Raw genomic sequence first — 111,343 nt, 5'->3', positions numbered from 1 at the left:
CTGGGCGTCGACGACGTCGCCGTCGACGACGCCGGTGAGAGCGCTGCCGTCATGCGCGAGGCGGTTGGCGCGCCACACATCGACCCCGAGCTGGGGCGCGATGTGGTCGAGCACCTCGTGGAACCCACCGGAGACGACACCGAAGACACCGTCCCGCGCGTGCACTGCTGCGGCGAGCTCGTGCACGCCCGGGGTGGGCTCGATGCGCGCCCGCACGCGCGCGAACGCGTCGAGCGAGACGCCCGTCAGCGCCGAGACCCGTGAGCGCAGACTCGTCGCGAAGTCGACCTCGCCCCGCATGGCCGCCTCGGTCGCCGCCGCGACCTCCGCACCGCGCCCCGCCTCGTCCGCGATGAGCTCGATCACCTCGTTGCGGATCAGCGTGGAGTCGGCGTCGAGCACGATGAGGAAGCGAGCGGGCACGCGCTCCACCGTAGCGGGAGGCGATGCGACTCATGGCGTAACACGATGTCTCACCTCGTCACACGCCCGCATACGGTCGTGGTTGCTGAGTGTGTTCCATGGCTCGCCTATACCCCCGCTGAAAGCCCATCGAGGAGCCTCTCGCATGAGATCGTCCCGTCGCGCCGTCGTCACGGCCGCCCTGTCCGTCATCCTCGCCGCCACCCTGAGCGCGTGCGGCCTCGCCCAGGGCGCGCCGAGCGCCGACGCGAGCGCGAAGACATCGATCAAGATCGGATTCAACCCCGGCCCCTACCAGGACATGTTCGAAGGCGGCATCGCCCCGATCCTGGCGAAGGAGGGCTTCCAGGCCGAGTCCGTCGCCTTCACCGACGGCATCGTCGTGAACGTGGCGGTCGCCAACGGCGAGATCGACGCGAACATCATGCAGCACCCGGTCTACATGGACGCGATCAATCAGCAGGAGAACATCCACAACGCCGCGCTCGTGCAGGTGCCGACGCCCCCGATGGCACTGTTCGGCGGCAAGAAGAGCTCCCTCGACGCCGTCGCGGACGGCGACACCGTGGCTGTCCCGAACGCGCCGTCCAACATGTACCGCGCCTTCAAGGTGCTCGAGCAGGTCGGCTGGATCACCCTCAAGCCTGACACCCAGCCCGCGACCACCTCTCCGGCTGACATCGCCACGAACCCCCACGGGATCCAGATCGTGGCACTCGAGAACGCGCAGCAGGTGCCGTCGCTGCAGGATGTCGCGTACTCGGTCATCCAGGGCAACTTCGTCGTCTCGGGCGGGCTCAAGCTGACCGCCGCGCTCACGCTCGAGAACCTGGCCGACAAGTTCTCCGTTGTCGTCGCTGTCGATGAGAAGAACCTCGACACCCCCTGGGCGAAGGCGATCGCCGCCGCGTACGCGTCGCCGGAGTTCGCCAGCTACATCTCTTCCCACTCCGAGTACGACGGCTACCACCTGCCCGCCGCGCTGCAGCAGAAGTGACCGGCTCCGGCGACGGCGGGGCGGCGGTCCGGTTCACCGGCGTCCGTCGCGTGCACCGGGGTGGCACGGTCGCGCTCGACGGGGTGGATCTCGCCGTCCCGCACGGATCGATCTTCGGCGTCATCGGTCACAGCGGTGCCGGCAAGAGCACGCTCATCCGCATGGTGAACGCGCTGGATCGGCCGACGACCGGAACGGTGGAAGTCGACGGCGTCGACCTCCATTCGCTCTCCGGCGATGAGCTGCGCGCCGCTCAGAAGCGCACCGGGATGGTGTTCCAGCAGTTCAATCTGCTCGAAACCGTCTCCGTGCGCGACAACGTAGCGATGCCGCTGCGCCTCGACGGTGTGCGTGCCGCCGACGCGCGCCGCCGCGCGGCCGACGCGCTCGAATTCGTGGGACTCGGGTCCATGGCCGACCGTCGCCCGCGCGAGCTGTCCGGCGGGCAGCGCCAGCGTGTCGGCATCGCCCGGGCGATCGTCCGCAACCCCCGGGTTCTGCTGTGCGATGAGGCGACGAGTGCGCTCGATCCCACGACGACCGCGCAGGTGCTGCAGCTCATCGCGCGCATCAACGAGGAGTACGGCACGACCGTGCTCGTCGTCACGCACGAGATGGACGTGATCAAGGACCTGTGCCATGAGGTCGCCGTGATGGAGTCCGGCCGCATCATCGAGCAGGGCTCGGTGCTCGACGTGTTCGTGCGCCCGCACACGGAGACCGCCCGCACGTTCGTCGGCACGGTGATCCCGCACGAGATCCCGTCGCGCGTGCGCGAGCGCCTCGGCGGCGCCGCCCTGCTGCACCTGCTGCTCATCGACGAGCAGGTCACCGCGCCGCTCGTATCGGGGCTGATCCACCGATTCGGTGTGCAGGTGAACATCCTGCACGCCGACATGACCGACATCCAGGGTCACACTGTCGGGCAGATGGTGGTGCAGATCGACGGGGACGCTGCGGCCGTCGCCGCCGCCCGCGCCGCGCTCGGCGACCAGGTCACCGCGATCGAGGAGGTCGCCGCATGAGACCGGACGCTCTGACCCTGATCACGCCGGAGCAGTTCCTCCAGGAGCTCGGCGCCACCTTCTACATGGTGGGTGTCTCGCTCTTCTTCGGTGCGATCCTCGGACTCGCGATCGGCGTGCTTCTGGTCGCGACCCGGCCCCGCGGCATCCTGCCTCAGCGCGTGGTGTTCGTCGTGCTCTCCACAATCGTGAACATCGTGCGATCGCTGCCGTTCATCATCCTGCTCGTCGCGATCATCCCGTTCACCCGGCTGCTCGTCGGCACGACGATCGGCGCGAACGCCGCGATCGTGCCGTTGACGATCATGGTGGCGCCCTACATCGCCCGGCTCGTCGAGAACTCACTGCTCGACGTTCCGCCCGGAATCGTCGAAGCGGCGCGGGCGATGGGGGCGACCCCGTGGCAGATCTTCGTGCGGTTCCTGCTGCCCGAGGCGCGCGGATCCCTGATCCTCGCGCTGACGACCGCCTCGATCGGACTCCTGGATGCCTCCGCCATGGCCGGCACGGTGGGTGCGGGCGGTATCGGCGACCTCGCGATCTCGTACGGCTATCAGCGCTTCGACGGCATCGCCATGCTCGTGACGGTGGTGACGCTGATCGTGATCGTCCAGGTCATCCAGCTCATCGGCACACAGCTCGCCCGACGCGCCCGACGGGAGTGACGATGGCCGACTTCCGACGAGCCGGCCGGGTCGGCCGTCTGCCCCAGAGCTTCTTCGCAGGGCTCGACGCGCAGATCGCGCACGCCCGCGCGAGCGGTGTCGACGTCATCGACCTGTCGAAGGGCAATCCCGATCTGCCGACGCCTCCCGCGATCGTCGAGGCGATGCAGCGTGAGGTCGCGCGGCCCGAGAACCACGCGTATCCGTCGTTCCGCCCGCGTCCCTCGGTGCTCGCGGCCATCGCCGAGCGCTACCGCATCGACCACGGCGTCGAGCTCGACACCACGACGCAGATCGCGGTGTTCCACGGCTCCCACGAGGCGCTCATGGCCGGCATCCTCGCATTCGCCGACCCGGGGGAGACAGTCGTCCTGCCCGATCCGGCATATCCGATGTACCACTCGGCGGCGCTCTTCGCCGGCGCGCGGGAGGTGTCGCTGCCCCTCTCGGAGACCGACGGTCAGCCCGAGTGGGAGGCGATCGACGGTCTCGAATGCGCCCGCGTCCTGGTGCTGAACTACCCGAACAACCCGACGGGCGCGGTCGCGACCGGCGCGACATTCGAGCGGGCCGTGTCGCTGGCGCGGCGACTGGACGCCCTGTTCGTCCACGACTTCGCCTATGCGTCCCTCGGCTTCGATGACGGCGCGCCGCTTTCGGCGCTCGCCTCCGATCCCGGGGCCGAGCGCACCGTCGAGCTCGCCACGCTCTCGAAGACCTACAACATGGCCGGCTGGCGCTTCGGTTTCGCCGTCGGCAACGCGTCGGCGATCGCGGCGATGCGGGCCTACCAGTCCCACGCCTTCAGCACGATCTTCGGCGCCACGCAGGAGGCGGCGGCGGTCGCGCTCGCGGGCGATCAGTCCGCCGCCGAGGAGATCGTCGGCACCTACCGGGCACGCCGCGATGCGGCCGTCGCGGGACTCCGGGACGCCGGCTACGCCGTGCATCGCCCGGGCGGATCCTTCTTCGTCTGGATCGATCTGCCCGACGGCACCGACGACGCCGCGTTCGCCGCGCGGCTTCTCGCGGAGCACGGCGTGGCGGTCGCCCCGGGGGCGGGGTTCGGGCCCCGTGGGGCGGGCCGCATCCGGCTCAGCCTCGTGCATCCGATTGACATACTCGAAAAGGCGGTCGCCCGAATGGGCGCCGCCCTGACCTGACCCACCGGGAGGACCCCATGGCCGACGTCGAGAGCTTCACGCTCGACCACACCGCCGTCATCGCACCGTACGTGCGCCTCATCTCCGTCGAGCGCGGACCGCGTGGCGACGCGATCTCCAACTTCGACGTGCGCTTCGTGCAGCCCAACGAGGGCGAGATCCCGACGGCCGCGCTGCACACGATCGAGCACACGATCGCGAGCCTGCTGCGCGACCACCTCGACGGCGTCATCGACATCTCACCGTTCGGCTGCCGCACCGGATTCCACCTGATCGTGTGGGGCGAGCCCGCTGTCGCCGACGTCGTCCCCGCGATCCGCGAGAGCCTGCGGGCGATCGCCGAGGACGTGCAGTGGGAGGACGTCCCCGGCGTCGACGCGTTCAGCTGCGGCAACTATCGCGACCACAGCCTCCACGGCGCTCGCGCGTGGGCCCGTGACATCCTCGCTCAGGGCATCAGCCTCGACGCGTTCACCCGCGTCGGCGTCTGAGCCCGTCGCGGCATCCGCAGTCCTGACCGAGCGGATGCCGCGGCTCAGCTGTCGATGCGCACGCCCTTGCCGACCACGGTGATCCCGGAGTCCGTGACGGTGAAGCCGCGCGACAGGTCGAGTTCGCGGTCGACGCCGACTGTCGCGCCGTCGGCGAGCACGACGTTCTTGTCGAGGATCGCCCGGTGGATGCGGGCGCCCGCGCCGATGCGCACGCGGTCGAACAGCACGGCGTCGGTGATCGTCGCGCCGCCTCCCGAGAGTGTCCACGGGCCCACGACGCTGCGCTCGAGATGGGTGCCCGAGAGCACCGAGCCGAGAGAGACGATCGAGTCGATCGTGTTGCCGATGCGCCCAACGGCGTCGCGCACGAACTTCGCGGGCGGCGAGTTGAGCATCTGCGAGTGGATCGGCCAGTCGGTGTTGTAGAGGTTGAACACCGGCAGGGTCGAGATCAGGTCGCGGTGCGCGTCGAAGAACGAATCGATCGTGCCGACGTCGCGCCAGTAGGCACGGTCGCGGGCAGTGGAGCCCGGCACCTCGTTGTCCTTGAAGTCGTACACGCCCGCCTCGCCGCGTGAGACGAAGTAGGGGATGATGTCGCCGCCCATGTCGTGGTTCGACGTCGGCAGCTCGCCGTCGGACGTGACCGCCTCGATGAGCGCATCGGTGTCGAAGATGTAGTTGCCCATCGATGCGAGCACCTCGTGGGGTGCGTCGGCGAGCCCCGTGGGATTCTGCGGCTTCTCGAGGAACTCGCGGATGCGCGTCGGGTCGGTCGGTTCGACGTCGATGACCCCGAACTGGTCGGCGAGCCCGATCGGCTGCCGGATGCCCGCGACCGTCGCCCGCGCACCGGAGGCGATGTGGGCCTCGAGCATCTGGCGGAAGTCCATGCGGTAGACGTGGTCTGCGCCGACGACGACGACGATGTCAGGGGCTTCGTCGTGGATGAGGTTCAGGCTCTGCAGGATCGCGTCGGCCGACCCCGAGAACCACCGCTTGCCGAGCCGCTGCTGTGCGGGCACCGACGTGACGTAGGAGTCCAGCAGCGCCGACATCCGCCACGTCTGCGAGATGTGACGGTCGAGGCTGTGGGACTTGTACTGGGTCAGCACGACGAGCTGGCGCAGGCCCGAGTTGATGAGGTTCGAGATGGCGAAGTCGATCAGGCGGTACTGTCCGCCGAACGGGACGGCCGGCTTCGCTCTGTCGACCGTGAGCGGCATGAGCCGCTTGCCCTCCCCGCCCGCGAGGATGATGCCGAAGACCTTCTTGTGCGTCCCTGCCATGGCTCCACACTAGGCGGGCTTCCACCCGTGTACTAGCGTCCTTGACATGCGCGTCGACATCGTCACGAAGGAGTATCCGCCGGAGATCTACGGGGGAGCCGGAGTGCACGTCGCCGAGATCGTGCGGGCGCTGCGCGCCCTCGCCGGTGAGCGAGACGTCGACGTGCAGGTGCACGCGTTCGGCGCGGCGCGCGACGAGGTCGGGACGACCTCCTACGCGACGCCGCCGGGCCTGGCCGGAGCGAACGGGGCGCTGCAGACCCTCGGGGTCGACCTCGAGATCGTCTCGGATGTCGCGGGCGCCGACGTCGTGCACTCGCACACCTGGTACGCGAACTACGCGGGCTTCCTCGCGTCGCTGCTCCACGGCATCCCGCACGTCGTCACCGCCCACAGCCTGGAGCCGCTGCGACCGTGGAAGGCCGAGCAGCTCGGGGGTGGGTACGCCCTCTCCAGCTACATCGAGAAGACCGCCTACGAGCAGGCGGCCGCCATCGTCGCCGTGAGCGACGGGATGCGGCGCGACATCCTCCGCTCATACCCCGCCCTCGACCCCGGCAAGGTGCGCGTCATCTACAACGGCATCGACGCCGAGGCATGGCATCCGACCGACAACCCGGAGGTGCTCGCCCGGTTCGGCATCGACCCCGCGCGGCCCTCGGTGGTCTTCGTCGGACGCATCACCCGCCAGAAGGGTCTGCCGTATCTGCTGCGGGCCGCGCGGCAGCTGCCGCCCGAGGTGCAGCTGGTGCTCTGTGCGGGAGCGCCTGACACCCCGCAGATCCTTGCCGAGGTCGAAGGGCTCGTGCAGGAGCTGCAGGCCACCCGTGACGGCGTCGTGTGGATCGACCAGCTGCTTCCCCGGCCCGAACTGTCGGCCATCCTGAGCGCGGCGACGACGTTCGTGTGCCCGTCGATCTACGAGCCGCTCGGCATCGTCAACCTCGAGGCGATGGCGTGCGGTGCCGCCGTCGTCGGTACGGCGACCGGCGGCATCCCCGAGGTCGTCGTCGACGGCGTGACCGGGCGGCTCGTGCCGATCGAGCAGGTGCAGGACGGCACCGGCACTCCCGTCGACCCCGACCGGTACGTGCACGACCTGGCCCGCACCCTCATCGAGGTCGTGAGCGACCCGGCCGCAGCGGCCGCCTACGGCCGCGCCGGCCGCGAACGCGCCGTCGAGGCCTTCAGCTGGGCGCGCATTGCGGAGCAAACCGCCGCGCTCTACACGGAGGTCATCGGCCGCGCCGGATAGGCTGGAGTCATGCCGCAGGTGCTCGAATTCGCCGATGTCGTCGTTCGTCGCAACGCGAAGGACATCGTCGAACACCTGACCTGGTCTGTGGCCGGCGACGAGCGCTGGGTCGTGCTGGGTCCGAACGGCGCCGGCAAGACCACGGTGCTGCAGCTGGCGGCGGCGCTGCTCTACCCGACCTCGGGAACGGTCTCGATCCTGGGGGAGCGGCTGGGACGCACGGATGTCTTCGACCTCCGTCCGCGCATCGGCTTCGCGTCGACGGCGCTGAGCCGCCGCATCCCGCCGGAGGAGAGCGTGCTCGACGTCGTGCTCACCGCCGCCTACTCGGTGCTCGGACGCTGGCGGGAGCAGTACGAGGCGATCGACGAGCGCCGTGCGCTGCGTGTGCTCGCCGAGTGGAAGCTCGACCACCTTGCCGACCGCTCGTTCGGCACACTGTCCGACGGCGAACAGAAGCGGGTGCAGATCGCGCGAGCGGTGATGACCGACCCGGAGCTGCTCATGCTCGACGAGCCGACCGCGAGCCTCGATCTCGGCTCCCGCGAGGAGCTCGTCTCGCTCCTCGGCGGCTACGCCCAGGCGCCGAGCACGCCCGCGATGATCATGGTGACCCACCACGTCGAGGAGATCCCGATCGGGTTCACCCACGTGCTGCTCATGCGCGAGGCGCAGGCGGTGGCGGCGGGTCCGCTCGCCGACACGCTCACCGCGGCGAACCTGAGCGCGACCTTCGGCGTCGACGTCGAACTCGACGAGCACGAGGGGCGCTTCGCCGCCCGCGCCGTGCGTTCCCGCTGAGCCGCCCGACCTGATAGACTCTCCCCTTGGTGCGTTCGGCACCGCAGACTTTCCTCCGTCTCTCGCAAGGAATCCGATGAAGACTGACATCCACCCCGCCTACGACCTCGTTGTCTTCCGCGACCTCGGCTCGGGCGAGACCTTCCTCACCCGCTCGACCGCGTCGAGCGACAAGACCATCGAGCTCGACGGCGTCGAGTACCCGGTCATCGACGTCGAGATCTCGTCGGCGTCGCACCCGTTCTACACGGGCAAGCAGCGCATCCTCGACTCGGCCGGTCGCGTCGAGAAGTTCAACCAGCGCTTCAAGAACTTCGGCGCTCGCTGAGTCGCCGCATCGCGAAGGCCCCGCCTGCTTCGGCAGGTCGGGGCCTTCGTCGTTGTCGGCGGTCGATGATCGTGGCGGCCGCACGTCGAGGGCGACGGTTGCCGAGGCGTGCCGCTCAGCGCACCGGCCACGCGCCGTCGAGGGCGTCATCGGGGTCGAGGCGGCCGATGCGCACGAAATACTCGGTGAGGCTCTCCGCCTGCGACCGTGCCCACGCCACCTGCGCGGTGTGCAGGGCCGCCGGGGTCGACGGCAGTTCATCCGCGTAGCGGTCGAGCAGGGCGAGGGCCACGCGGCCGGCGGCGACGGCGTCGGCGGATGCCTCGTGGGCGCCCGTGAGCGTGACGCCGTAGTGGGCGGCCACCACGTCGAGGGTGCGCTTTCCCTTGCGGTACCGATCGACGTTCTTGTCGAGCACGAGCGGGTCGATCACCGGCGTGGGGTCAGCGATCGGCGGGACACCGTGCCGCGCCGCCTCGTGCGCGAGGAGCGAGAAGTCGTAGGCGGCGTTGTAGGCGACCACCGGCACTCCCGCGTCGAACAGCGCGCGCAGTTCGGCGACGATCTCGGTCACGACTGCCGCGGCGGGTCGCCCGTCGCGGCGGGCGCGCTCGGTCGTGACACCGTGCACAGCTGTCGCCCCCGCGGGGATCTCGATGCCCGGATCGGCGAGCCAGGAGGCTGAGGAGAGGATCGTTCCGTCGGCGTCGAGCACGCCCACATAGGCGGTCACGATGCGGTCGGTCGTGACGTCGACCCCGGTCGTCTCGAGGTCGAACACGCCGACGCGCGCCGCCCAGTCGATGGTGTCGAAGCCCGGGAGCATGTCGTGCGCGGCCATGACTCGACGCTAGAGGGGAGGTGCGACATCCCGATGCAGGCGCGCCCGGGTGGCACGGAGCGGCGCCGTAGACTCGGGGGATGATCGTCGACGCCGGGCCCTATGCCGCACGGCTCGCCGACCGGCGCGTCGAGGGTCACGAGGTCGAGGTCCTCGGTGGCATGACCCGCTACTGGACCTACGATCCTCCGGCGGGCGTCGAGCCGTGGGCGACTGTCGTCGCCGTGCACGGCTTCCGCGGCGAGCACCACGGGCTCGACCCCGTCGTCGCGCATCTCGACGGTGTGCGTGTCGTCTCTCCGGATCTTCCGGGCTTCGGCGAGACGCCGCCGCTCCCGGGTCGCACCCACGATCTCGACGCCTACGCGCAGTGGCTGACCGAGTTCGTCGCCGCCGTCGCGCCCGACGCCGTCGTGCTCGGCCACTCGTTCGGCTCGATCGTCTCGGCGGCCGCCGTGGCGCGCGGGCTCGAGACCCCGCGCCTCGTGCTCGTGAACCCGATCGGTGCACCGGCGCTCGAGGGACCCCGCGGCATCCTCACCCGGCTCGCGGTCTTCTACTACCGCGCCGGGGCGGCCCTGCCCGCCCCGCTCGGCGAGGGCCTGCTGCGCAACCGAGCGATCGTGCGCGCCATGAGCATCGCGATGGTGAAGACCCGCGATCCCGAGCTGCGGCGCTTCGTGCACGCCCAGCACGACGCGTACTTCTCCCGGTTCGCCGATCGCGACGTGCTCAGTGACGCGTTCCTGACCTCCGTCTCGCACGACGTGCGGGCGTTCGCGCCGCGTATCGCCGTGCCGACGCTGCTGGTGGCCGCGCAGCTCGACGACATCACCCCGATCGAGGCCGAGCGCACGCTCGCGACGCTGTTCGACGACGTCGAGTTGGTCGAGATCCCCGGGGTGGGGCACCTCATCCACTACGAGACGCCGGAGCCCGCGGCATCCGCCATCAGTCGTTTTCTGCGAGCCGGCGCCGATACGCGTTGACGTTCATACGGTTCCCGCAGTTGCCCGAGTCGCAGTAGCGCTTCGACCCGTTGCGGCTGAAGTCGACGTAGACGCCCTGGCAGTCGTCGGCCGAGCATACGCGCACGCGGTCGTAGGCGTCCTGGCGGATCACGTCGACGAACGCCATCGCCGACTCGACCATCATTCGCACGGCGAGCGGCGCGTCGTCGTCCGTCGCGTGGATGTGCCAGTCGTACGGCTCGTGGATGACGAGCCGGGGGAGGGCGCTGCCGTCGGCGAGCATCGCGTTGACGAGGGGAACCGCGTCAGCGCGGTCGCTGTGCCAGAGGGCGTGCAGGCGGTCCCGGATGCCGCGCACCGCCGCCCGCTCGCGGTCGTCCCGGGCGATCGCTCCGCTGTACGGATGCGCGGCGAGGAACTCCTCCATGTCGTCGGCTGTGAGGAGGCGATCGACGTCGGAGGCGGCGGTGATCGGCAGGGTGTTGACCAGGTCGGCGGCCATGCGCAGGGACTCCGCCGTGTCATGAATGAAAAGCATGTTGACTCCTGACGCCTCGATCCCTTACGGTCATGAGTGTAATCACTGAACGGTCCTGACAGATCGGCGCCGCATGTCCGCTCCCACCGCACCCGTCCCGCTGATCGTCCCGACCCTCGCGACGGTGCCGCTGCGCGACACGCCGCGCTTCGCGCCGTCCGGGCTCGTGTTCGCGGTCGGCTCGGCGTTCGCGTTCTCGTCGAGCGGCCCGCTCATGAAGCCGCTGCTCGAGGCCGGCTGGTCGGTGAGCGCCGTGCTGCTGGTGCGCATGACGCTCGCGGGGCTCGTGCTCTCGCCGGCGCTCGTGCGCGCGATCCGGCTCGAACCCGGGTTCCTGCGCCGCCACGCGATGACGATCCTCGCGTTCGGGGCCACCGGGGTCGCCGGCTGCCAGATCCTCTATTTCTCGGCGATGCAGCGAATGCCGGTCGCGATGGCCCTGCTGATCCAGTACCTCGCGCCCGTGCTGCTCGTCGCCGTGGCCTGGGTGCGCACCCGACGCAGTCCCTCGAGGCTCGTCCTCACCGGGTCCGTGCTCGCGATCGCGGGGCTGGTGCTCGTCGTCGACGTGACCGGCGCGCGATTCGACGTGCTCGGCACCGTCTTCGCGCTCGGTGCCGCGGTGTGCGTCGCCGCCTACTTCGTCATCGCGGAGCGCGCGGGTGACCGTCTGCCCGCCCTCGCGCTCGCATCCGGCGGGCTGCTCGTCGGCGCCGCGGTCATGGCGCTCGTGGGGGTGACCGGCCTCCTGCCCCTGCACGCCGCGTTCGTCGACGTCACCTTCGCCGGCGTCGCGGTGCCGTGGTTCGTACCACTCGCCTGGGTGGGGCTCGTCGCGACATCCCTCGGCTATGGCCTCGGCATCGCCGCGGTGCCGCGCATCGGCTCGCGGGTCGCGTCGTTCGTGGGGCTGTCGGAGGTGCTGTTCGCGCTGCTGTTCGCGGCGCTGCTGCTCGGCGAGCTGCCGGGCCCGGTGCAGTATGTGGGGGCGGCGGTACTGCTCACCGGCGTCGTGCTGGTTCGGCTCGACGCGCGGCCCGCTCAGTTCAGCGCTCCGAGCGCGCGAGGTCGATGAGGGGCGCGACCCGGTAGGGGATGAGCTCGTCCATCACGAGCGACGTCTCGGTGCGCTCGACGCCGTCGATGGCGAGGATGCGACGGTCGGTCGTGAACAGATGCGGGGTGTCGCGACAGGCCACGCGCACCAGGAGGTCCATCGAGCCGGCGAGGCCGTTGGCCTGCACCACCTCGGGGATGAGGGCGATCTCGTCGCGGATGCGGGGGATCTCGGGCTGTCGCAGGCGCACCGAGATGAACGCATCGATCGGATAGCCGAGTGCCGTGGTGGAGATCGCGCGCTCGTAGCTCAAGAGCGCACCGGCGCGCTCGAGCCGCGACATCCGCGCCTGCACGGTGTTGCGGGACATGCCGAGGTCGTCGGCGAGCGAGGTCACCGCTCGACGAGGGTCGGCAGACAATGCCTGGAGAAGAGCGAGATCACTCGCATCGAGAATCGCCATAATGGGGGACATTAGCACCGCTCAGAGGCAATATGCGCACTCAAATTGTTTCAGGCGTGAAAAATGCTCCTCAGTCAGTGCTGAGTGGAGGCAGCGACGAGCCGTCCGTCCGCCGTGAGGGCGAGTTCGCGCCACTCACCGTTTCCGACGCGCGCGTCATCGGTCGGCGCCGCATCGGATGCGGCCGCGCGAAGCACCGCGCGGATGAGCGCGCCGTGCGCCACCGCGATGAGCACGTCGGGGGAGCCGCTCGCGGCGATGAGCCGTCGCAACGCGTCGTTTGCGCGGTCGGCGACCTCGTCGACGGTCTCCGCGCCCGGAACCTCACCGCTGTGGGTGTCACCGAAGCGCGCGCGGAACTCGGTGACGTCGAATCCCTCCGCGATGCCGTATCCGCGCTCACGGAGTCCGATGTCGGAGGGGCCGAGCGGGAGGGCGAGTCGATCGGCGATGAGCGTCGCGGTCTCCCGCGCGCGCGACAGATCGCTCGAGACGACGGCGACGGTCGCGGCATCCGTCACCTCGGCGACGAGCCGCTCGGCGGCGTCCCGCGCCTGCGAGCGTCCGGTGTCGTTCAGGGGGATGTCGGTCGACCCCTGGATGCGTCCCGCGCGGTTCCAGTCCGTCTCGCCGTGGCGCACCAGGATGATGCGTGTCGGGTGGTCGGCGGTGGAGCTCATTCGGGCCCTCCCAGGGCGTCGGCGAACGCGCGGAGTACCTCGGTGGTGCCGGCGTCGATCTTCACGGTGGCGCGGGCGTCACCGCGGGTGTCCCCGCGGTTGACGATCACGATGGGCAGACGGCGGCGTCGAGCCCGGTCGAGGAAGCGGATGCCGGAGTTGACGACGAGCGACGAACCGGCGATGACGAGTGCGTCGCTGCCGCGCACGATCTGCTCGGCTTCGCGGAAGCGCTCCGCCGGGATGTACTCGCCGAAGAACACGACGTCGGGCTTGAGAGCTCCCTCGCACACGCTGCAGGTGGGGATCCGGAACCCGTCGGCGGTCGCCGGAGCCACGTCGCCGTCGGGGCCGAGCGGAAGGTCGGAGTCGGCCACGATCCAGGGGTTGTCGGTCTCGATGCGCTCGGCGAGGTCGCGCCGGTCGAACACCTGACCGCAGTGCAGGCAGATCACCCGGCGCATCGTCCCGTGCAGCTCGACGACGCGGCTGCTGCCGGCGCGCAGATGGAGCCCGTCGACGTTCTGGGTGACGACGCCGGTCACGGCGCCCGAGTGCTCGAGTCGCGCGAGGGCTTCATGGCCGGCGTTGGGCTCGGCGGCGGCGAAGCGCTTCCAGCCGAGGTGGGACCCCACCCAGTAGCGGCGACGCGAGCTGTCGTCGGCGAGGAACTGGTCGAAGGTCATCGGACGGCGCACGGGCGCACCCTGCCCGCGGTAGTCGGGGATGCCGGAGTCGGTCGACACACCGGCGCCGGTGAGCACCGCGACGCGGCGCCCCGCGAGCAGATCGATCGCTTCGGCCACCCGCGCCTCCAGCTGCGGATCCGACTCGGTCGCTGTCGCCACGGCACCCTCCCACGGTCGAGCCTACGCCCCGCCGATTTCCTCCGTGTGACACGTGCGGCATTCTGGAGCGGTGCCCGTGATCGAGCTGACAGACCCCTCCGACGACCGACTCGCCGACTATCGCGATCTCACCGACGTGGCGCTGCGGCGGCTGCTCGAGCCCGCCGGTGGCCTCTACATGGCCGAGTCGGCCAAAGTGATCGGGCGCGCTCTGGCGGCGGGGCATCAGCCGCGTTCGGTGCTCGTGCAGCAGCAGTGGGTCGCCGAGATCACGGCACTGCTGGATGCCGCGGGGGCCGCGGCATCCGTGCCCGTGTACGTCGTCGCACCCGACGTCGCCGAGACGCTGACCGGGTACGCCGTGCACCGCGGTGCACTGGCGGCGATGCACCGCCCGCCCGACCGCCCCCTCGCCGAGGTGCTCGCCGATGCCCGCACCGTGCTCGTGCTCGAGGATCTCGTCGACCACACGAACGTGGGTGCCGCGTTCCGTGCCGCCGCGGGGCTCGGCGCCGACGCGGTGCTCGTGAGCGAGCGCTGCGCCGACCCGCTCTACCGGCGCAGCGTGCGGGTGAGCATGGGCACGGTGTTCCAGGTGCCGTGGACCCGCCTGCCGGCCTGGCCGGAGGCGCGGGACGCCCTCCACGCTGCAGGCGTCACGATCGCCGCGCTCGCTCTCGCCGACGACGTCGTCGGCCTCGACGTGTTCGCCGCAACGCGCGCGGAGCGGGTCGCTCTCGTCATGGGTGCGGAGGGCGACGGCCTCTCGCGTCGGGCCCTGGCCGCCGCAGACACGGTGGTCACCATCCCGATGGCGGGTGGAGTCGACTCGCTGAATGTCGCGTCGGCCGCGGCCGTCGCCCTGTGGGCCCTGCGGCATCCGCCGCGCTAGGGATCAGTGCTCGGATGCCGCGGCATCCGACTCGATGCGGTGCACGCGGCTCGGCTCCGGGCGCTTGGCGGTGACGTCATCGCCCGACGACTGGTGGCGCAGTCGCCGCAGCACCCACGGCACGAGGAACTCCCGAGCCCACACCAGATCGCCGGAGCGCGCCTCCCGCCACGTGCGGAAGGGGATCGGCGAGGGCTGCATCGGCTCGAGGTCGTTCGGCACGTTGAGCGCGCGCAGCACCATGCGGGCCACCTCGTGGTGGCCGAGCGCGTTCATGTGCAGCCGGTCGCCGTCGAAGAAGCGCGCATCCTGGATCTCCTTCAGCGCCCACTGGTCGGCGACGATGCAGTCGTATTTCTCGGCGATCGCGCGCAGGTTCTCGTTGTAGATGGCGACCTTGCCGCGGATCGGCCGGAACACCGGGGTGAAGTTGGTGTCGATGCCGGTGAAGACGACGATCGTGGCGCCCTGGGACGACAGCCGGATGATCGCGTCCTCGAAGATCGTGGCGACCTCATCGGGATCGCTGCCCGGGCGGATGACGTCGTTGCCCCCGGCGCAGAAGGTGATGAGGTCGGGGGAGAGGGCGAGTGCGGGCTCGATCTGCTCGTCGACGATCTGCTGGATGAGCCGGCCACGCACGGCCAGGTTGGCGTAGGCGAAGTCGTCGACGGATGCCGCGAGCACCTCGGCCATGCGATCGGCCCAGCCGCGGTTGCCGCCGGGGCTCGCCGGGTCAGGGTCGCCTATCCCCTCGGTGAACGAGTCGCCGATGGCGACGAACCGACGCCACGGGTGCGTCTGCTCGTTGGACACGAAGGGGGAGCGGGTGGGGGATGACATCGCGGTGGCCTCCTCCGCCGAAGCCTACCCGCGGCGTGACCGGTCCTGGCGTCCGTGGCGTCGTCTATCGTGGAACCTCGCCGCCCGCCCGCGGCGGAGGGAGCTGGGATGACGGAGGACGAGGGACTCGCTCCCGAGGCTCCGGCGCACCAGTTCGGCAGCTTCGCCGCCGAGCACCTGTCGCCCTCGTTCCCCCAGCGCGCCCCCTGGGGCACCGCGCAGCGGCTGCGGGCCTGGCAGGCAGAGGCCCTCGACGCCTACTTCGCCCTCGACGGGCCGGACGGCGTCGGTAAGGGACCGCGCGACTATCTCGCCGCCGCGACGCCCGGCGCCGGCAAGACGACGTTCGCGCTGCGCCTCGCGAGCGAGCTCCTGCGTCGCGGAGTCGTGCGCCGCATCGTCGTCGTGGCACCGACGGAGCATCTGAAGACCCAGTGGGCGGATGCCGCCGCGCGCGTCGGCATCCGCCTCGACCCCGCCTTCAGCAACCGACACGCCCGGCCCGCCCGGCACTACCAGGGCGTCGCAGTGACGTACGCCCAGGTGGCCGTGAAGGCGAGCGTCCACGAGACCCTCATCCTTGACGAGCCCACCCTCGTCATCCTCGACGAGGTGCACCACGGCGGCGACGCGCTCAGCTGGGGCGACGCGCTGCGCACCGCCTACGGCCGCGCGACGCGGCGTCTCCTGCTGTCGGGGACGCCGTTCCGCAGCGACACGGCGCCCATCCCGTTCGTGGAGTACCACCCCGATGCGAAGGGCACCCGCGTCTCCCGCACCGACTTCGCCTACGGCTACCGCCGCGCGCTCGAGGACGGCGTCGTGCGGCCCGTGCTCTTCCTCGTCTACGCCGGTCACATGCGCTGGCGCACCAAGGCGGGCGAGGAGATGGAGGCCTACCTCGGGCAGGACAACACGAAGGATGTCACCGCGCAGGCCTGGCGCACGGCCCTTAACCCCGAGGGCGAGTGGATCCCGGCCGTGCTGCGTTCCGCCGATCGCCGTTTGAGCGAGGTGCGCGAGCAGGTGCCCGATGCGGGCGGGCTCGTCATCGCGACCGACCAGACCGCGGCCCGCGCGTATGCGGCGATCCTCGAGGCCGTCAGCGGCGAGGCGCCGACCGTCGTGCTGTCGGACGAGGCCGAGGCATCCGCGCGCATCGAGCAGTTCGCCCAGTCCACGTCCCGCTGGCTCGTCGCGGTGCGCATGGTCTCCGAGGGCGTCGACGTGCCGCGCCTCAGCGTCGGTGTCTACGCGACGAGCGCGTCGACGCCGCTCTTCTTCGCGCAGGCGATCGGACGCTTCGTGCGGGCGCGACGCCGCGGCGAGACGGCGAGCGTGTTCCTGCCGAACGTGCCGCAGCTGCTCGCGCTCGCACAGGAGCTCGAGGCGCAGCGCGACCACGCGCTCGACCGCAAGGCGACCGGTGACGAATGGGACGCCGAAGAAGCGCTGATGGATGCCGCGGAGCGGCCGGATGCGGCATCCGACGCCCTCACCGAGGAGTTCGCGTTCCTGCCTCTCGATGCACAGGCTCATTTCGACCGGGTGCTCTTCGACGGCAAGGAGTTCGGTCAGCTCGCCGTGCCGGGCACCCCGGAGGAGGAGGAGTTCCTGGGGCTGCCGGGCATCCTCGAGCCCGAGCACGTGCACGAGCTGCTGCAGCAGCGTCAGGCGCGGCAGACCCGCCACCGCAAGGCGCGCGAGGCCCGCGAGGCGAGCGCGGACGAGGACGCCCCGATCGACTCGCTCCTCCCTGGGGCGCTGCACCGCACCCTCAAGGAGCAGCGGCAGCTGCTCAACAGTCTCGTCGGTCTCTACGCGCGGCAATCCGGGGAGCCTCACGCGATGGTGCACGCCGAACTGCGGCGCCTGTGCGGGGGGCCGGCGGTCTCCCACGCGACCGTCGCGCAGCTGCAGGCGCGCATCGACCTGCTGCGCCGCCGGGTGCACGCGTGAGCGGTCGCTACGACTTCGTGTCGGTCTGGCGCATCCCCGCCGACCCCGCCCGCTGCTGGCGCGCGATCGAGGGGATGCTGCGCCCCGCCGCCGGTGCCCCGTCGCCCTGGCCGGCGGTCGAGGTGACCGGCCCTCCCGCCGCGCTCGAACCGGGCGCGCACGTCGGCCTGACGGTGCGCAGCCCGTTCGGTTACCGCCTCGTGCTCGACGCCGTGCTCACCCGCGTCGAATCGGGAGTCGTGCTCGCCGCGCGCAGCGACGGCGATCTGTCGGGCGAAGGCGAGGTGGCGCTGTTCGCCGCGGCATCCGGCACCCTGGTGCGCGTGCGCTGGGTGGTGCGGACCGAACGGGCGTGGATGAACCGCACGGCCTGGCTCCTGCGCCCCGTGTTCGTGCTCGCGCACACCGCGGTCATGGCTTCGGGGCGCCGAATGATGCGGCGCGCCGTGCGCGGCTAGCCTGGTGGCCCCGCCCCCCCTGATCGAGGAGCTGCCCGTGGCATCCGATTCCGCTCCGGCGACTGCCCGCGACCGCGCCCGCTGGGCGCACTACCTTGCCAACGAGCGGGCCGAGGCGGCCGTCTACCGTCACCTCGCCGCGCGCCGCGAGGGGGAGGAGCGGGACATCCTGCTCGCACTCGCCGACGCCGAAGGACGCCATGAGGCGCACTGGCTGGCCCTGCTCGGCGGCGAGCCGGAGCGACTGCCGCGCGCATCGGCATCGACGCGGCTGCTCGGCTGGATGGCGCGACGGTTCGGGTCGATCTTCGTGCTCGCCCTTGCTCAGCAGGCCGAGACGCGCTCGCCCTACGACGACGACCCCCACGCGACCCCGGCGATGCGCGCCGACGAGAAGATCCACAGCGAGGTCGTGCGGGGGCTCGCCGCGGCGGGACGTCGCAGGCTGTCGGGAACCTTCCGTGCCGCGGTGTTCGGGGCGAACGACGGTCTCGTGTCGAACCTCGCGCTCGTCATGGGCATCGGGGCGACCGGCGTCGACGCGCGCATCGTGCTGTTCAGCGGCATCGCGGGCCTGCTCGCCGGAGCCCTGTCGATGGGCGCGGGGGAGTTCGTCTCGGTGCGCTCGCAGCGCGAGCTGCTCGAGGCCACCGAGCCCAACAACTTCGGCGACGACGTGCTGCCCGATCTCGACCTCGACCAGAACGAGCTCGCCCTGATCTACCGCGCGCGGGGACTCGGTGACGCCGAGGCGACCGCGCGGGCACGTCTGGTGATCGAGACGGCGCGCACGGCGGACCGTGCGGTGCCCTACCGCCGGCCTCCGGAGGGCGCGGACACGCACGAGGTCGTGGGCAGCGCGTTCAGCGCGGCGCTCTCGAGTTTCCTGTTCTTCGCGTCGGGGGCGATCATCCCGGTGCTGCCGTGGCTGTTCGGGCTGCAGGGTCTCGCGGCCGTGCTCGTCGCGCTCGCGCTCGTCGGGGTGGCGCTGCTCGGCACCGGCGCCGCGGTGGGTCTCCTCTCGGGGGCGCCGCCGCTGCGCCGCGGTCTCCGACAGCTGGGCATCGGCTTCGGGGCCGCCGCGGTCACGTACGTCCTCGGGCTCCTGTTCGGGGTGGCGGGAATCTGAACCTTCGTTACTTTCAGATATGCTGAAGGTAACGAAAGGGGAGAGATGTCTCGGATGTCTCAGCGCGCCGTCTTCATCGCGGCGAGCGTCTATCTGGTGCTCGGACTCGCAGGCGGTGTGTACTTCCGTGAGATGACCAAGGGAACGCCGTTCGAATCGGGGGAGGGCACCCAGCTCGCCGTGCTCCACACGCATCTGCTGACCCTCGGCTTCCTCGCCATGCTCATCGTGCTCGTGCTCGACAAGGTGTACCGCCTCGGCCACAGCCGCTTCTTCGCGTGGTTCTTCTGGGTCTACAACGCGGGGCTCGTGCTGACTGTCGCGATCATGACCGTGCACGGCACGATGCAGGTGCTCGGCGTCCCGGCGAGCGCGGCGATCTCCGGAATCGCGGGCCTCGGGCACATCACGCTCGGAGCAGGTCTCGTGCTGCTGCTCTTCGCGATCAACGACGGCCTGCGCGGCCGGACCGCGCCCGCCACCACAATCGACTGACCCGTGCGCCGCGCTACCGGTCGATGCGAGGAGTGCGCCCGACAGCGCACCACGCCACCGCGTCGATGACGCCGCTCGGACCCGGCAGGAGTGCTCCGCAGCGGACGCGCAACTCTGCTCGGGCGGCCGCGTCGAGGGTCGCGACGAAAGCGCCCGCAGGCCCGACGCCGAGTTCGTAGGGTCCCCACCAGTCGTCGACGCCGGTGTACGGAACGTGCACCTCGAGCTCGTGCTCGACCACCTCGACGAGTCCGTTCGACCGAAAGAGGTCGGCGATCTGGCCCCGACCTGTGCCGACGCCGCCCGTCTCGTCGTCGACGGTCGGGTCCATCTCGCGCGCCGCGTGCCAGAACAGCGACAGGGGCGCGCGCCCGCCGTCGAAGTCCCAGACCGATGCCGCGATCACGCCGCCCGGACGGGTGACCCGTGCCATCTCCCGAATGGCGGCGTGCGGGTCGCGCAGGAAGTTGACCACCAGCTGCGCGATGACGAGATCGAAGGCGTCATCGGCGAACGGGAGCGATTCGGCGTCTGCGACACGTGCATCGCAGCCGGGAAGCCGATCGCGCAGCGCCTCGACGAAGGACGGGGAGGGGTCGACCGCGGCCACCGGCGTGACCCCCGGAGTCGCGGTGAGTGCCGCAGCGATCGCCCCGGGACCCGCACCGACATCGAGCGCTCGCACACCATCGAGCTCGCCCACGACGTCCAGCGTGCGCTGGGCGAGCGGCTCCGAGTAGCGTCCCATGAACCGCTGATAAGCCTCGGCAGGCACATCGAACGTCATCGCCCCTCCCTCCGTCGCGGCCCCGTCGCAGCAGGCCCGATGGGGCTCATCCTGCCTCTCCGCGGTCGTGGGCGCGACCCCTGGCGAGATCCGCAGCAACGGATGCGCCAACGACGAAGGCCCCCGTCTCCGGGGGCCTTCGTCGTGATGATGCCGAGGCATCCTGCGTGCGCGAGGGGGGACTTGAACCCCCACGCCCTATACGGGCACTAGCACCTCAAGCTAGCGCGTCTACCTATTCCGCCACCCGCGCATTGGGTGATGTGTGGTCTTGCAACCGAGGGTCGAGCCTAGCATGCTCCACGCGGCGTCACGAACCGGGCGGGCCCTCGCCGAGCGGGTAGCCTGGGCGCATGACTGCAGCCGAGCCGGGGGAGCTGCCGGAGGTCATCCGGCTCGCCCGCGATCTTATCCGCCTCGACACCACCAACTGGGGTGGCGGACGCAGCGAAGGCGAGCGCGAGGCGGCCGAGTTCGTCGGCGCGTACCTCGAGGAACTCGGACTCGAGACCCGCTACTTCGAACCGATCGCGCGCCGCACGAACGTGTCGGCGCGAGTACCGGGTCGTGATCGGTCGAAGCCTGCCCTCGTGGTGCACGGGCACCTCGATGTCGTCCCGGCGATGGCCGACGACTGGAGCGTCGACCCGTTCGCCGGTGAGATTCGCGACGGATACCTCTGGGGTCGCGGTGCCGTCGACATGAAGAACATGGACGCCATGATCCTCACGTCCGTCGCCGACATCCTGCGCGCCGGAGAACAGCCCGAGCGCGACCTGATCGTGACGTTCTTCGCCGACGAGGAGAACGGTGGCGTCGAGGGCTCGGCGCTCGTCGTGCGAGACCGCCCCGAGTGGTTCAGCGGTGCGACCGAGGCGATCAGCGAGGTCGGCGGGTTCTCCATCGATGTCGCCGGACGCCGGGCGTACCTGCTGCAGGTGGGGGAGAAGGCGCTGCTGTGGGTGCGGCTGGTGGCGCGCGGCGCCGCCGGACACGGCAGCCGGTGGCATCCGGACAACGCCGTCACCCGGCTCGCCGAGGCCGTCGCGGCGCTGGGGCGCGCCCCGTGGGAGGTGCGCCTCACCGAGACGACCGCGGCGCTTCTCGCGGCGGTCGCCGACCTCACCGGAGCAGACGTCGATGACCCGGATGCCGCGGCCGACCTGTTCGGTCCGGCCGCAGCGTTCATCCGGCCGAGCCTGCGCACAACGGCGAACCCGACGGGACTCGCCGGCGGTTACAAGCACAATGTGATCCCTGATCGTGCGGAGGCGACCGTCGACATCCGGGTGCTGCCCGGAACCGAGGACGAGGTGCTCGCCGAGGTGCAGCGGATCGTCGGGGATGACATCGCCATCGAGATCGTCGTGCGCGACATCGGTCTGGAGACCCCCTTCTCCGGCTCGCTCGTCGACGCGATGGTCGCGAGTCTTCAGGATGCCGATCCGGGTGTTCCCGTCGTCCCCTACCTGCTCGGCGCGGGCACCGACAACAAGGCGCTCTCCCGCCTCGGGATCGCCGGCTACGGCTTCGCGCCGCTGAGGTTGCCGAGCGGGTTCGATTTCACCGGTATGTTCCATGGTGTCGACGAACGCGTGCCGCTTGATGCGCTGACGTTCGGTCAGGATGTGCTGACCCGCCTGCTGCGCACCTACTGATCCATCGCGCCGCCTCCCGCCCCGCCCCCAACGGAAGACGACCATGAGCCACTTGTTCGAAGCGATCATCCTCGGCCTCGTCCAGGGGCTCACCGAGTTCCTGCCGGTTTCCTCCAGTGCGCACCTGCGCATCCTGGGAGCGTTCCTCCCCGGCACCGAGGACCCGGGCGCCGCCTTCACCGCCATCACGCAGATCGGCACCGAGGCGGCCGTCGTGCTGTTCTTCTGGCGCGACATCGTGAGGATCGTCAGCCGGTGGGCGCTCTCCATCGTCGGGCGCGCGCCGCGCAACGATCCGGATGCGCGCATGGGCTGGCTCATCATCCTGGGGTCGATTCCGATCGTCGTGCTGGGCATCCTGTTCCAGAACCAGATCGAGACCGTGTTCCGCTCCCTCTGGCTGGTCGCCGGCATGCTCATCCTGTTCGGCGTGCTCCTCGGCATCGCGGACGCGATCGGCGCACGCCGGCGACGTCTGGATCAGCTCACCGTCGGCCACGGCGTGATCTACGGCCTGGCCCAGGCTCTCGCCCTCATCCCCGGTGTCTCCCGCTCGGGCGGGACGATCACGGCCGGTCTGCTGATGGGCTACGAGCGCGCCGCGGCGGCTCGCTACGCCTTCCTTCTCGCGATCCCGGCCGTGTTCGGCTCGGGCTTCTATCAGCTGTACAAGGTCGTGAAGGAGCCGGAGGTGAACCCGCCGTTCACCCTGCTCGAGACGGGCCTCGCGACGGTGATCGCGTTCGTCGTCGCCCTCGTGGTCATCAAGTACTTCATGGCGTTCATCTCGAAGCGCAGCTTCCTGCCCTTCGTCATCTACCGCGTGGCGCTCGGCGCCTTCGTGATGGTCATGCTCGCGACGGGCGTCATCACCGCCTGAGCGGGATCGGGCGCTCTCAGCGCTGCGGCCCGCCGCGGCCGGGCCGGTCGTCGCCGCGCTTGCGCAGGTACTGCTCGAACTCACGGGCGATCGCATCGCCGGACGCCTCCGGGGAGTCCCACGCGTCGCGGGTGCGCTCGAGGCCGCGGATGTACTCCGTCATCTCCTCGTCGTCGGCCGCGGCCGCGTCGATGGACGCCTCCCACGCGGCGGACTGCGTCGCCAGGTCACCGCGGTCGATCTTCGCCCCGGTGAGGTCCTCGAGGCGGTCGAGAAGTGCGAGGGTCGCCTTGGGCGACGGCGAGTGACCGGCGACGTAGTGGGGCACGCTCGCCCAGAGCGAGGCTGTCGGGATGCCGGCGGTGTCGGCGGCCTGACCGAGGACGCTGAGGATGCCGACCGGCCCCTCATAGGTCGTGCGGTCGAGGTCGAGAGTATGACGCACCTGCTCGTTCTCGCTGCCCGCGAAGATCGAGATCGGACGGGAGTGGGGGACATCCGCCATCATCGAGCCGAGCGCGACCATGCCGGTGATGTCCTCACGCAGCGCGACGTCGATCAGCTCCCCGGCGAACGCCTGCCAGGCCCGCGCCGGCTCGACGCCCGTGAGCAGCCAGAGCTGCGTGCCGCGCGTGGTCTGCGCGGGGCGCAGCAGTGTCGTCTCGGGCCAGGAGATGCGGCGCACACCGTCTTCGTCGGCGGCGATGCTCGGCCGGGTGTACTGGTAGTCGAAGTACAGCTCCGGGTCGACCGAGTAGACAGGTTCGTAGCCGCCGGTCTCGCGCAGACGGCTGACGGCCGCCGATGCCGCCTCGCCGGCGTCGTTCCATCCGTCGAAGGCGACGACCAGCACGCGTCGACCGAGTCCGTCCACCGGGCCCCTCTCGTTGCCTCCACGGCGCCGGGACGGCGCTCGCGGTCACACCAGGATAGGCGTCTCGGGCCAGTGACGGGCCGTGGCCGCGCGCGCCGCGCCGGTAGCATGGCCGGGTGAATCACCCCGCACCCGCCGCCGTGCTCTGGGACATGGACGGCACCCTCGTCGACACCGAGCCGTACTGGATGGCCGCAGAGACCCCGTTGGTCGAGACCTACGGCGGCAGCTGGTCGCACGAGCAGGCGCTGCAGCTGGTCGGCCTCGGGCTCGACCAGTCGGCTCGGATCCTCCAGGACGCCGGGGTGCGCATGAACGAGGGCGCGATCATCGACCACCTGACCGAAACCGTGATGGGCGACCTGCGCACGACCGGTGTGCCGTTCCGTCCCGGTGCCCGTGAGCTCCTGTCGGAGCTGCGCGCGGCCGGGGTGAAGACGGGCCTCGTGACGATGTCGCTGCGGCGGATGGCGACTCACGTCGTCGAGTTGATCGACTTCGACGCATTCGACGTCATCGTCGCCGGCGACGATGCGACCCGCCCGAAGCCGCATCCCGACCCCTATCTGCAGGCGTGCGAGCTGCTCGATGTCGCCCCCGAGGACGTGGTGGCGATCGAGGACTCGCCGAACGGGCTGCGCTCCGCGATCGCCGCCCGCACGACGTCGGTCGGCGTCCCGCTGATGGTCTCACTCGCGGGCGTCGGCGCTCACGTCCTCTGGCCCTCCCTCGAGGGGCGGGGCCTCGCCGACCTGGCCGAGGTCCACGCCGCTCGCCGCGCCCGCGAGGTGCGCGCGTGAGCCTCGGTCGCGGTCCGTTCGCGTACGGAGATCGCGTGCAGCTCACCGGCCCGAAGGGGCGCCTGTCGACGGTGACCCTCCGCGAGGGGGGCGAACTCCATTCCCATCACGGCGTGCTGCGCCACGCCGACATCGTCGGCCAGCCCGACGGTTCGGTGCTCGTCAACAGCCACGGCTCCGAATACCTGGCGCTGCGACCCTTGCTGCGGGACTTCGTGATGTCGATGCCGCGCGGTGCCGCGATCGTCTACCCGAAGGACGCCGCGCAGATCCTCGCTCAGGCCGACGTGTTCCCCGGATGCGTCGTGGTCGAGGCGGGCGTCGGCTCCGGCGCGCTCTCGCTGTGGCTGCTGCGGGCGATCGGTCCGACCGGGCGTCTCGTCTCTTTCGAGAGGCGTGGGGAGTTCGCCGACGTCGCACGGGCGAACGTCGAGACCTTCCTCGGGGAGTCGCCGGCTTCATGGCAGATCGTCGAAGGTGACCTCGCCGAGGAGCTCCCGCGCGCGGTGGAGCAGGCATCTGTCGACCGTGTCGTGCTCGACATGCTCGCTCCGTGGGAGTGCATCGACGTCGCGGCCGACGCGCTCGTTCCCGGGGGCGTGCTCGTCTGCTACGTCGCCACAGCGACGCAGCTCAGCCGTGTGGCGGAGTACTTGCGCGCGACGGGTGCGTTCACCGACCCGGAGTCGAGCGAGACGATGGTGCGCGGCTGGCACGTCGAGGGTCTCGCGGTACGCCCCGACCACCGGATGGTGGCGCACACCGGATTCCTGATCTCCGCGCGGCGCCTCGCTCCGGGTGCGGTGCCGCCGGACGTGCGGCGGCGCGCCCTCAAGAAGCCCTCCTATGCGGACGAGGACGTCGAGGTCTGGACCCCGGGTGCGGTCGGCGACCGGGAGATCACGGACAAGAATCTGCGCAAGCGCGTGCGGGAGGCGCAGCGCGCCGCCGACGCCAAGCTGCGCGAGGCGGGCGCGTCGGAGAGCGACCAGTCGCCCGCATAGACTGATCCGGTGCGCAGAACCCTCGCCGCGGCCGCCGCTTTCGGCCTCGCCGCCCTCGCCCTGACCGGATGTGCGACCGCGTCCGCGCCGACGTGCGCCCGCACGACGAACCCGGGCAACCTCGCGTCCCTGGTGCAGGTCTCCGGTGACTTCGCGAAGAAGCCGACCGTCGACATCTCGTCGCCGCTCAGCCCCGGGGACGGCCAGTTCGTCGACCTCACGACGGGCACGGGAACCGAGATCGTGAGCGACGACCAGCTCGTCGGTCTCGCCGTCGACCTGTTCAGCGCGAAGACCGGCAAAGAGATCGTGACCGCGGGCTACGGGTCGACAGGTCCCACGATCACCCCGGTGTCCACATGGGTCCAGACCGTTCCCGGGTTCGAGGCGGCGCTGAAGTGCGCAGGCGAGGGAACGCGCATGATCGTGGGTCTGACCCCGACCGAGCTCGGTTCGTCGACGGCCTCGCTCGGCCTCGCCGCCGACGAGTCGGCGATCGCGGTCATCGACGTGCAGAAGGTGTATCTCTCGCGTGCCGACGGCACGCCCGTCTTCAACGACGGCCACAACCTCCCCGTCGTCGTGCTCGCCCCCTCCGGGCAGCCCGGCGTGACGATCCCGAAGACCGACCCGCCGACCTCGCTGGTCGTGCAGACGCTCCAGAAGGGCACCGGCGCGACCGTCGGCGACAAGGACACGGTGCGGGTCGCCTACACCGGACTCACCTGGGCCGACGGAAAGGTCTTCGACTCCTCGTGGGGATCGACCCCGGCCTCGCTCTCCATGACCGGAATCGTCCCGGGCCTGGCGACGGCGCTGAAGGGTGCGACCGTCGGTTCGCAGATCCTCGCGGTGATTCCGCCGTCCGACGGGTACGGATCGACCGCGACGGGCCAGATCCCGGCGAACTCGACGCTCGTGTTCGTGGTCGACATCCTCGGGATCGACGCCACGCAGTGAGCCGCGGCCACGGGGACATCCTGCGACCATAGGATGTCCTCGTGCCGAACACAGGATCGAAAGTCGCGCCCGAGGAGCGGCTCGTGAACCTGGTCGTGGCGCTGCTTGCGACCGACCAGGGACTCACGAAGGACACGATCCTGGGCTCGGTCTCGGGGTATCGCGAGCAGTCCGAGGCGGGAGCGTCGAAGGATGCGCTCGAGAAGATGTTCGAGCGTGACAAGGAGAGCCTGCGCTCGCTCGGCGTGCCGATCGAGACGCTCGGCGACTACGCCGATCCCGATGATCTCCGCGAGGCCCGGTACCGCATCGCCACCGACGACTACGCGCTGCCCGACGAGGTATCGCTGACGGCGGCGGAGGCGGCCCTCCTCGACCTCGCGGGCACGGTGTGGCACGAGACATCCCTCTCGGTCGACGCCCGCGCAGGCTTGCGCAAGATCCGCGCCCTCGGCATCCCCACGACGGAGCCGTTGGGGGCCTACGCCCCCCGGATCAGCGTTCGGGATGCCGCGTTCGCGCCGTTGCAGCGCGCGATCGAGACCGCGCGCGTCGTGGCGTTCGACTACCTCAAGCCCGGTGAGCATGCCCCCCGGGCTCGTCGCGCGCGCCCCCTGGCGCTGCTGGAGTACGAGGCGCGCTGGCATCTCCACGCCCATGACCTCGACGCGGATGCGCCTCGCACCTTTCTGCTCTCGCGCATCGTCGGCGACGTCGCGGTGACGCGGGTCTCGTTCGATCCCGGTCTGCGCGCCGGTGCGGGGGAGCGGGCGCGCGCTCTGCTGGACGAGCTCGCCGCGTCGCAGAGCGCCCTCGTCGAGGTGCACCCGGGCACCGAGGCCGCGTTGCGGCTCGCCCGGCGCGCCTCGCCGGCGGCCCAGGGGCTGCGCATCCCGTTCGTCGATGCGCACGTGCTCGCGGACGAACTCGCCTCCTACGGTCCCGAGGTGCGCGTCGTCGAGCCCGCCGAACTGCGCCGCCTCGTGGTCTCGCGACTTCGCGCGGCGCTCGCCCGCAGCGGAGGTTCCGCATGACCGACGCCCGTCCGCCGCTCGTCGCCACCGACCGCGCCGCGCTCATCCTGCAGCTCGTGCCCTACTTGATCGAGCACGGCGAGGTGAGCGTCGCCGAGGCCGCCGCCGACTTCGACGTGTCCGAGACGCAGATGCGTCAGATCGTGGAGAAGCTCACCGTCATCGGCCGCCCGGGTGACGGCGGCTACTGGCAGCTGCCCCATGACCTGTTCGACATCGACTGGGATCTGCTCGACGAGCAGGACCGCATCGCGATCACCCACACCGTGGGACTCGAACGCGCCCCGAAGCTGACCGCGCGGGAAGCGGCGGCGCTCCTCGCCGGGCTCCAGGTCGTCGCCGCCGTCCCGGGAGTGGGGGAGGGCGACCTCATGCGGGGACTGCTCGCCAAGCTCGCGCGCGGGGCGGCGACCGCCCCCGCCGAGCTCGTGCTCACCCCGGCACCCGTCGACGCGGTGCGGCGCTCGATCGATGACGCGCTGACGCGGGGAGTCGCGGCATCCTTCACGTACAAGACCCCCGAGGGTGCACCGACGGTGCGCACGGTCGACCCCGTCAAGGTGCACATCACCGGGGGCGAGTGGTATCTGCAGGGCTGGTGTCACCTGCGCCGGGCGATGCGCACGTTCAATCTCGACCGGGTGAGCGATGTCGCGCTCACCGACATCCCGATCACCCACTCGGGCGAGCCGGTCCCCCCGCTGTTCGAGCCCGGCGGCGATGATGCGACCGCGACGATCCGCTTCGCGGAGCGACTCACACCGCTGCTCGGCGAATACCTCTCGTACGCCGACGTCGTGTGCGTCGACGGTGTCTGCACCGCGACGATGCGCATCGGCGATCCGCGCAGCCTGCGTCGCCTGGTCACCCGCCGCGGCGGCGACGTCGAGATCCTTGCGCCCGAGAGCGCGCGTCGCGCGGCCCGCGACTGGGCGGCGGCGGCGCTCGCGCAATACGATCCCGCCTGAGTCGATCGTTCACAGGATTCGCAGAGACGAATCCGGGGCGTCACGGCGTCGCCGGGTGCACGCGAGGCTAGACTCGGGGAAACACGCCTGCGGTGAGGAGAATCATGGGCATCTTCGGTAACGCATTCGGGTGGCCCCACCTGCTGATCCTGGTGCTGATCATCGTCCTGCTGTTCGGCGCCGCCAAGCTTCCCGCTCTCGCGAAGAGCCTCGGCCAGTCGGCCCGCGTCTTCCGCGGCGAGATGAAGGCACTCAAGGACGACGAGAAGAAGGATGCCGCGGCATCCGCGACCTCGGAGTCCACCGAGGCGCCCGGTTCGACCCCGGCCTCGCCGTCGAGCACGAACTCGTCCTCGACGACCTCCTGAACCGGTGACCGCGGCCGACCTGCCGCGCATCGGCGAGCCCGGCGGCCCGAAGCGCGACAAGCGCATGTCGCTGGGTCAGCACTTGCGCGAGCTGCGCAAGCGCATCGTCTTCGCGCTGATCGGGCTCGTGGCCGGCATGGTGATCGCGGCGTTCCTCACCGATCCGATCATCGCGCTGCTGACCCACCCGATCGCCGTCGTAGCCGAGTCCCGCGGCAATGACCTCGCGGCCCTCAACTTCAACTCGATCACGGCGGGCTTCGATCTGCGACTGCGCATCGCCTTCGCCGTCGGCATCATCCTGTCGGCGCCGGTCTGGATCTGGCAGGTCTGGGCGTTCATCATGCCCGGCCTCACCCGCAAGGAGATGCAGTACACGATCGGCTTCATGCTGGCGGCGATCCCACTCTTCTTCGGCGGATGCGCGGTCGGGTGGCTGATCATGCCGCACATCATCGAACTGATGTCGGGGCTCGTGCCCGAGCAGGGGGCGCTGTTCCTGCAGTACGACTACTACTACGACTTCGTGTTCAAGCTGCTGCTGGTCGTGGGCATCGCGTTCGTGCTGCCGGTGTTCCTCGTGGCGCTGAACCTGTCGGGCATCGTCAGCGGTCGCGCGATCTTCAAGGGCTGGCGCATCGCCGTGCTCGTGGCCGCCGTGTTCGCGGCGGTCGCGACCCCCGCCGCCGACATCACCTCGATGCTGCTGCTCGCGGGCATCCTCATCGTGCTGTACATCGCCGCCGCGTCGGTGTCGGTGCTGTTCGACTGGCGCAAGGCCCGGCGCGTCCGGCTCGATCTCGCCGGGCCGGAGGCGTGAGCGCCGCCGACGCGGGGCACGCGTCGCGCCGGGACGGCGAGTCGGGGCATCCGGTCACCGACGAGTTCGCGGCGATGCAGCGGTTCCGGCTCGATCCGTTCCAGCTCGAGGGATGCCGCGCCCTCGAAGAGGGCCGCAGCGTGCTGGTCGCCGCGCCGACCGGTGCCGGCAAGACGATCGTCGGCGAGTTCGCGGTGCACCTCGCGATGCGGGAGCCGTCGGACAAGGCGTTCTACACGACCCCGATGAAGGCGCTGTCGAACCAGAAGTTCCGAGAGCTGCAGGACGTCTACGGCCCCGAGAACGTCGGCCTGCTCACCGGTGACACGAACATCAACGGGAACGCCCGCGTCGTGGTGATGACGACCGAGGTGCTGCGCAACATGCTCTACGCCGACTCGCCGGCGCTGCGCGACCTGCGCTACGTCGTGATGGACGAGGTGCACTTCCTCGCCGACCGCTTCCGCGGCGCGGTGTGGGAGGAGGTCATCATCCACCTGCCGCGCCGAGTGCGGCTCGTGTCACTGTCGGCGACGGTCTCCAACGCGGAGGAGTTCGGCGATTGGCTCGACACTGTGCGCGGTGAGACGGACATCATCGTGTCGGAGAACCGGCCCGTGCCGCTCGAGCAGCACGTGCTCGTGCGCGGCGATCTGCTGCCGCTGTTCGACGATCGTGCGGGCGTCGCCGCCGCGCAGGTGAATCGCGAACTGCTGCGGATGCGGTCGGGCTCTGGCGTCGCGCAGGAGAACAATCGCCGCCTGCAGGCGCACCGACAGGGTGGGAACGGCGGCCGGGGCGCGCGCTTCGTGCACCACGGCAACCCGCGCCGCGCCGAGCGCATCGATCGCCCGCGCGTCGTGGACCTGCTCGAGAGGGCGACGCTGCTGCCGGCGATCTTCTTCATCTTCAGCCGGGTGGGCTGCGACGCCGCCGTGCAGCAGGTGCGTCGCTCGGGGCTGCGGTTGACGACCGCCGAGGAGCGTGCGGAGATCCGCCGGGTCGTCGACGAGCTCACCCGTCTGCTCGCCGACGAGGATCTCGCCGTGCTCGGAGTGTGGGAATGGCGCGAGAACCTGGAACGCGGCATCGCCGCGCACCACGCCGGTCTCCTGCCGGCGTTCAAAGAGGTCGTCGAGGAGCTCTTCCAGCGCAAGCTCGTGAAGGTGGTGTTCGCGACCGAGACCCTCGCGCTCGGCATCAACATGCCGGCGCGCACCGTCGTGCTCGAGAAGCTCGAGAAGTTCAACGGCGAGGCGCGGGTGGCGATCACGTCGGGGGAGTACACACAGCTCACCGGGCGCGCCGGACGCCGGGGCATCGACGTCGAGGGGCACGCCGTCGTGCAGTGGACGGAAGGGATGGACCCGCAGGCAGTCGCGGCCCTGGCCTCCCGTCGCACCTACCCGTTGAACTCCAGCTTCCGCCCGACGTACAACATGGCGGTCAATCTCATCGATCAGTTCGGTCGTCCGCGTGCGAGGGAGATCCTCGAGTCGTCGTTCGCGCAGTTCCAGGCCGACCGATCCGTCGTCGGCGTCGCCCGGCAGGTCAAGGAGGCCGAGGCGTCGCTGGAGGGCTACCGCGAGGCGATGACCTGCGACCGCGGCGACTACGTCGCGTACTCGTTGATCCGTCGGGAGCTCAGCGACCTCGAGAAGATCAACCGACGGGATGCCACGGCTCCCCGCTCCCTGCGCGATCAGCGTCAGAAGCAGATCCAGCGGCTGCGCACGTCGATGCAGCGGCATCCGTGCCATTCGTGCCCCGAGCGCGAGGATCACGCCCGCTGGGCGGAGCGCTACTGGAAGCTGCGCCGCGACACGGACCGCCAGCGTCGCCAGATCGAGTCGCGCACGGGCACCGTCGCGCGGGTGTTCGACCGGGTCGTCGATGTGCTCGAGGCCCTCGACTACGTGCGGGCGGGCGAGGACGGCACCGCGACGCTGACAGACGCAGGTCGCACGATGAGGCGCATCTACGGTGAGCGCGACCTCCTGGTCGCGGAAGCGCTGCGCACCCGCATCTGGGAAGGTCTGGATGCCGCGGCCCTCGCGGCGCTCGTGTGCGCCTTGGTGTACGAGCCGCGGCGTGACGAACGCGGCGCGGGGGAAGCGGGCCTGCCCCGGGGACGCTTCCGGGAGGCGCTCAGTGCCACGGAGACGCTGTGGCAGCGTCTCGACGATCTGGAGCAGGATCACCATCTGCCGGGCTCGGAGCCGCCCGCCCTCGGCCTCAGTCAGGCGATGCACTCGTGGGCCCGGGGCGCCCTGCTCGATCGCGTGCTCACCGAGGCCGACATGGCGGCAGGCGACTTCGTGCGGTGGGCCAAGCAGACGATCGATCTGCTCGACCAGCTCTCCCTCGTCGCCGACGGCGAGCTCGCTCGCACCGCCCGCGCGGCGTTGGATGCGGTGCGTCGCGGAATCGTCGCCTACGCCTCGGTCTGACGATGGGGCTCAGCGTGCGCGCGGGGATCGCCGCCTACAGTGATCGAGTGCCCGCGTCCCCGCCTCGCCTGTTCCCGCTGTGGCTCGCATCGCTGCTCTCGGTGGTCGCCGGCCTCGCACTTACGACGGCGTTCCCGTCGCTCGCATGGTGGCCGATGGCATTTCCCGCCGTCGTGCTGGCTCTCGCGACGCTCGTCGGTCGCGGCGTGTGGGGGAGCGTGCTGTGCGGGCTCCTCTTCGGGCTCTCGTTCTTCCTCGTGAACGTGTCGTTCACGGGTCGATACCTCGGACCGATCCCGTGGATCGCCCTGTCGGTGCTGGAGGCGGCGCTCGTCGCGATCGCGTCGATCCCGATCTCGCTCGCGTATCGGTGGATGCCGCGGCTCCTTCCCGGCCCGTGGGGCCGTACCCTCGTGCTCGCCCTGGTCGTCGCCGGTCTCTGGACCGCTCGCGAGGTTCTCGTCGGCACCTTCCCCTACGGAGGGTTCCCGTGGGCCCGCCTCGGCATGACCCAGGCCGACAGCCCCCTGGCGCGCGTCGCCTCGTGGACGGGGATCAGCGGGCTGACCTTTCTGATGGTGTTCGTGTGCGCGGCCGCGCTCGAGGTGATCCGGCTGCGACGGCGCGCCGTGCGGGCAGCGATCCCGGCGGCCGTCGTCGCGGTCGTGCTGTTCGCGCTGCCCGCCTTCCCGACGACGGCGAACGGCACGCTGCGGGTGGGCTGGGTGCAGGGCAACGGTCCCGCCGGGTACTTCGACTCCCGCACCGCCGACGCCGTTCTCGACGCGCAGCTGAAGGCGACGGCTCCTATCGCCAACGAGCGCATGGATGTCCTCCTCTGGCCCGAAGGCGGCGTCGACTCCGACCCCACCCACAACACCGCCACGGCCGCCGTGCTCGATGCGGTGTCCGCCCAGGTACAGGCGCCGCTGCTCATGAACGCGGCGACCGAGCGGGGCGCCGACGTCTTCAACAGCTCCATGATGTGGCTGGACGGGGCGGGGGCCACACAGACGTACGACAAGCGGCATCCCGTGCCGTTCGGCGAGTACGTGCCCGATCGCGACTTCTTCTACGCGCTCGCACCCGATCTCGTCGGACTCATCCAGCGCGGCTACACGCCGGGAACCGCCGCGCCGGTCATGTCGGTGGCGGGCACCACCGTCGGGCTCGCGATCTGCTTCGACGTGATCTACGACGACGTCGTCCACGATGCGGCGCGGGACGGGGCATCCGTCTACCTGCTGCAGACGAACAACGCAGACTTCCGCGGCACCGACGAAAACCTGCAGCAGCTGGCCTTCGCGCGCATGCGCGCCATCGAGACCGGGCGCGCCGTCGTCAACCTGTCGACCGTCGGCACGAGCCAGGTCATCGCCCCGGACGGCTCGGTGATCGCGGGCCTCGCGGCCGACGAGCCCGGGGCGGCGGTGACGGATGTCCCGCTGCGCACCGGGCTGACACCCGCCGTCGTCATCGGCGACGGCGTACAGGTCGCGCTCGTCGCCGGGTCGCTCGTCGCCCTCGCGGGGGCCTGTGGCGTGCTGCTGTGGCGCCGACGGAGGTACGCCAAGACGCCGGCTCCCGCGGGGGGAACCGGCGTCGACGTGGAGCGCGGTTAGGCGCTCTTCTTCGCGGTGCTCTCCGAGCCGCGGCGCTCGCGCAGGTACGCGAGGCGCTCCTCGAGGATCTCCTCGAGCTCGGGGATGGTGCGGCGTTCCAGGAGCATGTCCCAGTGGGTGCGGGGCGCCTTGTCGTCGCTGTGATCGATCGTCACGGTGCCCTCGCCCACGCGAAGCACGGCCTCACCGCCGCATGAGCGGCACTCCCAGGTCTCGGGAGCTTCGGCATCGGCCGCGAACGTCAGGGTGGTGTCCTTGCCGCAGACGCTGCAGACGTAGGTACGCTGCATGCGCTCATGAAGAATGACGCCCTCTTCGCTCTGTAGGCTCTGGGCGCCGAGTCGGATTCCGCGGAGGCTGCGATCTGCCATTGTGTGGTCCTCTCGTCGCTGTCGCTTGACTGGTATAACGCCATGACCTGGACGGATCATCCACGGCGCCCCAGCGCGGCCTGAACTCCCAGTGGTTCTCCAGGCCCGGTCACGACCGGGCGCGTCGCAGCAGGTGCAGTGCGCCGTCGGCCCGATCGGTCACGATCCCGTCGACGCCCAGCGTGACGAGGCGCGTCATCTCGCCCGGGTCGTTGATCGTCCATACGTGCACCTCGACGCCGTGCGCGTGGGCATCGTCGATCAGTCGACGGGTCACGACGGGGACCGGTCCCTGACGCACGGGAACCTGCAGCGCGTCGACCCCCGCGACCGCACGCCCGAACGCCCGGCGGAGCCGCACGGCGCTCGCTCCGACGGCACGCGCGACGACCGAGCTTCCCGCGGAGGTCGCGGGCTCTCCGCCCGCCGCCTCCGCCGCGGCGAGCGCCCGCCGCCGACGGGCATCGTCGAAGCTGGTCACCAGCACTCGCGCCGCGTGCGGAGCGACGAGGCGGCCCACAGGCTCGGCCGCGGCATCCGCCTTCACATCGAGGTTGAACCGCACGGTGGGGAACGCGTCGAGCGTGTCGGCGAGCACCGCGAGACCGCCGCGCTCCCGCATGAGCGCCTCGAGCTCGACGGTGGTCACCTCGGAGAGGCGCCGCGGGTCGCCCGTGACCCGGGAGAGGTCGCTGTCGTGGAAGAGCACGACGGTGCCGTCGGCGGTGAGGTGACAATCGGACTCGACGATGTCGGCACCGACAGCGTGGGCCGCCGCAATCGCGGCGAGGCTGTTCTCGGCGATGCCGGATGCGGCCGCCTCTGCCGTCACCAGGCCGCGGTGGGCCAACACGCGGGGGAGCGGCCCCGCGAGGAAGGGGTGCGTCACGCGGTCGGCTCTCCGGGCTTTGGCGCGGATGCCGCGGCGCGCCCGGCGGCGCCCGAGAACCCGCCCGCGATCTGGGAGAGGGCGTCGGTCAGCTCGCTCGGGATGATCCAGAGCTTGCTCGACGGGCTCTCGCTGATCTTCGGGAGCGTCTGCAGGTACTGGTAGGCCAGCAGCTTCTCGTCGGGGTTGCCGGCGTGGATCGCGTCGAACACGGCCTGGATGGCCTGCGCTTCGCCCTCGGCGCGCAGGATCTGCGCCTGCTTGTCACCCTCGGCCTTGAGGATCTCGGCCTGCCGGCGCCCCTCGGCCTCGAGGATCTGCGACTGCTTCGACCCCTCCGCCGTGAGGATCGCGGCGCGGCGGTCGCGCTCCGCGCGCATCTGCTTCTCCATCGAGTCCTGGATGGACACGGGCGGGTCGATGGCCTTCAACTCGACGCGCGAGACGCGGATGCCCCACTTGCCCGTGGCTTCGTCGAGCACGACGCGCAGCTGGCCGTTGATCTCGTCTCGGCTGGTGAGCGCCTCCTCGAGGTTGAGCCCGCCGACGACGTTGCGCAGGGTGGTGGTCGTGAGCTGCTCGACGGCGCCGAGGTAGTTCGCGATCTCGTAGGTCGCGGCCCGGGCGTCGGTCACCTGGAAGTACACGACGGTGTCGATCGAGACGACCAGGTTGTCCTCGGTGATCACCGGCTGCGGCGGGAACGACACGACCTGCTCGCGCATGTCGATGAGGGGGCGCAGCCGGTCGATGAACGGCACCAGCAGGTTCAGACCCGGGGCGAGGGTCTTGTGGTAGCGCCCGAGCCTCTCGACGACGCCTGCGGTCGCCTGCGGGATGATGCGCACGGCGCGGGAGAGCACCACGAGCACGAAGATGACGATCGCGATCGCGAGTCCCCAGCCGATCGCGACGGGGATGATGGAGTCGGGGTTCATACCGGGAGCCCTTCGGTGCGGCGGATGACATGGACGTGCGCCCCGGCGACGCGGTCGACGCTGACCTCGGTGCCGGGTTCGAGAACGGATGCCGCGTCGGCCCGCGCGCTCCAGATCTCGCCGTTCGCGAGCCGCACCTGGCCGCCGGTGGCGTCGATCGTGGCGACGACGCGTCCGGACATCCCGATGAGGGCGGCGACGTTGGTCGGCGTGGGGTCCTCGCCGCGCCGCAGGCGTCGCAGCAGCGGCGGCCGGATCAGTAGCAGCAGGAGCGCGGCGACAACCGCGACGATCACGACCTGGAGCCAGAGCGGCGCGCCGGTGAGGGCTGAGACGAGGCCGGCGAGCGAGGCGATGCCGAACATCAGGAAGAGGAAGTCGAGGGTGAGCATCTCGACGACGAGGAAGACGGCGGCGAGCGCGATCCAGACGATCCAGGCGAACTGCGTGATCGCGGTGACGATGTCCATACGAGCCTCCTCGCTGTCTCGAGCCTAACAGCGGGAGGACGTGCGCGAGCGGTTATCACCAGGCCGGATGACGGGTGGTTGGTAGGGTCGAAAGCGGCCCGCGGCATCCTCATCCGCGGCATTCGACACGTCATCCCAGGAGTCCTCCGTGACCGAGCACCTCGTTCCCCTTGCCCCCGGCAGCCTCGCCGGAAAGACCGCCCTCGTCACCGGGTCGTCGCGGGGGATCGGCGCCGACACCGTGCGCTACTTCGCCCAGGCGGGCGCCAACGTCGTCATCAACTTCCGCAACAAGGCCCCGCGGGCCGAGAAGCTCGCCGCCGAGCTGCGCGAGCTGGGCGTCGGCGCGATCGTCGTCGGCGCCGACCTCACCGACCCGGCGTCCGTCGCGGCCATGTTCGAGGCGGCCGCGGCGGAGTTCGGCGGGCTCGACATCCTCGTGCTCAACGCCTCCGGCGGCATGGAGTCGGGCATGGCGCCCGACTACGCGCTGCAGCTGAACCGCGACGCCCAGGTCAGCGTGCTCACCACGGCGCTCCCGCACCTGAACGCCGAGGCGCGGATCGTGTTCGTCACGAGCCACCAGGCGCACTTCATCCGTACGACGCCCACCATGGCCGAGTACGAGCCGGTGGCGCTCTCGAAGCGCGCGGGCGAGGATGCGCTGCGCGCCCTCATCCCGACACTCGACGAGAAGGGGATCGGCTTCACCGTCGTCTCCGGCGACATGATCGAGGGCACGATCACCGCGACCCTGCTCGAGCGCGCGAACCCCGGCGCGATCGCCGCACGGCGTGACGACGCCGGCAAGCTCTACAACGTCGCCGAGTTCGCCGCCGAGGTCGCCCTCGCCGCCGTCGACCCGGTGCCGGCCGACAACACCCGACTCGTCGGAGACACGAGCTCGTTCCTGGGGGAGTGACCATGCGTGCCGCAGACATCGAGAAGCTCGTCTCCGTCTCCCGGCCAGCCGTCGCTCCCGACGGTTCGTTCGCGGTCTACGCGACCTCGCGACCCGACGTCGCGGCCAACCGTGCCGTCGGGCAGCTGTGGCGCATCGACCTGCCCGGTGGCGCGCCGCGACGTCTCACCCGGGGCATCGCCGACAGTGCGCCGCGGCTGTCGCCCGACGGCACCGTGGTCGCGTTCCTGCGCGGGGACGCGAAGGGCTCGGCGCAGATCCACGTCGTGCCCGCACTCGGAGGCGAGCCCGTGCAGGTCACAGACGCACCGCTCGGCGTCAGCTCGTTCGTCTTCTCACCCGACGGCGGCACGTTCGCCTACCTCGCGCTCGTGCCCGAGAAGGGGCGGTACGGCACGGTCGACGGGCTGGGTGCGGCATCCGAGTCGCCCCGGCGCGTGACGGGCCTGCGCTGGCACGCCAACGGACTCGGGTACACGCTCGACCGCCCGTCGCACGTCTTCGTCGTGCCGGTGCCGGATGCCGCGGGCGAGCCGTTCTACGCCCCGGCTCCGCGCGTCGCGGCGGAGGGGGAGGAGCCGCCGACACCGCGGGTCGTGCCCGCGGAGGCCACGGCGCTGACCTCGGGGGCGGTGTGGCACGACCTGCTCGCGTTCACCCCGGACGGCACCGAGGTGATCACCTCGCCGTCGCCGATCGTCGACGAGCGCACCGACCTGCGCTCGCGGCTCGTCGCTGTGCGGGTCGACGGGGGAGGGGAGCGCGAGGTGCTCGGCCTCGACGCCGGCTACGCCATCGACGAGGTCGTCGCGTCACCCGACGGCGCGCTGTTCGTGCTCGGCCACACGCTCGGCGACTCCCACGTCGACTTCATCGCGCCGGGCGTCGCGCTCGGACTCGTCGACGAGGGATCGGTGCGGCTGCTCACCGACCCCGACGCGCTCGACCTCGGAGAGCCGGGCAGTGCGATCACCCTCGCCGGCGACGACGTGCTGGTGCAGAACCGCACCCGCGGGCGCGTCGAGCTGGTGCGCGTCACCCGCGCGGGCGTGACGAGCGTGCTGCTGGCGGACGCCGAGGTCACGGGCGTCGGGGCGGATGCCGCGGGCGCCCGCGTGATCGCCGCGATCGCCGCACCCGACACCTTCGGCGCTCTCGTCGAGATCGACGGCGACGGCGACCCCCGGCGCATCGTCGACCTCGGCGGCGAGCTGCGGGCGAGCGGCGTCGTGACCCCGGTCGAGACGCAGATCGCCGCCCGCGACGGCTACCCGGTGCACGGGTGGGTGGCGGTTCCCGAGGGTGAGGGTCCCTTCCCGGTGATCCTGCAGATCCACGGTGGACCGTTCGCCCAGTACGGCGTGCACGTGTTCGATGAGACCCAGGTGCTGGTGGACGCGGGCTACGCCGTCGTCTACTGCAACCCGCGCGGGTCGGCCGGCTACGGACGGGCGCACGGGCGCAGCATCCGTCAGGCGATGGGCACCGTCGACTTCACCGATGTGATCGACTTCCTCGAGGCGGCACTGGCGGCCGACGCGCGCCTCGACGGCACCCGCATGGGCGTGCAGGGCGGCTCGTACGGCGGCTACCTCACGGCGTGGGTCATCGCGCACGACCACCGGTTCGCCGGCGCGATCGTCGAGCGCGGCTTCCTCGACCCGGAGGCGTTCGTCGGCACGAGCGACATCGGATCGTTCTTCGGGCAGGAGTACGTCGGCACGGATCCGGCGCTCGTCGCCTCGCAGAGCCCTGCCGCCGTGGCGCATCAGGTGCGTACGCCGACGCTCGTGCTGCACTCCGAGCTGGACTTCCGCTGCCCGCTCGAGCAGGCGACGCGTTACTATCTGTCGCTGCGCACGGCCGGCGTCGACGCCGAGATGCTCATCTTCCCCGGGGAGAACCACGAGCTCACGCGCGCGGGCCAGCCGCGTCATCGCGTGGAGCGCTTCGACGCGGTGCTCGACTGGTGGCGCCGGGTGCTGCCGACCGACTGAGCGGTCGCCGCACCCGGCGCCTCAGATCACGCGGACTTGCCGAAGGTGAAGGCGCGGATGATCTGCACGATGCCGAGCACGAGCAGCGACGCGCCGACGAAGATCCAGAGGAACGCCGCCCCGATCGCGGGGGAGAAGAGCAGCGTGATGCCGGCCAGCAGGCTGACGATCGCGTAGAAGATCGTCCAGCCGCGGCCCGACGAGCCGTCGAGCGTGGTGAGCGCGACGACGCCCTCGACGATCCAGGTGATGCCGACGAACACGCCGACGAACACCGCGAGGAAGATGGTCGCGCTCGTGAGGTTCGAGAACGCGACGATGCCGGCGGCGATGAACACGATGCCGAGCAGGATGTGGCCGATGCGCGACCAGAGCCCGCGCACCTTCGAGAAGATGCCGAGTCCGAGGTAGACGAGACCGGAGACGATCGCGTAGATCGCGATGATGACGGTGCCCACCGACGCGGTCTTCAACGGCCAGACGAGGATCAGGATGCCGACGATCAGGGCGACGACGCCGCCGATGCCGAGGGCGGTGCGAATGCCGTTGACGGCGGTGTCGGCCGGAGTGGGAGCAGTAGTCATGATGCGTGCTTTCTGTGAGAAACCTGGGGACCCGTGGGCTCACTGTATCGCTCGCACCGAACGCGGGGGAGAACGTGAAGAGCGGATGTCGCGACGTGACGCAGCGGCATCCGCTCTACACGGTGCGACGGTCAGCGACGCGGGACGCGGTTCTCCGAGCTGACGAGCCACGCGAGCTGTTCGAGACGCTCGAGGATCGCGTGCAAAATGTCGGCGCTCGTCGGATCTTCACCGTCGACGTCGTCGTGCACGCCGCGCACTGTGGCGGTGACCGCATCGATGCGCTCGGTGATGAGGTCGACGACCTCCGAGGTGGACACCTCGCCCTGCGGGAACTCGGGGAGAGTCGTGGTCTCGGCGACGGTGTCGCTGCGGCCGTCGGGAAGGGCGTGGAGTGCGCGCAGCCGCTCCGCCACGGTGTCGGAGAACTCCCGGGCGGCGTCAATGATCTCGTCGAGCTGCAGGTGCGTATCGCGGAAGTTCGTTCCCACGACGTTCCAGTGCGCCTGCTTGCCCTGCAGCGAGAGCTCGATCAGGTCGACGAGCACACGCTGGAGGTTGTCGGCGAGCTGGGCGGACGCGGTGAACCCGGACTCCGCGTTCTGCTCATCGGTCAGCTCGGCGCCGCGCGCGGCTCGTCGGTTGTTCTTGGTGGGCGTGAGGGTCGTGGACATGCGTCCTCCTTCGTCGGGGCCGGATCACCCCACGCTACGCGCGTGAGGTGACAGCCGCCTCGAGGAACCGGGGTCAGATTCGGATGTACGCCGCCCCAGCGAACTGCGCGCCGGCGAGTTCGACCGCGGCGGACGCAACCGTTCCTACGCCTGGCGCGAGGTGCGCCGTCTCGATGCCACGTCGTGCCATCCCGATCTCGCATGCCTCGACACCGGGTGGGGCATCCGCCTGCGTGAGCGCGCTCAGCGCCTCGCCGTTGACGATGATGCGCACCTGCACCGAAGGGAATGACGCTCGAATCGCTTCGGCAGTCGTCGCGGCGCGAGCGACGTCGTCGGGCGAATCGCTGACGTGCAGGACGACGGTCTGCTGTGCGTGATCCGTCATGAGGAGCGTCCGGCCTCGGGAGCGCTGTGAGACTCGGTGCTCGACCCCGATGGAGTGTCGACCGCGTCGTGCTCACGAGGAGACACTCCGCCTCGCCGGGAGGCCGGGGCATCCTCGCGGGTGAAGATCGACGGCTCCGGTTCCGGATGCCGCCTGGTCTGCACGACGAACAGAACGAGACCTGCGACGACAGCGAGCATCGAGGTCCACGAGTTCGCCGGGATGCCGAACAGGCCGTCGCTGGTCGGATCGATGCGGATGAGCTCGAGGAACGTGCGCGCGAACCCGTACCACATGAGGTAGATCGCGAGGACGCGCCCCCACTGCAGGCGCACGCGACGCTCGAGCAGCAGGATCACGGCAACCCCGATGAGGTTCCACACCAGTTCGTACAGGAAGAGGGGTTGGAAGAGGGTTCCGGGTGGCAGGTTCGCCGGGAATTTCGCGTTGGTCGACTCGATCTGCAGCCCCCAGGGGAGGGTTGTCGGAAGGCCGAACAGTTCGTGGTTGAACCAGTTGCCGAGACGGCCGATCGCCTGCGCCGCGAGAAGCCCGGGAGCCATGGCGTCGGCGAACGAGAGGAATCGAATTCCGGCGCGGCGGCAGCCGATCCACACGCCGAGTGCCCCGCCGATGAGTGAGCCGTAGATCGCGTTGCCGCCGTCCCAGATCGCGAACACATTCCAGAGGTTCGCGCCCTGGTAGAAGTAATCACCCATGTGGGTGAACACGTGATACAACCGCGCCGCGATGATGCCGAGCGGTACGGCCCACAGGGCGATGTCAATCACCGTCCAGGCGGCGACGCCTCGGCGACGGAGTCGCCACTCCGTGAGGAGGACGGCCGCGACGATGCCCGCGATGATGCAGAGCGCGTAGGTGTGGATCGTCACGGGGCCGATCGAGAACTGCGCCCACGCCGGCGGCGGGCTGGGGATGCTGAGATGCGACATGTGTGAGGGGGCGGGGGTAGGACGCCGTCGGGAACTTTACACCGGCGGAATTTCGATCAGCGGCACGTGCACGCGCGATGGGTAGCCTGGGCAGGCGGGCACGCGACGGCGATGCCCGAGATCGACGGGGGAACGTCATGGGGGAGCGGTACATACGTGGGATGTCGCACGGTCGGGCCGTCGGTGGAGTCATCGCGGCGGTGGTCATCGGCGCACTGACCGGGTGCACGGCGAGCGGCGGCACGCTCGGGGCATCCGGATCGTCCGGGGCGACGGCGTCTCCGTCGGCGACGGATACCCCGGTGGTCACCTCTGTCGGGGCGCCGTTGAGCGGTGTCGGCACGAACCCGCCGACGCCGACCGACGATGCACGTCTCGCGGTGCCGGAGGGCGCACACACCGTCGCGTTGTCGTTCTCGTGCGTCGGAACCGGCACCTACACCGTCGACATTCCCGACGCGACGCCCGATCGCCAGGCCGGACTCGCCGGCGCCTGCGGGTCGACGGCGACGTGGACGTGGACGGTGCGTCCGACGTCATCGCCGAGCCTGTCGGTGGTCGTTCCGGACGGCGCCACGTGGACGGCGACGCCGACCTATTCGAGCGCGGTACTCACCAGCGACTCGTCGCTGGTGGCGGTGTGCGCGGGATTCGGCGCCGCGCAGAGCGCCGTCATGAACGCCATCGAGGGCTACAGCACCGCCCACGCCTTCGGGCTCGAGCAGTGGAAGAGCCGTCTCGATGCCGCGGCCGATCAGTTCACGCAGCTTGCAGCGACCGCGCCCGCGAACGACGCTGCGGAGCTCAACGGCTATGCCGCGGCCGTCTCTGCACCGCAGCGCACGCCGGATGCTCTGCGCCAGGCGTTCTTCACCAACCACCTGTTCCCGGCGTCGACGGGACTGCGTGATGCGTGCGCGGCGAATCAGACTCCGGTGCAGCTCACCGCCGAGTTCGGCGGCTGAGTCCCCGCATAGGCGTTATCCGATAATGCACAAGGCGTCTGCCTATGTCAGTTCGGAAGAGGTGGTGATCCGCCGATACCTCCGAAAGCTCGCGCGCGCGCACTCATTTCGGGTCCAGACGACCGTGATCCGCCATAGCGTGAACACGTCGACGGGTGAGGTTGTCGCTCGCCTGCGGAGGTCGGGCAAGCGGTTTAGCCACTACCGCGAAGAGTCGGGTTTCCTGCTCGTGAATGACGGCGCCCGCCTCGCGGGCGATCTCGCTCGGCTGTTCCAGTCGCGCGAGATCGAGCCGTCGATGGGCTCGGTGTTCACTCGTGAGGGAACGAAGAACCGGGCGACGCATGAGCGCCGCCCGGTCCTGGTGATCGTGTCAGATAGCGGTGATCGTGGGTCGGGTGGTCGGCCGGATGCCGTACCGGTTGAGAACGGCCCACTCGATCCGGCTTTCAGCGCGGCTAGCGGCGAAGCTTCCGAGGCCGTCGCATAGGTTCGAGTGCACGCGCTCTAGCCACCGCTTTTCGGAGTGTTGCCGGATGTCTTCGAGCGCTGATGCGGCGATATTCGCGATCAGTTCGAGGACTGCGGAGGCGTGTCCGGAAAAGCCGGACAGGTCGACGCGGAACACGAGTCCGCGGGCGGTGTAGATCAGTTCGAACTCATGTTCGACCCAAACCCACATGGTGGCCGTCGTAGGCCTCCCGACTCGGTAGCTCATAGTTGCGCCGCCTGAGCTTCGTCGGCGGCGATCGCGGCGTTGCATTCCGCGCATCGCACCTTGTCTCGATCGGCGGTGACGTGGCCGGTCACGAGCTTCCGCCCGCACGCGGTCTTCGGTGCGGCCACGAGCGCCATGCACACGCGCCGTGCATTCTTTGCGTTGGCCTGTGGCGCTACGCGCCCCCTCCACTGGGCAGTTCCCCCATAGCTCATTGCTGGTGATCCTCTCTGTGTTGGCCGTGCTGATGGCGGCCTGCCGTCATCGGCACACCTGCCGATCAGTGACCGGAGGGCGGTGTGTCAACCCCCGTCGCCGGGTGTCCTCACTCGTGGTGCGGAGCACCGTCCCCCGGTAGGGCTGGTGGCCCCTCGGGGTTGACGCGCCGACCGCAGGGAACTACCCCGTGGACGCGAGCCGCCCGCCCGTATAGATGTTCGAATGTCGCGTGCGGTCTTCGCTCTTGGCTGTCCCGCCCCGCCGTAGGCGTGTCGCGCCCTTCCCGGCGCTTGTACCCTGCGCTATATTCCCTACCAGGTCGACAAAGAGAACGACCGCAACCGAGAGAGGTGAGAGCAATGGCCGTAGATGTGAAGCCGGTGCTCGTGATCGCTGGCGAGGTTCTGTCTGTGGACCCGCGCTCCTTCACGAACCGGGAAACGGGCGAGGTCGAAGACAAGGGCCGCGTGGCGGTCGTCAAGACCGCTCGCGGGTTCGTGCAGTTGAAGCTCCCCGTTCGCAACGCGGGCGTCGAGATCGCCGCGGGCGACCGGGGAGCGTGGTACGTCACCCCGTTCGAGTGGGGCTTCGTTCGCGACGGCGCGGCGCGGTACGGCGTCGCCTACGTGTACGAAGAGGCTGTGCCGCGATCGGCGGCCGAAGCCCTTCTGGCCACGGTGGCGCAGGCGGCCTGACGATGGACGCACTCACGATCCCCGTCGCGGACGCCCACCTGTGGGTGGTCTTCGCGGCGTGGGTCGGCGCGTACTTCGCGGGACGCATCCTCGTCGGCGGTGCGAAATGAGCGCGTTGCAGACTCTTCGCGACATCGCCGCGCTGTGCTTCATCGCGGCGAGCGTGCTCATGCTGTTTGCCACCCTCGTCGCAGGGTTCATCGCATGACACCCCTCGCTGTTGCGCTCGCGCTCGCTAGCGCGCTCACCGCGGCCGAACTCGCGCTGTGGGGCGCGATCTCGCTGGTTCGTCTGTTCCGGGGTATCTCGTGACCACGGGCGACGCGATCACTGGACTCCTGATCCTGCTCGGGTCGGGCATGCTCGTCGGCTTCTTCCGGCGAATCTCGTGGATGGGAAGGGGGTGAAACATGCACGCACTCGGAATCGTCCTGGCGGACGCGACTTACGACTTCTCCGGCGTGACCGGCGCTCTGCCCGGTCTCGCCTCGGCGGTCGTCACCGCGGGTGGCCTCGTGCTCGCCGCGGGCCTGTCCGTCGCGGGCGTCATCTGGGGCTTCCCCAAGCTCATCGGTCTCTTCAAGAAGACGGCCAAGTGAGCCACCGGGGTCGGCGCAGGCTAGGGGTGCGCCGACCCCTTCACGTTCGAATCGTTGGGGGTGTACCGTGCGGGTACTGATCAAAGGGTTAGCGATGATCCTCGCTGTCGCGGGTGCCGTCGCGGGTCCTTTGGCCCTTTCCCCAACAAAGGCATGGGCGGTGGGCGCACCGCCCATGCCGGTCGATCCGTTCCCGGACGTTCCCTCCCGGGTCACGAGCACCTGGCACACGTCGGCGGGCGACATCGGCAACGACGTGATGAACGACATGTTTCGGCTGCTCGCGAAGAAACCCGCGGGCACCGTCGCCCCCCCGATCGACCCCGTCAACCCTCCGAAGTTCCCGACCGCCGAGGAAGCCGTCAAGCAGATCACCGGTCCCCAGCACGTGAGCCGCGCCCCTGTCGCGGGCGGCGCCGGGGGCGTCATCAATGGCCTGTATGTCGGATGGGCGCTCGGGGTCGGCGGGTTGCAGTTGTACACCATGGCGACGGGCGGAACGTCGGTGGACGACCTTCTGTGTCAGAACCCTGTCGATTGGTACAACGGCTTGACGATGTCGGCCACGTACGGTCTCGCGGGCGATTGCAAGGCCCGCGTGACGACGCCGAACGCTGACCAAGTCGCGACGACGCAAGCCGTGTACGGATCGGCAACGGTCACGCTCAAGGGCACCGCGGTCTGGAACTCGAGCAGCGGCGACACGACCTCGTGCTGGACGGCGACTTACCCGTTCCCCACGGGCTATAGCATCATCTTCCCGAACACGATCGGAACCGGCGGAACGACGGCGACGAGTGTTGATCCGGCTAAGCGTGGCATCACGCTGAACCTACGGTGCAGCTCGTTCCCGACCGCGAACGCCTGGGTCTCTAACCAGTCCGCGGCTGGTGGCACGCAGTACCTCGCGCCCCGGATCGTAGCGAACTCGACCGGCACGGCTGTCGCCACGGCGACGACGAGCACGCCGGATCCGAACCGTAGTCTCTCGTGTCGCATCAAGTGGGCCGACGGCACGACGACGACGGGCGCCGGAAGTACTTACAAGGAATCGACCGGCCTGCCGATGAGCGCGGCCTCGACCGGGTGCACAACCGCGTGGGACGCGAAGCCGGGCGCCGGTACGACGACGATGCCGCAAGAGATCGGGATCAACTCCCAGCCCGACGGCGGCGCCAAGACGGAGATCTCGACGGGCACCGTTCCCTCCTACAGTCCCGACCAGCAGAAGGGCCTCACGGCCACGTCCACGGGCGGCGGACTCATCCTCCGCAAGACGATCAACAACGTCACGGACTCGTGCATGACGTGGGCGGCGAACTGCTCGGGCTGGTGGAGCGCGACGAGCAATGGCACGACGACCGGCACCGGCACCGGTAGCGATGCGAAGTACGACTGCTCGTTCGGTGGGGCGAGTATCGCCCTGGCCGAATGCGGCATCTATCGCTCCACGTTCGACACCCAGACGGATACGCCCACGATCACTGTTCCGGAGACGGGCGTGACGGTGCCGATCTCGGCTGGCCAGACGGCGCAGAACACGACCAGCCCCGCCGCGGGGCCGACGCCTGGTGAGGCGTGCATGAACGAGTGGGGGTCGGCTCCGAACCCCATCGAGTGGGTGATGACTCCCGTCAAGTGCGCCCTCGTCTGGGCGTTCGTCCCTCGCACAGACGTTTCCGAGGCCCAATGGGGCGCGGTGAGAGACGCGTGGGATGAAACCATTGTCGGCAGGCTTCCGGCGCTCGTGCAGTCCACGTTCATTCCGCCAAGTGGCGGCTCGGGGTGCATGGGTCCGCACATTGTGTTCGCCTACGGCTGGGCGGGGCACACGTTCAATGTCGACATGTACCCGTTGCAGGCGTGTAGCGCGCCGATGTCAACGGTCGCGTCGCTCGCGCGCACCATCGGGGCCGCTGTTCTCATCTTCATGACGGCGCTCGGCATTATCCGGCGAATCAGCGCGATCGTGAACGCGCCGGGTGTGGGAGGGGGAGACTCGTGATCACTGAGTGGTTCGGATCGTTAGTTGTTCAGTTCCTGGACTGGCTCGCGACCGTGTTCGGTCCGTGGACGCCGCCGACCGAATTGACGGATGCCGTCTCCGCGGTCAACGGTCTGATCGCATCCTTCTCGAGCGTCGGCGTCTGGGTCGACTGGACGGTGCTCGGTAGCTGCGTGGTCGCATCCATCGGCGTGTGGGTCGTCGTTGTGGGCATCAAGATTGTGCGCGCCGTGGTTGCGCACATCCCGGCGTTCGGTGGCGCTGGTGACTGACGTTGACGCGTGGTCCGCTCTCGACTCGGATAGCGCGGGGGAGCGGTCGGACGAACTCCCCCGTGGGGGAGTCGTCGGCCGCGTCCCGCGCTGGAAGTCGAAGGGCTCCCGCACCCGCCGAGGCTTCACGATTCACGCCTATATAGGTGCGAACGGGCACGGCAAGACGTTGGCGATGATGCACGACACGAAATTGTCGATCGATCGTGGCCGCGACATCCTGTCGACGGTGCGAGTGATCGACCCGTCGACAGGTCGGCCGTATCGCAACTACACGCCGCTCGTGGCGTGGGATCAGTTGTTGGATGCCCGCAACTGCGATGTGCTCATGGACGAGATCATCGGGATCGCCGCATCGATGCCCGGTCAGTCTCTGCCGCAGGAAGTGCAGCTGCTCCTGAACCAGCTTCGCCGCCGAGATGTTCTGTTGCGGTGGACGGCGCCGTCCTGGTCCCGGGCGAACATCGTTCTTCGGGAGGTCACTCAGGCCGTCACCGTCTGCCGCGGGTATCTGCCGAAGTATGAGAACCTCGGCGACGACTCGCGTCTGTGGGGCATGAACCGGTTGTTTCGCTGGACGACCTACGACGCGATGGATTTCACGACGTGGACCGACAACAAAGAGTCGAAGCTAAAGGGCAAGGCGAACGCCTGGTTCCGTCGCCCTGGGTCGTGGGCCGAGCGCGCTTACGACACGTTCGACGCGGTCGATAGCGTCGACTCGGGGGAGGGGTATTGCATGCGTTGTGGGGGAATGCGGCCGAAGCGCGATCGTCGGGGGTGCGTATGTCACTGACGGTGGACGAAGGTATCGCGGCGATCGGCCGCGTGTCGGGCTTCCGGCTTTCTCCCGAGCAGTTCGCGCGTTTCGTTGGCGCGCGGGGTGGCATGTTCGGTGCCGGATCGCCGGCGCCGACACATGCGACGTACGGTTTCACGCCGCCGGCACTCGCGACCCCGCAAGAGATTGCGCAGACGGTCGATGGTATCCAGGCGCGTCGTCCGCACTTCCTGAGTACCGGAAAGCACACGAAGATCGAGATCGGTCCCGGGGTGATTCGTAGGTCTCGCTCCTGGTTGGTTGAGGATATAGGCCCCGCGGGTGGGCGCGTCTGGCGTAAACTCGCGGCCATGACCGACCTACAGGAACGCGGCAACAAGCGCGCGATCACGGGTTGGACTGCGGCGTCTCGCCGCAACATGGTGCGCACTCTCGCGTCCCTCGACTACCGTCCGCTGTTCGAGCGCGGCGGCGTTCCGGCTCTCGTGACGCTGACCTACCCTGGTCGCTCCGAAGCGTATGGCGATCGCACCTGGGAGGCTGTGGCGCCCACCGCGGCCGACGTGAAGAACCACCTGGAAAGTCTGCAGGCTCGGTTCCAGCATGCGTACGGCTACCGGCCCGAGGCTGTCTGGAAGATGGAATTCCAGCGTCGCGGTGCTCCGCACTTTCACCTTCTGCTGACGCCGCCGCGGCAGCGTTCGCGTGGGGACGGCCTCGACTTCCCGGCCTGGCTCGCCCTGCACTGGGCATCGATCACTCGCTACGAGGGTCAGACCACAGACGAGTTCGCCAAGACGCTCATGGCGGCGACGCAGATTGACTACGAGCGCGGTTTGAAGTCGTACGATCCCAAGCGGGTCGCGGCGTACTTCTCGAAGCACGGCGTGTGGAGCTCGAAGGAGTATCAAAACCACGCGCCCGAGCGGTGGATCGCTCAGGGGTCCGTCGGTCGGTTCTGGGGTCGGTGGCGTTTGAAGAGTGCCATGGCGACGATGATTTTGCCGCCTCAGGACGTCGATCCGGATACCGGTGAGATCTTGGCGACTCCTGATCTTCGAAGTCCGATAATGCACATTATGTCAGAATGAAGGAGTAGGCCCCGTCCCCACTCCCTGCTTGAGGAGCGCTGCGGCCCCCGGCTATGCGATGAAGCCGCGGCATCCGCTCACTTCGTCGGGATCGTGAGGCGGTGTTCGAACCGGCCGAGCCGCCACACGATGACCGTGATCACCCAGGTCGCGAGCAACGTTCCCACGATCGCGAATCCGAGGACGTCGAGGTTGGTGAACCAGTCGATCGCCGGGATGTCCCAGCCGAGATTGGTGGCCAGCACCGAGGCGAGCTCGAATCCGCCGATCACGAGGGCGATGAACACGCTCATCGCGGTGATGACGACGTTGTAATACACCTTGCGCGCCGCGCCGAGGAATGCCCATCCGTAGGCGAAGTTCATCAGCACGCCGTCGACGGTGTCGAACAGGCACATGCCTGCGGCGAACAGGATCGGGAGGGACAGGATCGCCCACCATGGCAGTCCTGCAGCCGCCGCGGTGCCGGAGATCACCAGAAGCGCCACCTCGGTCGCCGTGTCGAATCCGAGGCCGAACAGCACCCCGAGCGGGTAGATCTTCCACGACGCGTCGATGCGGTCGGCCATGCGGCCGAACACACGGTTGAGGAGGCCGCGCTTCGCGAGCTCCTCCTCGAACGCGGCTTCGTCGAACTCCCCCGTGCGCATCCTGCGGAACACGCGCACCATCCCGACTGTCACGAGGATGTTGATGACGGCGATGATCACGAGGAACGAACCGGACACGGTGGGCCCGATGATCCCCGTGATCGTGTGCAGCAGTGACGCGTCGTCGGTGACCTGCCCGGCGACCCAGCCCATTCCCGCGGCGAGCAGCACCGCGAGGGCGAACACGACCGATGAGTGCCCGAGCGAGAAGAAGAATCCGACAGCGAGTGGTCGCTTGCCGTCGGCGGCGAGCTTGCGTGTGGTGTTGTCGATCGCCGCGATGTGGTCGGCGTCGAACGCATGCCTCATGCCGAGGGTCAACGCGAGGATGCCGGTGGCCCAGCCGAAGACCGAGCCGCTCCCGCCCGCGCCCTCCCCCGTGATGGCGACATGCATTCCCGCCGCGGCGGCGACCAGCGCGATCCCCACCGCGAACAGTGTGAGGATGACCGCGCCCATCAGTGCGACCCGACGCCACCCACCCGCATCCAGCCGATAACTCGGTGCCGAGCCGGAGGCGGGGGCGTCGAGCAGCGACATGGCGGTCCTCCGGAGGGTCAGCGTCGGCGTCGTCGCCGCGTGGGGGCGACGCTACGCCCGCTCCCCCGCGTCCGCCCCCCGGGCGGGCCGTGAGAAAGCGCCTCGTCAGGCGGATGCCCCGCCGGCGCCGTGGATCGCCGACCCCGCCTTCACCCGATCCGACGCCGTCGTGATGATGTCGATGAGCACGTCGAGATCGATGTCGGCAAGGCTCTTGAGGTAGAGGCATCCCTTTCCCGCCCGGTACGCGCCGAGGCGCGCCAGCGCGTCCGCGTGCGCGTCGAGACCGTCGGGCACGTAGACGACCAGCGTCGACGCGCGGGCGGCGAAGCCTGCGGCCGGTGCATCCCCTTCGCGTCCGCTCGCGTAGCGGTAGTGGTAACTGCCGAACGCGATGATGCTGCTCCCCCAGACCGTGGCGGGCTCCCCCGTCGCGCGGGCGAACCTCTCCAGGAGGAGGCGCGCATCGGCTCGGCGTGTCGCGACGGGGATCGCGGCGATGAGATCGTCGGGACTGAGGGCGCTCATGACGAGAGTCTGGCGCAGGGCGCGTGTGGCCGTCGAGCCAGGGTCGCGCTCACGACGACGGTGAGACCAGCACCCAGGTGCCGGCCTTCGCGACGCGGCCGTCGCCCGATGACGTGCCGGTGAGGCGGCGCTTCACCCATGGCACGACGTGGGCGCGGTAGTACGCCCAGCCGCCGGGGCCGGAGGGGGCCGCGGCATCCGGAAGCGACCACCACTCCCCCGGCGCCTCGAGCCCGACGCTCTCGATGACCCGCGCGGCGACACGGTGATGACCCCGCGCGTTCATGTGCAGGCGGTCGTCGGACCAGTAGTCGGGCCCGGCGAGTTCGCGGTCCGGCCAGTTATAGGCCCGGATGATGTCCGGGCGGTCCGCGACGATCTCTTCGACCGCGCGCGACAGCTCGTCGCCGCGCCGTTGGATGAGACTCGACATCGGCAGCCTCGCCGACGGGTTCGCCCCCGACAGCAGGATCAGCTGCACGCCCTCCTCGTCGCACCGCCGGATGACGTGGCGGAACGCGTCGACGATCGAGGGGATGCCGGTGCGCGGTCTCAGCATGTCGTTGCCGCCGCCGTTGAACGACAGGTGCGTGGGGCGCAGAGCGAGCGCGGGCTCGAGCTGCTGCTCGACGATCGGCCAGACGAGCTTCCCGCGTATGGCGAGGTTGGCATATTCGATCGGCTCCCCCGCCGCACGCGCCCAGCCGGCGGCCGTGAGGTCCGCCCAGCCCCGCACCGACCCGTCGTCGAGCTCATCGCCCACGCCTTCGGTGAACGAGTCCCCGATCGCCACATATCGCACGGATGCCACGCGCTCACCTTACGCCGCCGCGGAAGGCGCGCGGACTACGCTGGGACGAGTGAACCCCCTCGCCCCCGTCGCCCCGAGCTGGCGGGCGTGGCTCATCTGGGGAGTCGGCGTCGCGGCCTATCTGCTGTCGGTCACCAACCGCACCTCGCTCGCCGCGGTCGGCGTCGACACGGCGGCGCGGTTCCACGCCGACGCGTCGACCCTCGCGATGTTCGCGGTGCTGCAATTGGGCGTCTACGGCGGCATGCAAGTGCCGATCGGCGTGCTGCTCGACCGCTTCGGCGCGCGCCCCATCATCGCGATCGGGATGCTCCTCATGGCCGCCGGGCAGCTGGTGATGGCGTTCTCCCCCAACGTCGGCATCGCAATCGCCGCCCGCATGCTCATCGGCGCCGGCGACGCGGCCATCTTCCCGAGCATCCTGCGCGTGGTCGCCGTATGGTTCCCGGCACAACGAGCGCCCGTGATGATGCAGCTCACCGGCATCGTCGGACAGGCCGGTCAGCTGCTGGCGATCCTCCCCCTCGCGGCGCTGCTGCACGCGACCTCCTGGACGATCGCGTTCTCGAGCCTCGCCTCCCTCTGCGTGCTCTTCGCGATCCTCACCTGGGTGATCATCCGCAATCGACCGCCGGGGCGTACCGCTGACGTCTCGGTCGACACCCGAACGGGCACGATCGCGGCGATCACCTCGACGATCGACAACCGTGTCGGCGTCCGGGCAGCGTGGTCGCACCCCGGCACACGACTCGCGTTCTGGTCCCACTTCACGACCCCGTTCGCAGGAACCGCGTTCGTCATGCTGTGGGGAATCCCGTTCCTGACCTCAGGCGAGGGCCTCAGCACAGCGGGAGCAAGTGGCATCACGACGGTATATGTCGTGATCGGCATGGCGCTCGGGCCGATCATGGGGACACTCTCGGCCCGTCTGCCGATGCGCCGGTCCCACCTGCTCGTGCTGCCGAGCGTGGCCTTTCAGTTCGTGGCATGGATGGCGGTCATCCTGTGGCCGGGGACGGCCCCGGTCTGGCTTCTCGTCGTGCTCGCCATCGCGCTCGCGACCGGCGGACCCGCGTCGATGATCGCGTTCGACCACGCCCGCACGCACAACCCCCAGCACCGGCTCAGCACGGCGACCGGAATCACGAATGTCGGCGGATTCCTCGCCGCGCTGGTGGCCGTGTTCCTCATCGGTCTCGCGCTCGACCTGCAGGGGGCGGGAACTCCCGGCACCTACTCGTTGAACGCGTTCCGTGCCGCGTTCCTCGTACAGGTGCCCCTGTGGGCCCTGGGTGCCACCTTCATCGTGATCGAGCGGCGGCGCACTCGCGTGCACCTCGGTCTCGAGTCGCCCCGCACACCGCGCCGCTGACGCTCACTCCCCCGCGAGCAGCTCCCGCACCCGCGGCACGACGACCGTGCCGTAGAGCTCGATCGAACGCAGCATCCGTGCGTGGGACAGCGTGCCGTTCGAGAACTTGAGATCGAATCGGTCGAGGTCGAGCGTGCGTACGGCGTCGGCGATCTTCTGAGCAACGCGCTCCGGTGATCCCGCGTAGATCGCACCGTCTGGCGAGACGTCGTGAGCGAACTGCGCACGGCTGTACGGGGGCCACCCGCGTTCGCGGCCGATCGCGTTGCGGTTGTACTCCATCGCCGGATACAGCTGCTCCCAGGCCTCGTCGTCCGTGTCGGCGATGTGGCCCGGCGAGTGCACGCCGACGGGCAGCGCGCCGTGCCCGAACGACGCGGTCGAGCGATGGAACAGATCGACGTAGGGCCGGAAGCGGGCGGGCGACCCGCCGATGATCGCGAGCAGCAGGCCGAATCCGTAGCGTGCCGTGCGCACCACCGACTCCGGACTGCCCCCGACGCCGATCCACGTCGGGATGGGGGTCTCCGTCTTGGGGAAGACGTCGGCGTCGGTGAGGGCGGCGCGGGTGCGACCCGACCACGTGACGGGCTGCTCGGCGCGAAGCTGGTGGAACAGGTCGAGCTTCTCCTCGAAGAGCACCTCGTAGTCGTGAAGGTCGTAGCCGAAGAGCGGGAACGACTCGGTGAACGAGCCGCGACCGAGGATGATCTCGGCCCGACCCGACGACACCGCCTGCAGGGTGGCGAACCGCTCGTACAGCCGCACCGGGTCATCGGAAGAGAGCACCGTCACCGCGGTGCCGAGGTGGATCTGCGACGTGCGCGCCGCGGCGGCGGCGAGCACGATCTCGGGGCTCGAGACGGCGAACTCGTGGCGATGGTGCTCCCCCACGCCGAAGAACGCGAGCCCGGTCTCATCCGCCACGACGGCCTGCTCGACGACGTCGCGGATCGTCTGGGCGTCAGTGAGCGTCGCCCCCGTCTCATCGGCCGTCACGTCGCCGAAGGTGTCGAGTCCGAACTCCACCGCAGCGGCTCGGGATACGTCATCCGTCATGGGTCACCCTTTCATTCAGGGGAATGGAACAGGATGCCGCGACCCGGCATTCCCGTTCAGGGAACGAGGGCGCTGCGCAGCGTGTCGAGACCGACGCCGCCGATGTCGAGCGCCTTCTTGTGGAACGCCTTGATGTCGAATGCGTCGCCCTGGGCGGCACGGTACGCGTCGCGGATCTGCTCCCAGATGCGCTGACCCACCTTGTACGACGGCGCCTGGCCCGGCCACCCGAGGTAGCGGTTCACCTCGAACCGGATGAAGGCGTCGGACATGTTGACGTTCTGACGCATGATCTCCAGCGCATAGTCGGCATCCCACGTGCCCGAGCCGTCGAGGCGCGGCTTGCCGAGGTGCACCCCGATGTCGAGCACCACGCGCACCGCGCGCATCCGCTGCCCGTCGAGCATCCCGAGGCGGTCCGCCGGATCCTCGAGGTAGCCGAGCTGCTCCATGAGGCGCTCGGCGTAGAGTGCCCAGCCCTCGGCGTGACCCGACGACCCCGCGATGAGGCGACGCCAGGAGTTCAACTGGGCGCGGTTGTAGACCGACTGCGCGATCTGCAGGTGATGCCCCGGAACGCCCTCGTGATAGACCGTCGTCAGCTCGCGCCACGTGTCGAACTCGGTGACGCCTTCCGGCACCGACCACCACATGCGTCCCGGACGCGAGAAGTCGTCGGTCGGGCCGGTGTAGTAGATCCCGCCCTCCTGGGTGGGGGCGATCATGCACTCGAGGCGACGCACCGGCTCGGGGATGTCGAAGTGACTGCGGCCGAGCTCGGCGACCGCGCGATCGCTCGTCTCCTGCATCCAGCGCTGCAGCTCGGCGGTGCCGTGGAGCTTGCGCGAGGCGTCGGCTTCAAGATGCGCGACCGCCTCGGCCACGGATGCCCCGGGCAGGATCTCGTTCGCGATCGACTCCTGCTCGGCGACCATGCGCGCGAGCTCCTCGACTCCCCACTCGTAGGTCTCATCGAGATCGATCGTCGCCCCGAGGAACCGCCGGGAGTGCAGTGAGTAGAGCTCGCGACCGACGCCGTCGTGCTCGAGCGCGACGGGGGTGAGCTCGGTGCGCAGCACCTGCGCCAGGTCGTCGTAGGCGACGCGGGCCGCACCCGCGGCATCCGTGAGCTCCCGCGCGAGCGAGGCCGGCAGCGCGCCGTCGGAAAGGGTCGCGCCGCCGACGAAGTCCGCGAAGAAGCCGTCCTCCGCCGTGTAGCGGGCGATCTGACCGACGACCTCGTCGACCTGGCGACGGGCGGGCACCACGCCGGTGCGGATGCCTTCGCGCAACGTCGACACGTAGCCGTTCAGGGCCACGGGCAGTGCGCGCAGCCGCTCGGCGACCACCGTCCAGTCCTCGACCGAGTCCGTGGGCATGAGGTCGAACGCGTTGCGCAGCTCCTGCGCGGGTGAGGCGATCACGTTGAGGTCCCGCAGATGGGCGCCCGCGTCGTGGAGATCGACCTGCAGCTGCAGCTCGGAGCGGAGGTCGGCGAGGGTGACCGCGTCGATGTCGTCGACCGGCTGGGCATCGGACAGATCGCGCAGCACGGCGGTGATCGCGGCGTGCTTCTCCTGCTCCCCCTCCGGCGACAGGTCGTCGAAGCGGCCGTTGTGCTCGAAGCGTCCGATGTAGGTCGCTGTCATCGGCGACAGCTCGGCAAGTCTGTCGACCCAAGCCTCCGCGATCGCATCGATCCGGGTGGGGGTGCGGTCTGCGTCGGTCATGGCATCGAGCCTAGGCATGCCGCCTCACGCAGGCCAAACCTGTCGTGCAGTTCGCCGCGCTCCTGCGGGTGACCCCCCGCAGCGACACCGCTCCTGCGGTGGCTCACACGTCGCCGATCCGCACGCGGCGGCCGCGGCGTCGATCCACGTGGCACGCGGGTGCGGGAGCGATCAGTGCGCGGCGCCGTTCCAGTCGCGGCCGTGACCGATCTGCACGTCGAGCGGCACCGACAGGTCGGCGGCATCGCCCATCCGCTCGCGCACGATCCGCTCCGCGGCATCCCACTCCCCCGGCGCGACCTCCACGACGAGTTCGTCGTGGATCTGCAGCAGCACGCGGGAGGCCAGCCCCTCACTGCGCAGCTCGTCGTGGATGCGGAACAGCGCGAGCTTCATGATGTCGGCCGCACTCCCCTGGATCGGGGCGTTCAGCGCGGCGCGCTCGGCGTTCTCGCGCAACACGCGGTTCGGGCTCGTGAGGTCGGGGAACGGCCGGCGCCGACCGAAGATCGTCTCGGTGAACCCGTCGATACGGGCCTGCTCGACCGACGAGCGCAGGTAGTCGCGAACCGCACCGAACCGCGCGAAGTATTCGCTCATCAGCTGCTTCGCCTCGGACTGCTCGATGCGCAGCTGCTTGGAGAGTCCGAAGGCGCTTAGCCCGTAGACGAGACCGTACGACATGGCCTTCACCTTCGTGCGCATCGCCGGGGAGACCTCGGCCGGGTCGACGCCGAACACGCGCGCACCCACGAACCGGTGCAGGTCCTCGCCGGACCGGAACGCCTCGATCAGCCCCGGATCGCCCGAGAGATGCGCCATGATGCGCATCTCGATCTGCGAGTAGTCGGCTGTCAGCAGTGTCTCGAATCCGGTGCCGACTTCGAAGGCGGCCCGGATACGGCGGCTCTCCTCGGTGCGCACCGGGATGTTCTGCAGGTTCGGGTCGGTGCTCGACAGTCGGCCGGTCTGGCTGCCCGTCTGCACGTAGGTCGTATGGATGCGTCCGTCGTCCTGGATCCCCGCATCGAGGGACTCGATGATCTGCCGCAGCTTCGTCGCTTCGCGGTGCTGCAGCAGCAGGTCGAGGAAGGGGTGCGGGTTCGACTCCTGCAGGTCGGCGAGCACCGCAGCATCCGTCGAATAGCCCGTCTTGGTCTTGCGCGTCTTCGGCAGCTGCAGGTCGTCGAACAGCACCTCCTGCAGCTGCTTCGGCGACCCGAGGTTCACTTCGCGTCCGATCGCCGCGAAGGCGTCAGCGGCGATCGCGTCGGCACGCGTGGCGAGCTCCGTCGAGAAGGCCGACAGGTGGTCGTGCGACACCGCGACGCCCGCGAGCTCCATGTCGGCGAGGGTGTCGAGAGTGGGCAGCTCGATCTCATCGAGCACGCGCGCGAGAGGAGTCGGGATGTCGTCACGGATCGCGGTTCCGACCCGCGCGACGAACCAGGCCAGCTGACCGGGGGTCGCTCCCTCCGTCTCGGGCACGAGCTGCGTCGGATCGGCCTCGGGGAGCTTCTCGCCGAGGTAGCGCTCGACCAGGTCGCCGAGCGTCTTGTCGGGGAAGCTGGGGCGGATGAGCCAGCCGGCGAGGGCGGCGTCGAAGACGATGCCGCGAAGATCTGCGCCGGCGCGGCGCAGCGCCTTGAGCTGCGGCTTCGCATCGTGCAGCACCTTCGGTGCGTCGGAGGCGAGCCACGGGCCGATCGCCGTGGCCGCGGCATCCGACCAGCTCAGCTCGATGGCTGCGGTCGCATCCGCGAACCCGAGGCGCGCCGGGGTGCCCTGTTCGACGGTGACGACCACGCCGACGTCCCCGGTGCGACCCGTGAGCCAGGTGGCGGCGTCGGCGGGCGTCGACTCGACGGCGACCGGGGCGACCGTGACCGGGGCGCTCTCGCCCTGGTCGTCGCCCGCATCGATCACCTCGAGCAGGCGCGGCATCAGCGTGCGGAACTCGAGCCGCGCGAAGATGTCGCGCACCTCCTGCAGGTCGGTGGCACCGATCTCGAGATCGGCCGGGGACACCGGGAGCTCGACGTCGCGCAGCAGGCGGTTGAGAGCGCGATTGCGCTTCACATCGTCGAGATGCTCGCGCAGGTTGCCGCCGACCACGCCGCCGATCTTGTCGGCGTTCTCCAGCAGTGCCTCGAGCGTGCCCCACTGCGTGAGCCACTTCACCGCGGTCTTCTCGCCCACCTTCGGCACGCCCGGCAGGTTGTCGCTGGTCTCCCCCACGAGCGCCGCGATGTCGGGGTACTGCTCGGGACGGACGCCGTAGCGCTCCTCGACCGCGGCCGGGTCGTAGCGCTTCAGCTGCGAGACGCCCTGCACGCTCGGATAGAGGAGGGTGACATCGTCGGTCACCAGCTGGATCGTGTCGCGGTCGCCCGAGCAGACGAGCACCTTGTAGCCGGCCTCCGCGCCGCGGGTAGCCAGCGTCGCGAGGATGTCGTCTGCCTCGATGTCCTCCTTGGTGAGAACGGTCACACCGATGGCCCGCAGGCAGTCCTGCAACAGCGGGATCTGGCCGGCGAACTCGGGCGGCGTCTCCGATCGGTTCGCCTTGTACTCGGCGTACTCGCGGGTGCGGAACGACACGCGCGAGGTGTCGAACGCGACCGCGAGATGCGTCGGCTTCTCGGCCTTCAGCAGGTTGATGAACATCGACAGGAACCCGTAGATGCCGTTGGTGTGCTGGCCGTCCTTCGTCGTGAAGTTGTCGACCGGCAGCGCGTAGAAGGCGCGGAACGCGAGCGAGTGGCCGTCGACGACCAGAAGGGTAGGCTGAGCGGAATCGGTCACCGTGCCAGCCTAACGACGCGCGCCGACACCCGCCGGGTCCGATCGGGCGCCGCGCCGTGACATCCCGAAGGAGTGCGATGAGCCCCGACCTGCCCGCCGGAGCCGACGGACTCGCCTGGGCGCAGTCGCGCGGCATGGGAGCCCTCGCCGAGAAGATGGGGCTCGAGTGGATTGAGTTCGGCCCCGACCGCGCGATCGCCCGCATGCCCGTCGAGGGGAACACGCAGCCGGTCGGCCTCATGCACGGCGGCGCCTACGTCGTGCTCGGCGAGTCCATGGGCTCGATGCACGCGAACTTCCACGCCGGGGCGGGCCGGCTCGCCGTCGGCATCGACATCAACGCCACCCACACCCGGTCGGCCACGAGCGGCTACGTCACGGGCGTGTGCACGCCGATCCACCTCGGACGGTCGCTGACCGTGCACGAGATCGCCATCTCGGATGACGCGGGTCGCCGGTGCTCGACGGTGCGCATCACCAACATGGTGCGCGACGCTCCCGGCGTCTGAGGCGGCGCTCAGGCCTTCTTCGGAGCCAGCTGCTCGATGATCGCCTTCGCGACATCCTGCATCGTCAGGCGGCGGTCCATCGACGCCTTCTGGATCCACCGGAACGCCTCGGGCTCGCTCAGGCCCATCTTCTCGTTCAGCAGACCCTTCGCGCGGTCGACGAGCTTGCGGGTCTCGAAGCGCTCGACCATGTCGGCGACCTCGGCCTCGAGCGTGATGATCTGCTCGTGGCGGGCGAGCGCGATCTCGATCGCCGGCAGCAGGTCGTTCGGGGTGAACGGCTTCACGACGTAGGCGAGCGCGCCCGCCTCGCTCGCCCGCTCGACGAGCTCCTTCTGGCTGAAGGCGGTGAGGAGCACGACCGGGGCGATGTGGTTCTTGTTGAGCTTCTCGGCGGCGGAGATGCCATCGAGCTGCGGCATCTTCACGTCCATGATCACCAGGTCGGGGCGCAGCTCGGTCGCGAGGGCCACAGCCGTCTCGCCATCGCCGGCCTCGCCGACCACGTCGTACCCGTTGTCGCGCAGGATCTCGACGATGTCGAGTCGGATGAGCGACTCGTCCTCGGCGACGACGACGCGGCGCGGGGCCGCGGGCTGGGCGGGTACGTCTAGATCAGTCACCTTTGAATCCTAAGGTATGGTCAAACCCGATGCGCGGCGCAGGCCGCACGCCGGTGTGGCGGAATGGCAGACGCGACCGACTCAAAATCGGTTGTCCGTGAGGGCATGTGGGTTCGAGTCCCACCACCGGTACGACGAAGAGGGATGTCCCGCGGGACATCCCTCTTCGTCGTACCGGTGCTACTCGGCTTCCGCCTGGTAGATCGGGGCCTTGCCGTGCACGGCGTCGCCGATCTTGTGGATGCGGATGTCGTTGGTGGAGCCGATGATGCCGGGAGGGGATCCCGAGATCACGACGACCTTGTCGCCGACCTTCGCGAGGCCGTGCGAGAGGAAGAAGTCGTCCACCTGGATGAACATGCGGTCGGTGTGCGGCACGTGCTCGACGATGGTCGACTGCACACCCCAGCTGACCGCCATACGACGACGGATCGCCGGGTCGGCGGCGAACGCCATCATGGGGATGCGCGGGCGCAGGCGAGCCATGCGGCGGGCAGTGTCACCGGACTCCGTGAAGATGCACAGCCACTTCGCGTCGACGAACTCGGCGACCTCGAGGGCCGCGAGCGTGATCGCTCCGGGCTGCGTGCGCGGCTTCGTGGTCAGCGGCGCGATGCGCTCGAGCCCGTGCTCCTCGGTCGACTCGACGATGCGGGCCATGGTCTCCACGACCACGACCGGGTACGCGCCGACGCTCGTCTCGCCCGAGAGCATGACCGCGTCGGCACCGTCGAGCACCGCGTTGGCGACGTCGCTGGTCTCGGCGCGGGTCGGCACCGGGTTCTGGATCATCGACTCGAGCATCTGCGTCGCGACGATGACGGGCTTCGCCATGCGGCGGCAGAGCTCGACCGCGCGCTTCTGCACGATCGGCACCGCCTCGAGCGGCAGTTCGACGCCGAGGTCGCCACGGGCGACCATGATGCCGTCGAACGCGTCGATGATCTCCTCGAGGTTGTCGACGGCCTGGGGCTTCTCGATCTTCGCGATGACCGGGATGTGGCGCCCCTCCTCCGCCATGATCACGTGCACGCGCTGCACGTCCTTCGCGGAGCGCACGAACGACAGGGCGATGATGTCCGCGCCGATGCGCAGCGCCCAGCGGAGGTCCGCCTCGTCCTTCTCGCTCAGCGCCGGCACGTTCACGGCGACGCCGGGCAGGTTGATGCCCTTGTTGTTCGAGACGGGACCGCCGACGATCACCTCGGTCGTGACGGTGACGCCGTCGGTCTCGAGGACCTTCACGCGCACCTTGCCGTCGTCGATGAGGAGGAAGTCGCCGGCCTTGACGTCCTGCGGCAGGCCCTTGAAGGTCGTCGAGACGATCTCCTTGGTGCCGGGGATGTCCTCGACCGTGATCTTGAAGATGTCGCCGGGGGCGAGATCGTGAGGTCCGTCGGCGAACTTGCCGAGGCGGATCTTGGGACCTTGGAGGTCCACGAGCACCGCGACCGGGCGCTCAGCGTCGTCGGCTGCCCGGCGCACGTTCGCGAAGTTCGCGTCGTGAACGGAGTAGTCGCCATGGGAAAGGTTCAGGCGCGCGACATCCACACCTGCGTCGATGATCGCGCGGACCATCTCGTAGGTGGAGGTTGCCGGGCCGAGGGTTGCGACGATTTTCGCGCGTCTCATCCTGTGTTCGGCTCCAGTGTGTGGCTGTGGGGTTGGATTCGAGCCTACGCGGGCTGGAGGCCGATCGCGACATCGCCGGCTCGCACCGGCGAGGGCAGCGAGGTCTCGCCCATGAGGTAACGGTCGACGGATGCCGCGGCGGCCCGTCCTTCGGCGATCGCCCAGACGATCAGCGACTGGCCGCGACCGGCGTCGCCGGCGACGAAGACGCCCGCCACGGTGGTCTCGTAGTCGTCGGCGCGCTCGACGTTGCCGCGGTCGGTGAACCGCGTGTCGAGCTGGTCCTCGAGCAGAGCGCGCTCCGGGCCGGTGAAGCCCATCGCGATGAGCACGAGGTCGGCCGGGATCTCCCGCTCGGTACCGCTCTTGGGCACGCGACGGCCGTCGACGTACTCGGTCTCGGCGACGCGGAGGGCCCGCACCTCGCCCGCCTCGTTCGCAAGGAACTCGACGGTCGATGCCAAAAACATCCGCTCGCCGCCCTCCTCGTGCGCCGAGGAGACCTCGAACACAGTGGGGGTCATCGGCCACGGCTGGTGCGCGGGGCGCTCGGTCGGAGGCTGCGTGCCGATGGCGAGGTTGGTCACGCTGAGCGCGCCCTGGCGGTGGGCGGTGCCGATGCAGTCGGCGCCAGTGTCACCGCCTCCGATCACGATGACGTGCTTGCCCTCGGCGGAGATCTGGTGGGGAACCTGGTCGCCCGCGACCGCCTTGTTGGACTCGACGAGGTACTCCATGGCGAAGTGCACCCCATCGAGGTCGCGGCCCGGGATGGCGAGGTCGCGCGGGATCGTCGACCCGGTCGCGATCACGACCGCGTCGTAGCGCGAACGCAGGTCGGACCAGGAGATGTCGGTGCCGATGGTCACGCCCGCGCGGAAGCGGGTGCCCTCGTCCTGCATCTGACGCAGCCGGGCCTCGAGGTGGCGCTTCTCCATCTTGAAGTCGGGGATGCCGTAGCGCAGCAGACCGCCGATGCGGTCGTCGCGCTCGAAGACCGCGACCGTGTGACCCGCACGGGTGAGCTGCTGGGCGGCGGCAAGACCGGCGGGGCCGGACCCCACCACGGCGACCGTCTTGCCCGTGAGGCGTGCCGGCGGCTTGGAGTCGACCCATCCGTTCGCGAAGGCCTGGTCGATGATCGACACCTCGACCTGCTTGATCGTGACGGCCGGCTGGTTGATGCCGAGCACGCACGCGCTCTCGCAGGGGGCCGGGCACAGGCGACCGGTGAACTCCGGGAAGTTGTTGGTCGCGTGCAGACGCTCGATGGCCGCGCGGCCCTCGCCGCGCCAGGTGAGGTCGTTCCACTCCGGGATGAGGTTGCCCAAGGGGCATCCGGTGTGACAGAACGGCACGCCGCAGTCCATGCAGCGGCCCGCCTGACGACGCAGCACCGCGGAGTCGCCCGGTTCGTACACCTCGCGCCAGTCGAGGATGCGCACGGGAACCGGTCGACGCGACGGGGTCTCGCGCTGGGTCGTCTTCAGAAAGCCCTTCGGGTCAGCCACCCGTCACCTCCAGGATGCGGTTCCACACGACGTCGCCGTCGGGGTCGAGGCCCTGCGCGAGCGCCTCCTGGCGCGTCTGCAGCACCGCTGCGTAGTCGCGCGGAATGACCCGCACGAAGTTGCCGATCTCCTCGTCGAAGCGCTCGAGGAGGCTCGCGGCGAGCACGGACTCGGTCTCGGCGACGTGGCGCTCGAGCAGGTCCTTGAGGATCTCCGCGTCGCCCGAGCCGAGCTCGTCGAGCACGAGCTCGCCGGCGGCCAGCGCCTCGCGGTTCACGAGGGCGGAGTCGAGCCTGTACACGTAGGCCGTGCCGCCCGACATGCCCGCACCGAGGTTGCGTCCGGTCTCACCGAGGATGACCGCGAGCCCACCCGTCATGTACTCGAGCGCGTGGTCGCCCACGCCCTCCACGACGGCGGTCGCGCCGGAGTTGCGCACCAGGAACCGCTCCCCCACGGTGCCGCGCAGGAACAGCGTGCCCTGCGTTGCGCCGTAGCCGATGACGTTTCCGGCGATCACGTTCTTCGAGGCGGGGAATGTCGCGCCGCGCGGCGGTCGCACGACGATCTGTCCGCCCGACAGACCCTTGCCGACGTAGTCGTTCGAGTCGCCCTCGAGGGTGAGGGTGATGCCGGCCGGCATGAACGCGCCGAACGACTGCCCGGCCGAGCCGTGCAGATTCACGACGATCGAGTCGGTCGGCAGACCGTTCTCGCCGTGCGCGAGCGTGACGTGGTGGCCGAGCATCGTGCCGACCGCGCGCGCGGTGTTGCGCACGGGCAGGTCGATCTCGAGGTGGCCGCCGTGTGCGATGACGTCCTGCGCGCGCTCGATGAGCTGCACGTCGAAGTGGTCATCGAGCTCGTGGTTCTGGGCGCGCCGGTTGCGCCGGGGCTCGTCGTCGGCGAAGTCGGGACCCTGGAGCACGGGGGCGAGGTCCAGACCGTCCGCCTTCCAGTGCTCGATCGCGCCGTTCAGGTCGAGCGCGTCGACACGGCCCACGGCCTCGTCGAGCGTGCGGAACCCGAGCTCGGCGAGGATCTCGCGCACCTCCTGGGCGATGAACTCCATGAAGTTGACGACGAACTCGGGCTTGCCCGAGAAGCGCTCGCGCAGCACCGGGTTCTGCGTCGCCACGCCCACCGGGCAGGTGTCGAGATGACACACGCGCATCATGATGCAGCCGCTGACGACGAGGGGCGCGGTCGCGAAACCGAACTCCTCGGCACCGAGCAGCGCGCCGATGACGACGTCGCGCCCGGTCTTGAGCTGGCCGTCGACCTGCACCACCACGCGGTCGCGCATGCCGTTCAGCATGAGCGTCTGCTGGGTCTCGGCGAGGCCCAGCTCCCACGGGGTGCCGGCGTGCTTGAGCGAATTGAGGGGGCTCGCGCCGGTGCCGCCGTCGTGACCCGAGACGAGGATGACGTCGGCGAGGGCCTTCGCGGTGCCGGCGGCGACCGCCCCGATGCCGGACTGGCTCACGAGCTTCACGTGCACCCGGGCGCGCGGGTTCGCGCGCTTGAGGTCGAAGATCAGCTGCTTGAGGTCCTCGATCGAGTAGATGTCGTGGTGCGGCGGCGGCGAGATGAGGCCGACGCCGGGGGTGCCGCCGCGGGTGCGGGCGATCCACGGGTACACCTTGCCGGGCGGCAACTGACCGCCCTCGCCGGGCTTCGCGCCCTGGGCGAGCTTGATCTGGATGTCGTCGGCCTCGGTCAGGTACAGGCTCGTCACGCCGAAGCGACCCGATGCGACCTGCTTGATAGAGCTGCGACGCTCCGGGTCGAGCAGGCGGTCGACGTCTTCGCCGCCCTCGCCCGTGTTGGACTTCGCGCCGAGGCGGTTCATCGCGATCGCGAGCGTCTCGTGCGCCTCCTTCGAGATGGAACCGTAGCTCATCGCGCCGGTGGAGAATCGCTTCACGATGGCGGAGACGGGCTCCACCTCATCGATCGGCACGCGCGGACGCTGGTTCTTCTTGAAGCCGAACAGGCCGCGGAGGGTCTTCAGCTCGGCCGCCTGGTCGTCGACGAGCTTGGTGTACTCGCGGAAGATGTCGTACCGGCGCTCGCGCGTCGCGTGCTGCAGACGGAAGATCGTCTGCGGGTTGAACAGGTGCGGCGAGCCGTCGCGGCGCCACTGGTACTCGCCGCCGGTCCACAGCCGCTCGTGGGTGCGGGCGGCCTCGTCCTCGGGGTAGGCGAACGCGTGGCGTGCGGCGTTCTCGGCCGCGATCACGTCGAGGCCGATGCCGCCGAGCTTGGACTCCGTACCGGTGAAGTAGGCGTCGATGAGCTCGCCCGACAGCCCCACGGCCTCGAACGCCTGCGCGCCCGCGTAGGACGACACGGTCGAGATGCCCATCTTCGACATGATCTTCAGCACGCCCTTGCCGAGCGCGTAGATCAGGTTGCGCACGGCCTTCTCGGGCGTGATGTTGGTGATGAAGCCGGCGCGCACGAGGTACTCGACGGTCTCCATCGCGAGGTACGGGTTCACGGCGGATGCCCCATAGCCGATGAGGGTGGCGACGTGGTGCACCTCGCGCACATCACCGGCCTCGACGACGAGCCCGACCTTCATGCGCGTCTCGTTGCGGATGAGGTGATGGTGCACGGCGGCCAGCGAGAGCAGCGACGGGATCGGCGCGAGGTCCTTGTTCGAGTCGCGGTCGCTGAGCACGATGAACTCGGCGCCGTCCTCGATGGCCTGGTCGACCTCGCTGCACATCTGCTCGAGGCGCTTCTTCATGCCCTTCGCGCCCGCCTCGACCCGGTACAGGCCGCGGATGGTCACCGAGGTGCGGCCCGGGAGGGCGGTGTCGATGTGCTGGATCTTCGCGAGCTCGTCGTTGTCGATGACGGGGAAGTCGAGCGTGACCGTGCGCGTGTGCTCCGGACCCCAGGCCAGCAGGTTCGGCTCCGGGCCGAGACCGAGCGCGAGGGAGGTGACGATCTCTTCCCGCAGCGAGTCGAGCGGCGGGTTTGTGACCTGGGCGAACTGCTGGGTGAAGTAGTCGAACAGCAGGCGCGGACGCTCGCTGAGCACCGCGACCGGGGTGTCGCTTCCCATCGCGCCGAGGGGCTCGGCGCCGTTCTGTCCCATCGGGGTCAGGAGGATGCGCACCTCCTCCTCGGTGTACCCGAACGTGCGCTGGCGGCGCGTGATCGAGGCGATCGGATGCACGATGTGCTCGCGCTCGGGAAGATCGGCGAGTCGCACCCGGCCCGCGTCCAGCCACTCCTGCCACGGGTGCAGGGTGGAGAGCTGCTGCTTGATCTCGTCGTCCTCGATGATGCGGCGCTCGGCCGTGTCGACGAGGAACATGCGCCCCGGGCGCAGACGGCCGCGGCGCTTGATGCGCTCGGGCTCGAAGTCGAGCACGCCGGTCTCGGAGCCGATGACGACGAGGCCGTCGGTCGTCTCCGTCCAGCGACCCGGGCGCAGGCCGTTACGGTCGAGGGTCGCGCCGACGAGCGTGCCGTCGGTGAAGATGAGCGCGGCGGGGCCGTCCCACGGCTCCATCTGCATGGAGTGGTAGTCGTAGAACGCCCGCAGTTGCGGGTCGATGTCGGCCTGCTTCTCGTACGCCTCCGGCACCATCATCATGATCGCGTGCGGGAGGCTGCGTCCCGTGAGCGTGAGCAGCTCGAGCACCTCATCGAACGAGGCCGAGTCGCTGGCGCCGTCGGTGCAGATGGGCAGCAGCGGGCGGATGTCTCCGACCAGCGCCGACTCGAGCTGCGACTGACGCGCCCGCATCCAGTTGCGGTTGCCGCTGACCGTGTTGATCTCGCCGTTGTGCGCGAGCATGCGCAGCGGCTGCGCGAGCGGCCACGACGGGAACGTGTTTGTCGAGTACCGGGAGTGCACGACGGCGAGCTCAGAGGTGAACCGCTCGTCCTGCAGGTCGGGGTAGAACGGCTCGAGCTGCAGGGTCGTGACCATGCCCTTGTACCCGAGGGTGCGGCTGGAGAGCGACACGAAGTAGCCGCCGTGCTCGCGGCGTGCCCGCTTGCGCAGCCGGTAGACGCGGCGGTCGAGCGCGATGCCCGACAGCGCCGGCGCGTCGCCGACCGCGGGACGTGAGACGAAGATCTGCTCGAACGCGGGACGAGCCTCGAACGCGAGCTTGCCGAGGTGGGCGTCGTCGGTCGGCACCTCGCGCCAGCCGAGCACGATGAGGTTCTCGGATGCCGCGACCTGCTCGATGCCGTCCTTGACCCGCTGGCGCTCCGCCGCGTCGAGCGGCAGGAAGGCGAGCCCGGCGGCGTACTCGCCGACCGGGGGCAACTCGAAGCCGACGACCGCGCGCAGGAAGGCATCGGGCATCTGGGTGAGGATGCCGGCGCCGTCGCCCGTGCCCGCGTCGGAGCCGATCGCGCCGCGGTGCTCGAGGTTGCGCAGGGCGGTGAGCGCCAGGCTGACGATGTCGTGGCCGGGCGTGCCGCGAAGGGTCGCGACCATCGCCAGGCCGCAGGCGTCCTTCTCGAACGCGGGGTTGTACATCCCCTGGGCGGCCGGGAACGTCCCGCCGGGGATGCTGTGACGGAGGCTGGGGGCCATGCGTACCGTCCTCACTTGGTGCTGTGCTGGGACGACGTCGGCCCGAAGGAGTTACTGTGCGGCAGCGGAGCTTGTGGCGGTGCCCTGACCGAGTGCGTCCGCGGGCGGCTCGCTCACGTCGACGTACTGGTCGGTATCCAGCGATTGTACAGGCGATGAACCGGGTGCTCCGCGTCCGGGCCGATAGGGCGACGGCTCGAGGCCGAGGTGGCGCGTCGTCTGCACGATGTAGATCACGAGGCCGACGATGACTCCCAGGATCGCTGCCCAGACGTTGACGCGGAGACCGAGGTAGATCTCGCTCGGGTCGATGCGGATGCTCTCCCAGACGATGCGGCCGGCGGAGTACCAGATCAGGTAGATCGCGAACAGACGACCCCACTGGAGGCGGAACCGGCGGGCAATGACGAGCAGCACGATCGCGCCGAGCGTGTTCCAGATGACCTCGTAGAGGAAGGTCGGCTGGAACAGCGTGCCCGCGGGCAGGCCTTGCGGGATCGCCGGGTTCGACGAGTCGATCTCGAGGCCCCATGGAGCGTCGGTGGGGAGGCCGAAGAGCTCCTGGTTGAAGTAGTTGCCGAAACGGCCGATGGCCTGGGCGAGGATCAGGCCCGGTGCAAGGGCATCGGCGAAGGTCCAGAAGCGGATGCCCGTCCAGCGGCATCCGATGATGGCCCCGATCGCCCCGCCGATGAGCGCACCGTAGATGGCGATGCCGCCCTCCCAGATGTAGAACACCGAGAGCACGTCCTTGCCCGCGCCGAAGTAGTCGCCGGGATGGGTGAGCACGTGGAACGCGCGCGCCCCGATGATCGCCAGCGGCACCGCGAACAGGGCGATGTCGATGACGACCCAGCGCTCCGCCCCGCGCTTGGTGAGGAAGTGGTTCGTCATCAGCACCGCGACCACGATCCCGGCGATGATGCACAGCGCGTAGTAGTAGATCGTCACCGGACCCAGCTGGAAGTAGCTGATCGACGGGCTCGGGATGCTGGCGAACACGCTGGTGAGCGCGTTCGTGGGGGCGAACGTCATGGTGCGAGTCTACGGGCGTGGACGAGCCGTGCCGGACGCGAGAGCCCCCGCCACGCGGCGCAGGCCGTCGACCCCGCCGTCGCGCAGCGCGCGCACGAGCGCGGTGCCGACGATCGCACCGTCGGCGTAGCCGACGACACCCGCGACCTGCTCGGGCGTGGAGATGCCGATGCCCACGCACGCGTGCGCCGCGCCGTGCGCGCGGAGACGCTCGGTGAGGCGGCGGGCCGCGGCATCCAGCTCTGCCCGCTCCCCGGTGATGCCCATCGTCGAGACCGTGTACACGAAGCCGGTCGAGGCCTTCACGACCAGGTCGAGGCGCTCGTTGGTGGAGGTGGGCGCCGCGAGGAACACGCGGTCGAGGCCGGTGCGCTCGCTGGCGGCGATCCACTCCGCGGCCGACTCGGGCGTGACGTCGGGGGTGATGAGACCTGCGCCGCCGGCGGCGAGGAGGTCGTCCGCGTACCGGTCGACGCCGTACTGCAGCACCGGGTTCCAGTAGGTCATCACCAGCACCGGGACATCGACGCGGCGGGTGATCTCCGCGATCGCCGGGAACAGGTCCCGCAGCCGGAAACCGTTCGCGAGCGCCTGCTGGGTCGCCTGCTGGATGACCTCGCCGTCCATGACCGGGTCGGAGTACGGCGGACCGAGCTCGAGGATGTCGGCCCCCGCCTCGGCGAGGGCGACGGCCGCCTCGATGCTCGTGGCCGTGTCGGGGAAACCGACGGGCAGGTAGCCGACGAACGCACCACGCCCCTCGGCGTGGGCCTTCTCGATCGCGGCGGCGACGCGGCTCATGCGCCGGCCTCCTCGTCGTAGAGGCCGAAGTAGCGGGCGGCGGTGTCCATGTCCTTGTCGCCGCGCCCCGACAGGCTCACGGCGAGCACGGCGTCGGGGCCGAGCTCGCGGCCGACGCGGATCGCGCCGGCCAGGGCGTGCGCCGACTCGATGGCCGGGATGATGCCCTCGGTGCGGCTGAGGAGCCGCAGTGCCTGCATCGCCTCGTCGTCGGTCGCGGGGATGTACTGCGCACGACCGATCGCGGCGAGCCACGCGTGCTCGGGCCCGACGCCCGGGTAGTCGAGGCCGGCGGAGATCGAGTGGGATTCGATGGTCTGGCCGTCCTCGTCCTGCAGGACGTAGGTCTTGGCGCCGTGCAGGACGCCCGGACGTCCCCGTTCGATGGATGCCGCGTGCCGCTCCGTGTCGACGCCGTCACCGGCCGCCTCGACGCCGTAGAGGGCGACGCCCTCGTCGTCGAGGAACGCATCGAACATGCCGATCGCGTTCGACCCGCCGCCGACGCACGCCAGCACCGCATCGGGGAGGCGCCCGATCTCGTCGAGGAGCTGCGCGCGCGCCTCTTCGGAGATGACCTTCTGGAAGTCGCGCACCATGGCCGGGAACGGGTGGGGACCCGCCGCCGTGCCGAAGATGTAGTTCGTCGTCTCCACGCTCGCGACCCAGTCGCGGTACGCCTCGTTGATGGCGTCCTTCAGGGTGCGGCTGCCGGTCGTGACCGGCACGACCTCGGCACCGAGAAGACGCATGCGGGCGACGTTCAGCGCCTGGCGCTCGGTGTCGACCTCGCCCATGTAGATCGTGCAGTCGAAGCCGAAGAGGGCGGCCGCGGTGGCTGTCGCCACGCCGTGCTGGCCGGCGCCCGTCTCGGCGATCACCCGCGTCTTGCCGAGCCGCTTCGTGAGCAGCGCCTGCCCGATGACGTTGTTGATCTTGTGGGAGCCGGTGTGGTTGAGGTCCTCGCGCTTGAGGAAGATGCGCGCGCCGCCCGCGTGTGCGGCGAAGCGCGGCACCTCGGTGATCGGCGACGGCCGGCCGGCGTACGAGCGCAGGAGTTCGGCGAACTCGGCATGGAACGCGGGGTCGACCTTCGCCGACTCGTAGCAGGCGGTGAGCTCGTCGATCGCGGCGATGAGCGACTCCGGCATGAACCGGCCGCCGAACTCGCCGAAGAACGGCCCCTGGGCGTTGCGCAGCGCGCTCATGCGGTCTCTCCTCGGAACGCGCGGAGGGTGGCGACGGGGTCGCCGGTGACGAGCGCCTCGCCGACCAGCACGGCATCGGCTCCGGCCCCGCGGTAGTGGGCGACATCCGCCGGCGTCAGCACGGCAGACTCCGCCACCTTGATCGCCCCGACCGGGAAGCGGTCGACGAGGCTTCCGAACAGGTCGCGGTCGAGGTCGAAGGTGGTGAGGTCGCGGGCGTTCACGCCCACGAGCCGCGCACCGATCTCGCCGGCCGCGTCGAGCTCGCTCGCTGAATGGGCCTCGACGAGCGGAGTCATGCCGAGCTCGGTGACGAGCGCGTGCAGCCGCGTGAGGGTCGGCAGGTCGAGGGCGGCGACGATCAGCAGCACGAGGTCGGCGCCGGCGGCGCGGGCCTCGAGCACCTGGTAGTCGGTGGCGATGAAGTCCTTGCGGAGAACCGGCAGGGTCACCGCCTGCTTCACGGCGCGCAGGTCGTCGAGCGACCCCTTGAAGCGACGCTGCTCGGTGAGCACCGAGATCGCGCTGGCGCCGCCGGTCTCGTAGAGAACGGCCTGGTGCGCCGGATCGGGGATGGCCGCCAGGTCGCCGCGCGACGGGCTCGCGCGCTTGACCTCGGCGATGATCTTCACCCGGTCGGACGGCGCGAGGAAGGCGAGGGCGTCACGAGCTGCGGGCGCGGCGAGAGCCGAGCGCTCGACCTCGTGCAGCGGGCTGCGGGCGGCGCGCGCCTCACTGTCGGCGACGGAGCCGGCGGTCAGCTCCTCGAGCAGGTTCAATGCTGCTTGGGGACGTACTTCGGCCCGTTGGCGCCCCAACCGAGGCGCGACAGCACGAGACCGACGAGAGCGCCCACGACGACGAGCACCACGGAGGCCCAGACGAGCCAGACCACCTCGAGGTAGAACGCGACCGTGCCGATCGACAGCGCGACCAGCATGATCACGACGGCCGTCCATGCGGCGGGCGAGTGTCCGTGGCCAGGGTCGCCAATCGAGTCGGTCATGATCCTCCTTCGGGAGCGTGCGAACGCCCGTCCAGTCTAGTGGTCTCGTCTTCGTCCTCCGGTGCGGCGCGGCCCGCGTCGGTCGGGTCGTCGCCGCGGGAGAGGGAGTCCCACGAGTCGACCGCGTCGAGTGGCCCGGTGGCCGCGACGGCCGCGGTGGATGTCTCGTACCGCCGACCACCCGTGCGCCACCGGTGGGCGGTGGCGAGGGTGAACGCGCCGCTGACGGCGAGCAGCACCCAGCCGAACAGCGCGCCCCACGCCCAGCCCGAGACCACGGCATGGTCGATGAGCGCGGCGATCGCCGACGAGCCCGCGATGCCGGTGGCCTTGGTGATGGGCGCGGCGACCGCGGCCACCGGCGGACCCGTCACGACCTGCAGCGTCAGGATGAACAGCCACACGGCGCCCGCGAGGGCGAGGGCGCCGAAGACATACCGCAGGATGCGCCCGACGATCGACAGCGCGAGGCCGAGTGCGAGCGCGGCGAGGCTGAGCGGCGCGAGCACCGGCACGGCATCGTTTCCGGCGACCGCGATGTCGGGAGCGGAGCCGGCCGTGAGGATGACGTCGACCCACGTCTGCGTGGAGGAGATGATGCCGATCGCCCCGGCGACGAGCGCGGCGAGCACGGCGATCAGACGCGCACGGGCGATCACGGGCGCTCCTCCCCCACCACGCCGTCGACCGCGTCGAGGTCGGCGGTGTCGAAGCAGCTGCGCAGGCCCGTGTGGCACGCGGGCCCCACCTGGTCGACCTCGATCAGCAGTGCGTCGCCGTCGCAGTCGAGGTGTGCCGACTTCACGAGCTGGATGTGGCCCGACGTGTCACCCTTACGCCAGTACTCCTGGCGGGACCGCGACCAGTAGGTGACGCGACCGGTGGTCAACGTGCGACGGAGCGCCTCGGCATCCATCCACCCCAGCATGAGCACCTCGTGGGTGTCCCACTGCTGCACGATCGCAGGGGCGAGACCGTCGGCGTTGAACGCGACGGCGGCGATGCGCTCGTCGAGCGAGCCCGTCATCGGCGTACCTCCACTCCGTCGGCGACGAGGGCGGATTTCACATCGCTCACCGTCAGCTGGCCCGAGTGGAACACGCTCGCCGCCAGCACCGCATCGGCGCCCGCGCGCACAGCGGGGGCGAAGTCGGCCGCACGGCCGGCGCCGCCCGAGGCGATGACGGGCACACTCGAGATCTCGCGCATGAGGGCGACGAGCTCGAGGTCGAAGCCGTCCTTCGTGCCGTCGGCGTCGATGGAGTTCACCAGCAGCTCGCCGGCGCCGCGCTCGATGGCCTCCTGCGCCCAGGCGAGGGCGTCGAGGGATGTCTCGGTGCGTCCGCCGTGGGTGGTGACGACGAATCCGCTGGGCGTCGCCGCCGAGCGCTTCACGTCGAGGGAGAGCACGAGCACCTGAGCGCCGAAGCGATCGGCGATCTCGCCGAGCAGCTCGGGGCGTGCGATGGCGGCTGAGTTGACGCCCACTTTGTCGGCGCCGCAGGCGAGCAGGCGCGCCACGTCTTCGGTCGCCCGCACGCCGCCGCCCACGGTCAACGGGATGAAGACCTCCTCGGCCGTGCGCTGCACGACCTCGTAGGTGGTCGCCCGCTCGTCGACGGTCGCGGTGACGTCGAGGAAGGTGATCTCGTCGGCCCCCTGCGCGAAGTAGAGCCGGGCGAGCTCGACCGGGTCGCCCATGTCGCGGAGGTTCTCGAAGTTCACGCCCTTCACGACGCGGCCGGCCGCGACATCCAGGCACGGGATCACCCGCGTGACGACGCTCATCAGAGCCTCGCGGCGGCGATCTCGGTGACGAGGATGGCGCGGGCGCCGAGCGCGTAGAGGTCGTCCATGACGCGGTTGACGCCCTTGCGGGGGCTCATCACCCGCACGGCGACCCACTCGGGGTCGCGCAGCGGCGACACGGTCGGCGACTCGATGCCGGGGGCGACGGCGACGGCCTGGTCGAGCAGCACCAGCGGCAGGTCGTAGTCGACCATCACGTACTGGCGCGCCACGAGCACGCCGCGCAGGCGTCGCAGCAGGGTGTCGAGACCGTCGGGCTCGGTGCTGCCGCTGATGAGCACGGCCTCGGACTGCAGCAGCACGGGACCGAAGATCTCGAGGCCCGCCTGGCGCAGCGTGGTGCCCGTCGACACGACGTCGGCGACCGCATCGGCCACACCGAGCTGCACGGCCGACTCGACCGCGCCATCGAGGGGGACGAGGTCGACGGCGACGCCCTGCTCGTCGAGGTAGCCGTCGACGAGGCCGGGGTAGGCCGTGGCGACGCGCAGCCCGTGCAGGTCGCTCAGCTCGCGGAAGCGGCCGGGAGGGCCCGCGAACCGGAACGTCGAATCGGCGAAGCCGAGCGTCTCGATCTCGCGTGCACCGGGCATGCGGGCGTCCAGCAGCAGGTCGCGGCCGGTGATGCCGACATCGAGCGCGCCCGAGCCGACGTAGGTCGCGATGTCGCGGGGGCGGAGGTAGAAGAACTCGACGTCGTTGGCGGCGTCGAGCACGTAGAGGTCTTTGGGATCGCGTCGGCCGGTGTACCCGGCCTCCTGCAGCATCTCGGCTGCGGTCTCGGCGAGCGAGCCCTTGTTGGGCACGGCGATTCTGAGCATGGTCTTCTCTGCGGTCGTGTGATGAGCGGATGCCTCGTGCCGGCGGGGCCGGCGTGGGTCACAGATGTCGGTAGACGTCCTGCAGGGTCAGACCCTTCGCGAGCATCAGCACCTGGAGGTGATAGAGCAGCTGGGAGATCTCCTCCGCCGCCTCGGCGTCGGACTGGAACTCCGCGGCCATCCACACCTCGGCGGCCTCTTCGACGATTTTCTTGCCGATCGCGTGCACACCCGCATCGAGCTCGGCGACCGTGCCGGAACCGGCGGGACGCTCCTGGGCTTTGACGGTGAGCTCAGCGAACAGCTCGTCGAACGACTTCACCCTGCAAGGGTAGCGAACCGCGCGGCCCCCTCGGGCCCAGGCTCACCTCAGTGCGCGTGGGTGTGACGGGCGGCGCCGCTGCGCAGCGCCTCGATCGCGCGCGCCGGGTCGTCGGCGCCGAACACCGCGGAGCCGGCGACGAAGGTGTCGGCGCCCGCCTCGGCGGCCTGGGCGATCGTCGACTCGCCGATGCCGCCGTCGACCTGCAGCCACACCGACGATCCTCGGCGACGCGCCTCGGCGGCCAGCGCCGACAGCTTCGGCATCGTGGAGGTCATGAACGACTGCCCGCCGAAGCCCGGCTCGACGGTCATCACCAGGATCTGGTCGAACTCGTCGAGCACGTCGTACAGGCCCTCGGCGGGGGTTCCGGGCTTGATGGCGACGCCGGCGCGCGCGCCGATGCCGCGCAGGGTGCGGGCCAGGGCGATCGGATCGGTCGCGGCCTCGAGATGGAAGGTGACGGATGCCGCGCCGAGCTCGGCGTAACCGGGGGCCCAGCGGTCGGCGTCGTCGATCATCAGGTGCACATCGAGCGGCACCGGGCTCGTCTCCTGGATGCGCTGCACCATCTGCGGTCCGAAGGTGAGGTTCGGCACGAAGTGGTTGTCCATGACGTCGACGTGCACGAAGTCTGCGGTCGCGATGCGGTCGAGGTCCGCCTGCATGTTCACGAAGTCGGCGGAGAGGATGGAGGGATTGATGCGGATGTCGCTCACTCCCCCATTATCCCGGGCCGGACCTCGCCACCCAGGACGTCAGCGACGTCGGAGCAGCGCGAGGAACATCCCGTCGGTGCCGTGGCGGTGGGGCCAGAGCTGGGCGTGTCCGTCGTCGGACGCCGGCTCGGGGAGATCGAGCGGGCGCCGGGCGACCCGCTGCAGCACCTCGCGGGCGTCGACCGGCTCGAGGGCGTCGCCCCACTCGCGGCGCACGTCGGCCACGACGCCCTGCGTCTCGGCGAGATGCGGAGAGCAGGTGACGTACGCGACCACGCCGCCCGGGGCCAGCGCGCCCACGGCCGAGGACAGCAGCTCCCGCTGCAGCGGGGTGAGGTCCGCGACATCCGATGACTGCTTGCGCCACCGCGCCTCGGGACGCCGGCGCAGCGCGCCGAGACCCGTGCACGGCGCGTCGACGAGGATGCGGTCGTACGCACCCGCGGCGCTCGCCGCCCGCTCGCGCCCGTCGAGCTCGGAGACGTCGACCGGGAGCGGCACGGCGGCCACCGAACGGCGCACCAGTCCCGCGCGGGCCGGAACCGGCTCGTTCGCATCGAGGACGGCTCCGTGCGCGAGGGCCTCGGCCGCGAGCAGTGCGGTCTTGCCGCCCGGCCCCGCGCACAGGTCGAGCCACCGCTCCCCCGCGCGCACGGGGGCGTGGCGGCTGAGCGCCAGGGCGACGAGCTGGGATCCCTCGTCCTGTACGCGCACCCGGCCGCCCGCCGCGGTGATGACGGGCTCCGGGTCACCGCCGGCGAGTCGGAAGCCGACGGGCGAGTACGGGGTGCGGGCGCTGTCCGCGTCAGGATCGACGAGCCCCGGGAGCGCCGCCATCGTGACGCCCGGTGCCGCGTTGTCGGCGGTCAGCAGCGCCTCGAGCTCGTCGGCGCGGCCCTCGGCGGCGAGGGCGCGACGGAAGGCGCGGATCACCCAGACCGGGTGCGAGAACCGCAGCGCGAGGCGCTCGTCGTCGGAGCGCGCCTCGTCGGCGATGCGGGAGAACCAGTCGCCGGGGTTGTCGCGGGAGATCCGGCGCAGCACCGCGTTCGCGAAGCCGGTCACGGCGGGGCCGATCTCGCGCCGCACCAGATCGACGGTGTCGTGCACGGCGGCATGCGACGCGATGCGCGTCGCGAGGATCTGGTGTGCGCCGAGCCGCAGCGCGTCGAGCACGGGCGGATCGATCAGCGCGATGTCGCGGCCCGCGGCGAGCGAGATGACCGCGTCATAGGTGCCTTCGCGGCGCAGGGTGCCGTAGGTGAGCTCGGTCGCGAGCGCCGCATCGGCGCTGCTCAGCCCGGCGCGGGTGATGGCGGCGGGCAGCAGCAGGTTCGCGTACGCGTCGTCGGCGTGCACGGCCCGGATGACCTCGAACGCGACACGGCGAGCGGGGGCGGTCATTTCTCGACCCGCAGCTCGTCGACCCGCAGGCCGCGCCACCAGTCGCCGGCGACCATCGCCGCCTTGCCCGCCGGCTGCACCCGCTCGAGCGCGATCGCGTCGTCGGCCGTGCCGACCACCACCTCGCGGCCCTGCAGGGCGAGCTGACCCGGGGCAGGGCGGGCGGTGGACTCGGCGCGGTGGGCGGCGAGCACCTTCAGGCGCTGACCGTCGACGATGAGGTGGGCGCCCGGCTCCGGGGTGACTCCGCGGAACCGCCCGAGCACGACGTCGGCGGGCTGTGTCACGTCGAGCCGTCCGTCGGCGGCGTCGAGCTTCGGCGCGAGGGTCGGCGTGCCCGCCTGGGGCGTCGCGACGGCCGTTCCGGCCGCGAGGGCGTCGACCACGCCGACGATCTGCTCCGCGCCGATGATCGACAGCTCGCGCAGCACGTCGGCGGCCGTCGCGAGCGGCGGGACGCGGTAGCGCACCTCGCTGTAGACGTCACCGGCGTCGAGCTCCGCGACGAGACGGAACACGCTCGATCCGGTCTCGGCGTCGCCCGCGATCAGCGCGTGCTGCACCGGGGCGGCGCCCCGCCAGCGCGGGAGCAGCGAGAAGTGCAGGTTGATCCAGCCGAGGCGCGGGGCGCTCAGCAGCGGCTCGCGCACGAGCCCGCCGTACGCGACGATCACGCCGAGATCGGCGTCGAGGGCCTCGAGATGAGCGGATGCCTCGGGGTCGAGGCGACGGGTCTTGAGCGTCGGCAGCTGCAGCTCGTCGGCGGTCGCCGCGACCGGCGACGGGGTGAGCACGCGCTTGCGGCCGATCGGGGCATCCGGGCGCGTGACGACCGTCGCGATCGTGTGCGAGGAGGCCGCAAGGGCACGCAGAGACGGCACCGCGGCCGCCGGCGTACCGGCGAAGATCAGACGCATGGGCTCCCTGTTCATGGACGACCGCGGGCATCGCGACCCCGGGTCGTCGAGCGGGTCACAGGTCGACGTCGAGAAGGTCGGCCCGGACGTTCAGTGTATTGCGCGGCACCGGTGGTCGCCCCTTCGGCGGGCGTCGCCCGGAGATCGCCGCGGCCACGACGCTCGCGCGCAGCGACCGCATAGTGTCGGCGCCGGCGGCGTAGTCGACGCGCAGCAGCGCCCGCACGCGCCCGTCGTCGAGCGCGACGGGTCCGAGCAGGGCGTCGGCGGGAAGGGGTGCGTGGGCCGCGGCATCCTGCACCGCCTGCTGCACCCGTTCGGGCGTGCCCTCGATACGCACGATGCGCACGGTCGGCGGCATGCGCAGCGGTGCGCGTTCGGCGAGCTCTGCGCGGGCGTAGGCCGCCGGCGTCCAGGTGGCGAGCGCCCGTGCGGCGGGCCCGGTCACTCCGACGAGATGCACCGGCGCGCCCGGGTGCGCGAGGGCCGCCGCGTTCGCCCACCAGCGCAGGCACGCCTCGCCGATGCGCAGATCTTCGGCGAGCAGCATCCGCTCGCCGTCGAGGAGCACGACCGCACGGTATCCGCCCGCGGCGATCGGCTCGGCGCCGCGCGTCGCGATCACGAGGGCGGGTGCGTCGTCGACGCGTTCACGGGGGTGGGCGCCGTCGGCCACGATCACCCGCATGCCCGCGAACGCGCGGCCGAGCTCGTCGGCGGTGCGCTCCGTCCCCGCCGATGCGAAGCGGAAGGTGCTGCCCGCGCAGTGCGGGCACGCCCAGCCGTGCGCGCGACGGCCGCACCAGCCGCACTCGGGCACGCCGCGCGGGGCGTCGGCCCGCAGGGGGCCGCCGCAGTGCAGGCAGCGCGCGGGGCGCCGGCACTCGGCGCACAGGACGACCGGCGCATAGCCGGGGCGCGCGACCTGCACGAGCACCGGTCCTTGACGCAGCCCCTCGCGCATCGCCGCGAACGCGGACGACGGGATGCGGGCGCGCGATGCGGCGTCGTCGGGTGCGCTCAGCACGACCTTCGGCGACACGCGGCGCCGCGCGGGCACGTCGGTGACCCAGCCGAGCTGCACCAGCCGCTCGACGTCGGTCGTGCGGGTGTGACCTGCGAACAGCAGCGTGTGGCCCTCGAGCTCCTGGCGCACTAGGGCGGCGTCGCGCGCGTGCACCCCGGGGCTCAGGGGTTCGGCGAGCAGTGGATCGCCGTCGTCCCAGAGCGCCACGAGCCCCGTGCGCGCCGCGGGAGCGTAGGCGGCCGAGCGCTTGCCCACCACGATGCACGGGGCCTCGGCGAGGATGCGGAGGTAGGCGGCGTACCGCTCCGGCCCGCTCTCGCGCGCATCGTCGCGCACCACGGCGTCGGCCGGGGCGAGGTCGGCGAGGGCTGCCAGCAGCTGCTCCTGGTCGCGATAGTCGGGCACGACCAGCACCGCGCTGCGACCCTCGGCGAGGGTGACGGTCGCCGCGGCGGCGAGCAGCACGGCCCAGGCGCCCACGTCGGTGCCGTCGCCGAGGCGCGAGGGTCGGGGCGGGGCGTCGACGGCGAGCCGCGCGCCCTGCGCGAGTGCGCCCTCGAGCGTCGGATAGTCGGCCAGGATGCCGCGGGCCGTCCGCAGTCGCTCGGCGTCGACGTGCGGGACCTCGGGCGCGGGACGGGCGAGCCACGCCTTCTCCGCCCGCACCATGCGCTTGGGCACCACGAGACGCAGGATGTCGGACGCCGACCCGGCGGCCCGGTCGGCCGCGCGACGGGCGAGCGCGTAGAGCGATGCCGGCAGCACGGCGACCGACGACACGACCGATTCGAGCTCCGACAGCGGACGCTCGGGCGCGACCGCCTCGGCGATCTCGACGATGAACCCGTCGACCACGCGACCCGCGGTACGCAGCGGCACCTTCACACGCACGCCGGGGGTCGCGGCATCCATATGCTCCGCGGGCACCGCGTAGTCGAACAGGCGGTCGAGCTGCGGCAGCGGAGAGTCGACGAGGACGCGCGCGACCGTCAGCCGCTGCGGCTCATCGCTCGTCACGGCGTCGCGGTCAGAGTCCGGCAGCGGCGCGGAGCTCGTCGACGCGGTCGGTGCGCTCCCAGGTGAAGTCGGGCAGCTCGCGGCCGAAGTGGCCGTATGCCGCCGTCTGCGCGTAGATCGGGCGCAGCAGATCGAGCTGCTCGATGATCGCCGCCGGACGCAGATCGAACACCTCGCGGATCGCCGCGACGATGTGCTCGTCGGCAACGTGCCCCGTGCCGAACGACTCGACGTAGAGGCCCACCGGGTTGGCCTTGCCGATCGCGTAGGCGACCTGCACCTCGAGACGGTCGGCGAGACCCGCGGCGACCGCGTTCTTGGCGACCCAGCGCAGCGCGTAGGCGGCCGAGCGGTCGACCTTCGACGGGTCCTTGCCGCTGAAGGCGCCGCCGCCGTGCCGCGCCGCTCCCCCGTAGGTGTCGATGATGATCTTGCGGCCCGTCAGACCCGCGTCGCCCTTCGGGCCACCGGTGACGAAAGGCCCGGCCGGGTTGATGAAGTACTGCACGTCGGTCGTCGCCAGACCCGTCAGCTCGAGCACCGGGTCGATGACCTCCGCCTGCACCGCGGCGCGCAGCGCCTTCTGCGAGATGTCGGGCTGGTGCTGGGTCGAGAGCACGACGGTCTCGACCGTGCGCGGCACGGCGCCCTCGTAGCCGAGTGTCACCTGCGTCTTGCCGTCGGGCCGCAGGAACGGCAGCGCACCCGAGCGACGCGCCTCGGCGAGACGCTCGGCGATGCGATGCGCCGTCCAGATGGCGGTCGGCATGTACTGCGGCGTCTCGTTCGTGGCGTAGCCGAACATGATGCCCTGGTCGCCTGCGCCGAGCAGCTCGATCGGGTCGTTCGAGCCGGACTCGCGGTGCTCGAGCGCGGCATCCACACCGTGCGCGATGTCGCTCGACTGCTCGCCGATCGACACGCTCACCCCGCAGGAGTCGCCGTCGAAGCCGGTGTCGCTCGAGGTGTAGCCGATGCGGTTCACGACTCCGCGCACGATGCCGGGGATGTCGACCCAGCCCGACGTGCGCACCTCGCCCGCCACGTGCACGAGCCCCGTGGTCACGAGGGTCTCGACGGCGACACGCGCGTCGCGGTCGACGGTGAGGAGGGCGTCGAGGATGCTGTCCGAGATCTGGTCGCAGATCTTGTCGGGATGCCCCTCGGTGACGGACTCGGAGGTGAACAGTCGCAGCTGGCTCATCGAAGCTCCTGGAGAAGATGGGAACGCCATCATGCGCGCGGCCCCGGACATCATGTCACGGGGCCGCGGTGCAGAAGGCGGGTGTTACTCGGCGGGACGCAGTCGCAGCTTGTCCTCGTGGATCTCGTGCATCGCGATCGTGAGCGGCTTGTCCTCGATGGTCGAGTCGACGAGCGGGCCCACGTTGTCGAAGAGGTTGCCCTCCTGCAGGTCCGAGTAGTAGTCGTTGATCTGACGGGCGCGCTTCGACGCGTAGATCACGAGCTGGTACTTGGACTCGACCTTCTCGAGAAGGCTGTCGATGGGCGGGTCGATGATGCCCTGATTGGTCCCTGCCATGGCGAAACCTCCTGGTTCGGGGATGACGGCGGAAGACGGCGCGCTAGGAAGCGGGCGCGGAAGCCTTCGCCAATTCTACGACCTCGCGCGCGGCGGCGGCGACATCCTGGTTCACCACGCGGTAGTCGAACTCGTTCTGGGAGGCGAGCTCCACCTTCGCCGTGCGCAGGCGGCGCTCCCGCTCCTCCGCGTCCTCGGTGCCGCGGCCGACGAGACGCTGCACCAGTTCGTCCCAGCTCGGCGGCAGCAGGAACACGAGGGTCGCATCGGGCGCCGCCTGACGCACCTGGCGAGCACCCTGCAGGTCGATCTCGAGCAGCACGGTGCGGCCGGCGGCGAGGGCCTCCTCGATGGGGCCGCGCGGGGTGCCGTAACGGTACTTGTTGTGCACCGTCGCCCACTCCAGCAACTGCCCCGACTCGATCAGCCGGTCGAAGCTGAGCTCGCCCGTGAAGAAGTAGTGCTCGCCCTCGACCTCACCCGGGCGCGGCGGCCGGGTCGTCGCCGACACCGACAGCAGGATCTCGGGGAAGTGCTCCTTGATGTACGTCGCGACCGTGCCCTTGCCGACCGCGGTGGGCCCGGCGAGCACGATGAGGCGGCTGCGTCCGCGGCGGGGCCGGGGCTCGGGGAACCGGTCGTCGAGCCAGCCTGCGAGCACCTCGCGCTGACGCGCGCCGAGGCCGCCGAGCCGCTTCACGGGTGAGATGGCGAGCTCCTCCAGCACCCGGTCGCGCTTGCCCTCGCCGATCGCCGGCAGCGCGGTGAGGAAGTCGGTGATGCGCAGGGTGCCCGACGGCGACTGCGGGTCGGCGATCGCGCGGCGCAGCACCTCCTGGCCGGTCACGACCCGGAACGACAGGTCGCGCTTCAGGCTCGCCCGGGCGCGGCGCACCTCGACGGCGCGCTGGGATGCCGCGACCCGGTCGACCTCCGGCGGGGTGCGATGCTCGGTCACGAGCGCGCCCCGTAGAGCGCCGCCCGCTCGGCGATGCGCTCGGCCAGCCGGTCGGGGCCGACGGCGAGCACGCTGCGGCTCTCGTTCGCGATCACCTGCGACGACACGTAGCCGAACAGGCGGCCGAGCTCGGCCGGGTCGGCGCCCTGCGCCCCGAAGCCCGGAGCGAGGATCGGCGTGCCGGCGAGCAGGATGTCGCTCAGTCCGAAGCGTGAACGAGTCACGGTCGCGCCGATCACGACGCCGATCGAGCCGAGCGCGCCCGGAAGCCCCACGTTGTGCCAGCCGGCGTCGCGGGCGACGCGGGCGGCGACCCGCTCCCCCTCCTCGGCGGCCGCATTGGCGGTGACCGCCGTCTGCACCGGCTCCGCCTCGGGGTTGCTCGTCGCCGCGAGCACGAACGCGCCCTTGCCGTGCCGCAGCGCGAAGGTGAGTGTCTGCTGCAGCGAGTCCGGCCCGAGATAGGGGCTCAGCGTCACCGCGTCCGCCTCGAGCGGCGACCCCGGCTGGAGCCAGGCGGCCGCGTAGCCGTCCATCGTCGAGCCGATGTCGCCGCGCTTCGCATCGGCGATCACGATCAGCTCCGCCGCCCGCGCCGCCGCGAGCACGTCCTCGAGTGCCGCGAAGCCGCGCGAGCCGAAACGTTCGAAGAATGCGACCTGCGGCTTCACGACGCCGACACGGCCGGCCGCGGCATCCACCGCCCTCAGGCCGAACTCGCGCACGCCGTCGGCCGAGACCGGCAGACCCCACGACTGCAGCAGGCTCTCGTGCGGGTCGATGCCCACACAGAGCGGCCCGTGCGTGTCGAGGGCCTGCCAGAGGCGCTGACCGAATGTCGTCACAGGCGTCCCGCCCGATCGGCCGCGTACTCCTGCAGGCTCTTCACCGCGAAGCCCTCGCGCAGTGCCGGCATGGCGCTGACCGCCGCGCCCAGCACCGCCATCGTGGTGAACAGCGCCTTGTCGGCCGCGACGGCCGCGGCGCGGATCTCGTAGCCGTCGGCACGGGCGAGACCGCCCGAGGGGGTGTTGACGATCATGTCGATGCGTCCGTCGTTGATGAGGTCGACGATGTTCTGCTCACCGGATTCCTGGGTGGCGGAGTACTTCTCGACGACCTCCACCCGGATGCCGTTGCGCGCCAGGATCTCGGCGGTGCCCTCCGTCGCGACGAGCGCGAAGCCGAGCTCCTGCAGGCGGTGCGCCGGGAGGATCACGGCGCGCTTGTCGGCGTCGGCGACCGAGATGAAGACGGTGCCCTCGAGCGGCATGCCGCCGTACGCGGCATCCTGGCTCTTCGCGAACGCCGTCGGGAAGTCGCGGTCGATGCCCATGACCTCGCCGGTGGAGCGCATCTCGGGACCGAGCACCGAGTCGACGGTCTGGCCGTCGCGGGTGCGGAAGCGCTTGAACGGCAGCACCGCCTCCTTGACGGCGACGGGGGCGTCGAGCGGCACTCGGGAGCCGTCCTGGGCGGGCAGCAGGCCCTCGGACTTCAGATCGGCGATGGACGCACCCGCCATGATGCGCGCCGCCGCCTTCGCGAGCGGGATGCCCAGGGCCTTCGACACGAAGGGCACCGTACGGCTCGCGCGCGGGTTGGCCTCGATCACGTAGAGCACGCCCGCGCTGATCGCGAACTGCACGTTCAGCAGGCCCCTCACGCCGACGCCGCGCGCGATCGCGAGGGTCGCCTCGCGCACGCGGTCGATCTCGGTGCGGCCAAGCGAGACGGGCGGCAGCGTGCACGACGAGTCGCCGGAGTGGATGCCGGCCTCCTCGAGGTGCTCCATCACGCCGCCGATGTACAGCTCTTCGCCGTCGAAGAGCGCATCGACGTCGAGCTCGATCGCGTCGTCGAGGAAGCGGTCGACGAGCAGCGGACGGCCGGCGCCGATGATCGCCTGGTCGGCGATGCGGTCGAAGTAGTCGCGCAGGCTCGCCGTGTCGTAGACGATCTCCATGCCGCGGCCGCCGAGCACGAAGCTCGGGCGCACCAGCACCGGGTAGCCGATGTCCTCTGCGACCGCGATCGCGCCGTCGACGTCGATCGCCGTGCCGTGACGCGGGGCGACGAGCTCGGCCTCGTCGAGCAGGCGCGAGAACAGCTCGCGCTCCTCGGCGAGATCGATGGCCTCGGGGCTCGTGCCGAGGATGCGGTAGCCAGCCTCCTCGATGCCCTTCGCGAGCCCGAGCGGCGTCTGACCGCCCAGCTGGCAGATCACACCGAGGATCTCCCCCGACCGGCTCTCGGCGTGCAACACCTCGAGCACGTCCTCGAGGGTCAGCGGCTCGAAGTAGAGCCGGTCGCTCGTGTCGTAGTCGGTGGAGACCGTTTCGGGGTTGCAGTTGACCATGACGGTCTCGTAGCCGGCGTCGGCGAGGGCGAACGACGCGTGCACGCACGAGTAGTCGAACTCCACGCCCTGTCCGATGCGGTTCGGGCCGGAGCCGATGATGACGACCTTGGTGCGATCCGACGGCGTCACCTCGGTCTCGGCGTCGTAGCTCGAGTAATGGTAGGGCGTGAGCGCCGGGAACTCCCCCGCGCACGTGTCGACGGTCTTGTAGACGGGACGCACGTTCAGGGCGTGACGGATGCCGCGCACCTCCGCCTCGGCGATGCCGCGGAGCTCGGCCACCTGGGCGTCGCTGAATCCGTGCTCCTTCGCGATGCGGAGGGTCGAGGCATCCAGCTCGGCGGCGTCGGCCACGAACTGGGCGACCTCGTTGATGAGCACGATCTGGTCGAGGAACCAGGGGTCGATCTTCGTCGCCTCGAAGGCCTGCTCGAGGGTCGCGCCCTTCCGCAGAGCCTGCTGCACGACGACGATGCGTCCGTCGGTCGGGGTCTGGGCGATCTCGAGCAGCTCGTCGACCGAGCGGGTCTCGGTGCCCCAGTGGAAGCTGGAGCCGCGCTTCTCGAGCGAGCGCAGCGCCTTCTGCAGCGCGGTCGCGTAGTTGCGCCCGATCGCCATCGCCTCGCCGACCGACTTCATGGTGGTCGTGAGCGTCGTGTCGGCGGCGGGGAACTTCTCGAAGTTGAAGCGCGGCACCTTGACGACGACGTAGTCGAGCGTCGGCTCGAAGCTCGCCGGCGTCACCTTCGTGATGTCGTTCGGGATCTCGTCGAGGCGGTAGCCGATGGCGAGCTTCGCGGCGATCTTCGCGATCGGGAAGCCGGTGGCCTTCGACGCGAGCGCCGACGAGCGCGACACGCGCGGGTTCATCTCGATGACGATGATGCGGCCGTCGTCAGGGTTCACCGCGAACTGGATGTTGCAGCCGCCGGTGTCGACGCCGACGGCGCGGATGATGTCGATGCCGATGTCGCGCAGCTTCTGGTACTCGCGGTCGGTGAGGGTGAGCGCCGGTGCGACGGTGATCGAGTCGCCGGTGTGCACGCCGACCGGGTCGACGTTCTCGATCGAGCAGACGACGACGGTGTTGTCGTTGCCGTCGCGCATGAGCTCGAGCTCGTACTCCTTCCACCCGAGGATGGACTCCTCGAGCAGCACCTCGTGCGTGGGCGAGTCGTGCAGGCCCGCGCCGCCGATACGCCGCAGATCGGCCTCGTCGTACGCGAAGCCCGAGCCGAGGCCGCCCATCGTGAACGAGGGGCGCACGACCAGCGGGTAGCCGAGCTTCTCGGCGCCGGCGAGCAGGTCGTCCATCGAGTGGCAGATGACGGATGCCGCGACATCCGCCCCCGCCTCGAGTACGAGCTCCTTGAAGATCTGGCGGTCCTCGCCGCGCTTGATCGCGTCGACCTTGGCGCCGATGAGCTCGACGTCGTACTTCTCGAGGATGCCGCGCTCGTGCAGCGCCATGGCCGCGTTGAGCGCGGTCTGCCCGCCGAGGGTCGGCAGGATCGCGTCGGGGTTCTCCTTGCGGATGATCGACTCGATGACCGCAGGGGTGATCGGCTCGATGTAGGTCGCGTCGGCGAAGTCGGGGTCGGTCATGATCGTGGCCGGGTTCGAGTTCACGAGGATGACGCGCACGCCCTCCTCGCGGAGCACGCGGCAGGCCTGCGTGCCCGAGTAGTCGAACTCGCACGCCTGGCCGATGACGATCGGGCCGGAGCCGATGACGAGGACGGAGCGGATGTCGTCGCGCTTGGGCATCAGGCGGCGCCCTTCTGGGTCTGCTGCGCGATCACGAGGTCGCGGAATCGGTCGAAGAGGTAGTTGGCGTCGTGGGGGCCGGCCGCCGCCTCCGGGTGGTACTGCACGCTGAAGGCGGGGATGTCGAGCGCGCGCAGGCCCTCCACCACGTTGTCGTTGAGACCGACGTGGCTCACCTCGACGCGGCCGTAGCCGTTCGGGCTGTCGATGACCGCGTCGATCGGCGCGTCGACGGCGAAGCCGTGGTTCTGCGCGGTGATCTCCACTTTGCCGGTGGTCTTGTCGAGCACCGGCTGGTTGATGCCGCGGTGGCCGAAGGGCAGCTTGTAGGTGCCGAGCCCGAGAGCGCGGCCGAGCAGCTGGTTGCCGAAGCAGATGCCGAAGAACGGCAGTCCGTCATCGAGCAGCCCGCGCAGCAGCGCCACGTGGGCATCGGATGCCGCGGGGTCGCCGGGGCCGTTCGAGTAGAACGCCGCGACCGGCTCGATCGCGCGGATCTCCTCGAGCGTGGCCGACTGCGGGAAGACGTGCACGTCGAAGCCGCGCGCGGCGAGGTTGTCGATCGTCGCCTGCTTGACGCCGAGGTCGAGCACAGCGAGGCTGCCGATGCGCTCGGTCGTCGCCGGCGTCACCTCGACGCTCGCGACCGACACCTCGGCCGACAGGTTGCGCCCCGCCATCTGCGGCGCCTCGCGCACGATGCGCAGCTGCTCGTCGTCGCCGAGCCCGGCCGCCTCGCCCGAGAAGATCGCACCGCGCATCGACCCGGCCGAGCGGATGTGGCGGGTCACCGCGCGGGTGTCGATGCCGCTGATGCCCACGATGCCGTCGCGCTCGAGCGCCGCGTCGAGGGACTCGTCGGCACGCCAGTTCGAGACGACGCGCGACGGGTCCCGCACGATGTAGCCCTCGACCCAGATGCGGCGCGACTCGGGGTCCTCGCCGTTCATGCCGGTGTTGCCGATGTGTGGGGCCGTCTGCAGCACGATCTGGCCGGCGTAGGACGGGTCGGTGAGGGTCTCCTGGTAGCCGGTCATGCCGGTCGTGAAGACCACCTCTCCGATGGTGGTGCCGCGCGCGCCGTAGGCGCGTCCGGTGTGGCGGGTGCCGTCTTCGAGGACGAGAACGGCGGGTTCGGTGTGGAACCTGGTCATGCGTCGCTTCCTGCGGGGGTCGAGGGGGATGAGGTCAGTAGGGGGCGCACCGCGTCGGCGAGCACCTTGGCGGAGGCGTCGCGGGCACGCAGGTAGGTGTCGACCGGGGCGCCGTCGTCGAGCGTCCAGGTGATGCGGGCGAGGCCCGCACGCTCGACGACGCGGTCGATCGCCACCGTCGCCTGGGCGACGTCGACGACGCGCGACGCGGTGAGCTCGACGGTCGGCTCCCCCGCGATCGCGAGCAGCAGCGCGCGGTCGGTGACGACGAGCGTCGCCGGCGCCCGGTAGGCGAGGCCACGGGCGGCGAGGCGCTCGAGGGGACGCTCGTGCACGGTCGTAGCGACGTAGAAGACGTCGAAGCGCGCGCGCTCGTCGATCTCGGCGGCGGGGTCGGCCAGCGGTACCGCGATGCCGGAGTCCCGACGGGTTCGTCGCCACCAGCCCCACGCCATCAGGCCGATGAGCACGAGGGCGAGGCCGATCATGAGAAGGAGGGCGCCTTGCTGGGTCATGCGGACTCCTTCGTCAGGTCGACGAGGTCGCCGTGGGCGACGGTCGGGATGCCGGCGTGGAAGGTCCAGACCACGCGGCCCGGGAGCTCCCGGTCGAGGTAGGGCGAGTTGCGGCTGCGCCCGCGCAGGTCGTCCCGGCCGAAGGTCGCGGTGACGGCCGCGTCGTAGAGCGCGAGGTGGGCGGGCTCCCCCACGGCGATCGGGCGGCCGTGCCCGGCGAGGCGGCCGATGCGGGCCGGTGTCTCGCTCATGACCCGCGCGACATCGGCCCAGTCGAGGAGCCCGGTGTCGACCATCGACTGCTGCACGACGCGCAGGGCGGACTCGAGGCCGACCATGCCGTTCGCGGCCGCCTGCCACTCGCAGGCCTTCGCCTCGGCGGGGTGGGGCGCGTGGTCGGTCGCGACGATGTCGATCGTGCCGTCGGCGAGCCCCTCGCGCACCGCCCGCACGTCGTCTGCGGTGCGCAGCGGCGGGTTCACCTTGTAGCGCGCGTCGTAGCCGCGCACCAGCTCGTCGGTCAGCAGCAGGTGGTGCGGAGTCACCTCGGCGGTGACGTTCACACCGCGCCGCTTCGCCCAGCGGATGATGTCGACCGAGCCGGCCGTCGAGAGGTGGCAGACGTGCAGGCGGGAGCCGACGTGCTCGGCCAGCAGCACGTCGCGGGCGATGATCGACTCCTCGGCGACCGCCGGCCATCCGGCCAGTCCCAGCTCCGCCGAGACGGCACCCTCGTTCATCTGGGCGCCCGCGGTCAGCCGGGGGTCCTGGGCGTGCTGGGCGATGACGCCGTCGAACGCCTTCACGTACTCGAGCGCGCGTCGCATGATGAGCGGGTCCCAGACGCAGGAGCCGTCGTCGCTGAACACGCGCACCCGGGCGCGCGAGTCGGCCATGGCGCCGAGCTCGGCGAGCCGTTCGCCCTTCTGGCCGACGGTGACGGCGCCGATCGGTTGCACCGTGACGTAGCCCGCCTGCTCGCCGAGAGCGAGCTCCTGCTCGACGACGCCCGCCGTGTCGGCGACGGGCGAGGTGTTCGGCATCGCGAAGACGGCGCTGTACCCGCCGGCGGCGGCCGCGCGGGAACCGGTGAGCACCGTCTCCGACGCCTCGTAGCCGGGCTCGCGCAGGTGGGTGTGCAGGTCGACGAGTCCCGGCAGAGCGAGCAGTCCGTCGGCGTCGATCACCGCGGCACCGGCGCGCGACAGCGATATGCCGAGCTCCGCGATCCGGCCGTCTTCGATGAGGATGTCGGTGGTCGTGCCGTCGGCGAGTCGTGCGCCGCGGATCAGATGAAGGCCGGTCATCGCTCGTCCTCCTTCTTCTGCTCGTCGTCGTGGTCGGCCTGCCCGCTCAGGAGCAGGTAGAGCACCGCCATGCGCACCGACACGCCCGCGCGAACCTGGTCGAGCACAGTCGACCGGGGCGAGTCGGCGGCATCCGCCGAGATCTCGAGGCCGCGATTCATGGGGCCGGGGTGCATCACAATGCTATCGGCAGGAAGCGCCGCGAGCCGCGTCGCGTCGAGTCCCCAGCGGCGGGAATACTCCCGTTCAGTCGGGAAATACGCGGCGCTCATGCGCTCGAGCTGGATGCGCAGCATCATGAGCGCGTCGGGCCCGGCGGCAATCGCCGAGTCGAGGTCGTAGGAGATGGTCGCGGGCCAGGCCGAGACATCCTGCGGTACGAGCGTCGGCGGCGAGACGAGGGTGACCTCGGCGCCGAGGGCCGTGAGCAGCCAGACGTTCGACCGCGCGACGCGGGAGTGCAGCACATCGCCGACGATCGTGACCTTCACCCCGGCGAGGTCGCGCCCGCGGCTGTCGTCGCCGAACCGGCGCTTGCGGATCGTGAACGCGTCGAGCAGCGCCTGGGTCGGATGCTCGTGCGTGCCGTCGCCCGCGTTGACGACCCCCGCGGTGATCCACCCGCTCGTCGCGAGGGTGCGCGGGGCGCCGGACGCGCCGTGGCGGATGACCACCGCGTCGGCACCCATCGCCTGGAGGGTCTGCGCGGTGTCCTGGAGCGACTCGCCCTTCGAGACGCTCGACCCCTTCGCGGAGAAGTTGATGACGTCGGCCGACAGGCGCTTCGCGGCGGCCTCGAACGAGATGCGCGTGCGCGTCGAGTCCTCGAAGAACAGGTTCACGACGGTCTTGCCGCGCAGGGTCGGCAGCTTCTTGACCTCGCGATGCTGCGTGTCGGCCATGTCCTCGGCGATGTCGAGGATCGTCAGCGCGTCCTCACGGGAGAGGTGCTGCGTGTCGAGCAGGTGGCGCATCCCGGTCACTCCCCCTCGATCGTGACGGCGTCCTCGCCGTCGTGCTCGACGAGTCGCACGTTGACGCGCTCGTCGCGGGAGGTCGGCAGGTTCTTGCCGACGAAGTCGGGGCGGATCGGCAGCTCGCGGTGGCCGCGGTCGACGAGGATCGCGAGGCGCACGGCGGCGGGGCGGCCGATGTCCTGCAGGGCGTCGAGGGCGGCGCGGATGCTGCGGCCCGAGAACAGCACGTCGTCCACCAGCACGACCGTCTTGCCGTCGATGCCGGTGGCGGGGATGTCGGTGCGCTGCGGCGCGCGGGTGGGATGCTGCGCGAGGTCGTCGCGGTACATCGTGACGTCGAGGGCGCCCACCGGCACCGGGGTGCCCGAGATGACAGCCAGGTTCGTCGCGATGCGCTGGGCGAGGGCGACGCCGCGCGTCGGGATGCCGAGGACGACCAGGTCGTCGGCACCGCGCTGGGTCTCGAGGATCTCGTGGGAGATGCGCGTCAGAGCCCTGGTGATGTCCGCGCCCTGCAGAACGGTGCGCTCGCTCATCAGCCGCTCCCTTCTCCGCCTCACGGGACGGTGTTAAAGGTTGCTTCGGTGTGTCCAGCCTAGCCGGTGATCGGCGCTCAGTCGGTGATCGGCGCCGACCCGCCCCGCGGCGCGAGCAGCCACCGCACGCCGCGGCGCGCGAGCATGAGCACGATGATGAGCGCGGTCACGAGGAAGAACCCCCCGAGGGCCACGGCATCGCCGAAGATCAGGTGGATGAGCTCGAGCACGACGAGCTTGCTGCCGGGCAGCAGCAGCACCAGCACGACGATGCTGACGACGCGGCGAGGCCAGGTCGAGGCCGACTTCAGTCGCGTGAGCACGGCCTTCTTCAGCCACAGCACGGCCTCGAGCACGAGCTTGAGCACGATGGCGGTGAACAGCGACGTCGTGAACGACTCGGTGATCACCTGCGGCACCCACTGGGCCGTGAGGTTCAGCACGGTGACGTAGACGAAGACGTCGACGACGTGCAGGGGGTCGAGGCGACGGATGCCGCGGGCCGTGCTCACTCGGACGCTCAGACCGACGCTGCGGCGGCTTCGGGGCTCGCCGTCTCGTCGGCGCGGCGGGCGCGGATCGGGTGGCCCTGCGAGGTGAGGCAGCGGCCGGAGGCGAGATCCCACTTCCAATCGTGCAGGGAGCAGGTCAGCACGCCGTCCTCGATCTTGCCGGTCTTGGTGAGGTCTGCGCGCAGGTGCGGGCAGCGGCGCTGCACGACCCAGTCGTCGAGCTCGGTGTCCTCGGTCTGGTCGGACTGCTCGGCGTACCAGTTCTCGACGTACTCGATGCGGTCGCGCGAGAGGCACTTGAGGAAGGTGGTGAGGAACTCGTTGAACTTGCCGGCGCGTCCGACTTCGAACTGCATCGACAGGAAGATCGAGTTCGACCAGTCGATCTCGTGGTCGGCGATGTTCGTCGAGACGAGGTCGGCGGGGATCGTGTACCAGTACACGCACTCCTCCCCCGCGTACTCGCGCACCTTCGCCTTGGGGAAGTCGACGACCATGTCGAGGTCGCCGATGCGGAACCGCACGTTGCCGCCGACGCCGTTGCGGATGGTGCGTGCGCGGCGCAGCAGCGGCTCCCACCACTCCTGGAGCGCAGCGAGCATCTCCGCGGGCGGCAGCACGGCGGCGCGCTGCGCCTCCTCGGCGCGCACCTCGTCCTGACGGGCGTCGCGCTGCTCGGCGAGATAGGTCCACTTGTCGGAGAAGATGCGCTCGATCTCCGCCTCGGTGTACAGGGTCTGCGTCACCTGGATCTCGCCGCCCGCGAGGTCGACCTGGGTGCCGGGCACGAACCGGTAGCCCTTCTGGGCGGGAGAGACCTCGGCCATGTGGTCGAGGAATTGCTGCTGATCGGTGAAGATCGAGTCGTCCTCGAGGCCGTAGCCGTTGTAGCGGAACAGCTCCTCGCGCAGGAACATCGGCGGGCCGGCCATCGGGAAGACGTGCTCGGCGGCGACCTTGTCGATGTAGTACATCGCCCGCTTGTTCTGGGCGTCGCGCTTGAGCCTCGCGAAGTTCTGCTTGGCGTCCTGGGGCAGGTCGTAGACCATCGGCCACCAGATCGCGCCGCTCACCTGGGTGAAGTAGGCGTCGGGGCGGGAGAACGCGAGCAGCTTCTCGAGATCGAGCGGGTGGGCGTCGTTCTGGTTGAGCATGCTCGCGGTGCCGTCGTCGACGCTCAGTGACGAATCGCCGATCGGGCCGTCGCTCGGGGCGCGCAGCGGGGTCACCATGATGGTCAGGCCGTTGTCGTACACGAGGGGAACGCCCGCCTGCGTGTAGACGATGTTCTCGTATCCGAGGGCGCGAAGGTCGACCTCGAGGTCGTCGGTCGGGTACTCGGGCAGGAGCACCCGGATGTCTCGGGGCACGTAGCGCTGCAGCAGCTGTGGGTCGAAGTGGTCACGGTGCCGGTGCGAGACGTAGAGGAAGTCGGCGTTGCCGAACCGCTCCCAGTCGAGCCCGCGGTTGTCGGGGAACGGGAACCACGATCCGAAGAACGAGGGGCCGATGACCGGGTCGCAGAGGATGCTGCCGCCCGTGGTCTCGATGAACATGCCGGCGTGGCCGAGGCCCGTGATGCGCATGCGCTCTCCCTTCCGCAGTCGAGTCTAGGCACGCGGGTGCGGCGCGCCGGGGTGCCGCGGCCGGGAAAACGCGCGGCGTGGGCGCTCAGACGGCGCGCGAGATGCGGGCGAGCACGCCGTGCACGAACGAGCCCGAGCCGTCGGTCGAGTACTCCTTCGCGAGCTCGACCGCCTCGTCGATCGCGACGGCGCTGGGCACCTCGCTGTTGAACACGATCTCCCACGTGGCGATGCGCAGCAGCGCGCGGTCGACGGCGGGCATGCGGTCGAGCTTCCAATCGCGGGCGTGGGTGATGATGAGCTCGTCGATCTGGTCGGCGTTGTCGATCACCCCGTCGACGATGTCGCGGGCGTACAGCCAGGAACCCTCGCGGGCGGGCTCGCTCGCCGCGCGCTTGGCCTCCGCGGCGAGCACGGCGGGAAGGTCCTCACCGCGCACATCCGCCTGGAACAGGATGTCGAGCGCGCGCTTGCGCGCCTTCGAACGGGCGCTCACGCGTCAGCTGACGCGGCCGAGGTAGTCACCCGTGCGGGTGTCGACCTTGACCTTCGTGCCGGTCTCGAGGAACAGCGGCACCTGGATCTCGTAGCCGGTCTCGACGGTGGCGGGCTTGGTGCCGGCCGACGAGCGGTCGCCCTGCAGGCCCGGCTCGGTGTAGGTGATCTCGAGCACGACGGACGCGGGCAGCTCGATGTAGAGCGGGTTGCCGTTGTTGAGCGCGATCTGCACCTGCTGGTTCTCGAGCAGGAAGTTCGCCGCGTCACCGACCGTCGCGGCGGCCACGTTGATCTGGTCGTAGTCGGCGACGTCCATGAACACGAAGCTGTCGCCGTCGTTGTAGAGGTACTGGAAGTCGCGGCGGTCGACGTTCTCGATCTCGACCTTGGCGCCCGCGTTGAACGTGCGGTCGACGACCTTGCCGGTGAGCACGTTCTTCAGCTTGGTGCGCACGAACGCGCCGCCCTTGCCGGGCTTGACGTGCTGGAACTCCACGACGCTCCAGAGCTGACCGTCGATGTTCAGGACGACGCCGTTCTTGATGTCTGCGGTGGATGCCATGAGGGTGCGCTTTTCCGTTTCGTGTGGGTGCGAGGCCGAGACGGCCGACACGAGAGTCTAACGGATGCCCCGTGACCCGGCGATTCCGAGGATCAGCCCTCGGCGCGACCGGTCACGACGTCGAGCAGCAGGTTCGTCGCGCGCACGTAGCCGGCGACGCCCTCTCCGATCACGTGCACGACGGCGACGTCGTGCACGTACGAGTGGTGCCGGAACGCCTCGCGGGCGTAGACGTCGGAGACGTGCACCTCGGCGACCGGCAGGGCGACCCCGCTGAGCGCGTCGCGCAGCACCACCGAGGTATGGGTGAGACCGCCGGGGTTGATGACGATCGCCGCCGCCGTGAGGCGCGCCTCGTGGATCGCGTCGATCAGCACGCCCTCGTGGTTGGACTGCACGGCGGTGACCTCGAAGCCGCGGGAGGCCGCGGCATCCGTCACGAGACGCTCGACGTCGGCGAGGGTCTCGTGGCCGTAGATCGCCGGTTCCCGCACGCCCAGCAGGTTCAGGTTCGGGCCGTTGACGAGCAGGATGCGGCGCGGGGTGGTCATGCGCCGAACCTATCAGCGGCGCGCTGCTGCGCCGTGAGGCGGACGGCGGCGTTCTGGGGGCCGTATCCGTCGTAGTGGCCGCGGCGCTCGACGAACTCGAAGAACACGCCGCCGATCGTGCGTGTGTAGACGTGCAGGTAGGAACCGTCGGCGTCGGCGTCGTAGAGCACGGATGCCGCGCGCAGCCCGTCGAGCGTCGATTCCGGAAGTGCGAACCGGGCGGCGAGGTCGTCGTAGTAGTTCGCGGGGACGGGAAGCGGCGCGACGCCGGCGTCCGCGAGGGCGCGCGCGAGTGCGATGACGTCGTCGCAGGCGAAGGCGATGTGCTGCACGGGCCCGCCGTCGCGGCCCGCCTCGGCCGACAACGGCGGCGCGACGTTCAGGGGGAGACGCACGGCGCCGTCGGGCGAGCCGAAGACGTGGCTCTGCACGAGTCCGGCAGGACCCGGGACATCCGTGGAACCCTGCGGCTCCAGTGCGAAGGCGGCGGACAGGAACAGCCGGGTCTCGTCGATGACCTGCCAGGGCTGGGTGAGGCTCACGTGGTCGACGCGGGTGACACCGTGTGCAGCGGAGCGCTGCACCGGGCCGAACTCGGCGGCCCACTCCGGGTCGCCGGCGTCGGCCGCCTGGCTCCAGTACACCTCGGTGCCGTCGGGTGCGATGGTGCCGGGCAGGTCGGCCTCATCGGCGAGCCGGCGCCGGTCGACGCGCGGCACCCCCAGGGCGGTGAGCCGGCGGGTGACGGCGTCGGCATCGTCGACGTCGAAGCCGACGGCGGCGATGCGGGGCGCGAGACCCGCGGCGCGCTCCTCGTTGAGCACGATGCGGGCGCGCCCGCTGGTCCACAGAGTGACCGCCTTGGAGCGGTGGCGGCCGTGGGCGGTGAAGCCCGCCGCGGCGAGCACACGGTCGAAGCCGCTCGTGTCCTCGCCCTTGATCTCCACGAACGCGACCCCGGCGGGCGCCGCGGAGTCCGGCAATAGCTGCAGGTCGGGAACGTCCGGGTCGATGCGCGCGACGGCGTCTTCGAGCCAGCGCAGCGAGCGGCGGGCCTGCGCGGCGGTGCGCACGGGGTCGGTCTGCCGGAAGGTGTCGTTGAACACCTCGAGCGACAGCGGACCGCGGTATCCGGCGTCGAGGACGCGGCGCGTCAGGTCCGCCAGCTCGAACGCCCCCTCGCCCGGGAACAGGCGGTGGTGCCGGCTCCACGAGAGCACGTCGAGCGACAGGGCGGGTGCGTCGGCGAGCTGCACGAAGAAGATGCGGTCGCCCGGGATCTCCGCGATGCCCTCCAGCGGGGTGCGGCGGGACAGGATGTGGAACGAGTCGAGGCACACGCCGACGGCGGGATGATCGGCGCGCCGGACGACCTCCCAGGCGGTGCGGTAGTCGTCGATGTGGCGTCCCCAGGCGAGGGCCTCGAAGGCGATCCGGATGCCGCGGCCCGCGGCGAGCTCGCCGAGGCGCCGCAGCTGCGCGGCGCTGACGTCCAGGTCGTCGGTGACGGCGGTCGCGACGTTGCTGCAAGCGAGCACCGTGCCGACGCCGAGCCGCTGCATGAGCGCGAACTTCGCGTCGGCGCGGTGGAGGACCCGGGCGAACTCCTCCTCGGAGACCCCTTCGACGTCGCGCAGCGGCTGGTAGAGGTCGATGCGCAGGCCGAGTCGTGCGGCCAGCGCCCGGATCTCCTCTGGGCTCTCGGGCGCGGCGATGAGGTCGGGTTCGAACAGTTCGATGCCGTCGAAACCGGCGGCGGCGATGGCGTGGAGCTTGGCGGAGAGGGGCCCGCTGATGCACACCGTTGCGATCGAGGTCTCCATGGTCAGGGAATGTACCACTCGGTACATTCCCGGCGGTATGCCGTTCCCGACTCCCCCGATCCCGCTCGGATACTCTGACGGCGTGAGTGACGTGCGCCGCGACCCCGAACGCACCAAGGCCGAACTGCTCGCGGTCGCGACCGAGGTCTTCGCCGAAGAGGGCTTCTCCGGCGCCCGCGTGGACGAGATCGCCCGCCGCACCCGCACGACCAAGCGGATGATCTACTACTACTTCGACAGCAAGGAAGGCCTCTACCTCGCCGTGCTCGAAGATGCCTATCGCGGCATTCGCGAGGCGGAGCGCGGGATCGACGTCGATCACACGGATCCGCTGGCCGCGGTGCGCCAGCTCGCGGAGCTGACCTTCGACCATCACGTCTCGCACGAGGCGTTCATCCGGCTGGTGGCGATCGAGAACATCCACCGCGGGACATCCATCTCCCGGATCCCGTCGCTGCGCACGCTGTCGCAGCCTGCCAAGTCGCTGCTCGACGGAATCCTCGCGCGCGGCCGCGATGCCGGCCTGTTCCGCAGCGACGTCGACGCGCTTGACGTGCACCTCGTCATCAGCGCCTACTGCGTCTTCCAGGTCGCGAACCGCCACACGTTCGGGCAGCTCTTCGACATCGACTTCACGGATGCCGCGACCCGTGCGCACCTGCGCAGCACGATCGGCGACGTAGTCGTCGGCTGGCTGCGCACGACTCCCTGACACCGGTGCTTGACACGTCGGATGTTGTCGTGTTCACTGCGAACGTACTAGTTAGTACAAACGCTTCGGACGAAGGAGTACCGTGCACAGCGATCGACGCTTCCTGGTCGGCCTCGTCGGCGACGGTGTCACCCCCTCGCTGACCCCGCCCATGCACATGGCGGAGGCCACCGCCCTCGGGATTCCCTACGTCTACCGCCCGATCGACACGGCGCTCCTCGGCCTCGGCGTGACCGAGCTCGGCGAGATCCTCGCCTGGGCCGAGCGCCTCGGCTTCGACGCGCTCAACATCACCCACCCCTTCAAGCAGGCGGTCCTCCCCCACCTCGACCACGTCGACCCGGTCGCCGCCTCGCTCGGCGCCGTGAACACCGTCCTGCTGACCGCCGAGGGCCGGCTCGGCTACAACACCGACACCACCGGCTTCGCCGCGGCCCTGCGTGAAGGGCTGCCGGGCGTCCCCCGGGAGCGGGTCGTGCAGTTCGGTGCCGGCGGTGCAGGCTCCGCCGTCGCCGACGCACTGCTGCGCGACGGCGTGCGCGAGCTGACCATCGTCGACCTCGACATCGAGCGGGTGGCCGCCCTGGCGGTGCGCGCCGGTGAACGGCACCCCCACGCCGAGGTGCGCCCCGGGACGCCCGCCGAGGCGGCCGACCTGCTCGCCCGCGCCGATGGAGTGGTCAACTGCACCCCGCTCGGCATGGCCGCCCACCCCGGCACCGCGTTCGACCCCGCGCTGCTGCGCCCGCAGACCTGGCTCGCCGACATCGTCTACCGCCCGCTGCGCACCGCCCTGCTGGACGCCGCTCGCGAGCGCGGCTGCCGCACGCTCGACGGCGGCCAGATGGCGGTGCACCAGGCGGTCGACGCCTTCGAGCTGATCACGGGCGTGCGTCCCGACCCCCGACGCATGACCCGGCACTTCCGCGACCTCGTCACCTCCGAGGAGATCCTCGCCCGCTGAGCCGACCGGCAGCCGCGGCATCCGTTCCTTCCATCCCACCCCTACCCCCGACAACACCCATCTGATAGAGGAGACTCATGTCCACTCCCGCAACGACGCGGAAGACCCCAGTGCGCGCGGCCATCGCGAGCTTCATGGGGAGCGCCGTCGAGTACTACGACTTCTTCCTGTTCGGCTCCGCGGCCGCGCTCATCTTCCCGAGCGTGTTCTTCCCCTCCAACGACCAGGCGGCCCTCGTCATGTCGTTCGCGACCTTCGGGTTCGCCTACATCGCGCGTCCCGTCGGCGCCGTCATCCTCGGGCACTTCGGCGACCGCGTCGGACGTCAGCGCGTGCTCATGTTCACGCTGCTGCTCATGGGACTGTCGACCTTCGCGATCGGATGCCTCCCCGGCTATGCGCAGATCGGCTGGGCGGCGCCCATCCTGCTGGTGCTCGCCCGACTGCTGCAGGGACTCTCGGCCGCCGGCGAGCAGGCCGGCGCCTCGTCGCTCACGCTGGAGCACGCCCCCGATGACCGTCGCGCGTTCTTCACCTCCTGGACCCTCACCGGCACCCAGGGCGGACAGATCCTCGCTGCCCTCATCTTCGTTCCCGTCGTGGCCCTTCCCGACGACATCAAGTTCTCGTGGGGCTGGCGCATCCCGTTCTGGCTCAGCGCGGTGGTCGTGCTCGTCGCGTGGGTGATCCGTCGCCGGCTGCACGAGACCCCCGAGTTCGAGCAGGCGAAGGCCCGCGGCGAGATCGCTCGGCTCCCGCTCATCCCGCTGCTGCGCCACCATTGGCGCGACGTGATCCGCGTCGTGCTGTGCGCGACCATCTCGGCGGTCTCGACCGTCTTCGGCAACCTCGCCATCGCCTACGGCGTGAAGGTCGGCCTTGCCGCGTCGCTCACACTCTGGCTGGTCGTCGTCGCCAACCTGTTCGCCCTCGGCACGCAGCCGCTGTTCGGCCGCCTCGCCGACCGCATCGGCCGCAAGCCCGTCTTCATCTACGGGGCGCTGGCCTCGGCGGTGCTGATGCCCTTCTACATGCTGTCGATGTCGAGCGGCAACGCGCTGCTGACGTTCGTGCTCGCCGTGCTCACGTTCTCGTTCGGCTACGCGGCCGCGAACGCGGTCTGGCCTGCGTTCTACGGCGAGATGTTCTCGACCCGCGTGCGCTTCTCCGGCATGGCGATCGGCACCCAGCTCGGGTTCCTGGCCGCCGGCTTTGCACCGACCATCGTGACCGCCCTCGGCGGCGTGCAGGTGGGTGGCTGGGTCGTGACGAGCGTGTTCACCGCCGTGGTCGCCCTCATCGCGGCGGGCGCCGCGCTCACCGCACGGGAGACCAAGGATGTCGCGACCGCCGACCTCGGGGAGGCCCGTCCGGCCCCGGTGACCGTGAGGGAGCACGTCGCGGCCTGACCTCCACTGTCGCAGAGCCCTGACCGTCTTCGGACGGCCGGGGCTCTGCGCATCTCAGGAGCCGATCTCCTGATAGGCCGCGAACAGCAGTGATTCGTCGGGTGCCTGCAGCACGGTGGGACGGGCGAGGTCGTCGAGCACGATGAAGCGCAGCATGGCGCCCCGCGTCTTCTTGTCGCGCTGCATGGTCGCCAGCAGCTGCGGCCAGGCGCCCGCGCGATACGAGGTGGGAAGACCCAGCAACTCCAGCACCGAGCGGTGCCGGTTCGCGACGTCGTCGCTGAGGCGTCCGGCCAGACGCGACAGCTCGGCGGCGAAGACCATGCCGACCGAGATCGCCGCGCCGTGGCGCCAGCGGTAGCGCTCGGCGTGCTCGATGGCGTGACCGAGAGTGTGTCCGTAGTTGAGCACCTCGCGCAGCCCCGCCTCGCGCAGGTCCTCGCCGACGACGCGTGCCTTCATCTCGATGGCAAGCTCGATCGATCGACGGAACGCCTCCGAGCCCGGATCGACGACGGCCGCGGGATCCTTCTCGATGAGATCGAGGATCTCCGGGTACCAGATGAACCCGGCCTTCACGACCTCCGCGAACCCGGCGGTGCGCTCGTGCACGCTGAGACCGTCGAGGAGGTCGAGGTCGCAGATCACCGCACGCGGCGGCCAGAAGGCGCCCACCAGGTTCTTGCCCTCCGCGGTGTTGATGCCGGTCTTCCCGCCCACCGCGGCATCCACCATCGCCAGCACCGTCGTCGGCACCTGCACGATCGCGACGCCGCGCAGCCAGGTGGCAGCGACGAAGCCCGCGAGGTCCGTGACCGCTCCCCCGCCGAAGCCGACGACCGCGTCGGTGCGGGTGAAATCGGCCTGCCCGAGGATCTGCCAGCAGAACGCCGCGACCTCGACGCGCTTGCCCTGCTCGGCGTCCGGCACCTCGGCCAGCAGCACCTCGCGCGCACCGTCGCCGCGTAGCACCTCGCGCAGCGTGGCCGCCTGATCGGCGAGGGTCGGCGGGTGCACGATGAGCACCTTGCGGGCGGTGGCGGGCAGGGCCTCGGCGACGAGGGGCAGGATGCCGCGGCCCACCGTCACGTCGTAGGGGGCGTCTCCGCCGACGGTGATCGTGGTGGTGCTCATGAAGGGGATCCTTCCGTCCGGCGGGCGCGGTCCCAGGCGACGATGCGCTCGACCACGTCCGACAGGGGGCCGTGTGAGGTGTCGAGGGTGAGGTCGGCGACCCGTTCGTAGAGGGCTCGTCGCTCGTCGTAGATGCGGTTCCAGCGGGCGATCGGGTCGTCGCCGGCGAGCAGGGGGCGATCGTCGCCGACGATGCGGGACGCGACGATGTGCGGGGCTACCGTCAGCAGCACGACGTGATGCGCGGCGAGGTCGGCACGGGTCTGCTCGTGCAGCACCGCCCCGCCTCCGAGCGCGATGACGCCGCCGGTCGTCAGGGCCTCGGCGACCGCGGTGCGCTCGATCGCTCGGAACGCCGTCTCCCCGTGCGCCTCGAAGTACGCCGGGATCGGCCCGTGGTCGCGCGTGATGATCTTGTCGGTGTCGAGGAACGGCCGTTCGAGCGCGCGGGCGACGCGTCTGCCGACGCTCGTCTTCCCGGCGCCCATCGGGCCGACCAGCACGATCGAGGGAGCGACCCCGCTCATCCGAGGGGGATGTCGACGACCTCGTCGACCGCCGCGAGGGCGGCATCGCTCTCCCCCGCCGTCGCGAGCGCGTCGGGGATGTGCGCGAGGTAGGCCTCGAGGTTGCGGCGGGTCTCGTCGACGTGGTCGCCGCCGAACTTCTCGAGCACGACGTCGGCGAGCACGATGGCGACCATCGCCTCGGCGACGACGCCCGCCGCCGGCACGGCGCAGACGTCGGAGCGCTGGTGGTGTGCGGCGGCCGCGTCGCCCGTCGCGACGTCGATCGTGCGCAGGGCGTGCGGCACCGTCGCGATCGGCTTCATACCGGCCCGCACGCGCAGGAGCGTGCCCGTGGACATGCCGCCCTCCGTGCCGCCGGCGCGGTCGCTCGACCGGGTGATGCCGTCCTCGGCGACGAAGAGCTCGTCGTGGGCGGCCGACCCGCGGCGTCGGGTGGTCTCGAAGCCGTCGCCGACCTCGACGCCCTTGATGGCCTGGATGCTCATGAGCGCCTGCGCGAGCTTCGCGTCCAGGCGCCGATCCCACTGCACATGGGAGCCGAGCCCCGGCGGCAGTCCGTAGGCGAGCACCTCGACGATGCCGCCCAGCGTGTCGCCCGCCTTCTTCGCGTCGTCGACCTCCTCGACCATGCGTGCGGATGTCTCCGGGTCGAAGCAGCGCAGCGGGTCGGCGTCGAGGCTGTCGACGTCGTCGGGCGTCGGCCACGGGGCATCCGAGGGCACCTGCACGGGTCCGATCGACAGGGTGTGGCTGACGAGCCGGATGCCGAGCTCGGCGAGGAAGGCGCGCGAGAGGGCTCCGAGAGCCACGCGGGCGGCCGTCTCACGGGCGCTCGCGCGCTCGAGGATGGGGCGCGCCTCGTCGAACGAGTACTTCTGCATGCCGACGAGGTCTGCGTGTCCCGGACGAGGGCGGGTGAGGGCGGCGCCGCGGCCGCGGGAGCGCTCGGTGAGCTCGACCGGCTCGGCGCTCATCACCTCGACCCACTTGGGCCACTCGGTGTTGCCGATGCGCACGGCGATGGGGCTGCCGAGGGTGTAGCCGTGACGCACGCCCGAGGAGATCGTGAGCTCGTCCTCTTCGAACTTCATGCGCGATCCGCGACCGTAGCCGAGCTTGCGTCGGGCGAGGTCGGCCTGGATGGCGGCGCGCGAGACGGGGACACCGGCCGGGAGTCCCTCGACGAGCGCGACGAGTTCGGGGCCGTGCGATTCGCCGGCCGTCAGCACGCGGAGCATTCCCTTAGTCTCCCACGCCGGGGACGACCGCATCCGCCTCTGTGACGGCGGCGCGCATCGCAGCGACGACGCGGGCCTCATCGGGCAGCGGCACCGCCGGATCGCCGTGCAGGAACGCGCTCACCTGCCGCACCGCCTGGTGCAGCAGCATCCCGAGGCCGTTGGCGGAGATCAGGCCCTCCGCCTCCCACGCGCGGGAGAGCGGGGTGGGCCAGGTGCCGTAGGCGACGTCGTAGAGGATGCCGCCGGCCCCCGCGAGGTGCGCGGCCACCCCGGGGGGGAGCTCGGCGTCGGTGGGGATCGTCGCGACGGTCACGGGAACGGGGGTCGCGTCGGCGTCGTCGAACGTCGCCGGGGTCACCTCGACGCCGAGGGTGGCGGCGAGGTCGATGAGCGCCGCCGCAGCCCCGGGGCGGCGGGTCACGACGCTCACCCGGTCGGCGCCGAGACGGTGCAGCGCAACGAGGGCGGAGGTCGCGGTCGCTCCCCCGCCGAGGATGCGCGCGTGCGTCAGCTCGGACACGCCCAGCTCTCGCAGCACCGCGATGAGCCCGGCGACGTCGGTGTTGAAGCCGTCCCAGCCTGATTCTGTGCGCACGAGGGTGTTCACGGCCCCGGTGGTGGTCGCGTCGTCGTCGCGTCGCCCGGCCGCGGCGAAGGCGACGCCCTTGAGCGGCATGGTGAGCGAGAGTCCGCGCACGCGCGTCGCGGCCTCGCCGAGGGCGCCGGGAAAGGCCGACTCATCGACGCGGAGCCGGTCGTAGCTCCACTCCAGGCCGAGGGCGGCGTAGGCCGCGCGGTGCAGCGCGGGCGACTTGCTGTGCGCGATCGGGTCGCCCCACACCTCGCAGCGGGGCGGCGTCAGCATCCCGAGTTCGGGTTCTGCGCGCACCAGGACCGCCACTGTGCCACCGCGGCCTCGTGTTCCGCATCGGTGGTGGAGAACACGGTCTCACCGGTGTCGAGGTTGACGGTCACGAAGTACAGCCACGGTCCGTCTGCCGGGTGCACGGCCGCATCGATCGCCGTGTCCCCGGGGTTGGAGATGGGTCCCTTCGGCAGCCCCGTGATCACGTACGTGTTCCAGGGGTTGTTGTCCGCCAACGCCGCGGCCGACGAGCTCACACTGCCGTCGTGCATCTCGCCGTAGCCGTACTGGGCGGTGGAGTCCATCTGGAGCTTCATGCCATCGGCGAGGCGGTTCTGGATGACGCGGGACACCTTGTAGAAGTCGGCGGACTGGCGGGCTTCGCGCTGGATGATCGAGGCGATCGTGAGGATCCGCTGCTGATCGGATGCCGCAACCCCCGCCTGCTGGAGCGACTGCTTCGTGCGGTCGACCATCGCCTTCACGGCCTGCGTCGCGGTGGTGCCGGGATCGAAGGTGTACGTGGCGGGAAAGAGCCAGCCCTCGAGGGAGTCCGCACTGACGCCGTAGTCGGACGGGGTCTTCACCGCTGCCTGCACATCGGCCAGGGGGATGGTCAGATCGTCGGAGAGCGCCTGGGCGATCTGGCTGACCGTGAGACCCTCCCGGATGAGCGCCGTGTTCTGCTGGCGATTCGCGGGGTCCTGGATCGCGGCGAGCGCCGCGGCGGCGGTCATCTGCTTCTGCAGCTTGTAGACGCCGGGCTGGAAGTTCGGGTTCTGCTGCGACTTCACGAGCATGTTGTAGAAGACCGAGGACGTCTTCGTCACGCCGGCCTGGTAGAGCTTCGTCGAGATCGTCATGCCGGTGTCGCCCGAGGCGATCGTGAGGAGTGCTTCGCCGTTGGCGAGTCCGGTGGCATAGTCCGCGGGCTCCTCCCATCCCATGAACGAGCGCACCTTGTCGCCGTACGTGTTCCACACCCACACGCCACCGGCGCCGATACCCCCCAGCAATACCACGACGATGGCGAGGGCGATCCACCCCCGTGCGCGCCGACGTCGCTTCGAGGGCTTCTTCGGCACGGCTCCGACCGTATCGGACGATGCCCGCCCGGTGAAGAGGTCCGCGAGGTCTCCGGGGGCGGACGCTCTTGCGGCGCCGACTGGAGCTGTGCGCTCCGGCTGCCGAGTGACCGGCGGTGGGGTGCTTCCCGACGGAGGCATGGCGGCGGTGGGCGCCGGGGTCAGGCCGGTGAGGCTCGCGGGGTGGAGCGCGTCGGGTTGACGCGGCACGCGCGGGGGCCACGAGGCCGGTGTCGGGCTGACGGGGGCGGCGTCGGGCGCCGGCTGCTGCTGCCCGGTGGTTTCGCGGGTCAGTCGCTCGCGAAGCTCGCGGCGGGTGAGCGGCGCCGTCTCGGTGCCCGGCTCGGCGGATGCGGGCGTCTCGTCGGTCGCACTCGTCCGCGGCCGGTTGGCGGGCAGCTGCGAGTACAGGGTCGAGAACGGATCGTCCGCGCTCTTCTCGTCAGTCATTCGGCGTGGCCTCCTCGGGCGCGGGCACGACGGCCCCGGGGGTGCGCCCGGTCTGCTTCTCGGTGTCGATCGCGTTCTGCAGGAGAATCACTGCGGCGACCTGATCGACGATGTTACGAGACTGTCGCTGCGAACGCCCGGAGCCACGCAGGGCCGCGTGCGCGGAGACCGTGCTCAGGCGCTCGTCGACGAGGCGCACGGGCACACCGGAGGCGGCCAGTTGCGCCGCGAACTCGCGCGCATCCGCCGTCGACGCGGTCTCCCGACCCGACAGCGCGACGGGCAACCCGACGACGAACTCGATTGCGTCCCACTCGGCGCCGATCTCCCGCACGCGGGCGACGGCCGCGTCTGTGCGCGGCACGGTCTCCACGGGGGTCGCGAGCAAGCCGTCCGGGTCGCAGCGGGCGACGCCGACCCGGGCGGTGCCGACGTCGACGCCGATCCGGATGCCGCGTCGGAACCCCGTCACGTCACGCGACCTCGAGAGCCCGAACCGCCGCCGAGAGCGCATCGGGCAGGAGCACGGCATCCGTACCGCCGCCCTGGGCGACATCGTCGCGCCCGCCGCCGCCGCCGCCAAGCACGCCGGCCGCGGTCTTCGCGAGCACACCCGCCTTGGCTCCGGCCTCGCGTGCGCGGGCGGTGGTCGCGGCGATCACGACGGGTCGGTCACCGGCCACGGCGCCGAGCACGATCACGGCGGGCTCGTCGCCGAGTCGATCGCGCACGGCAAGCGCCACCGTGCGCAGGTCGTCGGCCGAGCCGACGGCGCCGATCGCGGCGCTCACGACGCGGAACGGTCCGGTGGTCGTCGCCGACGCGGCGAGTTCTGGGGCGCGCTCGGCGAGCTTGCCGGCCTCGAACGCCGCGATCTTCTTCTCGGCGGCCTTCAGGTTGGCGCCGAGCTCGGCGATGCGGGCGACGAGTTGGTCGCGCGGAGCCTTGAGGTTCGCAGACAGCTCGGCGACCAGCGCCCGTTCGGCCGCGAGCTCGCGGAACGCGTCGTGCCCGACGAGGGCCTCCACACGGCGGTTGGACGCGCCCACCGAGGATTCGCTGACGAGCGAGATCAGCCCGATCTCAGCGCTCGTGGCCACGTGGGTTCCCGCACAGAGCTCGCGCGACCACGGGCCGCCGATGTCGACCATCCGCACGGTCTCGCCGTACTTCTCGCCGAACAGCGCCATCGCGCCGAGTTCCTTGGCGTCCGCGAGCGGCAGCACGCGGGTCGTGACCTCGAGGTTGTCGTAGATCGCGTTGTTGGCGATCTCCTCGATCTCCGTGCGCGTCTCGGCCGACAGCGCCTGGCTCCACGAGAAGTCGAAGCGCATGTAGCCGGCGCGGTTCAGCGAACCCGCCTGCGTCGCGGTCTTCCCCAGCGTGTCGCGCAGGGCCGCGTGCACGAGGTGCGTCGCGGAGTGGGCCTGACGTGCTGCGCGACGGTTCGCGCGGTCGACGACGGATGTCGCGGGGGCGCCGAGACCGACGTCGCCGCGGGTCACCTCGACCGTGTGGCTCACAAGGCCGGGCACGGGCTTCTGCACGTCGAGCACCTCGAGCTCGTACCCGGGCCCGACGATCACGCCCTTGTCGGCGACCTGTCCGCCCGACTCGGCGTAGAGCGCGGTCTCCCGCAGGATGACCTCGGCGATCTGGCCCTCGGTGGCACGGTCGGTCGGCACGCCGTCGACGAGGATGCCGAGCACCGACGACTCGGTCTCGAGGTCGGTGTAGCCGGTGAAGACGGTCTCGCCCTTCGCGCGGAAGTCGCCGTAGACGCTGACGTCGGCGAGGGCGCGCTTGCGGGACTTCGCATCGGCCTTCGCGCGTGCCTTCTGCTCCCGCATCAGGGTGTCGAAGCCGTCGCGATCGACGGTGATGCCCGCCTCCTCTGCGATCTCGAGCGTCAGGTCGATCGGGAAGCCGTAGGTGTCGTGGAGCAGGAACGCCTCGCTGCCGGCGAGCTCGGAGCCACCGGCATCCTTCGTCTGCGTCACCGCGAGATCGAGGATCGTCGACCCCGACGCGAGCGTGCGCAGGAACGTCTCCTCCTCGGCGAACGCGTACTGCGAGATGCGCGCCCAGTCCTCGTCGACGACCGGGTAGGCGCTCTTCATCGCATCGCGCGACGCGGAGAACAGCTCGGGGAAGGTGGGGGCGTCGACGCCGAGCAGGCGCATCGCGCGGATCGAGCGGCGCATGAGCCGGCGCAGGATGTAGCCGCGTCCCTCGTTGGACGGCGTGACGCCGTCGGAGAGCAGCATGAGCGACGAGCGGATGTGGTCGGCGATGACGCGGTAGCGCACGTCATCCTCGTGCACGGCGCCGTACGGGCGTCCCGAGAGCGCGACGGCACGGTCGAGCACGGGACGCACCTGATCGGTCTCGTACATGTTGTCGACACCCTGCTTGATGAACGCGACACGCTCGAGGCCCATGCCGGTGTCGATGTTCTTCTTGGGGAGCTCCCCCACGACGTCGAACTCGGTCTTCGAGCGCACGTTCGTGATGGCGTACTGCATGAACACGAGATTCCAGATCTCGGTGAAGCGGCTGTCGTCGACCGCAGGCCCGCCGTCGCGGCCGTACTTGGGGCCGCGGTCGAAGTAGATCTCCGAGCAGGGGCCGGCGGGGCCCGGCTGGCCGGTGGACCAATAGTTGTCCTCGGCGCCGAAGCGCTGGATGCGCTCCTCCGGGAGTCCGGCGATCTTCTTCCACAGCGAGGCGGCTTCGTCGTCGTCCTGGTAGACGGTGACCCACAGGTCGCGCTCGTCGAACCCGAGGCCGCCGTCGGCCTCGCTCGAGGTGAGCAGCTCCCACGCGTAGCCGATCGCGCCTTCCTTGAAGTAGTCGCCGAACGACCAGTTGCCGAGCATCTGGAAGAACGTGCCGTGACGGGCGGTCTTGCCGACCTCTTCGATGTCGTTCGTGCGGATGCACTTCTGCACGTCGGCGGCGCGCGGGTACGGCGGCGGAACGGTGCCGTTGAGGTAGGGGATGAAGGGCACCATGCCCGCGATCGTGAACAGGATCGACGGGTCGTCGCTGACGAGGGACGCCGACGGCACGATGGTGTGGCCGTTGCGCTCGAAGTAGTCCAGGTAGCGCTGCGCGATCTCGGCGGTCTTCATGCGGGAGTCCTCATGGTGAACGGGCGGTGCCGGAGCCCGGCCCGCGGATGTCTCGGGGTGATCAGTCGTTCGCCGGCCGGGAGGCGGCATCCGCGACGGCCTCGGCGGCCTCGTGGACGGCGTCGCCGACGGTCTCGCCGAAGCGCGCCTGCTGCTCGCGGTACGCGTCGGTGACGCGTTCGGTGAACTCGGTGATGCGCGCGTCGATGTCGGCGAGCACCTCGTGACCGCGAGGATCCTTGTTCACGACGTGCGCGACCACGAAGCCGGCAGCGGCGCCGAGCACGAACCAGAGCACGTTCTTCACAGTCAGATCACTTCCTCGTCGGGCGCGACTCTCACGTCCGTGGTCCATCGTAGGCGACGGGTGGTGTCCGTCGGCGGGCGCCGGCGGCGCAGATACGAGAAGGGCGCCGGGTTTCCCCGACGCCCTTCTCGGTGCGACTCAGCGTGCGGCGTAGTACTCGACGACGAGCTGCACGTCACAGGTGACGGGCACCTCGACGCGCTTCGGGCGACGCACGAGGCGCGCCTGGAGCTTGTCGAGCTCGACCTCGAGGTAACCCGGAACGGCCGGCAGCACGTCGGTGTGACCGCCGGCGGCCGCGACCTGGAAGGGCTCGCTGCCCTCGCTGCGGGCCTTGACGTGGATGAGCTGGCCGGGCTTCACGCGGAACGACGGGCGGTCCACGATCTGGCCGTCGACCAGGATGTGACGGTGGGTCACGAACTGGCGGGCCTGGGCGGTGGTGCGGGCGAAGCCGGCGCGCAGCACGAGCGCGTCGAGACGCATCTCGAGCAGCTCGACCAGGTTCTCACCGGTCAGGCCGTCGGTGCGGCGGGCCTCATTGAACGCGATGCGCAGCTGCTTCTCGCGGATGCCGTACTGCTCGCGCAGACGCTGCTTCTCACGCAGACGGACGGCGTAGTCGCTGTCGGCCTTGCGCTTGGTGCGGCCGTGCTCGCCCGGAGCGTAGGGACGCTTCTCGAGGTAGCGGGCGGCCTTGGGGGTGAGTGCCACGCCGAGGGCGCGGGACAGGCGGACCTTGCGGCGGTCCTGGGACTTCGTGACCACGAAGTGTTCCTTCCGATGACGCGGCCGTGTCTCTCACGGCCCGCGGACGTATCTCCCTCTCCCGCCCTCTCGGTGTGCACGCCGGGGCGCACCGTGAGGTGTTCCAGGAAGGAGGGGATGCCCGAAAACCGGTTTCGAGCCGATCCATGCTACCAGACCGGCCCGCGCCGCCCGGGCCGCGTCATCCGTCGCCCAGAATGCGCCGGATGCGCTCGAGCCGAGCCTGCACGTCGCGCTCCTGGCCGTGCGCCGTCGGCGTGTAATAGCGGCGTCCGACCAGTGGGTCGGGAAGGTACTGCTGTGCGGCGACGCCGAGGTCGGTGTCGTGCGGATAGACGTAGCCCTTGCCGTGTCCGAGCCGCTTCGCGCCCGCGTAATGCGCGTCGCGCAGATGCGGCGGAACGGCGCCGAACGACCCCGCCCGCACGTCGGCGATGGCCGCGTCGATCGCCAGGTACGCCGCGTTCGACTTCGCGGTCGTCGCGAGGTACGCGGTCGCCTCGGCGAGCGGGATGCGCCCCTCGGGCATGCCGATGAACGCGACCGCGTCGGCGGCGGCGACGGCGATCTGCAGCGCGTGCGGATCGGCGAGGCCGATGTCCTCGGCGGCGGAGATGACGAGGCGTCGGGCGATGAACCGCGGGTCCTCCCCCGCCTCGATCATGCGCGCGAGGTAGTGGATCGCGGCATCCACATCGGAACCGCGGATCGATTTGATGAAGGCGCTGATCACGTCGTAGTGCTCGTCGCCCTGCCGGTCATAGCGCAGGAGCGCGCGGTCGACCGCCGCCGCGACGTGCTCGGCCGTGACCCGGGGTGTCGCCTCGTCGTCATCGGATGCCGCGGCCCCCGCCGCGAGCGTCGCCGCCGCCTCCAGGGCGGTCAGCGCCCGACGCGCGTCACCGGAGGCGAGCCGCACCAGCGCGCCGCGCGCGTCGTCGTCTAGCGCCACCGCGCCGGAGAGCCCGCGCGGATCGGCGACCGCGCGGTCGACGAGCGACCCGAGGTCGTCGTCGGTGAGCGCGCGCAGCGTCAACAGCAGCGAGCGCGACAGGAGAGGCGCGATGACCGAGAAGGACGGGTTCTCGGTCGTCGCGGCGATCAGCACGACCCAGCCGTTCTCGACGCCCGGCAGCAGGGCGTCCTGCTGCGCCTTTGTGAAGCGATGGATCTCGTCGAGGAACAGGATCGTGGACTGCCCGTACAGGTCGCGCTGGTTCAGGGCGTCCTGCATGACCTCGCGCACGTCCTTCACCCCCGCGGTGATGGCCGACAGCTCGACGAACCGGCGCCCCGACGAGCGGGCGATCGCCTGCGCGAGCGTGGTCTTGCCGGTGCCGGGCGGCCCCCACAGGATGACCGACACCGCGGCGGCGCTGCGGGAGTCGGGCGAGGCGAGCGCCACGAGCGGCGACCCCGGACGCAGCAGATGCCCTTGACCCGCTACCTCGTCGAGCGACGTCGGGCGCATGCGCACCGCCAGCGGCGTCGGGGACGACAGCAGGGGCGCGGAACTCACCACGCCAGGCTAGCGGCGCCATGAGACACCGACGCTTTGGCCGCCCACCGGATCACTGCGTAGGATCGGTGCGCTCAACGACCAGTGCAGGAGGACCCGTGGCCGCAGGCGGAAAGTCGCGCGACGAGAGGGTGGCGCGCGAGCGCGCCAGGGCGTACGAGGCCCGCCGTGCGCTGCACGAGGCGAGCCGGCGCCGTCGCGTCCGCGACAACACGATCGCCGCCGTCGCCGGCGGCATCCTGATCCTCCTCCTCGCGGCGGGTCAGTTCGCCTACTACTCCGTCGGACCCGGCGCGCCCGCGCCGTCGCCCAGCCCCACCCCGACGGTGAACCCGAGCGATCAGCCGCTGTTCTTCCCGACCCCCCGCGCGACGGATTCGCCCAGTCCGACCCCGTGACGCGTGACGACGCCCCGACCGGGCCGTCGGAGGGCGCGTACTAGGCTGAGCACGTCCATCCGACCGCCCGGCGAACCGCTTGAGGTGCACCCGTGACTGCCACGAACGACCAGACTCCTGACGTCCCCGCCGCCGAGGCGGACCCGACGCCCGAGACCCCGGCCGAAGAGACCCCTGCCACCGACGTCACTGCAGACGTCGAGGCCACCCCCGACGTCGCCGACGAGGCGTCTGCCCCGGCCGCGATCGCCGCGGTCGAGGCATCCGGGGACGAGGCGCCCGCGGTCGAGAGCCCGGCGCCCGACGCTCCGGTCGAGGACGACACGGTGACGGCTGCCGCGCCGGCACCGGCACCCGTTCCGTCACCGTCGCGCGCGATC

At 70.4% G+C, this 111,343-nt stretch carries 111 protein-coding genes, 2 tRNA genes and 1 pseudogene (1 of these 114 cut by a window edge); 43 read left to right on the top strand and 71 right to left on the bottom strand.

Annotation, left to right across the window (positions count from 1 at the left end; all coding sequences use genetic code 11):
* Window positions 1-432 carry the 5' portion of a phosphoserine phosphatase SerB gene (gene serB, locus FFS51_RS08630; RefSeq protein ID WP_416361453.1) on the bottom strand. 210 nt of this gene lie to the left of the window's left edge, so 432 of the gene's 642 nt are visible here — the first part of the coding sequence; its start codon is at window positions 430-432; its stop codon lies off the left edge, out of view.
* A gap of 136 nt (window positions 433-568) precedes the next feature.
* Here serB and FFS51_RS08625 point away from each other — a divergent pair, with 136 nt between their 5' ends.
* From FFS51_RS08625 to FFS51_RS08605, 5 genes are read left to right on the top strand one after another with little or no spacing between them, the layout of a single operon-like run.
* Window positions 569-1,420: a MetQ/NlpA family ABC transporter substrate-binding protein gene (locus FFS51_RS08625; protein WP_137878100.1), complete on the top strand. Its 852-nt coding sequence runs from the start codon at window positions 569-571 to the stop codon at window positions 1,418-1,420.
* Complete coding sequence (locus FFS51_RS08620; protein ID WP_249352692.1) at window positions 1,417-2,445, top strand: methionine ABC transporter ATP-binding protein; 1,029 nt, start codon at window positions 1,417-1,419, stop codon at window positions 2,443-2,445. The genes FFS51_RS08625 and FFS51_RS08620 overlap by 4 nt, the downstream gene beginning before the upstream one ends.
* On the top strand, window positions 2,442-3,110 hold the full coding sequence (locus tag FFS51_RS08615) for a methionine ABC transporter permease (protein ID WP_137878099.1): 669 nt from the start codon (window positions 2,442-2,444) through the stop codon (window positions 3,108-3,110). Before FFS51_RS08620 ends, FFS51_RS08615 begins: the two co-directional genes overlap by 4 nt.
* Before the next feature lie 2 nt (window positions 3,111-3,112).
* On the top strand, window positions 3,113-4,273 hold the full coding sequence (locus tag FFS51_RS08610) for an aminotransferase class I/II-fold pyridoxal phosphate-dependent enzyme (protein ID WP_137878098.1): 1,161 nt from the start codon (window positions 3,113-3,115) through the stop codon (window positions 4,271-4,273).
* Window positions 4,274-4,290: 17 nt separating this feature from the next.
* On the top strand, window positions 4,291-4,764 hold the full coding sequence (locus FFS51_RS08605; protein ID WP_056209121.1) for an S-ribosylhomocysteine lyase: 474 nt from the start codon (window positions 4,291-4,293) through the stop codon (window positions 4,762-4,764).
* 44 nt (window positions 4,765-4,808) lie between these two features.
* Here FFS51_RS08605 and FFS51_RS08600 read toward each other — a convergent pair whose 3' ends face one another.
* Window positions 4,809-6,056: a glucose-1-phosphate adenylyltransferase gene (locus tag FFS51_RS08600; protein WP_045248156.1), complete on the bottom strand. Its 1,248-nt coding sequence runs from the start codon at window positions 6,054-6,056 to the stop codon at window positions 4,809-4,811.
* Window positions 6,057-6,102: 46 nt separating this feature from the next.
* Here FFS51_RS08600 and glgA point away from each other — a divergent pair, with 46 nt between their 5' ends.
* The 3 genes from glgA to FFS51_RS08585 all read left to right on the top strand — a co-directional run bounded on the left by glgA (window position 6,103) and on the right by FFS51_RS08585 (window position 8,440).
* Entirely contained in the window at window positions 6,103-7,311 is a 1,209-nt protein-coding gene (gene glgA, locus FFS51_RS08595; protein WP_137878097.1) for a glycogen synthase, read from the top strand.
* A 9-nt stretch (window positions 7,312-7,320) separates the two neighbouring features.
* Window positions 7,321-8,112 carry an ABC transporter ATP-binding protein gene (locus FFS51_RS08590; protein WP_137878096.1) on the top strand — a complete coding sequence of 264 codons (792 nt, stop codon included), beginning with the start codon at window positions 7,321-7,323 and terminating at the stop codon, window positions 8,110-8,112.
* 76 nt (window positions 8,113-8,188) lie between these two features.
* Window positions 8,189-8,440 carry a type B 50S ribosomal protein L31 gene (locus tag FFS51_RS08585; protein ID WP_045248153.1) on the top strand — a complete coding sequence of 84 codons (252 nt, stop codon included), beginning with the start codon at window positions 8,189-8,191 and terminating at the stop codon, window positions 8,438-8,440.
* A 115-nt stretch (window positions 8,441-8,555) separates the two neighbouring features.
* Here the strand turns inward: FFS51_RS08585 and FFS51_RS08580 are convergent, their stop codons facing one another.
* A complete protein-coding gene (locus FFS51_RS08580) occupies window positions 8,556-9,281 on the bottom strand; it encodes a 3'-5' exonuclease (protein WP_137878095.1) in 726 nt (241 codons plus the stop codon).
* A gap of 80 nt (window positions 9,282-9,361) precedes the next feature.
* On the opposite strand from FFS51_RS08580, the gene FFS51_RS08575 reads away from it, so the two are divergent.
* Window positions 9,362-10,270 carry an alpha/beta fold hydrolase gene (locus FFS51_RS08575; protein ID WP_137878094.1) on the top strand — a complete coding sequence of 303 codons (909 nt, stop codon included), beginning with the start codon at window positions 9,362-9,364 and terminating at the stop codon, window positions 10,268-10,270.
* Here the strand turns inward: FFS51_RS08575 and FFS51_RS08570 are convergent.
* The gene (locus tag FFS51_RS08570) at window positions 10,233-10,790 is read right to left on the bottom strand and encodes a CGNR zinc finger domain-containing protein (protein WP_056209112.1); all 558 of its coding nucleotides are present in this window, start codon (window positions 10,788-10,790) and stop codon (window positions 10,233-10,235) included. The genes FFS51_RS08575 and FFS51_RS08570 overlap by 38 nt on opposite strands.
* A 73-nt stretch (window positions 10,791-10,863) precedes the next feature.
* Between FFS51_RS08570 and FFS51_RS08565 the strand changes: the two genes are divergently transcribed.
* Window positions 10,864-11,865, top strand: a complete 1,002-nt coding sequence (locus FFS51_RS08565) for an EamA family transporter (protein ID WP_137878093.1) — start codon at window positions 10,864-10,866, stop codon at window positions 11,863-11,865.
* Here the strand turns inward: FFS51_RS08565 and FFS51_RS08560 are convergent.
* The 3 genes from FFS51_RS08560 to FFS51_RS08550 all read right to left on the bottom strand — a co-directional run bounded on the left by FFS51_RS08560 (window position 11,837) and on the right by FFS51_RS08550 (window position 13,838).
* On the bottom strand, window positions 11,837-12,310 hold the full coding sequence (locus tag FFS51_RS08560) for an Lrp/AsnC family transcriptional regulator (RefSeq protein ID WP_137878092.1): 474 nt from the start codon (window positions 12,308-12,310) through the stop codon (window positions 11,837-11,839). The two genes, FFS51_RS08565 and FFS51_RS08560, sit on opposite strands and share 29 nt — an antisense overlap.
* A gap of 74 nt (window positions 12,311-12,384) precedes the next feature.
* Window positions 12,385-12,990, bottom strand: coding sequence for a histidine phosphatase family protein (locus FFS51_RS08555; RefSeq protein ID WP_137878091.1), 606 nt, complete (start codon window positions 12,988-12,990; stop codon window positions 12,385-12,387).
* Window positions 12,987-13,838, bottom strand: a complete 852-nt coding sequence (locus FFS51_RS08550; RefSeq protein ID WP_045248148.1) for a Sir2 family NAD-dependent protein deacetylase — start codon at window positions 13,836-13,838, stop codon at window positions 12,987-12,989. The genes FFS51_RS08555 and FFS51_RS08550 overlap by 4 nt, the downstream gene beginning before the upstream one ends.
* Window positions 13,839-13,908: 70 nt before the next feature.
* On the opposite strand from FFS51_RS08550, the gene FFS51_RS08545 reads away from it, so the two are divergent.
* Complete coding sequence (locus FFS51_RS08545) at window positions 13,909-14,730, top strand: TrmH family RNA methyltransferase (protein WP_137878090.1); 822 nt, start codon at window positions 13,909-13,911, stop codon at window positions 14,728-14,730.
* Between the two features lie 3 nt (window positions 14,731-14,733).
* Here FFS51_RS08545 and FFS51_RS08540 read toward each other — a convergent pair whose 3' ends face one another.
* Window positions 14,734-15,573 (bottom strand): SGNH/GDSL hydrolase family protein, encoded by an 840-nt coding sequence (locus FFS51_RS08540; RefSeq protein ID WP_045248146.1) that lies wholly within the window; start codon window positions 15,571-15,573, stop codon window positions 14,734-14,736.
* Window positions 15,574-15,681: 108 nt separating this feature from the next.
* Between FFS51_RS08540 and FFS51_RS08535 the strand changes: the two genes are divergently transcribed.
* From FFS51_RS08535 to FFS51_RS08520, 4 genes are read left to right on the top strand one after another with little or no spacing between them, the layout of a single operon-like run.
* Entirely contained in the window at window positions 15,682-17,532 is a 1,851-nt protein-coding gene (locus FFS51_RS08535; protein WP_137878089.1) for a DEAD/DEAH box helicase, read from the top strand.
* Window positions 17,529-17,990 carry an SRPBCC family protein gene (locus FFS51_RS08530; protein ID WP_137878088.1) on the top strand — a complete coding sequence of 154 codons (462 nt, stop codon included), beginning with the start codon at window positions 17,529-17,531 and terminating at the stop codon, window positions 17,988-17,990. The genes FFS51_RS08535 and FFS51_RS08530 overlap by 4 nt, the downstream gene beginning before the upstream one ends.
* A gap of 4 nt (window positions 17,991-17,994) precedes the next feature.
* Window positions 17,995-19,119: a VIT1/CCC1 transporter family protein gene (locus tag FFS51_RS08525; RefSeq protein WP_431463255.1), complete on the top strand. Its 1,125-nt coding sequence runs from the start codon at window positions 17,995-17,997 to the stop codon at window positions 19,117-19,119.
* Between the two features lie 54 nt (window positions 19,120-19,173).
* Complete coding sequence (locus FFS51_RS08520; protein WP_056209091.1) at window positions 19,174-19,614, top strand: DUF2871 domain-containing protein; 441 nt, start codon at window positions 19,174-19,176, stop codon at window positions 19,612-19,614.
* 13 nt (window positions 19,615-19,627) lie between these two features.
* Here FFS51_RS08520 and FFS51_RS08515 read toward each other — a convergent pair whose 3' ends face one another.
* Together FFS51_RS08515 and FFS51_RS08510 are read right to left on the bottom strand one after the other, a co-directional pair.
* The gene (locus FFS51_RS08515; RefSeq protein ID WP_137878087.1) at window positions 19,628-20,401 is read right to left on the bottom strand and encodes a class I SAM-dependent methyltransferase; all 774 of its coding nucleotides are present in this window, start codon (window positions 20,399-20,401) and stop codon (window positions 19,628-19,630) included.
* Between the two features lie 168 nt (window positions 20,402-20,569).
* Window positions 20,570-20,654: transfer RNA gene (locus FFS51_RS08510), tRNA-Leu, on the bottom strand.
* 100 nt (window positions 20,655-20,754) lie between these two features.
* On the opposite strand from FFS51_RS08510, the gene FFS51_RS08505 reads away from it, so the two are divergent.
* Entirely contained in the window at window positions 20,755-22,059 is a 1,305-nt protein-coding gene (locus FFS51_RS08505; RefSeq protein ID WP_137878086.1) for a M20/M25/M40 family metallo-hydrolase, read from the top strand.
* A gap of 43 nt (window positions 22,060-22,102) precedes the next feature.
* Complete coding sequence (locus FFS51_RS08500; protein WP_137878085.1) at window positions 22,103-22,939, top strand: undecaprenyl-diphosphate phosphatase; 837 nt, start codon at window positions 22,103-22,105, stop codon at window positions 22,937-22,939.
* 16 nt (window positions 22,940-22,955) lie between these two features.
* On the opposite strand, the gene FFS51_RS08495 is transcribed toward FFS51_RS08500, so the two are convergent.
* Window positions 22,956-23,813 carry a PAC2 family protein gene (locus tag FFS51_RS08495; protein ID WP_137878084.1) on the bottom strand — a complete coding sequence of 286 codons (858 nt, stop codon included), beginning with the start codon at window positions 23,811-23,813 and terminating at the stop codon, window positions 22,956-22,958.
* Window positions 23,814-23,929: 116 nt separating this feature from the next.
* On the opposite strand from FFS51_RS08495, the gene FFS51_RS08490 reads away from it, so the two are divergent.
* The 9 genes from FFS51_RS08490 to lnt all read left to right on the top strand — a co-directional run bounded on the left by FFS51_RS08490 (window position 23,930) and on the right by lnt (window position 33,839).
* On the top strand, window positions 23,930-24,613 hold the full coding sequence (locus FFS51_RS08490; RefSeq protein WP_249352691.1) for an HAD family hydrolase: 684 nt from the start codon (window positions 23,930-23,932) through the stop codon (window positions 24,611-24,613).
* Entirely contained in the window at window positions 24,610-25,617 is a 1,008-nt protein-coding gene (locus tag FFS51_RS08485; RefSeq protein ID WP_056209076.1) for a tRNA (adenine-N1)-methyltransferase, read from the top strand. The genes FFS51_RS08490 and FFS51_RS08485 overlap by 4 nt, the downstream gene beginning before the upstream one ends.
* A gap of 9 nt (window positions 25,618-25,626) precedes the next feature.
* Window positions 25,627-26,577, top strand: a complete 951-nt coding sequence (locus FFS51_RS08480; RefSeq protein ID WP_056209075.1) for an FKBP-type peptidyl-prolyl cis-trans isomerase — start codon at window positions 25,627-25,629, stop codon at window positions 26,575-26,577.
* 41 nt (window positions 26,578-26,618) lie between these two features.
* Window positions 26,619-27,611 (top strand): helix-turn-helix transcriptional regulator, encoded by a 993-nt coding sequence (locus tag FFS51_RS08475; RefSeq protein ID WP_137878083.1) that lies wholly within the window; start codon window positions 26,619-26,621, stop codon window positions 27,609-27,611.
* Window positions 27,608-28,579, top strand: coding sequence for a helix-turn-helix transcriptional regulator (locus FFS51_RS08470; RefSeq protein ID WP_045248133.1), 972 nt, complete (start codon window positions 27,608-27,610; stop codon window positions 28,577-28,579). The genes FFS51_RS08475 and FFS51_RS08470 overlap by 4 nt, the downstream gene beginning before the upstream one ends.
* A gap of 104 nt (window positions 28,580-28,683) precedes the next feature.
* On the top strand, window positions 28,684-28,947 hold the full coding sequence (gene tatA / locus FFS51_RS08465; protein WP_045248132.1) for a twin-arginine translocase TatA/TatE family subunit: 264 nt from the start codon (window positions 28,684-28,686) through the stop codon (window positions 28,945-28,947).
* A gap of 64 nt (window positions 28,948-29,011) precedes the next feature.
* The gene (gene tatC / locus FFS51_RS08460) at window positions 29,012-29,767 is read left to right on the top strand and encodes a twin-arginine translocase subunit TatC (protein WP_056209249.1); all 756 of its coding nucleotides are present in this window, start codon (window positions 29,012-29,014) and stop codon (window positions 29,765-29,767) included.
* Between the two features lie 74 nt (window positions 29,768-29,841).
* The gene (locus FFS51_RS08455) at window positions 29,842-32,217 is read left to right on the top strand and encodes a DEAD/DEAH box helicase (protein ID WP_137878109.1); all 2,376 of its coding nucleotides are present in this window, start codon (window positions 29,842-29,844) and stop codon (window positions 32,215-32,217) included.
* A gap of 2 nt (window positions 32,218-32,219) precedes the next feature.
* The gene (lnt, locus tag FFS51_RS08450) at window positions 32,220-33,839 is read left to right on the top strand and encodes an apolipoprotein N-acyltransferase (RefSeq protein WP_137878082.1); all 1,620 of its coding nucleotides are present in this window, start codon (window positions 32,220-32,222) and stop codon (window positions 33,837-33,839) included.
* On the opposite strand, the gene FFS51_RS08445 is transcribed toward lnt, so the two are convergent.
* The 4 genes from FFS51_RS08445 to FFS51_RS08430 form a co-directional block, all read right to left on the bottom strand.
* The gene (locus FFS51_RS08445; protein ID WP_045248130.1) at window positions 33,836-34,210 is read right to left on the bottom strand and encodes an RNA polymerase-binding protein RbpA; all 375 of its coding nucleotides are present in this window, start codon (window positions 34,208-34,210) and stop codon (window positions 33,836-33,838) included. The two genes, lnt and FFS51_RS08445, sit on opposite strands and share 4 nt — an antisense overlap.
* 109 nt (window positions 34,211-34,319) lie before the next feature.
* The gene (locus tag FFS51_RS08440; protein WP_137878081.1) at window positions 34,320-35,099 is read right to left on the bottom strand and encodes a glycerophosphodiester phosphodiesterase family protein; all 780 of its coding nucleotides are present in this window, start codon (window positions 35,097-35,099) and stop codon (window positions 34,320-34,322) included.
* The gene (locus FFS51_RS08435; protein WP_045248128.1) at window positions 35,096-36,037 is read right to left on the bottom strand and encodes an SPFH domain-containing protein; all 942 of its coding nucleotides are present in this window, start codon (window positions 36,035-36,037) and stop codon (window positions 35,096-35,098) included. The genes FFS51_RS08440 and FFS51_RS08435 overlap by 4 nt, the downstream gene beginning before the upstream one ends.
* Window positions 36,034-36,507 (bottom strand): NfeD family protein, encoded by a 474-nt coding sequence (locus FFS51_RS08430; RefSeq protein WP_137878080.1) that lies wholly within the window; start codon window positions 36,505-36,507, stop codon window positions 36,034-36,036. Before FFS51_RS08430 ends, FFS51_RS08435 begins: the two co-directional genes overlap by 4 nt.
* Window positions 36,508-36,655: 148 nt before the next feature.
* On the opposite strand from FFS51_RS08430, the gene FFS51_RS08425 reads away from it, so the two are divergent.
* Together FFS51_RS08425 and FFS51_RS08420 are read left to right on the top strand one after the other, a co-directional pair.
* The gene (locus FFS51_RS08425; RefSeq protein ID WP_137878079.1) at window positions 36,656-37,429 is read left to right on the top strand and encodes an SDR family oxidoreductase; all 774 of its coding nucleotides are present in this window, start codon (window positions 36,656-36,658) and stop codon (window positions 37,427-37,429) included.
* 2 nt (window positions 37,430-37,431) lie between these two features.
* Window positions 37,432-39,426, top strand: a complete 1,995-nt coding sequence (locus tag FFS51_RS08420) for a S9 family peptidase (RefSeq protein ID WP_137878078.1) — start codon at window positions 37,432-37,434, stop codon at window positions 39,424-39,426.
* A gap of 26 nt (window positions 39,427-39,452) precedes the next feature.
* Here FFS51_RS08420 and FFS51_RS08415 read toward each other — a convergent pair whose 3' ends face one another.
* From FFS51_RS08415 to lgt (FFS51_RS08400), 4 genes are all read right to left on the bottom strand, one after another.
* A complete protein-coding gene (locus FFS51_RS08415) occupies window positions 39,453-40,010 on the bottom strand; it encodes an HdeD family acid-resistance protein (RefSeq protein WP_056209055.1) in 558 nt (185 codons plus the stop codon).
* A 131-nt stretch (window positions 40,011-40,141) separates the two neighbouring features.
* Window positions 40,142-40,684, bottom strand: coding sequence for a Dps family protein (locus FFS51_RS08410; protein WP_056209052.1), 543 nt, complete (start codon window positions 40,682-40,684; stop codon window positions 40,142-40,144).
* A 73-nt stretch (window positions 40,685-40,757) separates the two neighbouring features.
* Entirely contained in the window at window positions 40,758-41,072 is a 315-nt protein-coding gene (locus FFS51_RS08405) for a DsrE family protein (protein WP_137878077.1), read from the bottom strand.
* Window positions 41,069-42,025 carry a prolipoprotein diacylglyceryl transferase gene (gene lgt / locus FFS51_RS08400; protein WP_137878076.1) on the bottom strand — a complete coding sequence of 319 codons (957 nt, stop codon included), beginning with the start codon at window positions 42,023-42,025 and terminating at the stop codon, window positions 41,069-41,071. Before lgt (FFS51_RS08400) ends, FFS51_RS08405 begins: the two co-directional genes overlap by 4 nt.
* 161 nt (window positions 42,026-42,186) lie before the next feature.
* Between lgt (FFS51_RS08400) and FFS51_RS08395 the strand changes: the two genes are divergently transcribed.
* On the top strand, window positions 42,187-42,990 hold the full coding sequence (locus FFS51_RS08395) for a hypothetical protein (RefSeq protein WP_137878075.1): 804 nt from the start codon (window positions 42,187-42,189) through the stop codon (window positions 42,988-42,990).
* A gap of 373 nt (window positions 42,991-43,363) precedes the next feature.
* Here the strand turns inward: FFS51_RS08395 and FFS51_RS08390 are convergent, their stop codons facing one another.
* On the bottom strand, window positions 43,364-43,672 hold the full coding sequence (locus tag FFS51_RS08390; RefSeq protein ID WP_137878074.1) for a hypothetical protein: 309 nt from the start codon (window positions 43,670-43,672) through the stop codon (window positions 43,364-43,366).
* 32 nt (window positions 43,673-43,704) lie between these two features.
* On the bottom strand, window positions 43,705-43,845 hold the full coding sequence (locus tag FFS51_RS14670; protein ID WP_171006145.1) for a hypothetical protein: 141 nt from the start codon (window positions 43,843-43,845) through the stop codon (window positions 43,705-43,707).
* 441 nt (window positions 43,846-44,286) lie between these two features.
* Here FFS51_RS14670 and FFS51_RS08385 point away from each other — a divergent pair, with 441 nt between their 5' ends.
* The 6 genes from FFS51_RS08385 (at window position 44,287) to FFS51_RS08360 (ending at window position 49,370) form a co-directional block, all read left to right on the top strand.
* The gene (locus tag FFS51_RS08385) at window positions 44,287-44,622 is read left to right on the top strand and encodes a hypothetical protein (RefSeq protein WP_137878073.1); all 336 of its coding nucleotides are present in this window, start codon (window positions 44,287-44,289) and stop codon (window positions 44,620-44,622) included.
* 410 nt (window positions 44,623-45,032) lie between these two features.
* Window positions 45,033-45,221, top strand: coding sequence for a hypothetical protein (locus FFS51_RS08380; protein WP_137878072.1), 189 nt, complete (start codon window positions 45,033-45,035; stop codon window positions 45,219-45,221).
* Window positions 45,222-45,381: 160 nt separating this feature from the next.
* Window positions 45,382-47,226: a hypothetical protein gene (locus FFS51_RS08375; RefSeq protein WP_137878071.1), complete on the top strand. Its 1,845-nt coding sequence runs from the start codon at window positions 45,382-45,384 to the stop codon at window positions 47,224-47,226.
* Window positions 47,223-47,498: a hypothetical protein gene (locus FFS51_RS08370; RefSeq protein ID WP_137878070.1), complete on the top strand. Its 276-nt coding sequence runs from the start codon at window positions 47,223-47,225 to the stop codon at window positions 47,496-47,498. Before FFS51_RS08375 ends, FFS51_RS08370 begins: the two co-directional genes overlap by 4 nt.
* 169 nt (window positions 47,499-47,667) lie before the next feature.
* On the top strand, window positions 47,668-48,294 hold the full coding sequence (locus tag FFS51_RS08365) for a hypothetical protein (RefSeq protein ID WP_137878069.1): 627 nt from the start codon (window positions 47,668-47,670) through the stop codon (window positions 48,292-48,294).
* Window positions 48,285-49,370 (top strand): rolling circle replication-associated protein, encoded by a 1,086-nt coding sequence (locus FFS51_RS08360; protein WP_137878068.1) that lies wholly within the window; start codon window positions 48,285-48,287, stop codon window positions 49,368-49,370. Before FFS51_RS08365 ends, FFS51_RS08360 begins: the two co-directional genes overlap by 10 nt.
* Before the next feature lie 77 nt (window positions 49,371-49,447).
* Here FFS51_RS08360 and nicT read toward each other — a convergent pair whose 3' ends face one another.
* From nicT to FFS51_RS08345, 3 genes are all read right to left on the bottom strand, one after another.
* Entirely contained in the window at window positions 49,448-50,560 is a 1,113-nt protein-coding gene (nicT, locus tag FFS51_RS08355; RefSeq protein ID WP_212742798.1) for a Nickel transporter NicT, read from the bottom strand.
* 105 nt (window positions 50,561-50,665) lie between these two features.
* Window positions 50,666-51,088, bottom strand: a complete 423-nt coding sequence (locus FFS51_RS08350; protein WP_137878067.1) for a DUF1801 domain-containing protein — start codon at window positions 51,086-51,088, stop codon at window positions 50,666-50,668.
* 49 nt (window positions 51,089-51,137) lie between these two features.
* On the bottom strand, window positions 51,138-51,899 hold the full coding sequence (locus tag FFS51_RS08345; RefSeq protein WP_048808942.1) for an SGNH/GDSL hydrolase family protein: 762 nt from the start codon (window positions 51,897-51,899) through the stop codon (window positions 51,138-51,140).
* Window positions 51,900-51,939: 40 nt separating this feature from the next.
* Here FFS51_RS08345 and FFS51_RS08340 point away from each other — a divergent pair, with 40 nt between their 5' ends.
* Window positions 51,940-53,271, top strand: coding sequence for an MFS transporter (locus FFS51_RS08340; RefSeq protein ID WP_045248188.1), 1,332 nt, complete (start codon window positions 51,940-51,942; stop codon window positions 53,269-53,271).
* Between the two features lie 3 nt (window positions 53,272-53,274).
* Here the strand turns inward: FFS51_RS08340 and FFS51_RS08335 are convergent, their stop codons facing one another.
* The 3 genes from FFS51_RS08335 to polA form a co-directional block, all read right to left on the bottom strand.
* Window positions 53,275-54,330, bottom strand: a complete 1,056-nt coding sequence (locus FFS51_RS08335) for an LLM class flavin-dependent oxidoreductase (RefSeq protein WP_137878066.1) — start codon at window positions 54,328-54,330, stop codon at window positions 53,275-53,277.
* 56 nt (window positions 54,331-54,386) lie between these two features.
* Window positions 54,387-56,060 carry a DUF885 domain-containing protein gene (locus FFS51_RS08330; protein WP_137878065.1) on the bottom strand — a complete coding sequence of 558 codons (1,674 nt, stop codon included), beginning with the start codon at window positions 56,058-56,060 and terminating at the stop codon, window positions 54,387-54,389.
* Between the two features lie 171 nt (window positions 56,061-56,231).
* The gene (polA, locus tag FFS51_RS08325) at window positions 56,232-58,865 is read right to left on the bottom strand and encodes a DNA polymerase I (RefSeq protein ID WP_137878064.1); all 2,634 of its coding nucleotides are present in this window, start codon (window positions 58,863-58,865) and stop codon (window positions 56,232-56,234) included.
* A 77-nt stretch (window positions 58,866-58,942) separates the two neighbouring features.
* Between polA and FFS51_RS08320 the strand changes: the two genes are divergently transcribed.
* Entirely contained in the window at window positions 58,943-59,374 is a 432-nt protein-coding gene (locus FFS51_RS08320) for a PaaI family thioesterase (RefSeq protein ID WP_045248114.1), read from the top strand.
* 8 nt (window positions 59,375-59,382) lie between these two features.
* Here the strand turns inward: FFS51_RS08320 and FFS51_RS08315 are convergent, their stop codons facing one another.
* On the bottom strand, window positions 59,383-59,997 hold the full coding sequence (locus FFS51_RS08315; protein ID WP_045248113.1) for an ANTAR domain-containing response regulator: 615 nt from the start codon (window positions 59,995-59,997) through the stop codon (window positions 59,383-59,385).
* A gap of 49 nt (window positions 59,998-60,046) precedes the next feature.
* On the opposite strand from FFS51_RS08315, the gene FFS51_RS08310 reads away from it, so the two are divergent.
* Window positions 60,047-60,129 (top strand) — tRNA-Leu (locus FFS51_RS08310).
* A 48-nt stretch (window positions 60,130-60,177) separates the two neighbouring features.
* Here FFS51_RS08310 and pyk read toward each other — a convergent pair.
* The 33 genes from pyk to FFS51_RS08145 all read right to left on the bottom strand — a co-directional run bounded on the left by pyk (window position 60,178) and on the right by FFS51_RS08145 (window position 96,447).
* Window positions 60,178-61,629 carry a pyruvate kinase gene (gene pyk / locus FFS51_RS08305; protein WP_045248112.1) on the bottom strand — a complete coding sequence of 484 codons (1,452 nt, stop codon included), beginning with the start codon at window positions 61,627-61,629 and terminating at the stop codon, window positions 60,178-60,180.
* A 44-nt stretch (window positions 61,630-61,673) separates the two neighbouring features.
* A complete protein-coding gene (locus FFS51_RS08300) occupies window positions 61,674-63,140 on the bottom strand; it encodes a glutamate synthase subunit beta (protein WP_045248111.1) in 1,467 nt (488 codons plus the stop codon).
* A complete protein-coding gene (gene gltB, locus FFS51_RS08295; protein WP_137878063.1) occupies window positions 63,133-67,710 on the bottom strand; it encodes a glutamate synthase large subunit in 4,578 nt (1,525 codons plus the stop codon). The genes FFS51_RS08300 and gltB overlap by 8 nt, the downstream gene beginning before the upstream one ends.
* A 51-nt stretch (window positions 67,711-67,761) precedes the next feature.
* A complete protein-coding gene (lgt, locus tag FFS51_RS08290; RefSeq protein WP_137878062.1) occupies window positions 67,762-68,745 on the bottom strand; it encodes a prolipoprotein diacylglyceryl transferase in 984 nt (327 codons plus the stop codon).
* 9 nt (window positions 68,746-68,754) lie between these two features.
* Entirely contained in the window at window positions 68,755-69,546 is a 792-nt protein-coding gene (trpA, locus tag FFS51_RS08285; RefSeq protein ID WP_137878061.1) for a tryptophan synthase subunit alpha, read from the bottom strand.
* The gene (gene trpB / locus FFS51_RS08280) at window positions 69,543-70,754 is read right to left on the bottom strand and encodes a tryptophan synthase subunit beta (protein ID WP_137878060.1); all 1,212 of its coding nucleotides are present in this window, start codon (window positions 70,752-70,754) and stop codon (window positions 69,543-69,545) included. The genes trpA and trpB overlap by 4 nt, the downstream gene beginning before the upstream one ends.
* Complete coding sequence (trpC, locus tag FFS51_RS08275) at window positions 70,751-71,527, bottom strand: indole-3-glycerol phosphate synthase TrpC (protein WP_137878107.1); 777 nt, start codon at window positions 71,525-71,527, stop codon at window positions 70,751-70,753. Before trpC ends, trpB begins: the two co-directional genes overlap by 4 nt.
* A 2-nt stretch (window positions 71,528-71,529) precedes the next feature.
* Entirely contained in the window at window positions 71,530-71,760 is a 231-nt protein-coding gene (locus tag FFS51_RS08270; RefSeq protein WP_045248107.1) for a DUF6704 family protein, read from the bottom strand.
* Window positions 71,757-72,419 carry a Trp biosynthesis-associated membrane protein gene (locus FFS51_RS08265; protein WP_137878059.1) on the bottom strand — a complete coding sequence of 221 codons (663 nt, stop codon included), beginning with the start codon at window positions 72,417-72,419 and terminating at the stop codon, window positions 71,757-71,759. Before FFS51_RS08265 ends, FFS51_RS08270 begins: the two co-directional genes overlap by 4 nt.
* A complete protein-coding gene (hisI, locus tag FFS51_RS08260) occupies window positions 72,416-72,787 on the bottom strand; it encodes a phosphoribosyl-AMP cyclohydrolase (protein ID WP_045248106.1) in 372 nt (123 codons plus the stop codon). Before hisI ends, FFS51_RS08265 begins: the two co-directional genes overlap by 4 nt.
* Window positions 72,784-73,548 carry an imidazole glycerol phosphate synthase subunit HisF gene (gene hisF, locus FFS51_RS08255; RefSeq protein WP_137878058.1) on the bottom strand — a complete coding sequence of 255 codons (765 nt, stop codon included), beginning with the start codon at window positions 73,546-73,548 and terminating at the stop codon, window positions 72,784-72,786. The genes hisI and hisF overlap by 4 nt, the downstream gene beginning before the upstream one ends.
* The gene (gene hisG / locus FFS51_RS08250; protein WP_045248104.1) at window positions 73,548-74,390 is read right to left on the bottom strand and encodes an ATP phosphoribosyltransferase; all 843 of its coding nucleotides are present in this window, start codon (window positions 74,388-74,390) and stop codon (window positions 73,548-73,550) included. The genes hisF and hisG overlap by 1 nt, the downstream gene beginning before the upstream one ends.
* 58 nt (window positions 74,391-74,448) lie before the next feature.
* Window positions 74,449-74,712 carry a phosphoribosyl-ATP diphosphatase gene (locus tag FFS51_RS08245; protein WP_045248103.1) on the bottom strand — a complete coding sequence of 88 codons (264 nt, stop codon included), beginning with the start codon at window positions 74,710-74,712 and terminating at the stop codon, window positions 74,449-74,451.
* Between the two features lie 47 nt (window positions 74,713-74,759).
* Window positions 74,760-75,431: a ribulose-phosphate 3-epimerase gene (gene rpe / locus FFS51_RS08240; RefSeq protein WP_137878057.1), complete on the bottom strand. Its 672-nt coding sequence runs from the start codon at window positions 75,429-75,431 to the stop codon at window positions 74,760-74,762.
* A gap of 39 nt (window positions 75,432-75,470) precedes the next feature.
* Window positions 75,471-76,835 (bottom strand): RsmB/NOP family class I SAM-dependent RNA methyltransferase, encoded by a 1,365-nt coding sequence (locus FFS51_RS08235; protein ID WP_137878056.1) that lies wholly within the window; start codon window positions 76,833-76,835, stop codon window positions 75,471-75,473.
* Window positions 76,832-77,752, bottom strand: a complete 921-nt coding sequence (fmt, locus tag FFS51_RS08230; RefSeq protein WP_137878055.1) for a methionyl-tRNA formyltransferase — start codon at window positions 77,750-77,752, stop codon at window positions 76,832-76,834. The genes FFS51_RS08235 and fmt overlap by 4 nt, the downstream gene beginning before the upstream one ends.
* A 55-nt stretch (window positions 77,753-77,807) precedes the next feature.
* Window positions 77,808-79,796 (bottom strand): primosomal protein N' family DNA-binding protein, encoded by a 1,989-nt coding sequence (locus tag FFS51_RS08225; RefSeq protein ID WP_249352690.1) that lies wholly within the window; start codon window positions 79,794-79,796, stop codon window positions 77,808-77,810.
* 10 nt (window positions 79,797-79,806) lie between these two features.
* Complete coding sequence (gene metK / locus FFS51_RS08220; RefSeq protein WP_137878054.1) at window positions 79,807-81,000, bottom strand: methionine adenosyltransferase; 1,194 nt, start codon at window positions 80,998-81,000, stop codon at window positions 79,807-79,809.
* A gap of 84 nt (window positions 81,001-81,084) precedes the next feature.
* Window positions 81,085-81,339, bottom strand: a complete 255-nt coding sequence (gene rpoZ / locus FFS51_RS08215; RefSeq protein ID WP_137878053.1) for a DNA-directed RNA polymerase subunit omega — start codon at window positions 81,337-81,339, stop codon at window positions 81,085-81,087.
* Between the two features lie 43 nt (window positions 81,340-81,382).
* Window positions 81,383-82,297 (bottom strand): guanylate kinase, encoded by a 915-nt coding sequence (gene gmk, locus FFS51_RS08210; RefSeq protein ID WP_137878052.1) that lies wholly within the window; start codon window positions 82,295-82,297, stop codon window positions 81,383-81,385.
* Complete coding sequence (gene pyrF, locus FFS51_RS08205; protein ID WP_137878051.1) at window positions 82,294-83,142, bottom strand: orotidine-5'-phosphate decarboxylase; 849 nt, start codon at window positions 83,140-83,142, stop codon at window positions 82,294-82,296. Before pyrF ends, gmk begins: the two co-directional genes overlap by 4 nt.
* Window positions 83,139-86,426 (bottom strand): carbamoyl-phosphate synthase large subunit, encoded by a 3,288-nt coding sequence (carB, locus tag FFS51_RS08200; RefSeq protein ID WP_137878050.1) that lies wholly within the window; start codon window positions 86,424-86,426, stop codon window positions 83,139-83,141. The genes pyrF and carB overlap by 4 nt, the downstream gene beginning before the upstream one ends.
* Window positions 86,426-87,580 (bottom strand): glutamine-hydrolyzing carbamoyl-phosphate synthase small subunit, encoded by a 1,155-nt coding sequence (gene carA, locus FFS51_RS08195; RefSeq protein WP_137878049.1) that lies wholly within the window; start codon window positions 87,578-87,580, stop codon window positions 86,426-86,428. Before carA ends, carB begins: the two co-directional genes overlap by 1 nt.
* Window positions 87,577-88,095: a PH-like domain-containing protein gene (locus FFS51_RS08190; RefSeq protein WP_137878048.1), complete on the bottom strand. Its 519-nt coding sequence runs from the start codon at window positions 88,093-88,095 to the stop codon at window positions 87,577-87,579. Before FFS51_RS08190 ends, carA begins: the two co-directional genes overlap by 4 nt.
* Window positions 88,092-89,402, bottom strand: coding sequence for a dihydroorotase (locus tag FFS51_RS08185; protein ID WP_045248092.1), 1,311 nt, complete (start codon window positions 89,400-89,402; stop codon window positions 88,092-88,094). The genes FFS51_RS08190 and FFS51_RS08185 overlap by 4 nt, the downstream gene beginning before the upstream one ends.
* A complete protein-coding gene (locus FFS51_RS08180) occupies window positions 89,399-90,376 on the bottom strand; it encodes an aspartate carbamoyltransferase catalytic subunit (protein ID WP_137878105.1) in 978 nt (325 codons plus the stop codon). The genes FFS51_RS08185 and FFS51_RS08180 overlap by 4 nt, the downstream gene beginning before the upstream one ends.
* A gap of 5 nt (window positions 90,377-90,381) precedes the next feature.
* Window positions 90,382-90,915 carry a bifunctional pyr operon transcriptional regulator/uracil phosphoribosyltransferase PyrR gene (pyrR, locus tag FFS51_RS08175; protein ID WP_137878047.1) on the bottom strand — a complete coding sequence of 178 codons (534 nt, stop codon included), beginning with the start codon at window positions 90,913-90,915 and terminating at the stop codon, window positions 90,382-90,384.
* 77 nt (window positions 90,916-90,992) lie between these two features.
* Complete coding sequence (locus FFS51_RS08170) at window positions 90,993-91,427, bottom strand: hypothetical protein (protein ID WP_249352689.1); 435 nt, start codon at window positions 91,425-91,427, stop codon at window positions 90,993-90,995.
* A gap of 8 nt (window positions 91,428-91,435) precedes the next feature.
* Window positions 91,436-93,013, bottom strand: a complete 1,578-nt coding sequence (locus tag FFS51_RS08165; RefSeq protein ID WP_137878046.1) for a Rieske 2Fe-2S domain-containing protein — start codon at window positions 93,011-93,013, stop codon at window positions 91,436-91,438.
* 85 nt (window positions 93,014-93,098) lie between these two features.
* On the bottom strand, window positions 93,099-93,509 hold the full coding sequence (nusB, locus tag FFS51_RS08160; protein WP_056208977.1) for a transcription antitermination factor NusB: 411 nt from the start codon (window positions 93,507-93,509) through the stop codon (window positions 93,099-93,101).
* A 3-nt stretch (window positions 93,510-93,512) separates the two neighbouring features.
* On the bottom strand, window positions 93,513-94,073 hold the full coding sequence (gene efp / locus FFS51_RS08155; RefSeq protein ID WP_045248088.1) for an elongation factor P: 561 nt from the start codon (window positions 94,071-94,073) through the stop codon (window positions 93,513-93,515).
* 92 nt (window positions 94,074-94,165) lie between these two features.
* A complete protein-coding gene (locus FFS51_RS08150; RefSeq protein WP_137878045.1) occupies window positions 94,166-94,624 on the bottom strand; it encodes a type II 3-dehydroquinate dehydratase in 459 nt (152 codons plus the stop codon).
* Window positions 94,621-96,447, bottom strand: a complete 1,827-nt coding sequence (locus FFS51_RS08145) for a bifunctional sugar phosphate isomerase/epimerase/4-hydroxyphenylpyruvate dioxygenase family protein (protein WP_137878044.1) — start codon at window positions 96,445-96,447, stop codon at window positions 94,621-94,623. Before FFS51_RS08145 ends, FFS51_RS08150 begins: the two co-directional genes overlap by 4 nt.
* 82 nt (window positions 96,448-96,529) lie before the next feature.
* Between FFS51_RS08145 and FFS51_RS08140 the strand changes: the two genes are divergently transcribed.
* The 3 genes from FFS51_RS08140 (at window position 96,530) to FFS51_RS08130 (ending at window position 99,532) form a co-directional block, all read left to right on the top strand.
* A complete protein-coding gene (locus FFS51_RS08140) occupies window positions 96,530-97,159 on the top strand; it encodes a TetR/AcrR family transcriptional regulator (protein WP_212742797.1) in 630 nt (209 codons plus the stop codon).
* An 82-nt stretch (window positions 97,160-97,241) separates the two neighbouring features.
* On the top strand, window positions 97,242-98,123 hold the full coding sequence (locus tag FFS51_RS08135) for a shikimate dehydrogenase (RefSeq protein ID WP_045248084.1): 882 nt from the start codon (window positions 97,242-97,244) through the stop codon (window positions 98,121-98,123).
* A gap of 77 nt (window positions 98,124-98,200) precedes the next feature.
* On the top strand, window positions 98,201-99,532 hold the full coding sequence (locus FFS51_RS08130; RefSeq protein ID WP_137878043.1) for an MFS transporter: 1,332 nt from the start codon (window positions 98,201-98,203) through the stop codon (window positions 99,530-99,532).
* 54 nt (window positions 99,533-99,586) lie between these two features.
* Here the strand turns inward: FFS51_RS08130 and aroB are convergent, their stop codons facing one another.
* From aroB to FFS51_RS08080, 10 genes are all read right to left on the bottom strand, one after another.
* Window positions 99,587-100,666, bottom strand: coding sequence for a 3-dehydroquinate synthase (gene aroB, locus FFS51_RS08125; RefSeq protein WP_137878042.1), 1,080 nt, complete (start codon window positions 100,664-100,666; stop codon window positions 99,587-99,589).
* Window positions 100,663-101,193 carry a shikimate kinase gene (locus FFS51_RS08120; RefSeq protein ID WP_137878041.1) on the bottom strand — a complete coding sequence of 177 codons (531 nt, stop codon included), beginning with the start codon at window positions 101,191-101,193 and terminating at the stop codon, window positions 100,663-100,665. Before FFS51_RS08120 ends, aroB begins: the two co-directional genes overlap by 4 nt.
* Window positions 101,190-102,434 carry a chorismate synthase gene (gene aroC, locus FFS51_RS08115; RefSeq protein ID WP_137878040.1) on the bottom strand — a complete coding sequence of 415 codons (1,245 nt, stop codon included), beginning with the start codon at window positions 102,432-102,434 and terminating at the stop codon, window positions 101,190-101,192. Before aroC ends, FFS51_RS08120 begins: the two co-directional genes overlap by 4 nt.
* A 4-nt stretch (window positions 102,435-102,438) precedes the next feature.
* The gene (locus FFS51_RS08110; RefSeq protein WP_137878103.1) at window positions 102,439-103,302 is read right to left on the bottom strand and encodes a shikimate dehydrogenase family protein; all 864 of its coding nucleotides are present in this window, start codon (window positions 103,300-103,302) and stop codon (window positions 102,439-102,441) included.
* The gene (gene mltG / locus FFS51_RS08105) at window positions 103,296-104,837 is read right to left on the bottom strand and encodes an endolytic transglycosylase MltG (protein WP_249352688.1); all 1,542 of its coding nucleotides are present in this window, start codon (window positions 104,835-104,837) and stop codon (window positions 103,296-103,298) included. Before mltG ends, FFS51_RS08110 begins: the two co-directional genes overlap by 7 nt.
* Window positions 104,830-105,309: a Holliday junction resolvase RuvX gene (gene ruvX, locus FFS51_RS08100; RefSeq protein ID WP_045248180.1), complete on the bottom strand. Its 480-nt coding sequence runs from the start codon at window positions 105,307-105,309 to the stop codon at window positions 104,830-104,832. Before ruvX ends, mltG begins: the two co-directional genes overlap by 8 nt.
* A 1-nt stretch (window position 105,310) precedes the next feature.
* On the bottom strand, window positions 105,311-107,971 hold the full coding sequence (gene alaS, locus FFS51_RS08095; RefSeq protein WP_137878039.1) for an alanine--tRNA ligase: 2,661 nt from the start codon (window positions 107,969-107,971) through the stop codon (window positions 105,311-105,313).
* A 61-nt stretch (window positions 107,972-108,032) separates the two neighbouring features.
* Window positions 108,033-108,278 carry an ATPase gene (locus FFS51_RS08090; protein WP_045248077.1) on the bottom strand — a complete coding sequence of 82 codons (246 nt, stop codon included), beginning with the start codon at window positions 108,276-108,278 and terminating at the stop codon, window positions 108,033-108,035.
* A 138-nt stretch (window positions 108,279-108,416) separates the two neighbouring features.
* A complete protein-coding gene (rpsD, locus tag FFS51_RS08085) occupies window positions 108,417-109,046 on the bottom strand; it encodes a 30S ribosomal protein S4 (protein WP_137878038.1) in 630 nt (209 codons plus the stop codon).
* Between the two features lie 181 nt (window positions 109,047-109,227).
* Window positions 109,228-110,517: a replication-associated recombination protein A gene (locus tag FFS51_RS08080; protein WP_056209230.1), complete on the bottom strand. Its 1,290-nt coding sequence runs from the start codon at window positions 110,515-110,517 to the stop codon at window positions 109,228-109,230.
* 146 nt (window positions 110,518-110,663) lie between these two features.
* Here FFS51_RS08080 and FFS51_RS08075 point away from each other — a divergent pair, with 146 nt between their 5' ends.
* Window positions 110,664-110,963 (top strand): hypothetical protein, encoded by a 300-nt coding sequence (locus FFS51_RS08075; protein WP_045248076.1) that lies wholly within the window; start codon window positions 110,664-110,666, stop codon window positions 110,961-110,963.
* Window positions 110,964-111,055: 92 nt separating this feature from the next.
* Window positions 111,056-111,343: pseudogene (locus FFS51_RS08070) on the top strand (DUF349 domain-containing protein); the annotation flags it as partial.

The sequence above is a fragment of the Microbacterium sp. 4NA327F11 genome, assembly GCF_005503465.1.
Lineage (GTDB): Bacteria > Actinomycetota > Actinomycetes > Actinomycetales > Microbacteriaceae > Microbacterium > Microbacterium ginsengisoli.
Note: the sequence above shows the minus strand (reverse complement) of the source record. Positions and strands in the feature narration are given on the sequence as shown.

What these genes read in the sequence shown, in the direction of transcription:
- FFS51_RS08330 (WP_137878065.1), bottom strand. Translation starts at nt 56,060, where the DNA reads ATGACCGACGCAGACCGCACCCCCACCCGGATCGATGCGATCGCGGAG.
- pyrR (WP_137878047.1), bottom strand. Translation starts at nt 90,915, where the DNA reads ATGAGCGAGCGCACCGTTCTGCAGGGCGCGGACATCACCAGGGCTCTG.
- FFS51_RS08625 (WP_137878100.1), top strand. Translation starts at nt 569, where the DNA reads ATGAGATCGTCCCGTCGCGCCGTCGTCACGGCCGCCCTGTCCGTCATC.
- FFS51_RS08590 (WP_137878096.1), top strand. Translation starts at nt 7,321, where the DNA reads ATGCCGCAGGTGCTCGAATTCGCCGATGTCGTCGTTCGTCGCAACGCG.
- FFS51_RS08235 (WP_137878056.1), bottom strand. Translation starts at nt 76,835, where the DNA reads ATGACCGCCCCCGCTCGCCGTGTCGCGTTCGAGGTCATCCGGGCCGTG.
- efp (WP_045248088.1), bottom strand. Translation starts at nt 94,073, where the DNA reads ATGGCATCCACCGCAGACATCAAGAACGGCGTCGTCCTGAACATCGAC.
- FFS51_RS08575 (WP_137878094.1), top strand. Translation starts at nt 9,362, where the DNA reads ATGATCGTCGACGCCGGGCCCTATGCCGCACGGCTCGCCGACCGGCGC.
- hisG (WP_045248104.1), bottom strand. Translation starts at nt 74,390, where the DNA reads ATGCTCAGAATCGCCGTGCCCAACAAGGGCTCGCTCGCCGAGACCGCA.
- FFS51_RS08555 (WP_137878091.1), bottom strand. Translation starts at nt 12,990, where the DNA reads ATGAGCTCCACCGCCGACCACCCGACACGCATCATCCTGGTGCGCCAC.
- FFS51_RS08610 (WP_137878098.1), top strand. Translation starts at nt 3,113, where the DNA reads ATGGCCGACTTCCGACGAGCCGGCCGGGTCGGCCGTCTGCCCCAGAGC.
- FFS51_RS08120 (WP_137878041.1), bottom strand. Translation starts at nt 101,193, where the DNA reads ATGAGCGGGGTCGCTCCCTCGATCGTGCTGGTCGGCCCGATGGGCGCC.
- hisF (WP_137878058.1), bottom strand. Translation starts at nt 73,548, where the DNA reads ATGAGCGTCGTCACGCGGGTGATCCCGTGCCTGGATGTCGCGGCCGGC.
- FFS51_RS08515 (WP_137878087.1), bottom strand. Translation starts at nt 20,401, where the DNA reads ATGACGTTCGATGTGCCTGCCGAGGCTTATCAGCGGTTCATGGGACGC.
- aroB (WP_137878042.1), bottom strand. Translation starts at nt 100,666, where the DNA reads ATGAGCACCACCACGATCACCGTCGGCGGAGACGCCCCCTACGACGTG.
- FFS51_RS08430 (WP_137878080.1), bottom strand. Translation starts at nt 36,507, where the DNA reads ATGGACATCGTCACCGCGATCACGCAGTTCGCCTGGATCGTCTGGATC.
- fmt (WP_137878055.1), bottom strand. Translation starts at nt 77,752, where the DNA reads ATGCGTCTGATCTTCGCCGGTACGCCGGCGGCCGCGGTGCCGTCTCTG.
- FFS51_RS08380 (WP_137878072.1), top strand. Translation starts at nt 45,033, where the DNA reads ATGCACGCACTCGGAATCGTCCTGGCGGACGCGACTTACGACTTCTCC.
- FFS51_RS08350 (WP_137878067.1), bottom strand. Translation starts at nt 51,088, where the DNA reads ATGAGCGCCCTCAGTCCCGACGATCTCATCGCCGCGATCCCCGTCGCG.
- FFS51_RS08080 (WP_056209230.1), bottom strand. Translation starts at nt 110,517, where the DNA reads ATGCGCCCGACGTCGCTCGACGAGGTAGCGGGTCAAGGGCATCTGCTG.
- carA (WP_137878049.1), bottom strand. Translation starts at nt 87,580, where the DNA reads ATGACCAGGTTCCACACCGAACCCGCCGTTCTCGTCCTCGAAGACGGC.
- FFS51_RS08405 (WP_137878077.1), bottom strand. Translation starts at nt 41,072, where the DNA reads ATGACGGATCACGCACAGCAGACCGTCGTCCTGCACGTCAGCGATTCG.
- alaS (WP_137878039.1), bottom strand. Translation starts at nt 107,971, where the DNA reads ATGAAGACCGCCGAGATCGCGCAGCGCTACCTGGACTACTTCGAGCGC.
- hisI (WP_045248106.1), bottom strand. Translation starts at nt 72,787, where the DNA reads ATGACGGGCTCGCTCGACGAGCGCATCGCCGCCGTCGCGTTCAACGCC.
- FFS51_RS08185 (WP_045248092.1), bottom strand. Translation starts at nt 89,402, where the DNA reads ATGACCGGCCTTCATCTGATCCGCGGCGCACGACTCGCCGACGGCACG.
- glgA (WP_137878097.1), top strand. Translation starts at nt 6,103, where the DNA reads ATGCGCGTCGACATCGTCACGAAGGAGTATCCGCCGGAGATCTACGGG.
- pyk (WP_045248112.1), bottom strand. Translation starts at nt 61,629, where the DNA reads ATGAGACGCGCGAAAATCGTCGCAACCCTCGGCCCGGCAACCTCCACC.
- gltB (WP_137878063.1), bottom strand. Translation starts at nt 67,710, where the DNA reads ATGGCCCCCAGCCTCCGTCACAGCATCCCCGGCGGGACGTTCCCGGCC.
- metK (WP_137878054.1), bottom strand. Translation starts at nt 81,000, where the DNA reads ATGAGCCAGCTGCGACTGTTCACCTCCGAGTCCGTCACCGAGGGGCAT.
- lgt (WP_137878076.1), bottom strand. Translation starts at nt 42,025, where the DNA reads ATGTCGCATCTCAGCATCCCCAGCCCGCCGCCGGCGTGGGCGCAGTTC.
- FFS51_RS08335 (WP_137878066.1), bottom strand. Translation starts at nt 54,330, where the DNA reads ATGACGGATGACGTATCCCGAGCCGCTGCGGTGGAGTTCGGACTCGAC.
- FFS51_RS08500 (WP_137878085.1), top strand. Translation starts at nt 22,103, where the DNA reads ATGAGCCACTTGTTCGAAGCGATCATCCTCGGCCTCGTCCAGGGGCTC.
- mltG (WP_249352688.1), bottom strand. Translation starts at nt 104,837, where the DNA reads ATGACTGACGAGAAGAGCGCGGACGATCCGTTCTCGACCCTGTACTCG.
- FFS51_RS08110 (WP_137878103.1), bottom strand. Translation starts at nt 103,302, where the DNA reads ATGCTGACGCCGCCCCGCTGCGAGGTGTGGGGCGACCCGATCGCGCAC.
- FFS51_RS08570 (WP_056209112.1), bottom strand. Translation starts at nt 10,790, where the DNA reads ATGCTTTTCATTCATGACACGGCGGAGTCCCTGCGCATGGCCGCCGAC.
- FFS51_RS08560 (WP_137878092.1), bottom strand. Translation starts at nt 12,310, where the DNA reads ATGGCGATTCTCGATGCGAGTGATCTCGCTCTTCTCCAGGCATTGTCT.
- FFS51_RS08385 (WP_137878073.1), top strand. Translation starts at nt 44,287, where the DNA reads ATGGCCGTAGATGTGAAGCCGGTGCTCGTGATCGCTGGCGAGGTTCTG.
- lnt (WP_137878082.1), top strand. Translation starts at nt 32,220, where the DNA reads ATGGGGCTCAGCGTGCGCGCGGGGATCGCCGCCTACAGTGATCGAGTG.
- FFS51_RS08180 (WP_137878105.1), bottom strand. Translation starts at nt 90,376, where the DNA reads ATGCGCCACCTGCTCGACACGCAGCACCTCTCCCGTGAGGACGCGCTG.
- FFS51_RS08145 (WP_137878044.1), bottom strand. Translation starts at nt 96,447, where the DNA reads ATGGAGACCTCGATCGCAACGGTGTGCATCAGCGGGCCCCTCTCCGCC.
- carB (WP_137878050.1), bottom strand. Translation starts at nt 86,426, where the DNA reads ATGCCCAAGCGCGACGACATCCGCTCCGTCCTCGTCATCGGCTCCGGC.
- FFS51_RS08435 (WP_045248128.1), bottom strand. Translation starts at nt 36,037, where the DNA reads ATGAACCCCGACTCCATCATCCCCGTCGCGATCGGCTGGGGACTCGCG.
- FFS51_RS08270 (WP_045248107.1), bottom strand. Translation starts at nt 71,760, where the DNA reads ATGACCGACTCGATTGGCGACCCTGGCCACGGACACTCGCCCGCCGCA.
- FFS51_RS08445 (WP_045248130.1), bottom strand. Translation starts at nt 34,210, where the DNA reads ATGGCAGATCGCAGCCTCCGCGGAATCCGACTCGGCGCCCAGAGCCTA.
- FFS51_RS08415 (WP_056209055.1), bottom strand. Translation starts at nt 40,010, where the DNA reads ATGACTACTGCTCCCACTCCGGCCGACACCGCCGTCAACGGCATTCGC.
- tatC (WP_056209249.1), top strand. Translation starts at nt 29,012, where the DNA reads ATGTCGCTGGGTCAGCACTTGCGCGAGCTGCGCAAGCGCATCGTCTTC.
- FFS51_RS08390 (WP_137878074.1), bottom strand. Translation starts at nt 43,672, where the DNA reads ATGTGGGTTTGGGTCGAACATGAGTTCGAACTGATCTACACCGCCCGC.
- FFS51_RS08565 (WP_137878093.1), top strand. Translation starts at nt 10,864, where the DNA reads ATGTCCGCTCCCACCGCACCCGTCCCGCTGATCGTCCCGACCCTCGCG.
- FFS51_RS08470 (WP_045248133.1), top strand. Translation starts at nt 27,608, where the DNA reads ATGACCGACGCCCGTCCGCCGCTCGTCGCCACCGACCGCGCCGCGCTC.
- FFS51_RS08455 (WP_137878109.1), top strand. Translation starts at nt 29,842, where the DNA reads ATGCAGCGGTTCCGGCTCGATCCGTTCCAGCTCGAGGGATGCCGCGCC.
- FFS51_RS08420 (WP_137878078.1), top strand. Translation starts at nt 37,432, where the DNA reads ATGCGTGCCGCAGACATCGAGAAGCTCGTCTCCGTCTCCCGGCCAGCC.
- FFS51_RS08605 (WP_056209121.1), top strand. Translation starts at nt 4,291, where the DNA reads ATGGCCGACGTCGAGAGCTTCACGCTCGACCACACCGCCGTCATCGCA.
- FFS51_RS08130 (WP_137878043.1), top strand. Translation starts at nt 98,201, where the DNA reads ATGTCCACTCCCGCAACGACGCGGAAGACCCCAGTGCGCGCGGCCATC.
- nicT (WP_212742798.1), bottom strand. Translation starts at nt 50,560, where the DNA reads ATGTCGCTGCTCGACGCCCCCGCCTCCGGCTCGGCACCGAGTTATCGG.
- FFS51_RS08190 (WP_137878048.1), bottom strand. Translation starts at nt 88,095, where the DNA reads ATGACCCAGCAAGGCGCCCTCCTTCTCATGATCGGCCTCGCCCTCGTG.
- FFS51_RS08580 (WP_137878095.1), bottom strand. Translation starts at nt 9,281, where the DNA reads ATGGCCGCGCACGACATGCTCCCGGGCTTCGACACCATCGACTGGGCG.
- rpoZ (WP_137878053.1), bottom strand. Translation starts at nt 81,339, where the DNA reads ATGGCAGGGACCAATCAGGGCATCATCGACCCGCCCATCGACAGCCTT.
- FFS51_RS08535 (WP_137878089.1), top strand. Translation starts at nt 15,682, where the DNA reads ATGACGGAGGACGAGGGACTCGCTCCCGAGGCTCCGGCGCACCAGTTC.
- FFS51_RS08505 (WP_137878086.1), top strand. Translation starts at nt 20,755, where the DNA reads ATGACTGCAGCCGAGCCGGGGGAGCTGCCGGAGGTCATCCGGCTCGCC.
- FFS51_RS08615 (WP_137878099.1), top strand. Translation starts at nt 2,442, where the DNA reads ATGAGACCGGACGCTCTGACCCTGATCACGCCGGAGCAGTTCCTCCAG.
- trpB (WP_137878060.1), bottom strand. Translation starts at nt 70,754, where the DNA reads ATGAGCGCGCTGCGCAACGCCCAGGGGCCGTTCTTCGGCGAGTTCGGC.
- FFS51_RS14670 (WP_171006145.1), bottom strand. Translation starts at nt 43,845, where the DNA reads ATGGCGCTCGTGGCCGCACCGAAGACCGCGTGCGGGCGGAAGCTCGTG.
- FFS51_RS08360 (WP_137878068.1), top strand. Translation starts at nt 48,285, where the DNA reads ATGTCACTGACGGTGGACGAAGGTATCGCGGCGATCGGCCGCGTGTCG.
- FFS51_RS08585 (WP_045248153.1), top strand. Translation starts at nt 8,189, where the DNA reads ATGAAGACTGACATCCACCCCGCCTACGACCTCGTTGTCTTCCGCGAC.
- FFS51_RS08150 (WP_137878045.1), bottom strand. Translation starts at nt 94,624, where the DNA reads ATGACCACCCCGCGCCGCATCCTGCTCGTCAACGGCCCGAACCTGAAC.
- aroC (WP_137878040.1), bottom strand. Translation starts at nt 102,434, where the DNA reads ATGCTCCGCGTGCTGACGGCCGGCGAATCGCACGGCCCCGAACTCGTC.
- FFS51_RS08540 (WP_045248146.1), bottom strand. Translation starts at nt 15,573, where the DNA reads ATGTCATCCCCCACCCGCTCCCCCTTCGTGTCCAACGAGCAGACGCAC.
- FFS51_RS08395 (WP_137878075.1), top strand. Translation starts at nt 42,187, where the DNA reads ATGTCGCACGGTCGGGCCGTCGGTGGAGTCATCGCGGCGGTGGTCATC.
- FFS51_RS08520 (WP_056209091.1), top strand. Translation starts at nt 19,174, where the DNA reads ATGTCTCAGCGCGCCGTCTTCATCGCGGCGAGCGTCTATCTGGTGCTC.
- FFS51_RS08320 (WP_045248114.1), top strand. Translation starts at nt 58,943, where the DNA reads ATGAGCCCCGACCTGCCCGCCGGAGCCGACGGACTCGCCTGGGCGCAG.
- lgt (WP_137878062.1), bottom strand. Translation starts at nt 68,745, where the DNA reads ATGACGTTCGCCCCCACGAACGCGCTCACCAGCGTGTTCGCCAGCATC.
- trpA (WP_137878061.1), bottom strand. Translation starts at nt 69,546, where the DNA reads ATGAGCCGCGTCGCCGCCGCGATCGAGAAGGCCCACGCCGAGGGGCGT.
- FFS51_RS08165 (WP_137878046.1), bottom strand. Translation starts at nt 93,013, where the DNA reads ATGCGCATCACGGGCCTCGGCCACGCCGGCATGTTCATCGAGACCACG.
- FFS51_RS08600 (WP_045248156.1), bottom strand. Translation starts at nt 6,056, where the DNA reads ATGGCAGGGACGCACAAGAAGGTCTTCGGCATCATCCTCGCGGGCGGG.
- tatA (WP_045248132.1), top strand. Translation starts at nt 28,684, where the DNA reads ATGGGCATCTTCGGTAACGCATTCGGGTGGCCCCACCTGCTGATCCTG.
- FFS51_RS08410 (WP_056209052.1), bottom strand. Translation starts at nt 40,684, where the DNA reads ATGTCCACGACCCTCACGCCCACCAAGAACAACCGACGAGCCGCGCGC.